A 115,343-nucleotide genomic window follows, 5' to 3' on the forward strand; every position below is an offset into this window, starting at 1 on the left:
ACCAGCATTTTGTAGGCACTTTCACTCAGTTAGCGCTTGAAGAAAATCTGAGCGCACTCAAACAAAGTTGGGACAATATTGTTCTGCCTTGGCTGAACGAGCGTCCGTATATTCTGCGCAATTACTTCCAGTATCGGCTTTACCATGACCGTTTTGCTATCGATAAATCGGTGCCCATTCTTAAGCAGTTCTACTTGCTGGTGGTGGACTATTTCTACGTAAAATCCTTGTTATCGGCCTATGCTCTTGAGAAGGGGCAAATCGATGAGAAGACGCTTGTCGAGGTCATGTATAGCTACCATTCTTATCGCCAGCATAGTGATACGACTAAAGCGGAATTCATGGCAGGCATCGACAGCGTCAAACGTAACGACGATCTTTCCGTCCTCCAGCTTCTGGTTTAACCCGCATTTGCGGGTTTTTTCGTTTTTCTTCATCACTTATTCACTTTTACTTACTTTTTTACTGTAATCTGCGCGGCGCATTCACTGATATAGTCACTGTGCGTTATTTGTACAGGCACGCTGACATAATCCAAATAGCCGCGCTTTTCAGTCCTTATTCTGGCGATTGGAAAAAGCGGGCATACGCATAATAGTACAGACCCTCAATTTGCCAGGTTACGACAGTGAGCGATCTGTATACCGCCAGCGGCGTGATAGACAAAAATTCTTTGTGGCAGCGCTATGTTCCTCTAGTGCGCCATGAAGCCCTGCGTTTGCAGGTTAGGCTTCCCGCCAGCGTAGAGCTGGACGACCTGCTGCAAGCGGGGGGCATTGGGTTATTGAATGCGGTTGAACGCTTTGATGCCATGCAGGGCACGGCCTTTACAACCTATGCAGTGCAGCGCATTCGCGGCGCGATGCTCGATGAGCTTCGCAGTCGTGACTGGGTTCCGCGCAGCGTGCGGCGTAATGCGCGTGAAGTGTCTCAGGCTATGCATCATGCCGAGCAACGGCTAGGACGCCCACCGAGCGAAGGCGAAGTGGCACAGGCGTTAGATATTCCCATTGAGGAATACCGCCAGATATTGATGGATACCAATAGCAGCCAGTTGTTCTCTTATGACGAATGGCGCGAAGAACACGGCGATACCGCCGAAGCGTTAATGGAAGGGCACGAAGAGGCCAACCCATTGCACCATTTGCTGGAGGGTAATTTACGCCAGCGGGTAATGGACGCCATTGACGCACTGCCAGAACGGGAAAAAATGGTTCTGACACTTTACTACCAGGAAGAGTTGAATTTAAAAGAGATCGGGGCAGTACTGGACGTCGGGGAATCCCGCGTTAGCCAGCTACATAGCCAGGCGATCAAGCGTTTACGCGCTCGCTTGGCAAATGACCATTGATCCGCTTTTTCCTGGCCGGTTTTACATTTGATCATCCTTCACCAGGAATAAGTTTATGCCAGCCGGACTCAAAACGCGGCCGTTAAGCCGTTACTTAAAAGACTTTAAACATAGCCAGACTCAATGTTCACAATGTGGCAAGGAGCTGGATCGCATGGCGTTGGTGTTTCGCGGCCAGATCATCAATAAAGAGGCCATCGCCAAGATGGACCAGCCTATTGATGACGAAGTCTGGAACAACCTGTCGCAAGAACTGACCGCACTTTGCCGCTTTTGCAGCGAAATTAGCTGTAACAGCCATTGGTCTTACTTCGACATCATGGCGTTCAAACAATATCTGTTCGAACAAACCGAGATGAACCACAGCACGGTGCGTGAATACGTTGTCCGATTGCGTCGTTTGGATGAGATTCTGGTTGCCCAGAACTATCCGCATGAGCGCACCAAGGGCGATAGCATTCACGAGCGTATTATCAATGACTTGCCGGTGGCAGCTCATGATAACTACCGTATCGCGCTGCGTAAGTATGACCAGTATTTGGCGTGGCAAAAATCAGCCTAATCGGCAGATTCGTTGCTTACATCATGCGAAATATAAGAAGCAGGCTCCCCCGGGAGCCTGTTTTTTTTGCCTGACATCTGTCATCGCTTGTATAAATTCGCTATATAATTTATTGATATCAACCTGAACATCTTATCTCGATCTGACTTTATACATCATAACGATAGCGGCTTTCGCAAGCGCTTCAGGGGAACACTGTGCCTGCTCAAATTTCATTGCTTAAAAATCGGCTGGAAGCCTTCTCGCGCGTGGACTTGTTGGGTAGCGTCACGCCGCTCGAAAGACTTAACCGTCTTTCCGACTATTTTGGTCGCCCGATCTACATTAAACGTGACGACGTCACGCCGTTGGCGCTCGGTGGTAACAAACTGAGAAAGCTCGAGTTTCTGGCCGCCGCCGCGTTGGAAGAGGGGGCCGATACCCTGATCACCGCCGGGGCCATTCAATCTAACCACGTGCGCCAAACCGCCGCCGTCGCCGCCAAGCTGGGCTTGAAATGCGTCGCGCTGCTGGAGAACCCGATTGGCACCACGCAGGCTAACTACCTGACTAACGGCAACCGTCTGTTGCTGGACTTGTTTAATGCTGAAGTAGTGATGTGCGACGCGCTGTATGACCCGATGAGCCAGTTAACCGAAGAAGCCGAAAAGCTCGAAGCACAGGGTTTCCGCCCCTATATCGTGCCGGTGGGCGGCTCTAACGCGTTGGGCGCTTTGGGCTACGTGCAGTGCGCGCTGGAGATTGCCGAGCAGAGCGCCTCCAGCTTTGTTGATTTCAGCGCCATCGTGGTGGCATCGGGCAGTGCGGGAACCCATGCCGGGCTTGCCGTTGCATTAAAGCATTTAATGCCGGAAACCCAGCTGATTGGCGTGACGGTGTCACGGACTGCCGAGGCTCAGCGCCCGAAGGTTGAAGCTATTGCTCGCGATGTCGCCAAAAGATTGCAGTTCGACGAGGCTTTGCCAGAGATCCACCTGTGGGATAGCTATTTCGGCCCGCGCTACGGTGAGCCGAGCGAAGAGGGGTTAGCCGCCATCAAACTCCTCGCTGAGAAGGAAGCCATGCTGCTGGATCCGGTTTATACCGGCAAGGCGATGGCAGGGCTGATTGACGGTCTGGAACGCGGGCTTTTCCCCGGATCCGACCCGATTCTGTTCATCCATACTGGCGGCGCACCGGCGCTGTTTGCCTATCATCCTCAGGTTTAAAACTGTCCTAACTGGCTGATATTTATTGCAACCGGGGGCGGCAATGGCATTGATAGGCCTAGCCTTTTGCCGCGCTTATGCTTGCTGGCTCCTACTTATGCATTTCTGCACTAAGATTAGAGGATTATATTCCTGATAATCTTTTCAACCGATGCTAACGTGCGCCACTAACAAAATAATTAATTCATGAGGTGAATATGGGTTTCTCAACACTGCGTCGTCGTTTACTTCTGGGTGCGGTCGCTGTCACGTTGACCAGCGGCATGGTTACAAGCAGCTTCGCGGCTGACGAAGGCCTGCTGGCTAAAGTCAAAGAGCGCGGCTCGCTGATTGTCGGCCTTGAGGGAACTTACCCGCCATTTAGTTTTCAGGGTGAAGACGGCAAACTAACCGGCTTCGAAGTCGAATTCGCACAGTCTCTGGCCCAGCACATGGGGGTTAAAGCCAGGCTGCAACCGACCAAATGGGACGGCATGCTGGCCTCGCTGGAATCTAAGCGTATTGACGTCGTTATCAATCAGGTGACTATCTCTCCCGAGCGCCAGAAAAAATATGACTTCTCCACCCCGTATACCGTTTCGGGTATTCAGGTGCTGACTAAGAAGGGCAACGAAGACAACTTCGCCACGCCTGACACGCTGAAAGGCAAAAAAGTTGGCGTTGGTTTGGGCAGTAACTACGAGCAGTGGCTGCGCGCTAACGAGCCGGGCGTGGACATCCGTACCTATGATGATGACCCGACTAAATACCAAGACCTGCGCGTAGGCCGTATCGACGCGATTCTGGTTGACCGTCTGGCAGCATTGGATCTGGTGAAGAAAACCGGCGACACCTTAGCGGTTGCGGGTAAACCTTTTGCTCGTCAGGAATCTGGCGTGGCGCTGCGTAAGAACAACCCAGAGCTGCTGGCTGCGATTGATAAAGCCATTGCTGATATGCAGAAAGATGGTTCACTGGCCAAAATCTCCGATAAGTGGTTTGGTGCTGACGTAACTAAGTAATGTCGGCCAACGGTGGGGCTGTCTCTGCGCGACTAAGCGTGATTCAGCCCCAACGCTTTTGAGCTTAGAACTACGCTGAAGATGTAAAAAGACCTAAGGGTTATAGATGCAAGAAAGTATTCAACTGGTGCTGGATTCAGCACCATTTTTATTGAAAGGTACGCTGTTCACGCTGCAACTCAGTTTGGGCGGGATGGTGTTCGGTCTGCTGTTGGGCTTTATCCTCGCGCTGATGCGCCTGTCCAAGTTCTGGCCGCTGTCATGGCTGTCGCGATTCTACGTGTCTATTTTCCGTGGAACGCCGCTGATTGCCCAACTGTTTATGATCTACTACGGCCTGCCGCAGTTCGGCATTGAGCTGGATCCTATTCCTTCCGCGATGATTGGTTTGTCGCTCAATACCGCTGCCTACACCTCCGAAACCCTGCGCGCCGCGATTTCGTCGATTGAAAAGGGCCAGTGGGAAGCCGCCGCGAGCATCGGCATGAGCTCATGGCAGACCATGCGCCGCGTGATCTTGCCGCAGGCCGCCCGCACCGCGTTGCCGCCGCTGGGTAACAGCTTTATCGGACTGGTGAAAGATACCTCCCTTGCCGCGACCATTCAGGTGCCAGAGCTGTTCCGCCAGGCGCAGTTGGTAACATCGCGCACGCTGGAAGTGTTCACCATGTATCTGGCCGCCTCGTTGATTTACTGGGTGTTGGCCACCGTATTGTCCTTCCTGCAAAATCGTCTGGAAGACCGCGTTAACCGTCAAGACAGGGAGCAGCCATGAGCACTATTGACGTTAAACAGCTGACCAAAAAATTCAACGGTCAGACGGTACTGCACGGTATCGATTTACAGGTAAATTCTGGTGAAGTGGTCGCCATTATCGGCCCAAGCGGATCGGGTAAAACCACCTTGCTGCGCAGCATTAATCTGTTGGAAGAGCCAAATTCCGGCACCATTAAGGTCGGTAATATTGAGATCGACGGCAGCCGTTCTATCAGTAAGCAGAAAGAGAATGTGCGTAAACTGCGCCAACAGGTGGGTTTTGTATTTCAGAACTTCAACCTGTTCCCGCACCGTTCGGTTCTCGACAATATTATTGAAGGTCCGGTCATCGTGAAGGGCGAGTCGCGCGAGAAAGCCGTCGCCTATGCCCGCCAGTTGCTGGAGAAAGTAGGGCTAAGCGGCAAAGAGGACGCCTATCCGCGCCGTCTCTCCGGCGGCCAGCAGCAGCGCGTAGCCATCGCTCGCGCACTGGCCATGAACCCGGAAGTGATTCTGTTCGATGAACCGACATCCGCGCTCGACCCCGAGCTGGTGGGTGAAGTGCTCAACACCATCCGCGCCTTGGCGCAGGAGCACCGCACCATGGTGATCGTCACCCACGAGATGAGCTTCGCCCGCGACGTCGCCGACCGCGCGATTTTCATGGATCAAGGGAAGATCGTCGAGCAAGGCCCCGCCAAAGAGCTGTTCTCGAACCCTCAGCATGCGCGTACAAAACAGTTTCTTGAGAAGTTTTTAACTCGCTAGTTAAAAAGGTTTGGGCGGCTGCCCAAACCTGCAACTTCAACGTCAACTTCAACTTCAACTTCAACTTCAACTTCAACTTCAACTTCAACTTCAAAACCGTGGGCCACGGCCCACGACCTTGATCTTAAAGATTTAAAGCGGGTTTTGGGCAGCCAGCCCTGCGCTGCCCCTGACTATCAGCCAATAGTCATCAAACTCGCATTACCCCCGGCCGCTGCGGTATTCACACTCAGTGAACGCTCGATCAACAGGCGTTCCAGCAGGATGTTGTCCTCACCGCGTGCAAAACCTTGAACCGACACAATAGCACCCGCGCGCTTAGCGATGGTCTGGCAAAGCTCGCGCAGCTGATCGGCGTCGCCGTGGTAGATAACCGCGTCGAATTCCGGCGCTTCGGTCTGCCACTCTTTAGCGAAATCAACGCGTTCTTGAACCGCTTTTGGCAGCTGTTTGAACAGGTCGCGCTGTAAAGGGGCATCAGGCCACAGGATGCGACAGCCGGTGGCGGTGACGGCAGAGAGCTGGATCAGCGCGTCTTGCTGATTATCCGCCAGCGCCAGTACGCGCTCACGCGGTAGCAGGGCGTAGGTGTTGCGTTCACCCGTTGGGCCCGGCAGAGTGCGGACGGTGCCGCCCTGAGCCGACAGAGCGAAGCGTTCAGCCAGCGCGGCCAGTGAGTCATCCTTCTGCTCAACGGCCCACTGTTGCAGCGCACGGTGCGGCGCTAGCAGGGCTTCGCGCAGGGAGACATCCAATGGCAGCGACTTATCCTGTACGCTCAGGGTTTGCGCCACGGCTTCTTGTGGACGGCTGCACAGCAGGCGATACAAGTACATCGGGCCACCGGCTTTCGGGCCAGTGCCGGACAGACCTTCACCGCCGAATGGCTGCACGCCAACCACGGCGCCAACCATATTGCGGTTCACATACAGGTTGCCGACGTTGGCTTTCGACGTCACGCGGTTAATGGTTTCATCGATACGGGTGTGGATCCCGAGCGTCAGGCCATAACCCGCGGCGTTGATTTGGTCGACCAACTTATCCAAGTCTTGACGGGCATAGCGCACCACGTGCAGCACTGGCCCAAAGATCTCTTTCTTCAGTTCGCCAAAGCTCTCCAGCTCAATCAGAGTTGGCTGGATAAAGGTGCCGCGTGACCACTCTTGCTGATCTTCACCTTGCTGCTGGGCGGCTTGATACACGGCGCGGCCCTTAGCGCGCATGGCGTCAATGTGCTTCTCAATGCCCGCTTTGGCTTGCTGATCAATCACCGGACCGATGTCGGTGGATAGGCGCTCAGGGTTGCCCATGCGGCACTCGGCCATCGCGCCGCGCAGCATTTGCAGGGTGTGCTCTGCCACGTCGTCCTGAATACAGAGCACGCGTAGCGCAGAGCAGCGCTGTCCCGCGCTGTCGAAGGCGGAAGCAACCACGTCGGTGACTACCTGCTCAGTTAAGGCAGAGGAGTCAACAATCATCGCGTTCAGGCCGCCGGTTTCAGCAATCAGCGGAACAGGGCGGCCCTGCGGATCCAGACGCCCGGCGATGCTGCGCTGGAGGATGCCAGCCACGTCGGTGGAGCCGGTAAACAGCACGCCGCGCACGCGTTCGTCATTCACCAGTTGAGCGCCGACGGTTTCGCCTTTACCCGGTAACAGTTGCAGCACCCCTGCCGGAACCCCGGCTTCGTGCAGAATGCGCACGGCCTGAGCGGCAATCAGCGGCGTCTGCTCGGCAGGTTTAGCCAGCACGCTGTTACCCGCGGCGAGGGCGGCGGCAATCTGGCCGCTGAAAATCGCCAGCGGGAAGTTCCACGGGCTGATACACACCACGGTGCCCAGCGGGCGGTGGGTATTGTTATCAAACTGCTCGCGAATTTGACCCGCATAGTAGTGCAGGAAGTCGACCGCCTCGCGCACTTCGGCAATGGCGTTATTAAAGGTCTTTCCGGCTTCGCGTACCAGCACGCCAAGCAGGCTTTGCAGCTCGCCTTCCATCAATTCTGCGGCACGTTGCAAGATTGCAGCGCGCTCTTCGGGAGGTGTCGCAAACCAGATAGGGCCAGCGGCGGCAGCGGCGTCCAGTGCGCGGCTGACTTCACCCTCGGTGGCTTCGCGAACTTGGCCCACGACATCAGTCGGTTCAGCTGGGTTAATCACATCCATAAATTGGCCTTCATCTAACTCGGCATCAATCATTGGCTGCGCGGTGATTGGCTGGGCCGCGCCGCTGAGCAGGGCGCTGGACAGGGAGGCCAGACGATGCTCGTTGGACATATCCAAACCGGAAGAGTTGACGCGTTTTTCACCATATAAGTGACGCGGTAACGCAATGCGCGGATGCGGCAGGCCGACCTGACCTTCGCTGGCAGCCAGCGTTTCTACGGCTTTCACCGGATCTGCGACCAGCTCGTCTAACGGCAAGGTGGCGTCGGCAATGCGGTTAACGAAGGAGGTGTTAGCCCCGTTTTCCAGCAGGCGACGCACCAGATAGGCCAACAGGGTTTCGTGAGTACCGACCGGGGCATAAATGCGGCACGGGCGGTTCAACTTGCCATCGGCAATTTTGCCCACCACTTGCTCGTACAGCGGCTCACCCATGCCGTGCAGACACTGGAATTCATACTGGCCGGGATAGTAGTTGTTGCCCGCCAGTTGGTAAATCGCCGCCAGCGTATGGGCGTTATGGGTAGCGAACTGCGGGTAAATCAGGTTTGGCACCGCCAGCAGTTTGCGGGCGCAGGCCAGATATGAGACGTCGGTATAGACTTTGCGGGTATAAACCGGATACCCCTCAAGGCCGTCAACCTGCGCGCGTTTGATTTCGCTGTCCCAATAGGCACCTTTAACCAGACGGATCATCAGGCGACGGCGGCTGCGCTGGGCCAGATTGGTCAGGTAATCAATCACCATCGGGCAGCGTTTTTGGTAAGCCTGAATAACGAAGCCGATACCGTTCCAACCTGCCAGCTCTGGCTCGAAGCAGAGTTTTTCCAGCAGGTCGAGGGAGATTTCCAGACGGTCAGCCTCTTCGGCGTCGATATTAATGCCGACATCGTACTGGCGGGCCAACAGAGTCAGTGACAGCAGGCGCGGGTAGAGTTCGTCCATCACGCGCTCATACTGGGCGCGGCTGTAGCGCGGGTGCAGGGCCGAGAGCTTGATGGAAATGCCCGGGCCTTCATAAATACCGCGACCGTTGGAGGCTTTGCCTATGGCGTGAATCGCCTGCTGGTAAGAGAGCAGGTAAGCCTGCGCGTCTTTTTCGGTCAGGGCCGCTTCGCCCAGCATGTCGTAAGAGTAACGGAAGCCTTTCTCTTCGTGCTTGCGCGCGTTGGCGAGGGCTTCGGCGATGGTTTCGCCGGTGACGAACTGCTCGCCCATCAGGCGCATTGCCATATCCACGCCTTTGCGGATCAGCGGCTCGCCGCTTTTACCGATAATACGGTTCAGCGAGCGGGAGAGATTGGCTTCATTGTGGGTTGCCACCAGTTTACCGGTGAATAACAGACCCCAGGTCGCGGCGTTGACGAACAGCGACGGGCTGCGGCCAAGGTGCGAATGCCAGTTACCGGTGCTGATTTTGTCGCGGATCAGCGCGTCACGGGTCGGTTTATCAGGAATACGCAGCAAAGCTTCGGCCAGACACATCAGCGCCACGCCTTCCTGCGAGGAGAGCGAGAACTCCTGCAACAGGCTCTGTACCATACCGGCACGGCCATTGGCGCTTTTCTGGTTACGCAATTTGCTGGCGAGATCATAGGCCAGTTTGTGCGCGGCCAGGGCCATATCCGCTGGCAGGCGAGCCTGCTCGAGCAGCATAGAGACGGCTTCTGGCTCTGGGCGGCGGTAGGCAGCGGTGATAGCCGAACGGCTAACCGACTGCGGCAAAATCTGCTCTGCAAAATCGAGGAATGGCTGATGGGTTTCCAACAGGCTCAGGGCCGGTTGTTCTTCATGATCGCTCATGCCCGCCGCATTTAAGGCAGGGATTTCCGGCAGAGTATCACCATTTTCCAGGCGTTCCAGATAGGAATAAATAGCCTGCTTAATCAACCAGTGCGGCGTGCGATCGATACCCTGCGCGGCCACTTTCAAACGGTCACGCGTCGCTTCGTCCAGCTTCACGCCCATTGTCGTCATTCCCATCTTTCACTCCATAAGTCAGCCTGATAGGGCAATCGTTGATGTTTTCTGAGCAGCAATATCTTCTATGTTGCAACTTTGTGCAACCCTGTTAATTGCATGATGTGCAGCAATGCTAAATCTGGCTCAATTTTTAACATTTTTAGCTGTGACGGGGATCGCTAAAGGCTTTGGTTAATGGGAGTTGTGGGCGGTACAACTGCGCGCGATGTAAGGTGCAACCCGCAATCATAATTAATGTGATAGGGGATCTGTTTCATGTGACTGGCATGTTAAAAATCTTGTAATTGCGGTTTATGTCGATAACTATCCTGGCGGATTGGATTTATACGCTGATATTTTTCACTAATAAAACGGCCCACAGAGGCATATCAGCAGACAGGGGTTTTTACAGATTGAAAATTACAAGTGGAGAACTTGCATGACAATGAATACACCTATGGCGGTGACGTTTTGCGTTTATATCTTCGGAATGATTCTGATTGGGCTGATCGCCTATCTGCGCACTAAGAATTTCGATGACTATATTCTCGGCGGCCGCAGTCTGGGCAGCGTGGTGACAGCGTTATCAGCCGGGGCCTCGGACATGAGTGGCTGGCTGCTGATGGGCCTGCCGGGCGCGATTTTTATCTCTGGAATTTCAGAAAGTTGGATTGCCATCGGCCTGACGATCGGCGCTTATCTCAACTGGAAGCTGGTGGCGGGGCGCCTGCGGGTGCACACCGAAGCCAACAACAACGCGCTTACCTTGCCGGACTACTTCACCCACCGTTTTGAAGATTCCAGCAAGTTACTGCGCATCATCTCAGCCATCGTAATTTTGGTATTTTTCACTATTTATTGCGCTTCTGGCATCGTGGCCGGTGCGCGCCTGTTTGAAAGCACCTTCGGCATGACTTACGCCAACGCGCTGTGGGCTGGGGCGGCGGCTACCATCATTTACACCTTTATTGGCGGGTTCCTGGCGGTTAGCTGGACCGACACCGTACAGGCCAGCCTGATGATATTCGCGCTGATCCTCACGCCGATTATCGTCATTCTGGCGGTTGGCGGGATTGATACTTCGATGATGGTGATCAACGCCAAAAACCCAGAATACACGGATATGTTCAAAGGCATGAATCTGGTGGCGATCCTGTCGCTGCTGGGCTGGGGGCTGGGCTACTTTGGGCAGCCGCACATTCTGGCGCGCTTCATGGCCGCTGACTCGCATCGCACCATTCGCAGCGCCCGCCGCATCAGCATGACGTGGATGATCCTATGCCTCGCGGGTACTATCGCGGTGGGTTTCTTCGGCATTGCTTACTTCCACAACAATCCGTCGCAGGCTGGAAACGTAACCGAAAACGGCGAGCGAGTGTTTATCGAGCTGGCAAAAATCCTCTTCAACCCTTGGGTGGCGGGCGTGCTGCTGTCGGCAATTCTGGCGGCGGTGATGAGTACCCTGAGCTGCCAGCTGCTGGTGTGCTCCAGCGCGATCACAGAGGATTTGTACAAAGCCTTCCTGCGTAAAAATGCCAGCCAGTTTGAGTTGGTGTGGATTGGCCGCGTGATGGTGCTAGTAGTGGCGCTGGTGGCGATTGCGCTGGCGGCGAACCCGGATAACCGCGTGCTAGGGCTGGTAAGCTATGCGTGGGCAGGCTTCGGCGCGGCATTTGGCCCGGTTATTTTGATCTCAGTGATGTGGCGTCGCATGACCCGTAACGGCGCTCTGGCCGGTATGGTGGTAGGCGCGGGCACCGTGCTTATCTGGAAACAGTACGCCTGGCTGGACCTGTACGAAATCATTCCGGGCTTTATCTTTGCCTCACTGGCTATCTGGATTGTGAGCCTGATGGGCCGCAAACCTTCAATTGCGGTGGAAAACCGTTTCAACGCCGCAGAGGCAGAGTACAAAACCGTCTGATCACTGCCGTTTTGTATTGAACATGGGTCCTAAGTAATAGGGCGGAGCGGGGAAACCGGCTCCGCTCTTTTTTATCTCAGCCATTTTCTGGCGTTTTCTCTGAAATAATCAGCAATAAAATTTCCTGCTAAAAGCCGACAGTTGGCGCAAAAAAGCGCGGGTAGCCACTTGTTTTTATTTTTGCAGGAATGATAATCACTATCGTTTTCATTTTTACTTATCTTTACATGCTTTGCCTTGAACCTCGGCTGTTCGCCGGTGACAGGAAAGTGGGTAATCTTAGTTCTTCAGCACCGCGGTGCCGGGAGTTTTAGCTATGTTCGTTCCCTTTCTCATCATGTTTCGCGAAGGGCTTGAAGCCGCGCTAATCGTCAGTCTGATTGCCAGTTACCTCAAGCGCACCCAGCGCGGGCAGTGGCTGGGCGTCGTATGGATTGGCGTTTTCATCGCCGCCGCGCTCTGTCTGGCATTGGGCATTTTCATCAACGAAACCACCGGCGAATTCCCGCAGAAGCAGCAAGAGCTGTTTGAAGGCATCGTGGCGGTGATCGCGGTGTGCATTCTGACTTACATGGTGTTCTGGATGCGTAAAGTGTCGCGCTCAATCAAAGTGCATCTGGAAGGGGCTATCGATAACGCGCTGAACTCAGGCCGCGGGCAGGGCTGGGCGCTGGTGGCGATGGTGTTCTTCGCCGTGGCGCGTGAAGGGCTGGAGTCGGTCTTCTTCTTGCTGGCGGCGTTCCAGCAGGATGTCGGCATTGCCGCGCCAATCGGGGCGATTCTGGGTCTGGCCGCCGCCGTGGTGCTTGGCTTCCTGATTTACTACGGCGGCGTGAAGCTGCACCTCGCCAAGTTCTTCAAATGGACCAGCCTGTTCATTCTGTTTGTGGCTGCTGGGCTGGCCGCCGGAGCGATCCGCGCCTTCCACGAAGCCGGTCTGTGGAACAGCATGCAGGACATCGCCTTTGATTTGAGCAACGTGCTGTCGACACATTCGCTGTTCGGCACCTTATTGGAAGGCATGTTTGGTTATCAGGAAGCACCGACCGTCAGCGAAGTCTCGGTCTACTTCCTCTATCTGATCCCAGCACTGATTCTGTTCTTCTTGCCGCAAGGGAAACAACCTTTGGTAGCACCTGCCGCTGGCCAGAAGACCCCGCGCTAAGCATGACGATTTCTTTGATAACAGTGGTTTAATAATTTTAACAACCGCCTTTAACAGGGCGTCTTTAATAGGGGTGTTACCCGATGTCCAAGTCAAACACGCTGTTCCGCCGTACCGCTTTGCAGGTTGCTCTGCTCTCCTTGCCGCTTTTCGGCCTGAGCGCCAATGCGCTGGCGGCGGATATTCCACAAGTCAAAATCACGGTGAACGATAAACAGTGTGACCCAATGTCACTGACCGTGCCTGCCGGTAAAACGCAGTTTGTGGTACACAACGCCAGCCAGAAAGGGCTGGAGTGGGAGATCCTTAAAGGCGTGATGGTGGTGGAAGAGCGTGAGAACATCGCGCCGGGCTTCACCCAGAAGATGACGGCCAATCTGGAGCCAGGCGAATATGACATGACCTGCGGCCTGTTGAGCAACCCGAAAGGCAAGCTGACCGTGACCAGCGAAGGGGCTAGCACCGCCACCAAACCTGACGCCATGGCACTGGTTGGGCCAATCGCGGAATATAAAGTCTATGTGACTCAGCAGGTGGGCGAACTGGTTTCCCACACCAAAGCTTTCACTGACGCGATTAAGAAAGGAGACTTGAAAAAGGCGCAATCTCTCTATGCCTCAACCCGCGTTTATTACGAGCGCATCGAGCCAATCGCCGAACTGTTCTCTGACCTCGACGGCAGCATTGACGCCCGTGAAGATGACTTTGAGAAGAAAGCCGAAGACCCGAAATTCACTGGTTTCCACCGCCTGGAGAAAATCCTGTTTGCGGATAAAACCACCAAAGGTACCGAGCCTTACGCCGATAAGCTCTACACCGACGTACAGGATCTGCAAAAACGCATCACTGACCTGACCTTCCCACCGAACAAAGTGGTTGGCGGCGCGGCGGACCTGATCGAAGAAGTGGCCTCCAGCAAAATCAGTGGTGAAGAAGACCGTTACAGCCGCAGCGACCTGTGGGACTTCCGCGCCAACCTTGATGGTTCGCAGAAAATCGTTAACCTGCTGCGCCCACTGTTGGAAAAAGCCGACAAGCCGCTGCTGGATAAGATTGACGCAAACTTCAAAACCGTCGATGCGCTGTTGGATAAATACAAAACCAAAGATGGCTACGAGAGCTATGAGAAGCTGACCGATGCCGACCGCATCGCGATGAAAGGGCCGATCACCACGCTGGCGGAAGATCTGGCTAAGCTGCGTGGCGTGTTGGGCTTAGATTGATTCCTCTTCATGCTTCGCGCAGCAGGTGCATTGGCTGCCCTTAGTTACTCGAATCACTGACTTGAGTCAGCTCATCGGGTTCCTTCGGTTGCCGCCTTCCTGCAACACGAATTATTTTGGGGAAAGGTAGGGCGTTTGAAATATCACAATAAAGGAGCGCCGCGGCGCTCCTTTCGCGTAGTGGCAAGCAGTAGAGTTTGTTGAGGCAAAGCAATGAGTGACAAAAACGATAAAGCCCCTGAATCTCAGGACGTCTCTTCCTCACGCCGCCGTTTGTTGAAGGGTGTGGGTTTGATGGGCGGCGTGTTGGCCCTTGGCGGCGCGGCGGCGGCCGGTGTTGATAACCAGCAGGCGTCGAAGACCACGGGTTCAAAGCCGGGCTATGCGCCGGGCACGGTTTCCCCCGATGAGCGCTGGAGTAAACAGCCTTTCCACGGCGTGCATCAGGCGGGTATTCTGACCCCGCAACAGGCGTCGATGATGCTGGTGTCCTTCGACGTGCTGGCAACCAGCAAGGCGGACCTTGAGCGCCTGTTCCGTTTACTGACCAGCCGTTTTGCCTTCCTCACCACGGGCGGCACCGCGCCGGAGGTTGACCCGAAATTCCCGCCGATGGATTCAGGCGTGATGGGGCCGGAGATTTACCCGGACAACCTGACCATGACGCTCTCCGTCGGCGACTCCCTGTTCGATCAGCGTTTTGGCCTCGCCGCGCACAAACCGCTGAAGCTGCAACGCATGGAGCGTTTCCCGAACGACTCGCTGGACGCCAAGCTGTGCCACGGCGACATGCTGCTACAGATTTGCGCCAACAACAGCGACACGGTGATCCACGCGCTGCGCGACATCATCAAGTACACGCCGGATTTGCTCAGCGTGCGCTGGCGTCGCGACGGCTTTATCTCTTCCCACGCCGCGCGCAGTCAGGGCAAAGAGACGCCAATCAACCTGCTGGGCTTTAAAGACGGGACCGCCAACCCGGACACCAAAGACACGCCGCTGATGGATAAAGCCATCTGGGTGACGCCAGAGCAGGGCGAACCGGCGTGGACCGTGGGCGGCAGCTATCAGGCAATGCGCATTATCCCGATGCACGTCGAGTTCTGGGATCGCACGCCGTTGCAGGAGCAGCAAACCATCTTTGGTCGCCACAAACACAGCGGTGCGCCTTTGGGAATGGCGAAAGAGCACGACGTGCCGGACTACAGCAAAGACCCAGAAGGCAAGGTGATTCCGCTTGATGCCCACATTCGCTTGGCCAACCCGCGCACCAAAGCCACCGATGACAGCCTGATGCTGCGTCGCGGCTATAGCTACTCGCTGGGGGTGACTAACTCCGGCCAGTTGGAGATGGGGCTGCTGTTTGTCTGCTTCCAGCACGACCTGGAGAAGGGCTTCCTCGCGGTGCAAAAACGCCTGAACGGCGAGCCGCTGGAAGAGTACATTCGCCCGGTGGGCGGCGGCTTCTTCTTCACGCTGCCCGGCGTACAGGATGAGAACCACTATTTGGGTCAGTCGCTGATCGAAGCATAATTCAGCAAACCGCAGAATATCCCCCTTAGCTCTGTCAGGATAAAGGGGGATAGATTTCATTTTCTTACGCCTCGTTACCGAATTCACCGCCTGTTAATACTCCCGCTAATTCATAAAAATCTGAGGAATGTCATGATGCTAAGTCGTCACGATGTCCGAGGAAACCCTGTTTATGACCATCAACCATCAGCGCCGAAAACTGCTTATTTTAGGTATGGGCATGGCCCTGACCGCGCCGCGCGTGTATGCCAAATCTGTTGCCGCGCCGGTCTCGCTGACCTCTGACGCCGCGCAAATTAACGTGACAATTCCGTCTGCTGATAAACGCAGCCGCGTGTTCACCCTCGATAACCCGCAGCGAGTAGTGATTGATGTGCCGATGGAGGCGTTTCCTCCCGCGCTAATCCACTCGCTGACCGTGTTGAAGCAAAAATTCCCGTGGCTGGTTCATACCCAGATTGCCCATTTCACGCCGCAAATCACCCGGATTGTGCTGCAACTGAGCGCCGCGCCGCGTTTGCAGCGCACCAAGACGGCGGGCCAGTTGCAGGTCGGCATTAGCCTGCCGGGAGGGGCCGTCAGTCAGGCTCTGCCAACCGCCGCTGCGCCCGCCGCCAAGAAGCCGTTGCTGGTGATGATTGATCCCGGCCACGGCGGTAAAGATCCGGGAGCAATTGGCAATGAAGGCACCTATGAAAAACACGTGGTACTGCATATTGCCAAACGGCTGCAAAGCCTGCTGGATCAGGAACATGGCATTCACGCCGTGCTGACGCGGCAAGATGATGTGTTTATCCCGCTATATCATAGGGTGAGTCTGGCGCATCAACATCAGGCCGACCTGTTTATCTCGATTCACGCCGACGGCTTTACCAATGATGATGTCTCGGGCGCGTCGGTGTTTGCGCTGTCGCCACACGGTGCGGGGAGTGCCATGGCTCGCTATTTGTCGCAGAGTGAGAACAGCGTCGACGTGCTGTATGACGATGATTTCAAGACTGACGATCCCTATCTCAAAGAGACGCTGTTTGACCTCGACCAACGCGAAACCATCAGCCGCAGTCTGGATTTCGGCCGCCATTTGGCGTCAAACATTATCAAAGTTCACCCTATGCACAGTCCGCACCCCGAGCAGGCGGGCTTTGCCGTGCTGAAGTCTCCGCGCATCCCGTCGGTGCTGGTAGAAACCTCCTTTATCACCAATAAGCATGAAGAAAAGTTGCTCGGCGAGCCGGTATTTCAGGAGAAGATGGCCCGCGCGCTAGCCGAGGGGATCAACAGTTATTTCCTCAATGAAAAGAAAAATAATCTGCTGAGCTGACCTGCCGTTTAACCGTTTTCTTGTAAATTGAATGAGTAAGCTAAAAAATTTACTCATTGGCGCAGGACCTTAGGCCAAATTACGGAGAGAACAGTTGAGTCAGACACCAATTTCCAGCCCGATTTGGCGCCTAACCCTCGCCACGGTCGCTACCGGCATTCTAGCCGGGCTAGGCGGCATGACCTTGGCGCTTATTCTTCACAGCATTCAGCACCTGGCGTTTGGCTACAGCCAGAACGCTATCATCAGCAATGAAAGCTTTTTGCAGGGGGTGGCTGCCGCGACGCATGGGCGGCGCTTTGCCGTGCTGGTGGTGTGTGGCTTGGTGGCAGGGATCGGCTGGTGGGCGCTCTATCGCTGGGGCAAGCCGCTGGTGAGCATCGCGGCGGCGGTGAAATCCGATAAGCCCGATATGCCGTTCTTCAGCACCACGATTCACGCCTTGCTGCAAATCATCACCGTGGCGCTGGGTTCACCTCTGGGCCGCGAAGTGGCACCGCGAGAAATTGGCGCTATCTCCGCTAACTGGCTCTCCCAACGTTTTGCTCTCACCGTGCGTGAAACCCAAATCATGATTGCCTGTGGCGCAGGCGCGGGGCTGGCGGCGGTGTATAACGTGCCGCTCGGCGGGGCGGTCTTCGTGCTGGAAGTGCTGCTGGGCGCTTTTAGCTGGCAGCTGCTGCTTCCGGCGATCTGTACTTCTTCTATTGCTGCCCTGGTGGCCTGGATTGGGCTGGGCAATGAGTCCCAGTACCACCTGATGCCGCTGGATATCACGCCGTCGCTGCTGGTCTGGTCGGTGGTGATGGGGCCGGTGTTCGGCTTCGCGGCCTACTGGTTTACGCGCCTGACCAACAAGGCCAAAGCGCAGGCCCCACGCGACGCCAGGCTGATCCCGCTCAATCTAATTAACTTTGCGATTATCGGCATTTTGGCCGGTTGGCTGCCGCAGTTATTGGGCAACGGCAAAGGCCCGGCGCAAATCAGCTTCGACAATCAGATCACCATCGCGCTGGCGGCGCTGCTGCTGGTGGCGAAAGTGGCTATCACCTGGAGCACGCTGCGGGCGGGTGCGCAGGGCGGGTTGCTGACGCCGGGGCTGTCTAACGGCGCGTTGCTGGCCTGCGTGCTGGGCGGGCTGTGGAATATTTATTGGCCGGGCACCTCTCTCGGCGCTTTTGCGATTATCGGTGCGGCGGCCTTTTTAGCTTCCTCAATGAAAATGCCACTGACGGCGGTGGTATTAATTATGGAATTTACCCGCGTTGGGCATGATTTTTTGATCCCGATTTTATTCGCGATAACGGGTTCAATCGCGGTGCAAAGCCTTTGCAGTAGGGCCTTCGAGGCTAAAAAGAGTTAATCACTGCGTGCGGCAGGATAATAGGATCTTTTTTAGATCGTGAAAGATCCTATTGACCAACTCAACAAACTTTCTTACATTTCAGTAACAGGTTAGTAATGAAAATTCTTAGCAAAGATGGCAGCTGTCACTATACTGTCATTATCAGGCGGTACTTTTTAGTTAACGCTCAGTAGGTTCAAATTAATAAATTGAATTGAGCAGGATTAAAAAGTTTACTCGGTGAGCGGCCAAGGTCGTAAATATCACAGCGGGGATCGCGAATGAGAAAGTCCTATTTTGGGCTGAGTAATAAAAAAACATATTTACACCTCTCCACTCGTTGTCACTGCTTAACCGCAAACGAGGGTCAAGACTTCGACTCTCTGATATTAACCGACCAAACCTTTTCCACGTCTTTATTATTTTGTCACTTTTCAACCACGCAACAGCGCCTCCGTTCTTTAACTGACCCCACACTTACACTGCAACCAACTGGCTATTTGTCTGGCCGTTTAACTGGCTCCAATGCTTTGAAGGTCAGCGGTTTGTCATTAATGGCAATGCCTCCTCGTGAACAGACAGTATGTCTAAAGAAAATAGCAGGGCGCTCATTTGTTAATCACCCGACGTTATTTTCCTCTTCACGTTATTCATTGGCTCAACTTGGTCTAAAAGGAGACCAAAACCTCATTTGTTAGTGAAACATAACCGTGCGGGCCTATGCCTTAGCGTTAAGTGAATCAAACTGTAAGGTGCCACTATGGGAAGACAGAAAGAAGTGATCAAAGCTCGTCGTGAAGCGAAACGTGTTATTCGTCGTGATTCACGCAGTCACCGCCAACGTGAGGAAGAATCTGTGACCTCTTTAATCCAAATGGGCGGTGTGGAATCGATTGGAATGGCTCGCGACTCTCGCGATACCTCTCCAATCCAGGCACGAACTGAAGCTCAAGGTCATTACTTATCAGCCATAGAGAATAAGCAGTTAATTTTTGCTACCGGCGAAGCAGGCTGTGGCAAAACATTTATTAGCGCGGCGAAAGCTGCAGAGGCATTAATACATAAAGAGATAGATAGGATTATTGTTACCCGCCCAGTATTGCAGGCCGACGAAGACCTCGGTTTCTTGCCCGGCGATATCTCTGAGAAGTTCGCACCTTATTTCCGTCCGGTATACGACATCTTATTACGTCGTCTGGGTTCATCATTTATGCAATATTGCCTGCGACCGGAAATAGGCAAGGTTGAAATTGCACCTTTTGCGTATATGCGCGGGCGCACTTTCGAAAACGCAGTGGTTATTCTGGACGAAGCCCAGAATGTCACGGCCAGCCAAATGAAAATGTTCCTGACCCGTCTCGGCGAAAATGTGACGGTAATAGTAAACGGGGATGTTACCCAATGCGATTTGCCGCGTGGGGTAGTATCAGGGCTTAGCGATGCAATGTCTCGCTTCGAAGAAGACGAGATGGTTGGCATCATTCAGTTTGGTAAAGAGGACTGCGTGCGTTCAGAGCTGTGTAAACGCACCCTGCACGCCTACTCTTAATTCTTCCCTCGCACCTGTCTCTAATAAAAAGGCCGCCCAATGTGAATTGAGGCGGCCTTAGTTTTACCTGTAAGCAGGCTTACAGCATGATGATCATCATGTACGCCACAAACAGCGCCAGATGAGCAGTACCGTTTAATACATTGGTACGGCCAGTGGAGAAGGATATCTGGCACAGAATCAGCACTGACAGCATCACTACGATGTTCGCCGGGGCCAGACCGAAGATCAGCTCCTGGCCGGTCAGGGTGGCAATCAGGGTGACGGCAGGTACGGTCAGGGAAATGGTCGCCAGAACCGAACCAAAGAACAGATTCATCGCGCGCTGCACCTGATTCTTCATCACGGCTTTCAACGCACCCAGACCTTCAGGGGAGAGGATCAGCAGCGCGACCAAGAAGCCTGTGAACTGCGCCGGGGCGTTCAGCTCGGTTAACAGCTCTTCCAGCGGGTCAGCGTTGAATTTAGTCACCGCGATAACCAGCGCCAGATGGACAATCAGCCACAGGGTGTGGGTCAGATTGCTCTTGGAAGAAGGCTTGCCGTGGCCGTCTTCTTCACCTTCATCTTCGTGCTCATAAATGAACAGGCTTTGGTGCGTTTTAGTTTGAATCAGCAAGAACACGCCGTACATCGCGGCAGAAATCACGGCGACGATCAGCGCCTGCACGGTAGTGAAGTTACCGTCGGGCAGGGCGGCAGGCAGAACCAGCACGATGATCGCCAGCGGGAAAATCGCCATCAGGTACTGCTTAATACCACCCAAATTCACATACTGAGTCGCGAACTTACGGCCACCCAGCAATAAAGAGAAACCAACCAGACCGGCGGTCACGATCATGATGATCGAGAACAGCGTGTCACGCATCAGCGCCGGGGCGGCGTCACCCGTTGCCATTAGCGCGGAAATCAGACTCACTTCGAGGATAACCACCGACAGGCTGAGGATGAGTGAACCATAAGGTTCGCCTAAGCGGTGGGCAAGAACGTCGGCGTGGCGCACAACGCTGAAGGCGCTGGCGAGAATACCCACCAGTGCGATTGCGTTGATGCCGATGACGGCGAGGAAATTGCTGCTATCACTCCAAAAGACCAAGACTAATAAGGCAGCAATAGGGAAAACGAGTGAATATTCTTGATGGCGGGATTTATGCTTCGGATGCTCCTGAGATGACACCATGATGATTATTCTCCTGTGCAAAACTTACGTGGCTCGGACGAACCGGCTTCACGAAACAGCAGTGTTTTCACTGCCAGCAAAGAACGCGTCATAGAGCACAACAAACTCGTTATGCCATGGCGCGTTAACTCGTTCACTATATAAGAAAAACGACTTAATTGATAGATATAAGCTTGCTTTGGTAATAAAAAATCATAAGACATCGATTTTAAGCGCTATAACTTAATATAAGACGCTAATTAAGTCTGGTAGATGTGTTTTTGAATACTTTAAAGAATATTAAAAACAAAGAGTTAATTTAATAAGTTAGAGTTATGACGATGATGAGAAGTTTTCAACTGAGTCATCGAATAACCCCATTTTTTAATGGATTTCCTGCCTGCACTTACGCTGCTTTACGTTTACTGAATTATCTTTATTATTTTCAGTCCTATTAGGCTTATCAGAACATTACCTATAACCCTATTTAGCGTAGCAGCTAGACTTCGTTATGTAGCAAAACGGGTGATGAAACACCGATCGAGGCAGCAAAAAGTGGGGTTTTTAGACTTTGTTGCTTTATCAAATAACCCAGACGACTAACGAGGAGACTGGAAATGCCTTATGACAACCGATCATCTTTACCGGATTCCGTGCGTAATGTGCTCCCGCCTCATGCTCAAGACATCTATAAAGAAGCCTTTAACAGCGCATGGGATGAATATGCGAAATCCAAAGACAGGCAGGGTGATGACAGCCGGGAAGAAACCGCGCACAAGGTAGCCTGGGCGGCGGTTAAGCACGGTTATCAGAAAGGGGATGACGATAAATGGCATCCCAAAAAGTAATGCATACCTTGGCTTTCTTACACTAAAAAGCTTTCCGCCCGGCCTTCGTGCCGGGCTTTATTTGTCTCTCATTGCCATTCCCGCCGCGCATTTATCAATGTTCACTAAATGTTCATCATATTTTCGTTTTGTGATCACCTTCAATCTTGATTGCTGACGCAGAAACGCATAAGGTTTGAACTATTAACGACATAAAGAAATTCTTATGTTTTTTTCCTTTTTTAGAGCGATAAAAAGGAATAAAGCGCAATAACGGAGAAAACAGCGTCAACAGTATGGCAAGTTCTATAAGCAGTGGTTTTGAAGGAGGCGATGAATGTTAACCCGAGATTTTCTGCGTAACGCAGATTGCAAAACAGCATTCGGCAGCATCGACGAGTCGATGTTATTGACCTCCGAACAACGTTCCGCCTCGCTCGACTGCACGCTGGCGCGACGCCCGGACAATAGCCCGGTATGGATATTCGGTTACGGCTCTCTGATGTGGAATCCGGTGTTTGACTCGGATGAGGCGCGACCGGCGACACTTAACGGCTATCACCGCGCTTTCTGTCTGCGCTTGACCTCGGGACGCGGGACGCACACCCAGCCGGGCCGCATGCTAGCGCTGAAAGAGGGCGGCCGCACCACGGGTCTGGCGTTCCGCCTGCCGGAAGATAAGCTGCGAGAAGAGCTGGAACTGCTGTGGAAACGTGAAATGGTCACCGGCTGTTACTGCCCGACGTGGTGCGAGCTGGATCTCGACGACGGCCGCAAAGTGACTGCGCTGGTGTTCATCATGGACCCGGCACACCCGCTGTTTGAAGCTGACACCTCATATCAGGTGATCGCGCCGCTGATTGCCAAAGCCAGCGGGCCGCTCGGCACCAACGCGCAATACCTGTTCGCGCTGGAGAAAGAACTGCAAACCTACGGTATGCGCGACGACTGCATGAGCGAACTGGTTAATCAGGTGCGTATGCTGCTGGCGGTATCTCCGGCAGAAGGGGTTCCCGGCCTCGGCTAAGACTTACTGCTGCAACTAACGCAACCCACTAAACCGCCATTTGATGCACTTCAAAAGGCGGTTTTTTTTATTACCAATTTTATTGCAATCGAGCAGTCAATGCGCATAATCCCAATCTTTATGAGAATCATTGGCATTCTCATTTTGTTCATTGGGGAACCTCTATGCAAACGTCACACCGCTCACCGTCGGCGGGTCGCCTGACCCGTAGCCTATTATCCGTGCTTATCTGTTCGGCTATCACTGCACCTCTTGCCCACGCCGCTGCGCCATCGCCAGCTGCGCCAGACAGCGCGAGCAGCCTAAAGGGAGAAGATACCCTGACCGTCACCGCCATGGCGGATGACTTCAAGGCTGGGGGCAACACCCCGGTGCCAGCCTATCTTGATGGCGGCGTGGCGAACGGCGGAAGATTGGGGATCTTGGGCGAGCAGGATGCTAAAAACGTGCCGTTCAACGTGATTAGCTTCACCGACAAACTGATTCAGGACCAGCAGGCGCGCTCGCTGGCCGACGTGCTGAGCAACGATGCCTCGGTGCAGAGCGGCTACGGCTACGGCAACTTCTCCGAAACCTTTATGGTGCGCGGCTTCTCGCTCAATGGCGATGATATCTCCTACGGCGGCATGTACGGCGTGCTGCCGCGTCAGGTGGTCGCCAGCAACTTCGCCGACCGCGTCGAGCTGTTTAAAGGCTCCAACGCCTTTATCAACGGCGTTACCCCAGGCGGCAGCGGGGTAGGCGGTGCGATTAACGTCGAACCCAAACGCGCCTCTTCCGCGCCACTCACTCGCGTCACGATGGATTACACCAGCTCCTCGCAGATTGGCACCGGGATTGACGTCGGCCGCCGCTTTGGCGACAACGACCAGTGGGGCGTGCGCGTCAACGCCCTGCACCGCGAAGGGGACGCGGCGGTGGACGATGAATATCGCCGTACGACCCTTGGCTCTATCGGCCTGGACTATCGCGGCGATCGTTTCCGCAGCTCACTCGACCTTGGCTATCAAAAGCAGGTCGTCGGCAATGGCCGCCCACCGGTGTATCTCAGCCCGACGCTGACCAAAGTTCCAGATGCGCCATCATCAACCCTTAACTACGCGCAGCCCTGGTCGAACACCCATACCGAGAACGAATTCGGCATGTTGAAAGGGGAGTATGACCTCACCGATCACTGGACGGCCTACGCCGGGCTGGGTGCCAGCCATGCTCATGAGACTGGCGATTACGCCTCGCCAACCGTGACCGATGTTAATGGAAACGGCACCATTGGACGCCTCAGCGTGCCTTACTTCGCCGATCGCATCTCCACCATGGCGGGGCTGCGCGGCGACTTCGACACCGGGTTTGTGTCGCAAAAGGTTAACGTCGGCTTCTCCAGCGTCTATGTGAAGACTCGCACCAGCTACACCATGCCGAAAACCGCCGATCGCGGACCGTTCAACCTCTATGATCCTGAGCCTATAAACTACCCGCCAACCAGTTTTACCGGCGGCCATATGGATGACCCGAAAGTGCGTAACCGCAGCCGCAGCAGTGGCATCGCGGTTTCTGACACCTTGGGCGTGTTGGATGATAAAGTGTTGTTGACGCTGGGGGCGCGCCGTCAGGAGGTTCTGACACGTGGCTACACCTATGACGGCGTGCAGAATGCGGCCTTCGACGACACCAAGGTCACTCCCGCTTACGGCCTATTGGTCAAGCCGTGGGAACATGTCTCGCTCTACGCCAACCACATAGAGGGCCTTCAGCCGAGCGATCCGGCGCCAAGCACGGCGTCCAACGCTGGCGCAGTATTCCCTGCCATTACCTCGAAGCAAAACGAAGTGGGTGCCAAGTTTGATTTCGGCACTCTCGGCGGCTCGCTGGCGCTGTTTGAAATCAAAAAACCGGCCTCTTACACCAATAGCGTGACGCGCGAATATGGCCTGTACGGCATGCAGCGCAACCGTGGCGTCGAGCTGAGCGTGTTTGGTGAGCCGATGTACGGCGTGCGCCTGCTGGGCAGCGCCATGTGGCTTAAGCCGGAGCTGACGGACACCAACGGTGGTCTGAATGATGGTAACGACGCCATCGGCGTGCCGAACTATCAGGTAGTGCTCGGCGGCGAGTGGGATGTCCCGCGCGTGCAGAACGTGACGCTGACCGGCAAGGTGATCCGCACCGGCTCGCAGTATCTCAATGAAGCCAACACGCAAAAAATTGATGCCTGGACTCGCCTCGACCTGGGCGTGCGTTACGCTATGCCGATGCAGGAACATACTCTGACATGGCGCGCCAATCTGGAAAACGTCACCAATGAGAACTACTGGGCTTCGGCCACCGGCGGCTATTTGACGCAGGGCACGCCGCGCCAGTTTAAACTCTCCGCCACCTACGATTTCTAATCACCAATGCCTCCCTTGGAAACAGGGGAGGCAAGGCTTTTTGGCACCTTTCCCTCCCCACTTTGATACTGAACATTTGGCTAAACGCCGCTTTAATAACCATACTCATAATCTTATGCGATAAAAGCATAAGGTTAGTCGTTAAACGACTTTCTTGTGAGTTAGCGACTCACATACACTCAGGAAATTATTAGCAATTTCGCTATGTTGGAGAGTCATCACCATGAAAGCCTTTATCCCTTCCGTTCTGTTCGCGGCTATCGCGGCCAGCTTTACCGTTCAGGCCGCAACGCCAGCGAATACCTTGGTTATTGCGCAATCTATCGATGACACGTCAAGCTTTGACCCGGCGCAGGGCTTTGAGCTGACCACCGTGCAGGCGTTCAACAATATTTATCAGCGTTTGGTGCAGTCAGACCCGAATAACCCAATCGATTTAAAACCGACGCTGGCGACCTCGTGGGAAGCAGGCAAAGACAACCGCAGCCTGACCTTTACCCTCGACCCTAAAGCCGTGTTCGCCAGCGGCAACCCCCTGACCGCCGACGACGTGATTTTCTCCCTGTCTCGCGTAGTGAAGCTCAACCTCGAGCCATCCTTCGTGCTGACCCAGCTGGGTTGGGATGCCAAAAACGTCGACAGCTTCCTGACCAAAGTTGACGATCACCACGTGAAGGTGAGCTGGACCGCCAACGTCAGCCCGAACTTCGTGCTGAGCCTGCTCTCTGCGCCAGTTTCTTCCATCGTCGACAGCAAACAGGTTAAAGAGAATGCCAAAGGCACCGACCTTGGCCATGAGTGGCTGGCCAGCCATTCCGCGGGCAGCGGCCCGTACAAAATCCGCACCTACGTGCCGCATGAAGTGGTGGTGCTCGACGCCAACCCAAGCTCGCCAGAGGGCGCGCCTAAGTTGAAAACCATCTTGATCAAAAACGTGCCGGATCCGGCTGCTCGCCGCCTGCTGATTGAGCAGGGCGATGCCGATATGGCGCGTAACCTCGGTGCTGACCAAATGGCCGCGCTGGAAGGCAAAAAGGGCGTGAAGCCGCTGGCGATCCCTTACGCGTCACTGTACTTCCTGCAATTTAACGCCAAAGCCTCTCCAGCCTTGGGCAACCCGGCATTTTGGGAAGCAGCACGCTACCTGTTTGACTACAAACACATCGCCCACGATCTGATGAAAGACACCTTCCAGGTGCATCAGGCGTTCCTGCCAGAGGGCTATCTTGGCGCGCTGAATGACAACCCTTACACCTACGATCCAGCCAAGGCTAAAGCCATTCTGGAAAAAGCCGGGCTGAAAAACGTCACCTTCACCATTTCAACCTCCAACCAACCGCCGTATTTGGACATCGCCCAAGCCTTGCAGGCGAGCTTCGCGCAGGGCGGGGTGACGGTGAAACTGGATCCGGGCCTGAGCCAGCAGATTTCTACCAAGGTTAAAGCCCACGAGTACGACGCGTACATGTCCTCATGGGGTCCGGATTACTTCGACCCGAACACCAACGCCTCGGCCTTTGCCTATAACGCAGAGAATGGCGGCCAGACGCTGGCATGGCGCGCTAACTGGTCAATTCCAGAGTTGAATAAACTGACGCTGGCGGCGACCGCCGAGCCTGATCAAGCTAAACGCGTGGCGGATTACCGTAAACTGCAATTAGAAGTGCAGAAAAGCTCGCCGTTCGTGATTGGTTTGCAGGCCAAGAGCCTGATTGCCGTGCGTGACAACATTCAGGGCTACGTGCAGGGTATCAACCCTGACATGGTCTTCTACAGCAAGGTCACTAAGTAATGACTGATAGTTCAACACCCGCCGGATTCGTCCGGCAGGGTTGGCGCTGGTCAGGCCGTCTGCTGACCGGCCTGATTTCACTGGCGCTGACGCTGCTCGGCCTGCTGGCGTTTACCTTTACGCTTTCCCACCTCGCGCCGATTGACCCTACGCTGCAAGTGGCTGGCGACCACGCCAGCGAATCGACTTACGCCCAGATCCGCAAAGATCTCGGGCTGGATCAGTCGGTGCCGGTGCAGTTTGGTCGCTATGTTGAGCATCTGGCTCACGGCGATATGGGTATGTCACGCATCACCGCGCAGCCGGTAGCGAGTGATTTGGCGCGCACCTTCCCGGCTACCGTCGAGTTAGCTACCTGCGCCATCATCTTCGGCGCTTTCTTTGGTATTTCGCTGGCGCTGCTGGCGGTATGGAAACCGGGAAGCTGGCTGGATAACGCCGCGCGGCTGATTTCGCTGCTCGGCTATTCGGTGCCGATTTTCTGGCTCAGCCTGCTGGGGCTGCTGCTGTTTTACGCCGTGCTGCACTGGGCCGGCGGGCCGGGGCGGCTGGACGATGTGTATCTCTATAGCATGGAGCCAAAAACCGGTTTTGTGCTGATTGACACCTGGCTGTCTGGCGATCGCGAGATGTTCTTCAACGCCATCAGCCACCTGTGGCTGCCGGTGACCGTGCTGGCGCTGCTTTCCATGGCGGGGATCACCCGCCTGCTGCGCGCCTCAATGCTGGGCGAAATGAACAAAGAGTATGTGATTCTGGCGCGCTCGAAGGGCGCTGGCCGGGGCCGCGTGCTGCTGCGTCACGTCTTCCCTAACGTTTTGGGTACGCTCATCACTGTGTTAACGCTCTCCTACGCCAGCCTGCTGGAAGGGGCGGTATTAACCGAAACGGTATTTGCCTGGCCGGGCGTGGGGCGCTACCTGACCACCGCGTTGTTTGCTGCCGACACGCCAGCGATTCTTGGCGCGACGCTGCTGATTGGCACCTGTTTCGTGCTGCTCAATGCGCTGGCTGATGCCCTGACTTACCTTCTTGACCCGCGAACCCGATAAGTGGCTGACTGATATGACTCAACTTATTCCTGACCAGCCAACGCAGGTCGATGCCTCGACCGAATGGCGTCCGGCAAGGCGTATCACCACCTTGTCGATTGGCACCGCGCTGGTCATCATCCTGATTGCCTGCGCGCTGCTCGCGCCGCTGCTGGCACCTTTCGACCCGAACATTCAGCATATTGAATTTCGCCTGCTGCCGCCGTCTGCCGAGCACTGGCTGGGCACTGACGGCTTTGGCCGTGATTTGCTCTCCCGCGTGATTTACGGCGCGCGGCCTACGCTGCTGCTGGTGTCGCTGATCCTGATCCTGACCATTCCGATTGGCCTGCTGGTGGGTATCAGCGCGGGTAACATCGGCGGCTGGTATGAGCGCATTGTTATGCGCCTGACCGACATCGTGCTGTCGCTGCCAAGCCTGGTTATCGCACTGGCGCTGGTGGCCATTCTTGGTCCGGGCTTGATGAATGGCGCGCTGGCACTGGCTTTCACCAGCTGGCCGCCGTTTGCCCGTCAGGCGAGGGCGGAGACGCTGGCGCTGCGCCGCAGTGACTATCTGGCGGCGGCGCGTATGCAGGGCATTGGCGGCTTACGCCTGATGTTCGGCCATATTCTGCCGCTGTGCCTGCCTAGCGCCGTGGTGCGCGCGGCGCTGAGCCTCGGCGGCATCATTCTGGCCTCTGCCGGTTTGGGCTTCCTCGGCATGGGCATCCAGCCACCGACCGCCGAATGGGGTTCGATGGTTGCCGAGGGCAGTAAAGTGATTTTCGACCAGTGGTGGGTCGCCGCCGCGCCTGGCGGTGCCATCCTGTTCGCCAGTCTGGCATTCAACCTGCTGGGCGATGGCCTACGTGACAAAATGGACCCGCGACATGGCAAATGATTTCGAGAAGAACCAACAAAAGACGCTGCACAATGACGTGCTTGTTGCCAAAGACCTGACGGTCTATCTGCCCGGCCCGCGCCCGGTGGAGCTGGTGAAGTCGCTCTCTTTCAGCGTCGGCAAAGAGCGCGTGGCGCTGGTGGGGGAGTCCGGCTCGGGCAAATCCTTAACCGCCCGCGCCCTGATGGGCCTGTTGCCGCACCCGTGCGAAGTGCGCGCCAGCCAGTTAACCTTGGGCGACCAAGACCTGCTAACCCTGCGCGAACGCCAGTGGAACCAGCTGCGCGGTAATCGCGTCTCCATGGTGATGCAGGATCCGAAACACGCTCTCAACCCGTCGCAGCCGATTGGCTGGCAGGTGGAGGAGCCGCTGCGCCTGCACACGCGCCTTGGTCGCAAAGAGCGGCAGGAGAAGGTGCTGGAGATGCTTAACGCAGTGGGCCTGCCAGACCCGAAACGCCTGTGCAAGCAGTATCCCCACCAGCTTTCCGGCGGCATGGGCCAGCGCGTGATGCTGGCGATTGCCTTGATTAACGACCCGCAGTGGCTGATTGCCGATGAACCGACCTCGGCGCTGGACTTCGACATGCGCGAGCAGGTGCTGGGCCTGATTGAACGTCTGGTTGAGCAGCGCAACATGGGGCTGATTTTGATTAGCCACGATTTGCAGCAGGTGTCGCAGTTCTGCGAACGCGTGCTGGTGATGTACAAAGGCGACCTGCTGGATGAGCTGCCAGCCGACCAGCTGGCGCACGCCACGCACCCGTACACTCACACTCTGTGGTCATGCCGCCCGAGCAAGTTCACCCACGGTGAACGCCTGCCGGTGCTGGACCGCGCGCTGCTTGAGTCTCTGAAATCCGCTTCATCGAAAGATGCTTCCTCACAGGAGCCACAGCCATGAGTCAGGTCGTTGCTGAATTAGACCACCTCAGCGTTTCACACCGTCACGGCTATGAGCTGCGCACCGTGGTGCATGACGTGCGTCTGAGCATTAAGCAGGGCGAGTGTTTTGGCCTAGTCGGTCCGTCAGGCTGTGGTAAGTCCTCTTTGCTTTGGGTGTTGGCTGGGTTAAATGGCCAGTGGGAAGGTGACTTAACCATGCTCGGCCAGAAGCTGGTGCCGGGTAAGCCGTTCACCGGCAGCCTGCGCCGCGACGTGCAGATGGTGTTTCAGGACCCCTATGCCTCGCTGCACCCGAAACATCGCCTCAGCCGCACCTTGGCTGAGCCGCTGAAAATCTTGAAAGAGCAGGATATCGAGCAAAAAATTGCCGAAGGTTTTCGTCAGGTAGGACTCGATCCCAGCCTGATGAGTCGCTATCCACATCAGCTTTCCGGCGGCCAGCGCCAGCGCGTGGCAATCGTTCGCGCTCTGCTGCTTAAGCCGAAATTGCTGCTGCTGGATGAGCCGACGTCGGCGCTGGATATGTCAGTGCAGGCCGAAATCCTCAATCTTCTCAATGACCTGAAAGCCTCAACCGATCTGACCATGCTGCTGGTAAGCCACGACGCCGATGTGATCGACCACATGTGTGACAGGGCGGTGCATATGGCGAAGGGCCATATTGTCGGGTGATGTAGTCTACCTGCCCTAGCGCGAGGTAAGCGAGCGTTAGGGCCGGTGACTCATTAGCGCGCTAGCCCAAAACCAATTTCATACAGCGGCGATTGGCTGTCGTGCGGCATATCGGACTGCTGCTTGAGCACGGCTTCCATGGAGGAAGGTAGCTCGAAAGGCAGCTTGCCGGTGAAGGCTTCGCTGCTGGTCAAGTGGCTAAACAGCACCGAATCACTGACCCCAAAATTGCCGATAACGGCTTTGGCTTTATCTTGTACATTGGTCAAAATCGCCGGGCGATCCAGATACAGGCTAACCACCGTCGGGACGTGCTTACTGGCATTAATGATTGCCCGATAATCGGCATTGTCCTCAGTAAAGGCCAGCGAACCTTCATGATGGCGTTTGCCAAAGAACCAGTTCTGATGCAGCTTTTCATATGGCGCCTGGGCGCGGATCAGCGCGACATCGGCCTTTTCCGGCGAGTCGACGACGGTAAATCCTGCGTCCTGTGCCGCTTTCGCCGCCACGCCGTACAGCCAGATTTTTTTGCCTTTTTTCAGAGGTAAAATGGCGTCTTTGTTCTGCAACAGCACCAGCGAGCGCCACTGTGCGGCATCGGCCTCTTTCTGCCAGTCAGCCCGACCCACGGTTTGCGCGGCTTTCTGCACATCAACGTACGGATTTTCAAACAGGCCGGTTTGGAATTTTTGCTGCAGAATGCGCACCACGGACTCGTCAAGCCGCTGTTCGGTCAGCTGTTTTTCATTGACTGCGTTGACCAAAAGCTGGGAGTCTGTTACGCCGCCAAACTGATCGATACCGGCTTTCACCGCCTTAACAAAACGCTGCTGGGGAGTGAGCTGCTCGACGCCCCACGACATTCCGCCAGGTACCGGTTCTTTGCCGTCCGGCTCGCCGTTGATACACACCTCATCGCAGTCATTGGTGATCAGCCAGTCGCTGAGGATCACGCCCTTAAAGCCATATTGCCCGCGTAAAATATCCGTCAGTAGCTGGTGGCTAAAGCCCGCGCCGACCTGCTCCAGCTGTTTGCCCTCAATCGATACATTTTTCAGGATGGAGTAGGTGGGCATGACGCCAGCAACTTGAGATTCAAACGCGCCGGTGAAGGGGTAAATATGCTCTTTAAGATTGTTGCCGGGGAAAACGGCGTTCTTACCATAAACGCTGTGGCTGTCGAAGCCGTTTTCCGCCGCGCCATAGCCTACCCAGTGTTTAACCACCGAGATAACGCTGCCCTGATTCAGCCCGCTGTTGCCGTTTTGCATGCCCGCAATGTAGCCACGCACCATGTTATGGACGCGAGTCGGATCTTCGCCAAAGGTGCCGCTGATGCGCGCCCAGCGGGGTTCGGTTGCCAGATCGGCCTGCGGAGACAAGGCTTCTCTAATTCCCACTGCCAGATATTCCTGACGGACAATATCGGCATAGCGGCGAGTGGTTTTTTCATCGCCGATGGCGGCCAGGCCCAGTGTTTCCGGCCATTTGGTGAATTTACCAGCTGATGAGCTGGCACCCACTAAATACTCAAACGCGTTGCGGGGATCACTGCTGATGGTGATGGGAATACCCAGCCGCGTTCCTTCGGCAATCTGTTGAAGTTTGTTATTTTCTTCGGCCATCGCCGCCGGATCCTCCCCGGTTAAACGGGTGATCAGGCTATTCACCTTGGCCCCGGCAATCATCTGTTTCGCAGCGTTAAGATCATAGTTGCTACCCGCGCCGATAGGGCTGTTAGCCGTGGGGGCAGAGCCGTGCATCATCACCCCGGCTTTTTCTTCCAGCGTCATGCGCTTTACCAGATCCGCTGCGCGCATCTCCGGCATCAGCCGCCAGTCTTCATAAGGTTCCAGTTTTCCCGAATGATTGAGGTCTTTGAACTTCAACCCATCGACGGTCAACAGGGTGACATCGCGCTGGCTGAGTTCGGGCTGATCATCATTGGCGAAAGTCGGAGGGGTGGAGAGCAGTAAGGCCGAAACGGCGAGGCTCAGCGGTGTGATTTTCATCATTATCATCCTTAATAGTTGATTTATATACCAACAAGCAGCTCAGTAATAACCTACTTAGGGGATTGATATTGCGATAGAAGTCGCATATCCGAGGTGGCCGAAAAATCAGCACCCGCCATTAACCGCGCTTTAAATTTGGCTTAACGCCGCCTTAGCTAATTTTCTGAATTATATTGCTTAATTTCATGGTTTTGCCTTGGAGTGAGTGTCCTTACACTCGAAAAACACTTAATTTTTCGGGAGTTTTGCCTTCATGAAAGTTCGTCTTCCTTCTTTGCTTTTCTTGGCCGTTGCGGCGGCGTTCAGTGCTCATGCGGCGACGCCGAAAGATACGCTGGTTATCGCCAGCACCCTTGAGGGCATTATCAGTCTCGACCCGGCTGAAAGCTTTGAAACCGTGAGTTCGGGAAATTTAATCAATATTTATCAGCAGATTGTCTCACCAGACCGCCAGCACCCTGACACGCTGGACCCGGACGTGGCCTCAAGCTGGACCAAAGGCGATAGCGAACACAGTTTGGTGTTTACCATCAAGCCGGGAGCGAAGTTCGCCAGCGGCAACCCGGTGACGGCGGATGACGTGATTTACTCTTACACCCGCGCGGTGAAACTCAACAAAAGCCCGTCGTTTATCCTCGGCGAGCTGGGCTGGACGCCGGACAACGTCGATGCCCAATTCAAAAAAGTGGGTGACGATAAGCTGCAAATCAGCTGGCCTGCGGATATCGGCAGCGAGCTGGTGCTGCGCGTGCTGACTGCGCCGGTGGCGGCGATTGTCGACAGCAAACTGGTGAAATCCCACGCGGAAAATAACGACTTCGGCAACAGCTGGTTGCGCTCTCGCTCGGCGGGCAGCGGTGCCTTTGAAGTGCGCAACTACGTGCCGCATGAGGCGCTGGTGCTGAAACGTAACCCGAATGCGCACCCTCTGGCGAAGCTAGAAAACGTGCTGTTTAAAAACGTCGCGGACCCGGCAACCCGCCGCCTGTTGGTGCTAAACGGCGATGCCGACATTGCCTATGACTTGGGTGCCGACCAGTTCGCCTCGCTGCAAAAAGAGAAGGGCGTGCGCGTCTCTGAATTCCCGGCGGCCAAGGTGTTCTATCTGGCCTTCAACACCGGCGACACCTCTCAGCCCGCGCTGAACAACCCGGCGCTGTGGCAAGCGGCTCGCTGGCTGGTGGACTACAAAGGCATCTCGCAGGACCTGCTGAAAGGCCAGTACGCCATCCACCAAACCTTCCTGCCTGATGGTCTGGCTGGCGCGATTGACGACCAGCCGTTCAAGCTGGATGTCGCCAAAGCGAAAGAGATCCTGAGCAAAGCGGGCATCGCCGAAGGCACCAAAATTGACCTGCTGGTGATCAACCAGCCGCCATATTCTGATATCGCCCAGTCGCTGCAAGCCAGCTTCGCCAAGGCAGGGATTAACTTAGTGGTGCATCCGCTGGTGGAAAGCGACGTGCTGACTCGCATGCGTGCGCACAAGTTCCAGTCCATCTTCACCTACTGGGGCGCGGATTACCTCGACCCAAATACCAACGCTAGCACCTTTGCCTATAACGTGCCGGACGGCCCGAAAACTCTGGCCCAGCGTATTCAATGGGTGATCCCGGAAATCAGTAAGCAGACCCGCGAAGCGGCGGCAGAGTCTGACCCAACCAAACGTCTGGCGCGCTACGCCGATCTGCAACGTGAAATACAGAACAACTCGCCATTCGTGGTGGCGCTGCAAAGTAAACTACTGGTGGCTTTACGTGACAACGTAACGGGCGCCAGTCAAAACGTCGCGGGTAGCCAGCTATATTTGGATACGGTGAATAAATAAGGCCAAAAGCGCGACCTAAATCGCGTATCAGGTCGCGCCAGCCTTGGCTTGAGCAGTAAATAGGGACCTTCTTTTCTTCATGGAGTGTCCCTATGTTTGGTCGTCTTAGTTCTTTCTTGCTGTTGTGGGTTTGTTTGACTCAGGTTGTCAGCGCCGCCTCTCAGGTGGGTTTTCGCGAAACAACGCTGGGTGAAACAAGCCCACGCCCTCTGCACATTGCCATGTGGTATCCCACTCAACAAACTCAACCTGTGACGCTAGTAGGCGATAACCCAGCCTTTGTCGGCCTTGCGGTTATCCGTGACGCCAGCCCGCAGGTGGGCAGCCATCCTCTGGTGGTGCTGTCTCACGGCTATCGCGGTAATTGGCGCAATCTCAACTGGCTGGCGGGCGATTTAGCGGCTCAAGGCTATATCGTGGCCGCGCCGGACCACCCCGGCACCACCACCATGGACCAAAGCCCGGAGAAAGCCGCGCAGATGTGGCTGCGCCCTCAGGACCTCAGTCGGACGATCGACGCGCTGCTGGCGTCTGCGGAATGGGTGGGAAAGGTGGATAGCCAGCGAATTGCCGCCGTGGGACACTCATTGGGAGGCTGGACGGTAGCCGAGTTGGCCGGAGCGCGATTCGACACCGCGCAGTTTGTCAAAGATTGCCAGCCTGCTCCGCAAACGCGCATTTGCAGTTTGATGGCTGAAATGGGCATTAACCGTTCGCCGCAGTTCACCCAACTGCTGGATGCTGATTGGCGAGATCCACGAGTGAAAGCGGTGGTTTCCCTCGATTTGGGCTTTGCCAGAGGCTTCTCCAAACCCAGTCTGGCGGCGATAAAAGTGCCTTTTTTAGTGTTAAGCGCGGGAACCAATATCGCCGAATTGCCCGCCGCACGGGAATCAGCTTATCTCGCCGCTGGGTTGCCCGCCTCCGGCTCGCGCTATATGAATTTGAACGACGCCTCGCACTTTAGCTTTATGCAGCAGTGCAAAGCGGGCGGAGAGGCGCTGATTGAAGAGGGGGCGCCCGGCGACGGTATTATCTGCCACGACGGCGCGGGACGTTCGCGGCAGGTCATTCACCAGCAGGTTGCACAGCTTATTGCTGAGTTTCTGGCTCAGGCCGTGCCAGTGCATTAGCGCGTCGATAGTCACCGGGGTTCATGCCTGTCTGTCGCAGAAATTCGCGGTTGAAGTTGGACTTGGTGCGGAAACCTGACTCAAAAATAATGCTGGTGACCGGCAGCTCGGTTTCTCTCAGCAGGCGACAGGCCTCCTCCACGCGGTAACTGTTGAGCAGTTGCGATACGCTGCATTGCAAAACGCGGTTTACCGCCTGTGAAATCTGTCGAGTGGGGATCAACGCTTTGCGCGACAGGCGATCGAGGGTGATGTCGGGGTCGAGAAACAGGGCTTTGTCGCGGATCAGCGCCCGGATTTGCTCGACAATAACCCGGTCATCATCCGAAGCCGCCACGGCTTTTTCAGCCATGGGCGCGGCATCGGTCGGTTCGACCTGTGGAGCAGGCACGCTCTGTTGGCCAAGCGCCGCGCTCAACACCAGTAACGGCAGGACCAGTAAGTTACATACCGCGACCAGCAGCGCGGCGTGCTGGCCGCTAAACAGGGTGAAATCAGCCGCGATCAGCGCATCTGAGAGGCCGGAGAGGCAGAGTAAAGCGCCCGTCAGTAATAGCGTTCTGCGGGCGAGACGGGCATCAGAGAGGCGAACCGCAGGCAGATTATCGCTGCTGCCCAGCCCTAATCGGCCAAAGGCCACGCCATAACCGAGATACAAGCCCGACAGGGCCGAGTCGAGAGGCGCGGGCCAGCCAAGGTGGGTTAAGGCGACCAGCAGGGCGAAAATCAGCGGAATGACGACGGGCGCGAGGCTCATCGAGCGACGCTGGGTGATATCGGCAAAGCAGGCCCAAGCCAGCGGCGGTAGTAGCGAGGCGACCACCGGCTGAATCAGGGTAACTAGCGGCCAATGAAAGCTCCAGCGCAGTCCAACCAGACTGGTCAATATTACGCAAAGTGCGATAAACAGCAGGCGGTGAAAACGGTGCGGCGCGCAGCGCGTAAACTCACGAACCCACAACACGACAAGCAGCAGAGAAATAACAAACGGCAAGGGGATGACAATCATGGGCTTACGCTGGCTGAGAATAAAGCGTGAAGTGTAGCTTTTGCCACTCCTCTCGCCAAGCTGCACGCGCTACTGGGCGGGAGGAGTGGTGAAACGCTGTTAATCCAGCTTATAAACCTGCGCAGAAATTGCGCCAGCGTGGATGGCATCGCTTTGCTCGCCCGGCTTATAGCTGCCTTGGGCATTATCTCCGGCCACCAGTTTGGCGGTTTTTACCTTCAACGCGGGGACGGAAACATCGCGCGGCTGCTCACTTGGGTTGAGCACCACCAGATAGCGGTCATCGCCCGAGGAGCGCAAATAGACCATCGGGTAGGGCTGATTGACGTCGCTCACCAGCTTCCACTCGCCATCTGCCGACAGTGCCGGAGAGTCTTTGCGCAGCGTCAGCAGTTGGCGGGTGTAGTTGAGCAGCGAGGCAGGGTCTTTGTCCTCCTTAGCTACTGTCGGGCGATTAGCGTCTTTATCCACCGGTAGGTAGAGATTCCAATAATCCGCCGTGGAGAATCCGGCGTTTTTCGAGTCATCCCATTGCATTGGCGTCCTTGAACCCGCGCGGTTCTTGGTGGCGCGCCCCTGACTGCCCTCTTTGTTCCACAGCCCGGTCTGGAATTTCATCCCAATCTCATCGCCATAGTAGATAAACGGCGTGCCGGGCATGGTGAGGAAGAAGGTCATGGTGACTTTCAGCTGGTCGAGGGTGTTACGGTCACCGGCGTTCAGGCGCTGAATATCATGGTTGCCGGTTGGCAGGGAGATATAGCTCTTACCCTTGGTAGCGTTGTATTGCTCGGTGTAAAGATCGTACCACTCCTTGATTTGGCCTTTGCCCTGCTTGGCGAAGTAGCTGACCTGCGGCTCGAACTCGCCGCCGACCTTGTTAAAGAACAGCGAGGAGAAGTTATATTTGCCGGTATGCATCATAAAATCGATGTTGAATCCGGCGGCGGAGGACTCTTTCGGGTTGCTCCATTCGGAGATAAGCACCCCCTCGGGATACTTGGCTTTGTACCATGAGGAGATGTCCTGCCAGACCTTGATTGAGGCCAGTTTGCCCGGATCATTTTTCACCACGCTTGAGGCCATATCCACGCGGAAACCGTCAGCGCCCTTGTCCATCCAGAACGCGATGATATTTTCAATTTCACGGCGGACCGCCATCGGGCCGGGGGCGTCAATCGGCTGTTCCCACGCGTGTTGCGGGTTCGGATTGGCGTAGCCGTAGTTCAGCGCTGGCTGGGAATCGTAGTAGTTTTTGATGTAAAACGGCGAGCGCCCTGAGTCGGTTTTTACAAAGCTATCTTCACCAATCACGCCGCTGATTTGGTCTTTCTGTTTTCCTTTTACGTCGTCAGGAATTCTGTCCGGCCAGATGTAGTAGTCGCTGTAGCGCTGGTCCGGGCCTTTTTTCGATTCTAAAAACCAAGCATTTTGGTCGGAAGTGTGTCCCGCCACCAAGTCCAAACAGACGCGCAGGCCGCGCTTGTGGGCCTCTTCCACCAGTCGTTTGAAGTCGGCGTTGGTGCCAAAGCGTTTGTCGATGGAGTAGAAGTCGGTGATGTCATAGCCGCCGTCTTTGAATTCAGAGGAGAACATCGGGTTGAACCACAAGGTGTTCACGCCGATGGATTTTATGTAATCCAGCTTGTCGATCACTCCCTGAATGTCGCCGACGCCGTCGCCGTTTGAATCTTTAAATGAGGAGGGGTAAATCTGGTAAAAAACCGCTTTGCTGACCCATTCTGGGGCGTCGTTTTGGGCCTGCGCTTGCCATGAAATTGTCGCGACGGCTAACGCGGTGAATATCGCAATGCTATGCTTCTTCATGTCACTTTCTCCTGAGTAAAAAAATAATAAAAAGTACCAATCGCGTTTCATTTTTAATACGAGGAGTTATGACAGTAGCAGCTATTTAGCCACGTCATTTCAATAGGCTAGGACAGAGCATAGCTTTGTGAGTAGGGTCACAATCAATGATCGCGCTAATGAAATGTTGCAAGTTGATAGAGGTTTTATCAGCTGAACTTTGAAGATTTAAGGGGCTTATGCAGCAGGTAAATAAGAGTCAAATTGGCGGCGCGCTGAGCTTTATGCTTGGCGGGCTGATCTACTTATTGGCAGAGAAAATCGCCGCGCTGGGCTGGAGCCAACCGGCCTACAGCTACGTTAATAATTACATTAGCGATCTGGGGGTTGCCGAGTGCGGCGTGATGCCGGACGGACGAGACATTTGCTCGCCGCTGTATGGGGTGATGAACGCCGGTTTTGCGATAGAAGGCGTGCTGTTTTTCATCGCCTGCTGGCTGTTACGGCCGTTGTTTAGCGGCCTATCGGCAAGGCTGATGCTGCTCTTCGGCCTGCTGCACGGCGCGGGCGGAATTCTCATTGCTCTGTTCCACAGTGAACCTTCAGACACTGTTTTTCATGGCGTGTCACTGCATCAGTTCGGCGCATTTCTGGCGATCGTCGGCGGGAATCTGACCTTGCTGTGCGCGGGCTGGAGCCAGTGGAATAAAGCCTCTTGGCTGACTTTCAGCAGGTTAAGCTGGCTGTTGGGCATTTTCGGTTTGCTCAGCCTGGTGGTGCTAACGCGGGGTATTTTACCCACCGGCATTGCTGAGCGAGGCTCGGTTTACAGCATCACGTTTTGGCAAATTTTTACCGGCATCTCTCTGCTGGTGGCGCGGGTAAATAAGCAGCAGGCGGCCTGAAACCGCCTGCCAGTCGGCTTATTTGTTACCGAAACGGCCAATAATCCCGGCGGCACCTTTGCTGTGTCCGTCGAGTTTTTCCAACAGCTGTTCGCGCGTCAGGCCCGCAGGCAGGGCGTCCGGCGTCAGGTCGGTGGCGATCAGCGTGAAGGTGTAGTGATGAACCCCGGCGCTGACCGGCGGGCAAGGTCCGTTGTAATGTCCGTTACCCTGGGTGCTTTTGCCGCCAACAAAGCCTTTGCCTTTCGCCAAATCGTTTTCGGCAAAGCCTTTGGCATCCGGCGCAATCCCGTAAGCCACCAGATGATTCACCCCCAGCCCGCCGCGCCCCTCTGGGTCAACCATCGTCAACGCCAGACTCTTGGTGCCTTCGGGCACATTTTCCCAACTTAGCGCCGGGGAAGCGTTTTCACCGGTACAGAACTGATTGCCTTTGATATTTCCTGCGAACTTCTGCGCCATCATCTCACCATCTTTGAAGTCGCCAGAGGTAAGGGTGAAGATACCCGCCGCATTGGCGAGCGGAAACCACGCAGCGAGCGTGACGGCGAGAGTCGTTTTTAACACTGTTTTACATGCGGGCATGGTGAATCCTTCGGATGGGAATGTGTTTGAAAGCATAGCAGGAGGGGGGAGTTATGCGCATAACAGGCGGGGAGAGGAAAAGTGATGAATTGTTATTGAGGGGGTTTTTAATTGCAAATCTTGGGGAATTCAAGGTCAAGACCGTGGGCTCGCCGCCCACACTGGCCCAAAGGGTTTTAAACGAAACCCTTTGGAATCCTGCGTTTTTTTGCTGCTGGAAGATCGAGGCTGCGCAGGGTCGGAATGGACGTGTTTCAGCAGCCTTGATGATCGCCGCGAAGTGCCGCCGCTTAGGCGGTTCCCTCGCTGCGGGATTACAACCCGCGAAAAAAGACTCGCGGTTTTCCACCTCTTGCTCGGCGTCACTTCTGAACGCGACCTACTGGCATTTACACCGTACCGTTTCAGTTACGCCCTCTCCTTTTCAAGGAGAGGGCTGGGGTGAGGTTTGCCAGATTGAGCGTGATTTTAAACCACTCCTCATCCCAGCCTTCTCCTCTGAGAGGAGAAGGAGAAAACCCACCAAGACTGAACTAACTCACTGAGTTTTCTGAAATACCCCACCCCTCCCCTAAATAGGGTAGGGAGCAAGACAAACCTCACTGAAACGGCACGGCCGAGATGCCTCAAAACCGCAGTCAAAAATGGCGCTGAGCGAGAGGTTCGAGACCTATGGCTCGAATCCCGTGGCGAAGGCACCGCCTAAGCGGCGACATTTTGCGGTGTATAACGGAAGCTCCTGAAACATGTCCGCCCAACGAGCGATAGCGCGCAGTAAAGAGCCGGGGAGTCTTGAGGGGCGCGGCGATAGGCGCCCCTCAAGGCCGGTGTGGCGGCAGCGCACGGTTTTGACCTTGACCTGAAGTTCCTTCGCTTACAAGCGAAAAAAAAAGGGCGCTTTTCAGCGCCCCCACTTGAGGATTATTAAGGTCAAACCTTAATAACTATTTCTTCAGTTCAGCTCTCAAGTCCTTAACATCCGAACTCGATACGGCTGATGCTGAATTACCCCAGCTGTTACGGATATAGGTCAGCACGTTGGCGACATCCTGATCGCTCATCACACCATCGAAGGATGGCATTGACGGGGCGGTCGGGGCGGCTTTGGTGGCGACCGGGCGGCTGCCGGCTAGCACGACGCGGATCAGCGACGTGGCGTGATCCTGATTGATCAACGCAGAGTCGGCCAGACGCGGGAACAGACCTTCCTGACCTTGGCCGTTTGGCGTATGGCAGGCTGAACAACGGTCGGCGTAAATCTGCTTCCCGGCGATCATCGCTTTATCATCGGCTTTGATTGGCTCTGGTGCTTTAGAACCGCTGTCGTGGCCGCTGTCTTTCAGGTAAACCGCGACCGCTTTCAGGTCGGCGTCGGTCCAGTGCTGGGACGAGTGATCCACTTCTTCAGCCATTGGGCCAGAGGCGATATCGAAACGATTTGCGCCGGTTTTCAGATATTGCATCAGGTCTTCTTCGGTCCACTTACCAATCCCGGTGTGCTGGTTCACGGTGATGTCTGGAGCAACCCAGTTTTCAATCACCGCGCCTTGCAGGAACTGGCTGTCTTTGTCGCCGCCAATCAGGTTCTTCGGCGTGTGACAGGTGCCGCAGTGGCCTAAACCTTCAACCAAATAAGCCCCACGATTCCATTCAGCAGACTTATCCATCTTCGGCTTGTATTCACCCTTGGTGAAGTTCAGCCAGTTCCAACCCATCAGGCTGGTACGGACGTTGAAGGGGAAGGGCAGCTGGTTGCTTTCGATTTCGTTATGCACCGGCTGAACCGTCTGCAAATAGGCCCAGATCGCGGCGTTGTCTTCGCGAGTAACCTTGGTGTAAGCCGTGAACGGCATGGCGCCGTACAGGCGTTTGCCGCCGTGGCCGATACCTTCGGACATCGCGCGCTGGAAGTCGTCGAAGCTCCATTTACCGATACCGGTTTCTGGATCAGGCGTGATGTTCGCGCCCACCAAGCGGCCGAAAGGCGTTTCGATTGGCACGCCGCCAGCAAAAGGCTTAGCGTTCGGAGTAGAAGCCGTGTGACACGCGGCGCAGTCGCCGACGGTCGCCAGATAGCGGCCGCGCTCAACCTGCTCGAAAGCGCCATCGCCCGCGGCGTGAGCCAGACCTGACAGGGTTAAGGCCACCAGTCCGAGTGAGAAGGAAGCTAAAGTTTTCATGCAATCATCTCTCCCGGTTTCTTCAGATAATACTTGCGAATGGCTTCTGCGGCCTTGAACGCCAGCGCGCCAACGGTGCCCGTTGGGTTATAGCCTGGGTTCTGCGGGAAGGCGGAAGCGCCGACCACGAACAGGTTCGGCACATCCCACACCTGCAGGTGTTTGTTCACCGAGCTGGTTGCCGGGTCTGCACCCATCACGAAACCGCCCACCACGTGAGAGGACTGATACGGCGCGCCGTTCCAGTGGCCTTTCATCGGGTTTTCAACATATTGGCGCGGGTTCATGGCTTTAGCGATTTCGCCGACTTTCCCAGTACAATACGCGGCCATTTTCAGGTCGTTTTCTGGGAAGTCGAAGGTGACGCGCAGCAGCGGACGGCCTAAACGATCTTCGTAGTTCGGGTCGAGAGACAGATAGTTGGTGCGGGTGGTGTAGCTACTGGCTTCACAACCAATCGACATGCTGCTCAGGTAGTTGTTTACCGTAGCTTTCTTCCACTCTTTACCCCATTTCGGCGTTCCCGGTGGGACAGGGCGATAGCCGATAGGTGCGCCACCGATTGGCGTGACGCGAATACTGCCACCGCCGAAGAAGCCTAAGCCGCTGTGGTCGAAGTTGTCATTGTTGAAGTCGTCGATGCCCATGCCCACGGCACCTGCGCCGATGAACGGGTTGAAGTTCTTGTCATCGAAGAACAGCTGCACGCCGTTGGCGGTTTGGTAGGCATAGTTACGCCCGGTGGTACCGGTCCCGCTGATCGGATCGTATGGTTTACCGATCCCCGATAGCAGCATCAGGCGCACGTTTTCAAAGGTAAACGCGGTGACGATCACTAAGTCAGCCGGTTGCTCCCACTCGTCGCCGGAGGAGTCGATATACACCACGCCGGTGACCTGTTTGCCGTCTGGAGATTTCACCACGCGCATCACTTCACAGCTGGTACGGGCTTCGAAATTCTCTTTGCGGATAAGCGCGGGCAGCACGGTGGTGATGGCGCTGGCTTTCGAATAGTTGGCACAGCCGTAGTTGGTACAGAAACCACAGTAGGTGCAAGGGCCCATCTTGACGCCCAGCGGGTTGGTGTAGGCTTCGGACACCAGTGAGGATGGCACCGGGAAGGCTTTGTAACCCATGTTGCGCGCGGCTTCGGCGAACAGGGTTGGGCCATACGGCATGTCCATTGGCTTGGTTGGATATTCGATGGAGCGCATACCCTCGTAAGGGTTGCCGCCTTCGTGGTGCTCGCCGTTCACATTGCTGGCTTTGCCGGAAACGCCCGCCAAACGCTCGAAAGAGGAGTAGTGCGGTTCCATCTCTTCCCAGTCGGTGCCCCAGTCTTGTAGCACTAACTCTTCTGGAATGGCCTTCGCGCCGTATTTCTCTGTCAGGTGGCTTTTCAGGCGGAACTCGTCAGGCTGGAAGCGGAAGGTGATGCCCGCCCAGTGGTTGCCCGCGCCGCCGGTGCCGTTACCCGGGTGGAACGAACCCCATTCGCGCATTGGCAGTGCGGTTTGCGACGGGTTGTTGCGGATGGTGATGGCGTTTTGCGCGGTCTGCACCATCAGCTCCTGGCGGCTGTTGTAGCGCAGTTCATCGGTGACGGTGGCGACGTTAAAATCACGCGCCGTATCACGCCACGGGCCGCGTTCAATAGCGACCACGTTCAGACCTTCGTCGGTCAATTCGCTGGCGATAATCGATCCGGCCCAGCCGAGACCAATCACCACCACGTCAGTTTTGGGTAGTTTCTTTGCCATAATCTGTTCTTTCGCCCCTAGCTTTTCATCTTCCATGCATCTCCACCGGAGATACTCAGCGGTTCCAGATCTAACTTCTGGTTATGTTTGCCGATGTATTCGCGATAGTCGTAACGCGCGCCCGGGAACCCGAGCATTTTCCATGACACCATGTTGCGGTTTCCGCCATAAATCGGGTCGGCAAAGAAACCTTCCATGGTGTTCTTCAGCGCGATATCGAAGAACAGTTTGGAATCGATGCCATTCAAAGCTATTTTTCCGGTTTGTAAGCCACCCAAGATTTCATCCTGTTGGTCGCCGGTCAGATCTTTGAAGGATTTTTTGTGTTCCGTCTGGGTGTATTGCTCTAAAGCGGCCAGACCCAAACGGTAGCGCTGCTGGGGAACCAGAGGTGACTGGTCGCCCTGTTCCGGCGTGCCTTGCTTGAACGGGCCTTGCATATACAGACGGGAGTAGGTGCCGTAGAAACCGGCTAGCTGGCGGTCAATAAACACGGCACAGCCGGCATCTTTGCCCCCTACGCTCAACTCATCAGCGGGGATCAGACGGTCAACAATGGCTTCCAGCGCGGCGGCTTCGGCGTCGGTAAAGAACACCCAACCTTCGGTTTCAATCTGCGGGGGAGGACTGGCGTCAAAGGGGCTCCACACGGGCGTTCCTTTGAGCGTAATGGCGTTTGCTGCCTTGGCGACGCCGAGAGCGGCGGACGCGGCGGAAAACGTCAGGATCTGCCGACGCGTAACGCCGGGCAAGGTTTTTTTGCTCATCTATGTTCCCTTGTTTTATAGAATGCGCACTTCTCATCAGACAATCTGTGCTGTCTAACGAGGGGATACGGCGTGCAAATTTGTCATTATGTGTAGATCGTTAATTGTGATCATAGTCACGCGATGCAAAGAAAAATCTGCATTCGGGTGGCGTAACTAAAATCAAATTTACCTAGACAGGATAGATGATTAATCCTTGTAACGAGAACGGTCTTAGATGTTAAAAATGTTATGAAATGTGTAAATTTGGGTAAAGCTGTTATAGGAACCGTGTTTAATTTACACAACTTAAGGGCTACAAAGTGCGGCGAAATTCCTCTGCAGCCCCTGTCATTACTGACGTTGTGGTTTTGCTGACGCAGGGAAGAGTCGTAGCAGAAAATTGCGCATCCGCACGACAAACCTTTCTTGGAAGATCACACAAATTGCCACAGTAAGTAGCAGATAAATCACATAACCGGGCACGCTGAGCTGCACTTTGCCCGCCGCATCAATACAACCTTGCCAATCATTAAAGCAACTCATCGGTGCGCCGCGCAGTAACTGTTCCACTGTGCGGAACAGGCTGAACAGCGGAACGTGCAGGGCGAAAATCGACAAAGAGGCTGCGCCGAGCCGTGGCGACCAGTGTCGCAGCCAGGCGCTTTTCGGATCGTGAGCCAAGGCACTCAGGTAGACCAAACAGACCTGCGAGAGAAGTAATAATCCATTGTGCAGCAGGAAGTACCAGTGCCGACCGTTGCCGTGAGTAAACAGCGCGGTGCCAATCAGGAAGCAGAGCAAAATCCCCAGCGCCAGCAGGGTGCGCGTCGAACGACCAATCACCAGATTGGCCCTCTGGTGCTGGCGGAAAATGCCATAACCGAGTATCCCCGCCAGAAACTCCGGCAGGCGGAACAGCGGCCCACGCTGCAACAGGCCGGTGAAAGGCATACCGTACTGCTGCTGCCAAATCACCCAAATGGGCGGCAGCAGGTAGAGGGCGCAGATGATCGCCATCCATAGCCTTTTATGGCGCAGTGCCAGCAGTTTCGGGCCGAGCCACGGGAAGAACAGGTAGAAGAAAAACAGGGTGGAGAGTGACCACAGCGGCGCATTGAAAGTCAGGAAATAGGGGTTCCAGGCTTGCAGCATCAGCAGCTGTAATACGCCGTTAAATGCCAACTGGGCGTTAGTCATATAGTGGCGGAAAAGTTCGGGATTAGTGCCGGCCAGCTCGGAGTTGGTGTCATACACCACAAAGCGCAGGCTGGAGCCGGGGCCTTCGGGCGGAATGGCGAGCCACTGCATCAGGCTGACCACCAAAATCGACGACGCCAGCGCCACAATATGGATTGGGTAGAGGTTGCAGAAGCGCTTTTTTAGAAAGCTTCTGCCCGACTCGCGCATCTGGTTGCCGTTGAAATAGACGTGAGTAAGCAGAAAGCCGGAAAGCACAAAGAAGGTGCTGGTGGCGAAGAACCCCATGCTGGTGAGTTCAGCCAAGAAGGGCACCGAACCGCGCTGCGGGTACTGATGAACCGTGTGGTAAATCATCACATAACAGCCGAGCAGGAAGCGCAGCCATTCCAAACCAATAAAACGTTGTTTTGATGCTTTCTGCATCCGTTGTCTCCGCAACAATAAAGCGACAATCCGTCGTTCCCAGACGTCATCAGGGAATGACAGCGTGCTCACGGATCAGGTCAACGAGGTATAACTGACGGGAGGTGAACGAAACTTAAACCAAATGTAAAAAATGTTTCAGAATTTACCTAAAGCGTTACCGAAAGTGGCCTAAAGTGCTCTTGTGCCTTGATAAATGTCCTCTGTGGGTTAAGATCGTTGTTCACTCTTTATTTGTGCAGGACATGACAGACGTCACAGAAGTTTTTCCCAATTTATTGAAGCGAATTGCGCCGCCACTGCGCGCCTCACTGCTTATTCTGTGGGGATCGGCTTTCTATACTGCAAGCGCCAATGCGCTGACGGTAGACGCTTACCAGCGATTTTCTCCCGATGCTGACCTCTCAGCTCCCGCTGGCGATGCCAATTCGATGTTCAATGCCGGTACTCCTGCCCAAGATCCCAACACCTTGCCCAGTCTGGGTAGCGCTTATTACAAGCCCGCCAGCGGCGCGACGGCGGCTGAAACCAAAATCGCCAATACGCTGAAACAGTTTGGCGAGCAGAGCACCTCCAGCGACAGTCAGGACCCATTGCGCGAGCAGGCGGAAAGTTTGGCGCTAACGCAGGCCGCCAAGCTGGTGCAGAAAGAGACCAGCAGCTTGCTCTCGCCGCTTGGCACCGCCAGCATGTCGCTCGACGTCAGCGGGCGAAATCTCGACGGCAGCCGGGGGCAGCTCTTCAGCCCGCTTTACCAAAACGACCATTTGTTGACTTACAGTCAGGTGGGGCTGGTCAGCTCCACGGACGCCACCGTGGGGAACTTCGGGCTGGGGCAGCGCTGGAATGAGGGCAGTTGGATGCTGGGCTATAACGCCTTTGTGGATAACGACTTCGACCATCAGCTAAGCCGTGGCAGCTTGGGCGCCGAGGCGTGGACCGATTACCTGCATTTCTCCACCAACTATTATCATCCGTTTTCCTCTTATAAGGCGGACAGCAGCAGTTCGCCGCAGCTTCGCCGTCAGGCACGCGGCTATGACATCACCACCAAAGGCTATCTGCCGTTTTATCGCCAGATTGGCGCCTCGCTGAGCTTCGAGCAGTATTATGGCAATCAGGTGGACCTGTTCGGCAACGGCACGCGGCAGACCAACCCGTCGGCCATGACGTTTGGCCTGAACTACACGCCGGTGCCGCTGGTGACGGTGAAAGCCGCCCACCAGGCCGGGCAGGATGGCGACAATCAGGACAGCGTCGAGTTGACGCTCAATTACCGTCTCGGCGTGCCGCTCTCCCAGCAGCTTTCTGCCAACAATGTGGCCGAGGCGCACTCGCTGCGCGGCAGCCGGATGGACGTGGTCGAGCGCAATAACATGCCAGTAATGGATTTCAAACAGCGCAAAACGCTGTCGGTTTATCTGGCGACGCCGCCGTGGAATTTACAGCCGGGTGAAACCGTCGAGCTGAAATTGCAGGTCAGGGCACTCAACAGTGTCAGCGCGCTGAGCTGGCAGGGCGACACTCAGGCGCTAAGCCTGACGCCGCCGCACAATAACCGCGACACCGATGGCTGGAGCCTGATTGTGCCGCCGTGGGATAGCTCGCCGGATGCCAGCAACAGCTACCGTCTGTCCGTCACCGTGGTGGACAGCAAAGACCAGCATGTCACATCTAACTGGATCACCCTTAACGTCACGCCGCCGCCGCTGAGTGAAGATATGCAGCAGCAGAAGTTTAATTTTTAATGGGTGATTCACCGGCGTTTAATTAAGCTATTTATAATGGCTTTTTAATCTTGAGAACTTACCCATGCTAAAGCGCGCAGCGATCGGCATCTGCCTACTCAGTTCCTGCTGGACACTGGCCGCATTGGCCAGTGATAGCTTCTATATTAATCCCAACTCTTCTGCCGCCCAGTGGGTGAAAGCTCACCCTGACGACCCTCGCGCCAAAACCATTAACACCGCCATTGCCCAAGTGCCTTCGGCGATGTGGTTTACCGGCACCAGCCAAAGCAACGACCAACTGGCGCAGGCGGTGAGCCGCTATGTGAATGCCGCCAGCCAGGCTCAGCGCATTCCGCTGTTGGTAGCCTATAACCTGCCGGGGCGGGATTGCAGCGGAGGAGCTTCTGCCGGAGGAGCGAGCGATGCTCAGAACTATCGCGGTTGGATCGATAATTTCATCAGCGGCGTCGGCAGCCAAACGGCGATGGTGGTGCTCGAACCCGATGCGCTGGCCGATAGCGACTGCCTGACCCCCGCCAAGCGCCAAGAGCGGCTGGGGCTAATTCACTATGCTTTGCAGCAGTTTCAGCAGCACGCGGTAAAGACCAAGGTGTATCTGGATGCGGGAAATGCAGGCTGGAAGCCCGCAGATGCCATGGCGGACCTGCTTAACGCGGCGGGCATTAATCTGGCGCAGGGCTTTGCGTTGAACGTGTCAAACTTCTATCGGCTTGAGCAATCGACGGCTTACGGTGAGGCGATTAACGCCCGTCTGGCGGCTAATTATGGCTACCGTAAATCGATGCTGATAGACACCGGACGCAGCGGCAACGGCTCTGAAAACGGCCAGTGGTGTAACCCGCTGGGGCGCAAAATTGGCAGCTTGCCGGGCAAGATTTCAGCTGACACGATGGCAGTTTGGGTCAAGCAGCCCGGCGATTCCGACGGCGCGTCTTCCCCCAGCGCCGACTGCCACAACGGCCCGGCGGCGGGCGTTTTTAGCCCGGAGCTGGCAGTGCGGCTAATTGAAGGGAAGTGATGGTCAGCAGCGATTTTGGGCGGATGCGGAAAGTCAAAAATAAGGCCATTCAGCTCCTCCCCTCCTGAAAGGGGAAGGAGTAAAAAACCAAAACCAAACAAAAAAAGTTACCGTTAAATCACATTACTTTGCAGCACCCAGACCGCCGCTTCGACGCGGGATTTGAGTTTCATCTTCTTCAATAGGTGCTTCACGTGAACTTTTACCGTGCTTTCGGTGATGTTCAGGCGGCGGGCGATCACCTTGTTGGGCAAGCCTTCGGCGATCAGTTTGATGATATCGCGCTCGCGCGGCGTCAAGGATTGAATGTCGCGATCGCCACTCGGGCGGCTCTCGCGCAGGCTGGCCGCCAGCACTGGCGTCAGGGCTTCGCTGAGCACCATCTTGCCGCCTGCCGCATTGTGTAGCGCGGCGAGCAGGTCTTCCGGCTCCATATCTTTAAGCAGATAACCGTCGGCGCCGCGTTTGAGGGCGGTCACCACGTCATCTTCATGATTCGACACGCTAAACACCACGATGCGCCCGGAGAGGTCGGTTTGGCGCATTTTATCCAGCGTATCGAGGCCGTTCATGCCGGGCATATTGAGATCTAACAGGATTAAATCCGGGTCGAGCTGTTTTGCCAGTTCAACGCCTTGCTCGCCGTTACTCGCTTCGCCAATCACCTGCAGGGTAGTGTCCAGCGCGATAAGTTGCTTAACGCCGTTGCGCAGCATCGGGTGGTCATCAATCAATAAAATAGTCGAAGGGGTCGCGTCGTTCATACTTGCTCCTGGGGATTAATCGGCAATGCGTCTGGACGGAAGCGGACGGTGACCTGTGTCCCGCCGCTTTCCCGGCGCGTAATTTGGCATTGGCCGTGCAAACTTTTGGCGCGATCTTGCATGATGATCAGGCCGTAATGGTGCTGTCTTTCGATATTTTCTGGGATGCCATGACCGTCGTCGGTCACTTGCATCATAATTTCGTCGTGCTCACAGCTGAGTCTTAGTGAAATTTGCGCAGCATTGGCGTGCTTAAAGGCGTTGTTCAGGGCTTCGCGGGCAATGTGCAGCAGGTGAATCGCCTGATTGGCCGGTACCGATCGCGGCGGTAACTGGTAGTCAAAAGCGATAGTGATCCCCATGCGGGCCGAGAACTCATCTACCGCGTGCTGCAAAGCGGCGCGCAGGCCGGGGGTGTTCATCTGTAGGCGGAAAGTGGTCAGCAGTTCGCGCAACTGGCGATAAGCCGTATTCAGTTCGTCGCGCATCTGCTGCACCAGCTGGCCGTTTTCTGCCGTCAACTCGCTCCCTTGCATTTGCAAACAGGCAATTTGGATTTTCAGGCAGGAGAGGGACTGCGCCAGCGAATCGTGCAGCTCACGGGCAATGGCGGAACGCTCTTCCATCAGCATCAATTGCTGCTGATGCTCAGCCTGTCTTGCCAGCATCAAGGTGCTGGTCAGTTGCTCCAGTAGGGTCGTCACCAGACGCTGCTGGTCGCGCGTTAGCGAGGTGCCCTGTGGAAGCTGCGCCAGCAGAACCCCGTAATTCTCGCGCTCGTCTTGCAAACTCCAGCTGAGGGGCTGCTGGTGGCTATTTTTAGCAGATGCGTTGTTGTCGCTATATAAATGGTGCTGGCTCGCAGCCGGACTGCCGATATCATTAAACAGCTCTGCGCTGTTGTTCTCATACAGCCGCAGCTGTACGGACTGTAGCGGCGTCAGCTTCTGTAACTCCTCCAGCACCGGCACTAAACGCTGCTCCAGCGGGGCGCTGGTATGCAGCTGGCGGCTGACGCGATAGAGGAAATCCAGCACCTGATTCTTCTGCTGTAAATCGGCAGTTTTGTTATCTACCAGCTGCGCCAGGCTGTCCACCGTGCGCTCCAGCGCCTGCGACATACTGTTTAGCGACTGGCCGAGAATATCCATTTCATTGTGCGGGCGGGCCGTCTGGCTTACCTGATAACGCTGGCTAAAATCGCTGGCGCTCACCGCGTTGGCCTGCGCCAGCAGCCGTTTCCACGGCTCCAGCAGCCGACGGCGTAGAAACCAAATCGTCAGCCCCAGCAGTAAGAGTGTGACCAGCAGCAGGCCGCGCTGGACCAGTGAAATCAGCGTCAGGTGGTATTCGGTCTTATGCTCCAGCGCGGCCACCAGTTTGTCTAACTGGCCGACATACACCGCCACGTTGGAGGCCACCTGCGCGGGAGTCTGTGCCTGGCGAATTTGGTCCTTCAGCGTGGTCATCCAGTAGCGGCGCAGGGCATCGAATTCTGGCTGGAGATCTTCACTTTGCACCGCGCGGCGCAGATCGAGATTGTCCTGATCTTGCTCCATCTGGCGCAAATAGGCGTTATTGGCCGGGGTCAGAGGCACCGAGGCCAGCAGGCGATAGCTCTGCATACGCAGCGAACCGGCCTTATTGATGGCATGGGCGTTACCCTGAATGCTCTGCGCCATCCACGCGGCGACGCTCATCCCGCCAATGCCCAACAGGCCGAGCAACAGCATCAGCAGGGCAATTTGGCTGACTAGCGACAGCGGCGTCACAGCGCGTCTAAGCATCTTGTCATTCCTGTCAGTAACGTTAAGGGATAAGGGCATTCGGTTAGTGTGGGCATATTTTTTATTATCCGGCGTGATATCCCTATACTCCTATAGGGGTACCTATTTATTTCCACCGGGATAACGCCTGCTATCAATAGATATGCATAATGACATCAACTCTATGAATTATAGTCAATTATCAATCATGGCGGGGATACCCACAAAGGACGCGTGGTGATTTTGAGGCCGAAACTTAACCACCATCTGCTTGATTTGCATCAACATCCCAAAGGGGAGCACTACCTAGTGTTGGCAGCATTAATAACAACAATGCTCTGCCAATTCGAGGTTTTCCATGCCCCATACTTCAGCAACACCCGCGTCTAAACCGTCGAGACTCCTTCAGGACTGGCGGCCGGAAGACTCCGCGTTCTGGGAGAAAACCGGCCATAAAGTGGCCAGCCGTAATCTGTGGATCTCTGTTCCTTCGCTCTTGTTAGGGTTCTGCGTCTGGATGTTGTTCAGCCTGGTCGCGGTCAATCTCAACAAGGTGGGTTTTAACTTCACCACCGACCAACTGTTTATGCTGACCGCCATTCCATCGGTGTCCGGTGCCATTCTGCGCGTGCCTTACTCCTTTATGATCCCGCTATTCGGCGGACGTCGCTGGACCGCCATCAGCACGGTATTTTTGATTATCCCATGCGCCTGGCTGGGTTTTGCGGTGCAAGACACCAGCACGTCTTACAATACTTTCCTGATTATCTCTTTGCTCTGTGGTTTCGGCGGCGCGAACTTCGCATCCAGCATGGCAAATATCAGCTTCTTCTACCCGAAAGCCAAGCAGGGCGGCGCGCTGGGGATTAATGGCGGTTTGGGGAACATGGGCGTCAGCGTGATGCAGTTGCTGGCTCCGTTAGCTATTTCACTGGGCATTTTTGGCGCTTTTAGCCAGCCACAGACCTTGGCCGATGGCAGCAGCATGTGGCTGCAAAACGCCGCGTGGATCTGGGTGCCTTTCCTGATTATCTGCACCGTCGCCGCGTGGTTCGGCATGAACGATTTGGCGTCGTCGAAAGCCTCGATTCGCCAGCAGTTGCCGGTGTTAAAGCGCGGCCACCTGTGGATCATGTGCGTGCTGTATCTGGCGGCGTTCGGCTCATTTATCGGCTTTTCCGCCGGTTTTGCCATGCTGACCAAAACCCAGTTTCCTGAAGTGAATATCATGCACTACGCCTTCTTCGGCCCGTTCTTCGGTGCACTGGCGCGTTCCGGCGGCGGCATGTTGTCTGACCGTTTAGGCGGCGTTCGCGTGACTTTTTGGAACTACGTGGTGATGGCGATTGCCGCCGGCTTGCTGTTCTTAACGCTGCCAAGCGGCGGCGCGGGTGGCAATTTCCCAGCCTTCTTCGGCGTGTTTATGGTGCTGTTCCTGACTGCCGGTCTGGGCAGTGGTTCGACTTATCAGATGATCGCAGTGATCTTCCGCAAACTGACCACCGACCAAGCACTGGCTCGCGGCGAAACGGCAGAATCCGCCCAGCGCGAAGCCATCACCGACACTGCCGCGGCATTAGGCTTTATCTCCTCCATTGGCGCAATTGGCGGCTTCTTCATCCCGAAAGCCTTCGGCACATCCCTCGCCATGACCGGCTCTCCGGCGGGCGCAATGAAAGTGTTCCTGGTGTTTTACGTGGTGTGCGCGGTGATCACATGGGTAGTTTACTGGCGGAATTTGGATAAGGGGTTTGCGACGAAGAAAGCTCGCTGATGGGAGCTTGCGTCGCCACGCAAACAGGCTTTTAAGGTCCAAACCGTGCGCTGCCGCCACACCGGCCTCAAGGGGCGCCTATCGCCGCGCCCCTTAAGAATCCCCGGCTCTTTACTGCGCGCTATCGCTGGTTGGCTGGACATGTTTCAGGAGCTTCCGTTATACACCGCAAAATGTCGCCGCTTAGGCGGTGCCTTCGCTTCAGGCTTCGAGCCTGAGGTCTCGAACCGTTCGCTCAGCGCCATTTTTGACTGCGGTTTTGAGGCATTTCAACCGTGCCGTTTCAGTGGTCTTGGTTTTGGGTTTGTTTTTTTTACGAATTGAATGGAAAGGTTCTGTGTAAATGCCAGTAAGTCGCGTTCAGAAGTGACGCCGAGCAAGAGGTGGAAAACCGCGAGTCTTTTTTCGCGGGTTGTAATCCCGCCGCAAGGGAACCGCCTAAGCGGCGGTACTTCGCGACGATCACTGTGGCTGCTGAAACATGTCCATTCCAACTCTGCGCAGCCTCGATCTTCCAGCAGCAAAAAAACGCAGGATTCCAAAGGGTTTCGTTTAAAACCCTTTGGGCCCGTGTGGGCGGCGAGCCCACGGTTTTGACCTCAAGGCCGGTGTGGCGGCAGCGCACGACCTTGACCTTAGACCGACGCCCACGATTTTGACTTTAAAAGCGGCCCAGGGACGCCCCCCGTCCCATCACCGACACCACTTCTCAATCGCTAAAGCAATCGCCTTCGTGCAATTCACCAGATCCTCGACCGATACGCGCTCATTGGGCTGGTGCGACTGCGCCGGGTCGCCGGGGCCGAAGTTGACGGTTGGCGTGTTGCCCATGCCGGTTGGCAGGCCGATGTCGCTGTGCGCGCCGAAGCCGGAGAGCACTGGCGACAGATTGGCTTCTACTACCGCCTCTTGGAAAGTCTGCACGAAAGGGTGATCCGACGGCACTTCGGCGCAGTCGGCGTCCAAAATCCATTCGATATATGCCGGATGGGCGCGCAGGTAAGGGTCGGCTTCGCACACGCGGGCGATGTGTTCTTCGACCTCGCGCTTCACGTGTCCGCCTAAGCCAAACTCATCTTTCTCGTGCGGCAGATACTGCACGTCAATGATGATTTCCCCGTGTCCGGCGGTGGAAGAAGGGTGCTCGCCCACTTTAAGCTGGGTGATCATCACCTTGTTCGGCATCTCCATCAGCGGGTGATTCTTCTTCGGATCGTACTGCCAGCGGCGGTTGAGAATGTCGATTCCGTCCATGATCTGGCGACACAGCTCGACGGCGTCCACCGGGCCGGTGCTGTCCCACGAATTTGGCGTCAGCTCAGCATGACCGCCAACGCCGTTGACGATGATTTTGCCCCACAGAATACCGTGGCAAATCGGTGCGATTTGATTGGCGCTTGGTTCGGTCATGATCCCCGCGTCGGCGCGGAAACCGCGATCGACCATGGCGAGCGAGCCCATGCCGCCAATCTCTTCATCGACCACCGTGGTGAAAACCACGTCGCCGGACAGCTCGACGCCCAGATCTTTCAAAAATTCTACCGCCATTAACATGCAGGCGACGCCGCCTTTCATGTCCACCGCGCCGCGCCCGTAGACGAAATCGTCAATCACTTCTGGCAAGAAGGGATCGGTGCGCCAGTGGGCGCGCGCGCCCGGTGGCACCACGTCGATATGCCCGGTGAGCATGATGGATTTGCCGCCGCCGGTGCCTTTTAAGGTGCCGCCAAGGTTGGGGCGACCTTCAAAAGTGCGGCCTTTATTAGCGCCGGGGCGGCCTTTGTATTTCTCATATAATGCCGGACCATCTGGGTCCCACAGGTCAGTCTCCATGCCCAACTGGTGCAGGCGCTGTTGCAGATAGAGCTGGCAATCGCGCTCGCCCGGCCCGGCCTGAGTAGGGTCTGCCATCACGATCGAAGGGAACGACAAAATATCGCACAGCGTCTGGACGATGCGCTGCTTATTGGCGTCGATATGGTCCGCCAGCGCCTGAGTAGAAAAGGTCATTGATTAGCTCCGGGTTTTTGAAAGACGATCGGCCAGCAGCACCGCGATCAGTAACAGACCGACCACGCCCACTTGCCAAACGGTGTTAATTCCAAACTGCAACATGCTGGTTTTAAGCGTGACCAGCAGCAGGACGGCGGCGAATACCCCCGCCACGCCCCCTTTGCCGCCAAATATCGCCACGCCACCCAGCAGGGCTGCGGTTAATGATTCCAGTTCAAGATTGACCCCCGCGTTCGGCCTGCCGCTGCCGAGCCACGAGAGGGAAACAAAGCCCGCGCCGCCTGCCAGCATGCCGCACAGGGAGTAGAGTAGAATGCGCGCACGATCGACCGGGATGCCCACCAGTCGCGCCGAATGCTCGTTAAAGCCCATGGCGTAAATCCAGCGCCCCCACGAGGTAAACGACAGCAGCAGGGCGGCAATCAGAAACGCGGGAATAACCAGCGTGAGGAATGGCAGAGGAATGTCGGCCAGCACGCCGCGCCCCCAAGGCAAGACCCATGCCGGAACCCCGGACTGCGCCGCGCCGCCGGTGAGTGACAGCGCCAGACCCGAGTAGGCGTAGAAGGTGCCGAGAGTGACAATCAGCGGGTAGATTTTCAGCTTGGCGATCAGCAGGCCGTTTACCGCGCCGAGCAGGAAGCCGCACAGCAGACACACCACCGGCAGCAGCACCGCCGGAACCCCGGCCTGTAGCGCCATCACGCCCGCAATGGCGGACAGCGACACATTGCCGCCGACCGACAGGTCAATCCCCGCGCCGCCCGCCAGCACCACCAAGGCTTGCCCCAGCGACACCAGCGCCAGCAGCGTGGCGAACTGCAAGATGCTGGTTAAGGTTGCGCCAGACAAAATCGACGGTTGCCCAATCAGCAGGGTTAACGCCAGCGCCACCCACAGCCCGCAGAGCAGAGTGAGCACCAGATTTTTACGATAAAGGCGGGAAGCTCCCGCGGTGAGAATCATGCGGTTCCTTCTCCTTTAAGACGGTTTTTACGCAGGTTCATGTTGTGAATGCGCAACCTGCCGCTGAGCACTTCGGCTGTGAGCACCAGCAACAGCAGGCCTCCGGTGACTACGGTTTGCCACAGAGACGGCACGCCAATCAGCAGCAGGCCGTTTTGTAAGATACGTAGCAGGAACACGCCCAGTACCGTGCCCAGCAGGCTACAGTGGCCGCCCATAATGCCGGTTCCGCCCAGCACCACGGCGGCAATGGCTTCCAGCGCCAGCTGGCTGCCGATAGTCATTTCGACGTTGCGATAGGTGCCAACATAGAAGGTAGCCGCCAGCCCGCACAGCAGGCCGCTGATGATGAACGTGGCGAAACGAACGCGGGTGACCGCAATGCCGGAAAGTCGTGCTTTATCTTCCGAATTGCCGATAGCCAGCAGGTGCAAGCCATGAGGCGTGCGGCGCAGCGCCAGCCAGACCAGTCCGTAAGCCAGAGCAATCACCCAGACAGTCACCGGCAGGCCGAGCAGCGGCGCGCTGACTAACTGGGTCAGCGAGTCCGGCAGCCCCGACAGCCACTGGCCGCCGAGCAGGGCAAACACCGCCGTGCGATAGACGCCATACAGCCCCAGCGTGCCGACGATGGCGGGAATGCGACCTGCCACCACCACCAGCGCGCTAATAACGCCAATCAATGCGCCCACCAGCGGGCCGGAAAGGGCGGTCAGGCCGGGAGAAACGCCCGCGTTAAGCAACTGACCAATAACAATTGCCGCCAGCCCCATCACCACGCCGACCGACACGTCCACGCCGCCCATTGCCAGCAGCAGGGTCATGCCCAGCCCAATCAAGAGTAATTCTGTGCTGTTGCGTAGCACGGTCGTCAGGTTATCCAGCGTGGCAAAATAGGGCGATGCCAGACTGAAAATAACGATGGCGACCAGACAAACGCAGGCCAGCGTCAGCTCCCGCCCCGAGAATTTCAGGGCGGGCGTGAAGGATGTTGCCACGGCAGTGTCCCCTCAGTGTTGCGATTCAGTTTTTGCGATAAAAATCAGAAGTGGAATTGGTCGACGTTTTGCTTGGTAAACACCGCCGGTGCGCCGAGCAGCAGCACGCCGGTTTTCGCGTCATAAGCCACTTTCTGATCCAGACCCGGCACGCTGTTTTCGGCACTAAAGGTTTTACCGTCGATCAGCTGTTTGCCCGCCCAGACGGTGAGGTAGCCGAGTTTTTCCGGGTCCCACAGTACGGAGAAGCCAAAGGAGCCGCTTTTCAGGTAGGCGCGCGCGGTGTCCGGGCTGCAATAGCCGGTACCCACCACTTTGCCGATTTTGCCAGCGGTTTCGATGGCCTGCGCCACGCCCGGACAGGTGGTAGAGGCAACGGCGATAATGCCTTTCAGGTCAGGGTTGGCGGCAATCATGTCGGCAGAAATTTGCGCCGCGCGGCTGGAGGTGCCGCCCGCAAACTGCGGTTTCAGCAGCGTGACATTCGGGTATTTGGCCTTGACGCGCTGCTGCATAAAGCCAATCCACGCGTTGAGGTTTGAGGCAGTGGCTTCGCCGGAAACTATGCCAATCTTGGCATGGTCGCCGACGCGTTTGACCATCTCGTCAATCACGGTATCGCCCAGCCCCTCGTCCGTGGCCTGCGCAACGTAGACCGCGCGGCCGCTGTCCGGTGCGTCGCTGTCACTGGTGAAAAGCTTGATATTTTTGGCTTTGGCCTGCTCGACCACCGGCGCGATGCTCGAGGCATCCAGCACGCTGACCGAAATAGCGTTAACGCCCTGAGCAATTAGGTTTTGCACGATTTGCAGCTGGTCCATCGGGTTGGTATCCACTGGCCCCGAATAGATGAAATCCACGCCAAACGCCTTAGCCGCGCGGTTGCCGCCGTCCTGCATCGCTTTGAAATAGGGAATACCGACGATTTGCGGCACAAAGGCCACTTTCGGTTTGTCTTGTGCGAAGGCGCTAAAAGCCGTCGCGCCGAGCAGAGCAGATGCCACCATGGTGCTGATCATTTTTTTCAACATAGAAAGCCCACCTGTCATGAATGTGAGAGATAACTGCTGTGTTTTTGGTTTTATAATGTGGAACTGGTGTTGTGTTGTTTGGTGATGCAACTTCGTGGATCTGACGTCAGGCCGTTGCGGCCTCAAACGCTCGTGCTTCGGGATGCGCGCCGGTGATCAGCGACACAATCTCTTCCGGCGTGGTGTCGGCGCGTCGGCGCTCGGCAATTTTTCTGCCGCGACGGAACACCACCATGCGATCGGCGACTTCAAACACGTCGGCGATGTTGTGGCTGATAAGCACCACCGCGCAGCCGCGCTCCGCCAGTTTGCGAGTCAGAGCCAGCACTTTGCGGGTTTCAGCGACGGCCAGCGCGGCGGTCGGTTCATCCATAATCACCAGCTTGGCGTTAAGGTTAAGCGCGCGGCAGATAGCCACCGCCTGCCGCTGGCCGCCGGAGAGGCTGCCAACCGGCGCTTCTGGGTCAGAAATATGGGCTTCCAGTTCGTGCAGTAGCTCGGCGACCTTTGAGCGCATCGCCTGCTGGCGTAGAAAAGGAATGCCTAAGAAGGAGTGTTTCAACTCGCGCCCGAGGAAGACGTTTTCCGCAATAGACAGATTTTCGGACAGCGCCAGCTCCTGAAAAATGGTAGCGATGCCGCAGTCCGAGGCGTCTTTCGGCGAGTGAAAACTCACTGCTTTGCCATCGACCACCAACTCGCCGCCGCTGGCCGGATGCGCGCCCGCCAGCACTTTGGTGAAGGTAGATTTACCGGCGCCGTTATCACCCAACAGGGCCAATACTTCGCCGGGATAAATCTCCAGATTGACGTCGCGCAGGGCGGTTAACGCCCCGAAACGCTTGGTAATGTTAACGGCCTGAACATAGGGCTGAGCCATGGCGAATCTCCTGTAGAGTCTTGGGCTATCAGGCGTTGTCGAGGTGGGTGAGCCAGCTCAGACAGTTCTTCCACAGCTGGTCATAGCCCGGCCATGCGATGAATTCGCCGGGTACCCAGTGCGGGCCGATGTCCGACGTCCAGGCGATGGAGCGCCCTTTGCCGTAGCTGCCGGTGACTAACAAAGGGTGGCCGCCTTCGTCGTCTGGCAGAGTGGCCAGCACTTGCGCGCCTTCTTTCAGCACCACTTCGTTAGCGCCGAGCAGCAGAGGCCATGGGCCTTCGATGCCGCGCAGGATGGCGTGGTTTTTGTCGCCGGTGATTTTAGCCGAGAAGCCTTCCGGCACTTCTAGACGGTCGTCATACGGCAGGCAGGTGACCGGCAACACGTCTTCCACCGGGGTGTTGCGCCAGCGCGCTTTGCCGTCAATGCCTTGGAAGGAGAAGTAGCCGCCAATCATCATCAAGCCGCCGCCTTCTTCGGTCCATTGACGCAACAATTTCAGACGGTTAGGCATAGGTTTGCTGTGCAGCCAGACCGCAGGCGGCAACAGCAGGGAGTTAGCGCCAATGTCCGACAAAATAATGGCGTCGTAGGCTTTCAGGCTTTCAAGATCGAAGGGCATTTTTTCCACCACTTCATGAGCCGGTAGATAGGTCAGCTCAAACTCGCTGCCCTTTAGCGCATTAACCAGCGGCTCAGCGCCTAAATGGAAAGTGACGCTACCGAACTGATCAAAACCTTTGTAGTGAGTCGCGGAACTGACCCAGCTTTCACCTAACAACAGCACGCGTTTAGTCATACCCATATTCTCCTGAATGAATTCCCCTGGTGAGGGCCACTTTAGAACATCTCCGTAGCAAGGTGATAACAAAGTAAACCGGTTTAGTAAAGCGGTTTAGTGGTCAATATGTGAGCTAGGTGGTCAAATATAAGACATTTATATGAATCTTTTGCGAAGCATCAAAGTGGGCGAAAAAGGCCGCGTGCCGTGCTGCCAGCAGGTGCGATGAGGGGGAGGAAAATGCTACTCTGCATCACCGGCCGCTATCCCCACCATACGGAAGAACTATGACGTTGAAAGTGCTTGATGCCTGGCAGAAGGGCGACTTGATTAATTTGCTGATTGCGATCCCGGCGGGGATCATCGCCGCCCTGGTGACTATTGCTTTTCGCAGCGCCATTTCCGGCATCAACGACCTGATGTTCACCGACGGCACGGATATCACCAAGGCCTTCCTTGAATACCCCAAACTGGTCTGGCCGATTATCACTACGGTGGGTGGGGTGATTGCCGGGTTTATCCTACTGTGGGCGCTGAATGTCGAACGCAAGCACGGCAAGATGCCGGATTATCTCGACGTGATTGACCAACGCCTGCCGGGCATTCCGCTGCGCAGCACCTTGCTGCGCGCGGCGTCTTCACTCGCCAGCATCGCCAGCGGCGGCTCTATCGGGCGCGAAGGGGCGATGGTGCAGCTTTCGGCCCTCAGCGGCAGCCTGCTCGGGCGTTTCTCGCGGTTACGCGCTTTACATCAATCCGACCTGATTGCCATGGCGGCGGCGGGCGGGCTGGCGGCGGTGTATCACGCTCCCTTGGCCGGGGCGCTGTTTGTGGCGGAAATCGCCTTCGGCGTAACGGCGGTGCAGCGGCTCATCCCGCTGTTTATCTCCGCCTCGGTGGCGGTGCTGACCGTGCGTTCAGTGACCGACTACGAGCCGCTGTATCTCTATTCGTCGGCCACCTTTAGCCCGTCTCCCGGCGCGCTGCTGACCGTGCTGGTGATTGGCGTGGCCACCGGCACCCTCGGGCCGCTGTTTATTGGCTCAATTGATAAAGTGCGCCAGTGGATGAAGCCGATTTCCCACCCGGCCCTGCGCCTCGGGCTAGGCGGGCTGGGCGTCGGGCTGGTGGCGATGGTGTCGCCGCTGGTGCTGGGTAACGGATTCGAAGTGATTGATTTGATTCTGAATGACGGCGATTTGCACACCGCGCTGTGGATGGTGCTGCTGCTCAAAATCGTCGCGACGGCGATCACCGTCGGCTCCGGCGCGGTGGGCGGGTTGTTCACGCCTTCATTACTCATTGGCGCAGCCAGCGGGGCGCTGGTCTGTACTTTTCTCCAGTGGCTGGGCTTCGATCCTGGCCCCATTGGGCTATACGCGGCGATTGGCATGAGCGCGCTGCTGGCGGCAACCAGCCATGCTCCGCTGATGTCGATCATGATGGCCTTTGAAATGACTCTCAACAGCTCGCTGCTGTTCCCATTGATGCTGGCGACGGCTATCTCCTACGTGGTGGCGTCGAGGCTCAAGGCGGCGGGAACCTATCCGGTGCTGGCTCGCCACAATGCACGCTTTATGGCGAAAAATGAGTTTGAAAACAGCTCGGTGGCGTCTCTTATCACCCCCTGTTCGCGAATGGTGGTGCACTCGACGCTTGCGGAAGTGGTGGGCGAAGGGCTAAAACAGCGCACGCGATATGTCTATATGGTGGACAGCCAAGAGCGTTTTCTCGGCGTGGTGCCGACCAACGTGCTGGCCAGCGGCATCATCGACGGCAGCCTAAAAGCCGACGAGCCGATTGACAGTTTTATCGAGCAGGAATTCACCACTCTGTACCAAAATGCCAGCTACGAGCTGGCTTGGGCGACCTTCAGCGATTCCCCCCTCGAGCGTCTGCCGGTATTAGAAAACCCCGAAACCCGCCGCCTCCTAGGCGTCATTACCAAAGCGGCGCTATTGAATAAGGCGAAGAATTTTCTTTAACTATCATCCCGCCGCCGCAGCGCCCACCAGCCTGCCAGCAGGGTAAATACGCCGACGATCACCACCAGCAGCAGGAAGCCGTGGTGGTTATTGGCGAGGGGGATGCCGCCGACGTTCATGCCGAAAAAGCCCGCCACGATGTTGATTGGCAGCGCCAGCACGGTGATCACCGTCAGCACATAGAGAGTGCGGTTGCTTTGCTCCATCTGCCTTGAGGTGATCTCTTCCTGTAGCAGCCGGATGCGCTCGGTGAGGGCGATCAGGTCATTGAGCACCACGGAAAACTCTTCGGTGAATTGGCGGAAGTTCTGCACCACCTCGGGGGCAATCCACGCGGGTGGGCGATTTAACAGGCGGAAAAGGGCGGTTGGCTCAGGTGCCAGCAGGCGCTGAAAGCGCAGCAGCATGCGGCGCAAACGGCCAAGGTTGGCGCGGTTTTTCTTCACATGGTGGGTCAGCAGGCACTCTTCGATGCGATCGACATACAGATTGGCGCGCCGCACGATGTTTTCCAGCAAATCTTCCTGCTCTTGCAGCAGATAGACCATCAGCTCGGTAGGCGAGCTAATGCTGATGTAGTCCAGCCGTTTATAGAGCAACTCAATCAGCCGCACCGGCTTGTGGCGCGCGGTGACCACCAGCTGCGGGTGGCAGCTAACCCACAGAGTAGAGGTTTCATCGACGCTATCTTCAGGGTTGAAAATCACGTCATTGAGCACCGCCAGCAGGCTGTTTTCCTGTCGCTCAATCCGCGTACTGCGCGAGCCTTCGCGGATCTCTTCAAAGAATAACTCATCAATGGTGAAATGCTTTTTCAGCCACTTTTCCGCCATCGCGTGGGTCAGGTTGACGTGCAGCCAGATAAAGCCTTCGCTGTGGCAAATTTGCTGATAAGCCTCTTGCACCTGTTGTGAAGAGACGCGCTCCGGCGGCCTGCCGGGGCGAAAAATAAAGCCATAAATCAGCCCGGTCACTTCATCATTAAAATTGAGTACGGCAGGTCTTTCGCTCGGCATGAAATAGGTTTTCTGCAGGTGGAAAACGGATTGGCCTATTACGCCAGTATTCGGCCTAAATACAATATGCAGACAGCGAGTTTCATATTTCTGTCACAATGCAAAACCGCCAATACCCCCAATTTTCCTGCGTCATGCCTGTGGCAATCAATAACAGTCCGTATTCGTATTAAGTAATTATTAATCAATAGGTTAAGTGATTTTCATGGCTTACCCCTTTGGGAGTATTCATCGCTATGTAAATAGTTGCTTAACGACGCGGGATTGATCGCAATCAAGTAGAGGCACTCTGGGGCTGTTTACCCTCCTGATATTAAAAGCAATGTCGACATTCATAACGACAGCCTGCTTCAGGCGGCTGCACAGGAGAGTCCCGGATGAGCAAATTCCTTGACCGGTTTCGCTATTTTAAAACCCTAGCTGAACCCTTCGCTGACGGCCACGGCCAGACGCTTAACACCAATCGTGATTGGGAAGACGGTTATCGCAGCCGTTGGCAGCATGACAAAGTGGTGCGTTCCACCCACGGCGTGAACTGCACCGGCTCCTGTAGCTGGAAAATTTACGTCAAGAACGGTCTGGTCACTTGGGAAACCCAGCAGACCGACTACCCGCGTACTCGCCCTGACTTGCCAAACCACGAACCGCGTGGCTGCCCGCGCGGCGCCAGCTACTCGTGGTATCTCTACAGCGCCAACCGACTGAAATACCCATTAATGCGCAAAAAGCTGATTCAGCTGTGGCGTGAAGCCAAGTTGCAGCACAGCGACCCGGTAGATGCCTGGGGCTCTATTGTCAATCAGCCGGAAAAAGCCAAACAGTATAAAGCGGCGCGCGGGCGCGGTGGTTTTGTGCGCTCCAGCTGGCAGGAAGTGAATGAACTGATTGCCGCGTCAAACGTCTACACCGCCAAAACCTTCGGCCCGGATCGCATTATCGGCTTCTCGCCAATTCCGGCGATGTCGATGGTGTCTTACGCCGCCGGGGCGCGCTATCTGTCGCTGATTGGCGGCGTGTGCCTGAGCTTCTACGACTGGTATTGCGACTTGCCACCGGCTTCGCCGATGACCTGGGGCGAGCAGACCGACGTGCCCGAATCCGCCGACTGGTACAACTCTTCTTATATTATCGCCTGGGGTTCTAACGTCCCGCAGACCCGTACTCCGGACGCCCACTTCTTCACCGAAGTGCGTTACAAAGGCACCAAAACCGTGGCCATTACCCCGGACTATGCTGAAGTCGCCAAGCTGTGCGACCACTGGCTGGCACCAAAACAGGGGACAGACAGCGCGCTGGCGCTAGCCATGGGCCACGTCATTCTTAAATCTTTCCACCTTGATAACCCAAGCCAATATTTCATCGACTACGTGCGCCGCTACACCGACATGCCAATGCTGGTGATGCTCGAGCAGCGTGAAGAGGGCTATTACGCGGCGGGCCGCATGCTGCGCGCTTCTGACTTGGTGGATAATCTGGGTCAAGAAAATAACCCGCAGTGGAAAACCATCGCCATTGATGAAACCAGCGGCGAGCTGGTGTCACCACTCGGCTCGATTGGTTATCGCTGGGGGCAGAAGGGCCAGTGGAATCTTGAAGCGCGCGAAGGCAAGGCGCAGCAGGACGTCAGCCTGACGCTGAGCCTGCTGGACAACCACGACGAAGTGGTCAGCGTCGGCTTCCCATACTTCGGCGGCGCGGTCAGCGAGCATTTCAACAGCGTGGCGCTGGAAGAAGTGTTGCAGCACAAACTGCCGGCTAAACGCCTGCAACTGGCCGACGGCAGCAGCGTGCTGGTGGCCAGCGTCTATGACCTGACTCTGGCAAACTACGGCGTCGAGCGCGGCTTGAACGATGAAAACTGCGCGCAAAGCTTTGACGAAATCAAAGCCTACAGCCCGGCGTGGGCGGAAAAAATTACCGGCGTTTCTCAGCAAAATATCGTGCGTATTGCCCACGAGTTTGCCGAAAATGCCCATAAGACCCATGGCCGTTCGATGATCATCGTCGGTGCCGGTATGAACCACTGGTACCACATGGACATGAACTACCGTGGCCTAATCAACATGCTGATCTTCTGCGGCTGCGTCGGTCAAAGCGGCGGCGGCTGGGCGCACTATGTCGGCCAAGAGAAGCTGCGCCCGCAAACCGGCTGGCAGCCGCTGGCCTTTGGTCTGGACTGGCAGCGCCCGCCGCGCCAAATGAACAGCACCTCCTTCTTCTATAACCACTCCAGCCAGTGGCGCTATGAAACCGTCGCGCCGCAAGAGCTGCTTTCGCCATTGGCGGACAAATCACAGTTCACCGGCAGCATGATTGATTTCAACGTGCGCGCCGAGCGGATGGGCTGGTTGCCTTCTGCGCCACAGCTGAGCGTCAACCCGCTGAATCTGGCGGCCATGGCTAAGCAGGCGGGCAAAACCACGCAGGAATTCGCGGTAGAAAGCCTGAAAGATGGCAGTCTGCGCTTTGCCGCAGAGCAGCCGGATAACCCGCAAAACTTCCCGCGTAACCTGTTTGTCTGGCGCTCGAACCTGCTGGGTTCTTCCGGCAAGGGCCACGAGTACATGCTGAAATACCTGCTGGGCACCGAACACGGTATTCAGGGGGAAGATCTGGGCGTGCAGGGCGGCATCATGCCGGAAGAGGTGGAGTGGCAGGCGCAGGGCGGCGAAGGCAAGCTGGACTTAGTGGTGACTCTCGATTTCCGCATGTCCAGCACCTGTCTCTATTCCGACATCGTGCTGCCGACCGCCACCTGGTACGAAAAAGACGACATGAATACCTCGGATATGCATCCGTTTATTCACCCGCTGTCGGCCGCCGTGGACCCCGCTTGGGATTCAAAAAGCGATTGGGAAATCTATAAAGGCATCGCCAAAGAATTCTCCCGGGTCTGCGTGGGGCATTTAGGCGTTGAAAGCGACTTGGTGACCTTGCCAATTCAACACGACTCGGCGGCGGAAATGGCGCAGCCGTTTGGCGTCGAAGATTGGAAAAAAGGCGACTGTGAGCTGATTCCGGGCGTCACCGCGCCGCACTTGATGGTGGTTGAGCGCGACTACCCGAACACTTACGAGCGTTATACCTCCCTCGGCCCGCTGCTCGACAAACTGGGCAACGGCGGCAAAGGCATTAACTGGAATACCGACAGTGAAGTCGAGCTGCTGAAAAAGCTTAACTACACCAAGGCAGATGGCGCAGCCAAAGGCCGTCCGAACATAGACACGGCAATTGACGCGGCGGAAGTGATCCTGACGCTGGCCCCTGAAACCAACGGGCAGGTGGCGGTAAAAGCCTGGGCGGCGCTGAGTGCCAATACCGGCATCGACCACACACACCTGGCGCTGAATAAAGAGGACGAAAAAATTCGTTTCCGCGATATTCAGGCCCAGCCGCGCAAGATCATTTCCAGCCCGACGTGGTCAGGTTTGGAAGATGAACATGTCTCCTATAACGCCTGTTACACCAACGTGCACGAGCTGATCCCGTGGCGCACGCTCTCCGGCCGCCAGCAGATTTATCAGGACCACGCGTGGATGCGCGCCTTCGGCGAAAGCATGCTGGTTTATCGCCCGCCGATTGATACCCGCGCGGCGCAGCCTTTGCTCAACGCCAAGCCAAACGGCAACCCGGAGATGGCACTGAACTTCCTGACGCCGCACCAGAAATGGGGCATTCACTCCACCTACAGCGACAACCTGCTGATGCTGACCTTAGGGCGCGGCGGACCCATTGTCTGGCTGAGTGAAGACGATGCCACCCAACTGGGCATTGAAGATAACGACTGGATTGAAGCTTTCAACGCCAATGGCTCGCTGAGCGCCCGCGCGGTGGTTAGCCAGCGCGTACCGGCGGGGATGACCATGATGTACCACGCGCAGGAGCGCATCGTGAACATTCCGGGTTCCGAAATCAGCCAGCAGCGCGGCGGTATTCACAACTCAGTGACCCGCGTCTGCCCGAAACCAACCCATATGATTGGCGGCTATGCGCAGCTCTCTTACGGCTTCAACTATTACGGCACCGTCGGCTCGAACCGCGATGAGTTCGTGATTGTGCGCAAAATGAACCGTATTGACTGGTTAGACGACGAAGGTAACGACTACGTGCAGGGCGCGGTTGCGCAGGAGAAAGCCAAATGAAAATTCGTTCACAAGTCGGCATGGTGCTGAATCTCGACAAATGCATTGGCTGCCACACCTGTTCCGTGACCTGTAAAAACGTCTGGACCAGCCGTGAAGGTATGGAGTACGCCTGGTTTAATAATGTGGAAACCAAGCCGGGGCTGGGTTATCCGCATGATTGGGAAAACCAGCAGAAATGGAAGGGCGGCTGGATCCGCAAAATTAACGGTAAATTGCAGCCGCGCATGGGGAACAAAGCCAATCTGCTGCACAAAATCTTTGCTAACCCGCACATGCCAGAAATCGATGATTATTACGAACCTTTCGACTTCGACTATCAGCATCTGCACACCGCCAAAGAGGGCAAACACCAGCCCGTGGCGCGCCCGCGCTCGCTACTGACTGGCAAACGCATGAACAAAATCGTCGGCGGCCCGAACTGGGAAGATGATTTAGGCACTGAGTTCAGCAAACGCTCTGCCGACCAAAACTTCCAAAACATGCAGAAAGAGATGTATGGCGAGTTCGAAAACACCTTTATGGCTTACCTGCCAAGATTGTGCGAACACTGCCTGAACCCTGCCTGCGTGGCGACCTGCCCGAGCGGCGCGATTTATAAACGCGGCGAAGACGGCATTGTGCTGATCGATCAGGATAAATGTCGCGGCTGGCGTATGTGCCTGACCGGCTGTCCGTACAAGAAAATCTACTTCAACTGGAAGAGCGGCAAGTCGGAAAAATGCATTTTCTGCTATCCGCGTATTGAAGCCGGCCAGCCGACCGTCTGCTCTGAAACCTGCGTTGGGCGTATTCGCTACCTCGGCGTGGTGCTGTATGACGCCGACCGTATCGAGCAAGCCGCCTCGGTGGAAAACGAGAAAGACTTGTACGAAAGCCAGATGAGTATCTTCCTCAATCCGAATGACCCTGAAGTGATCGCCCAGGCCGAAAAAGACGGCATTCCGATGTCGGTCATGGACGCGGCGCGTCAGTCCCCGGTGTACAAAATGGCGATGGAGTGGAAGCTGGCGCTGCCGCTGCATCCTGAATATCGAACCCTGCCAATGGTGTGGTACGTGCCGCCGCTGTCGCCAATTCAGTCCGCCGCCGACGCGGGCGCATTGCCGCACACCGGCGTGCTGCCGGATGTCGAAAGCCTGCGTATTCCGGTGCAATATCTGGCGAATTTGCTGACCGCCGGAGACACCGCGCCGGTGCTGCTGGCTTTAAAACGCATGCTGGCGATGCGCCACTTCAAACGCGCCGAATCCGTGGATGGCGTGGTGGATACCAGCGCGCTGGAGCAGGTGGGGTTGAGCCAAGCACAGGCGCAGGAGATGTACCGCTATCTGGCCATTGCCAACTACGAGGACCGTTTCGTGGTGCCTTCCAGCCATCGGGAGCAGGCGCGTGAAGCCTTCCCAGAGGCCAAAGGCTGCGGTTTCAGCTTCGGCGACGGCTGCCACGGCAGCGACACCAAATTCAATCTGTTCAACAGCAAACGTATTGACGCCATTGATGTGAGCGCCAAAACCTCGCGAGGTGATCAATGAACAGTCTACGCATTCTAGGTTTGTTGCTTGATTATCCCGACGATCTGCTGTGGGAGAGTCAGGGCGAGTTGCTGGAGATCATTGGCGAAGCGACTGAGCTAAATGGCGGGCAGCAAGCCGAGCTGGCGGGCTATATTCGCCAATTCTGCCAGCAGGATCTGCTCGACGCGCAGTCTTCCTACACGGGGCTGTTTGACCGTGGCCGCGCCACTTCGCTGCTGCTGTTCGAGCATGTTCACGGCGAGTCGCGTGATCGCGGGCAGGCGATGGTGGATTTGCTGGCGCAGTATCACGCCGCCGGGTTGGATATCGACAGCCGCGAGCTGCCGGACTATCTGCCGCTGTATCTGGAGTATTTATCCACGCTGACGGCGGATGAAGCGCGCTCAGGCTTAAACGATATTGCGCCGATTCTGGCCCTGCTGGGGGCGCGTTTGCAGGAGAGAAACAGCGCCTATTCCCAGCTGTTCGACCTGCTGCTGGCGCTGTCCGGCAGTGCATTGGCCAGCGAAGACGTGCGCCCAAGCTTGCAGCAAGAGGCGCGGGATGACACGCCCGCGGCGCTGGACGCCGTGTGGGAAGAGGAGCAGATCAAGTTCCTCGGCGAGCAGAGCTGCGCCAGCGGTGAAGAAGCCGCGCACCAGAAGCGTTTTGTCGGTGCGGTGCAACCACAATATCTTGACCTTGATTCCGCCAACGCTGGGGAGGCACGTCCATGAATTTTCTCAATATGTTCTTGTTTGATATCTATCCCTACATCTGCGGCACGGTATTTCTGGTGGGCAGTTGGATGCGTTATGACTACGGCCAATACAGCTGGCGTGCGGGCTCCAGCCAGATTCTGGAGAAGAAGCTGCTGCGCATTGCTTCGCCGCTGTTCCACGTGGGGATTCTCGGCATTATCGCCGGTCACGCCTTCGGGATGCTCACTCCGCACTGGATGTATGAGTCTTTCCTGCCAGTGCCGGTTAAACAGCAAATGGCCATGTGGGCGGGGGGCGCCTGTGGCGTGTTGACGCTGATTGGTGGGCTGATGCTGGTTTATCGTCGTCTAAGCAATGACCGTGTGCGCGCCACCTCGAGCTTTGGCGACATTATGATCATCATTCTGCTGGTGGTGCAGTGTGCGCTGGGCCTCGGGACCATCCCGTTCTCCGCGCAGCACATGGACGGCAGCGAGATGATGAAGCTGGTGGGCTGGGCGCAAGCCGTGGTTACTTTCCACGGTGGGGCATCTGCCCATCTTGACGGCGTGGCGCTGATTTTCCGCATCCACATCGTGATGGGTATGACGCTGTTCCTGCTGTTCCCATTCTGCCGACTGGTGCATATCTGGAGCGCGCCGGTGGAGTATCTGACTCGCCGCTACCAGCTGGTGCGTAACCGCCGCTGACCGTCAGGGTTGTGGCAATAAACAGAAGGGCGCTATGATGCGCCCTTATTTTTTAATTTGAATGCCACTTCATCAAGGATGCTCACCATGGCTATCGAAAGAAAACAATTCTCCCTACCGCGCCGCCTGCTGCGTAACAGCCTGATTCTGATCGTCATCGGGATAGTCGCCGTGGTGCACGGTTTAGTGGTCGGCAACCCCGACGCCACCAATGGCGAAATGCCCCCACAGTTCGCCTTAGGAATTTGGTTCATCATCTTTGGTGGCGTGCTGGGGCTTATCAGCTGGTTTGTATTGAAGAAGAAGGCTAAGACGGAAGGACCAAAAGAGTAATTTCGGGTCTTGTTTTAACTCCTTCTCCTCTCAGAGGAGAAGGTTGGGATGAGGAGTGGTTTAAAACCGTGCTCAACGCGGCAAACCTCACACCAGCCCTCTCCTTAAAAAGGAGAGGGAGCAAAGTAAAACCACTGAAATGGAAAGCATCAAAACCCCCTCCCGCTGATAACGATATTCATTTACACTGGCGCACTTGCCCGCGCACGGGCCATTCCAATGAGGATGCACGATGCTCCGCCGGTTCTTCTCTTATTACGCGCCTTATAAAAAACTGTTTTACCTCGACTTTGGCTGCGCGATCCTCGGTGGATTGCTGGAGCTGGGGTTTCCTATGGCAATCAAAACCTTTATCGACAAACTGCTGCCAGCTCATGACTTCGTGGTGATCCTGATAGCGACCGTCGGGCTGCTGTGTATTTATTTGATTAACACCGGGCTGATGGCGGTGGTCAACTATTGGGGACACGCGCTGGGCGTGGGGATTGAAACGGATATGCGCCGTCAGGCGTTTAGCCATTTGCAGAAACTCTCTTTCCGCTATTACGACAACACCAAAACCGGCCACATTATTACTCACGTCACCAAAGATTTGGAAGAAGTGGGGGAAGTGGCACACCACGGGCCGGAAGACCTGTTCATCGCGATCATGACCTTTATCGGCGCCTTTATTTTGATGGCAACGGTGCACTTGCCGCTGGCGCTGATGACCATCGTAATTGTGCCGTTTATGACCTATCTGGTCAGCCGCTACGGCGCGCAAATGACCGAAACCTGGCGTCGCCTGTTTGGTCAGGTGGGTAACTTTAATGCTCGGATTGAAGAGAGCATCGGCGGTATTCGCGTGGTGAAAGCCTTTGCCAACGAAGCCCATGAGAAAACCTTATTTGCCTCCGACAACGAAAACTATCGTGTTACCAAGCTGAAAGCCTATCGCATCATGACCGCCAGCCTGACGCTGAGCTACCTCAGCACGCGGCTTATTCAAATTGTGGTGATGATCGCCGGGACCTGGTACGTGGTTAACGGCCAACTGAGCTACGGCGGTTTTGTCGGCTTCTTATTATTGGTGGAAGTGTTCTTCCGCCCGGTGGCAAAAATCACTTCGGTATTGGAAAGCTACCCGAAAGGCATTGCCGGGTTTAAACGCTTTACCCAGCTGATTGACACCGCGCCGGATATCGTTGACCGCCCGAATGCGCGGGCCGTTGAGCATCTGCACGGCGACATCTGCTATCGCGACGTGGTGTTTGGCTATACGCCCGCCAGTAAGATCCTCAATGGCATCAATCTGCAGATTAAAGCCGGAGAAACGCTGGCCTTTGTCGGGCCATCGGGGGCGGGGAAAACCACGCTGTGCTCGCTGTTGCCGCGATTCTATGAGCTGGATAGCGGCTCAATTACCATTGATGGCATTGATATTCGCGATATGACGCAGGCGTCGCTACGCAACAATATCGGCATTGTGCAGCAGGATGTATTCCTGTTCGGCGGCAGCATTCGCGAGAACATCGCCTATGGCAAACTGAACGCCACTGAGGCAGAAATCCGCGAGGCGGCGCGTCAGGCAAGGCTTGATGAGGTGATTAATGCCTTGCCACTCGGCATGGACACGGTGATTGGCGAGCGGGGCGTTAAACTCTCCGGCGGGCAGAAGCAGCGTCTGTCGATAGCCCGTATCTTCCTGAAGAACCCGCCAATCTTGATTCTGGATGAAGCCACCTCTGCGCTGGACACCGCCACCGAGCAGGCGATTCAGCAATCACTGGCTGACCTGTCCCAAGGCCGTACCACGCTGGTTATCGCCCATCGTCTGGCCACCATTCAAAACGCCGATCGCATTGTGGTGGTAGATAAGGAAGGCATTGTCGAGCAGGGTACCCATGAACAGTTGCTCGCCCAGCAGGGCCGCTACGCTCAACTCCACGCCGCACAGTTTAGATAACCCGCTTGCCTTAACTCCGCAAAACGCCGTTTTTCTCTCAGCAGAGGGGAAAGCGGCAGCGCTTTTTATCCCTAGATTTATTACTTTCTTTTCTTACCTTTCGAACTAAGAATAAAAAAGCATCAAAACGGTCATGTGGCGAATAAATGGTTAACTGAAATTTGAATCAAGATCTCATTATTGCAATTTAGTGAAAGTTTTAAATTTGACTTATTAATTATCTAATCAAAAAAAATTAAACAAATGGAGTAGGTTCATAAAATTAGAATTACCTTTTCTATTTAATGGATATAAAAGAACACTAAAAAATAGTTACCCTGCTATGCACTATAAAAAGGCATTACTACTATTCCGAATGTGTTTTTATTAATGATTGTTAACATCCGGCAACCCCCGCAGAACAGTGATCCCAATAACAGAAAACATACATTCCTAAACACAAATTGCACCAAAACTATGCAATGCACTATTGTGGTGCAATTTTTTATGCAAAAAACGCATATAATCAGTGAGTTACAGACCTCGCATTGAAACATATTGTTACAACTCTTTGCGTTAAATTAACGTTATCGCCCGAACTTTTCCATTTTAACTTTTCGTGCTTAATGCTAAGGTTCGAATCGTTTTACAGACAGAAGCATTTATAAACATTTAAAAAACTCACAGCTCGATATTTAAAAGCGGGCATGAGAAATCCTTTATATAAAATCAAGGAATATAAAATAATGATGAAGCGCAGTGTGCTGGCCGTAGTGGTCTCTTTAATCGTTGCATCCTCAGCTGCTAATGCAGCAGAAGTTTATAATAAAGACGGCAATAAATTAGACCTGTACGGTCGCGTGAACGGCAAACATGCCTTCAGCGATGACAAAGGTTCTGACGGCGACAAAACTTATGTCCGTTTTGGTTTTAAAGGGGAAACTCAAATTAATGACCAACTGACCGGTTACGGCCAGTGGGAATACAACGTTCAGGCTAACCACGCTGAATCAGCAGGCACCGAGGGTACGAAAACTCGTCTGGGCTTCGCAGGTCTGAAAGTTAAAGATTTCGGTTCTTTCGACTACGGTCGTAACTACGGCGTTGTTTACGACGCAATCGCGTTTACCGATATGATGCCTGAGTACGGCGGCGACACCGGTTACACTGACAACTTCATGGTGGGTCGTGCTAACGGTCTGGCAACTTACCGTAACCAAGACTTCTTCGGTCTGGTTGAAGGTCTGAACTTTGCTCTGCAATATCAGGGTAAAAACGAAGGTGACGCTAACCGTCCAGACGGTAAAGCGAATGGCGACGGCTACGGCGCGTCATTGGATTATGAAAACATCGGCGGCACGGGTATCGGCGCAGCATTGGCAGGTTCTTCTTCTGACCGTACCAATGGCCAAGCTAACTCTACCTACGGCAAAGGCGACAAAGCTTCTGCATGGGCTACCGGTCTGAAATATGACGCTAACCAGGTTTACCTGGCAGCGATGTACAACGAAACTCGTAACCAGACTCCAATCAGCGTTCCAGCGACTAGCGCGGTTCCAGCTACTTCTGGTTTTGCTAACAAAACCAAAGGCATCGAGTTCGTTGCACAGTACCAATTCGAAAACGGCCTGCGTCCTTCTGTAGGTTACGTACAGTCTAAAGCTCACGATATCGAAAACGGTATCGGCGATGCAGACATCGTTAAATACTTCGAAGTGGGCGCAACTTACTACTTCAACAAAAACATGTACGTTTATGTTGACTACCTGATCAACCAACTTAACGACGACAACAAGCTGGGCCTGAACACCGACGATATCACTACCGTTGCCCTGACTTACCGTTTCTAAGTTGATTCAAAGCATTATTACCCGTTTCTGTGTCTGAAAATGGTAATGGTAAAAGGCAGAGTTTCATTGGCTCTGCCTTTTTTTCGTCTTGAATTTGCCTCGCTGGCCTTTCGTTCTCATACCTTACACTTCAATCGCTTAACCCATAGCCTGAAGGTATAGCGCTGCACTAAACAAGTATTCGTCACTTCGCAACTCGCATGGAATAGTCGTGTTTTCCTTTATTAGCTGCCCAAGTTAAGGAGCACCAAGTCTATGCAAACCATTCCCAAACCTTATTTACTGTTTTTAGGTGATGTGACCGATCCGCTGGCAGTCAAAACGGCGCGCGGCATCCACCATTGGCGCCCTGAGGTCTGTATCGGCCAACTACGTCTGGCGGAGGACTCCATTTCTCTCGGCTTGGAAGAAATGGATGTGGTTACAGCCAAGCAGCAGGGGGCGAAAACCATGGTGCTGGGCACCGCCAACTCTGGCGGCAAGCTTCCTGGGCATTGGTTAACATCCATTAAAGCGGCGATCCGCGCCGGTTTAAACGTGGCGAACGGCTTGCATCAAGGGTTGAATGATGTTCCTGAGCTGGTGGAGCTTGCCAAACAGTATCAGGTGGAACTGTTTGACGTGCGCCATATGCAACCCGCGTTGGACACCGGGACTGGCAAACGCCGTGGCGGAAAACGTATTTTGACCGTCGGCACCGACTGCTCTGTCGGCAAGATGTACAGCTCGCTGGCGCTGGAAGCGGCGCTGCGCCAGCTGGATATTCAGGCAGATTTTCGCGCCACCGGGCAGACCGGCATCTTAGTCGCCGGAGCCGGAATTGCCATTGATGCGGTGATTGCCGATTTTATCTCCGGCGCGGTAGAAACACTGGCTCCGGCCAATCAAGACAATCATTGGGACATTATCGAGGGGCAGGGATCGCTGTTCCACCCATCGTTTGCCGGGGTAAGCATGGGGCTGATCCACGGCGCACAGGCCGATTTGCTGGTCATGTGTCATGAGCTTGGCCGTCCGCATATGCGCCATTTACCTCATATGCCGCTGCCAAGTTTACGCCAGTGCGTAGAAACCAATCTCGCGGCGGCGCGGTTGACCAGCCCACATGTTCGACTGGCCGGTTTCTCACTCAACACTTCGGCGGTGGATGAGCAACAGGCCAAAGCCGCACTGGCGGAAATTAGCGCCGAGTTTGGCGTGCCGGCCACCGATCCCGTGCGCTTTGGTATGCAAGAGGTGGCGCAGTGGGTCAAAGAACAGGGCTGATTTACCGTATCTGAACACAGATGTTGCAGCCAAGTGACAGCCATTTTGCTACCTTCAGTTATCAGTTTTTTTGTGGAGCCACTGGCGCATGCGTCTTCGTCACATTGAAGTTTTTCAAGCCGTTTTACAGGCGGGTAGCGTCAGCGGCGCGGCGCGTTTGCTTAACGTGTCGCAGCCTAACGTTAGCCGCGTGCTCAACCACGCCGAGCAGCAACTGGGCTTTGCGCTGTTTGAACGCAGCCCGCAGGGGTTGATTGTGACCCCAGAAGGGCGGCGATTAATGCCGGAAATTGACGCCTTATTTAGCCATATCCAGACTATTTCTGCCTTGGCCGAGCAGCTGCGTCAGGGGGAAGGTCAGCACGTGCGCATGGGGTCGGCTCATACCCTCGGGCAGGTGATTATGGCTCCGGTGTTAGCCAATTTCCGCCGTCAGACGCCCGGCGGCAGCGTTGAATTGGTGACTACCCACTTCAACACGCTGAGTCAGGATCTACTGCAATACAAGATGGATTTTGCCCTGACTTTCGCCGAACAGGTGCCCGGCGAGCTGATTGCCGAATCTGTTTATCAGGCCAACATGGTGGCGCTGTTGCCACTCGATAGCCCGCAGGAAGGCCCGGTTTCGCTGAGCTGGCTGTGTGACAACGAGTTATTAATGTTGCAGCAGCAGGACCCTTTGGGGCAGGTGCTAAATCGCGTTCTGCACGAGCATGGCCTGTCGCCGCGTTCGCAGCTGTATATCAAAACCTATTCGGTGATTGCCGATGTGGTGCTGGCCGGAGGTGGCGTCGGCGTGGTGGATACCTTCACCGCCAGCCGCTATCGCGGGCAGCTGAAAATCCTGCCAGTGGTGGAGTATCTGCCTTTCGAGGTGATTTTGCTCAGCCGCAAAGATCAGCCGGCGTCACAGGCTGCGTTGAAACTTCAGCAGCTGATTCGCCACAAGCTGTGGGAGTTGGAAGGGCAACTGCTGAACCCTGCCTGAAACTCAATTTTCCCTCCTTTATAGGGCCCCTTTGTCGATCAACAGATAATAGTCTTCAATGATCTGCTGATATAACTCCACGCTCTCTTCCAGCCGTGAAACCCGACAATACTCGTCAGTCTGGTGAGCCATTGAAGGCTCGCCCGGCCCGAGGATCAGGCAGGGCGGATTGCCCAAGGCGTCAACCAACAGCGCGGCATCGGTAAAATAGGGCACAATTTTGGCATCGACCGGCGTGTCATGCAGCGGCTGGCAGTGCTCGAATACGCTCTGCACCCAAGGGTTTTGCCGCTCAGTCAGCACGGCGGGAAGGTCAACTAAGGTCTCTATAGTGACAACGTCACTTAAATGCTGTTGCAAGCGCGATTTCAATGTAGAGTGCACCAGCATTGGATCGGTACGCATATCCACATCAAAACTGGCCCTGTCCGGCACCGAATTAATGTTCAATCCGCCCTGAAAAGTGCCGACGTTGAGCGTCGGTTTCTTCATTAATGGGTGCGGCGGGCCGGGGTCGAAATGACGAATCTTGCCAATAGCGTCAGCCGCCAGATAGATGGCGTTAATCCCCAGCTCCGGCATCGCGCCGTGGGCGGTTTTGCCATGGGTAGCGCAACGCAGCCAGAGTGCGCCCTTGTGGCCGACCATCGGGTAATTGCCCGTGGGTTCGCCGACAATCAGCGCCCCCGGCTGGGCCAGTGTCAGGTTTGAATCATTAATCATGGCGCGCGCGCCGTCGCAGCCCGTCTCTTCGCCGCCGGTTAGGATCAGCATCACGCCGCTGTTCTGCGCAATGACCCCTTGGCGATGAATGCAGGCGACAATAAAGGCCGCGATGGCCGCCTTCATATCGCTGCTGCCACGGCCGTAAAGCTTACCGTCAGCGATCTCTCCGGCAAAAGGATCGAACTTCCACCGGGCGTTTCCCAGCGGAACCGTGTCGAGATGGCCGGTAAACGCCAGAGGTTTACCCGCCGCCGAGCCTGCTAAAGTGGCAATCAGGTTGCAGCGCCGTTCACCGAAAGGCTGTAGTTTGACCTCAAACCCGGTGTCACTCAGAAAATTCGCCAGCCAGCTTAGGCACTCCACTTCGTCACCCGGCGGGTTAATGGTGTTGAAGCCAAGCAGAGCGCGGGTTAGGGCGATAACGTCTTGATCCATTTGGCGCTCCTTAATGCAGATTTTTGCGATCGGTTTAGCGACTGAAAACGCGCTGCGGGTTGCCGATTAACAAGGTTTCCAGCTGTTCACCGGTGACACCGTGGCGACGCAAACGCGGCACGAAGTGTTTGAGAATGTAGCCATAGCCGTGGCCGCCAAACTTGGTCAGCATGGTCTTGAGGAAAACGTCCTGCGACAGCAACACTTGCTCGATAAACCCGTCATCAATCAGCTCACGAATCGCCCGCGCGTTGTCTTCGTCGGAGGGCGATTGCGCGCTTTCGTCAGCATAAAAATAGGGCATGCCAATCATGTCGTATTCGAGAAAAGCGCCGCGCTCGGCCAGAGTTCGCTGATAGTTCTTATCCGCAAAGCTCGGGTTCATGTGGCACAGCACCACGTGGCGCAGGTTGGCGCCTTCTTCCGCCAGAATATCCAACACTTTGTGGCCGTAACGCTCCCAGCCCGGCAAGTGGATTTGCATCGGCACGCCAGTTTTGGCGCTGGCGCGACCCGCCGCCCGCAAGGATTTCTCCTCATTCGCGGTGAAGGCTGCCGATACGCCAATTTCGCCAATCAGCCCGGCCACCACATCAGGTTTATCGCTGAAGCCGCCGACGTCATAAATAATCTGATCGGTCAGCGCTTCCAGCGAACGGCTTTTCACATAGTCGGGGTGAGACGGCTCAAGGTAGAAGCCGGTACCCATAATAATGTTTAAACCGGTCAGTCTTGAGATGCGTTGCAAGGCTTTCGGGTCGCGTCCTATGCCGATATTGGTCGGGTCGACCACGGTTTCGCCCCCCAGCGCGCGGAACTTCATCAACTCTTCAACGGCTAAGTCAGAATCAAACAGCTGGCAATTATCACGGCTCATCAAAGGGTTAAGCTGCAATTCGCCCAGATTCTCAATTTTCACCGGCATCTCGGCGATGTGCCGCTCGCTACAGCAGCAGGGCGGCACCCACTTGCCCGAGGCGTCGAGCAGGATGTGCTCGTGCATCAGGGTGACGCCCAGTTTCTCCACCGCCAACGGGCCGAGCACGGTCATGGCGAAACCACTCTCCGCGCCCAGCGGGAAAGGGTCGGCATGTCTAAATAAAGAACCTGCGAAACCGTCTTTAGAGGTCATGGCGCTATCCTTTACTACTTCGAACCGGGTTGAAAATGCGGGTGTTCAGCCAGATAGCCAGCAGAATGATTAAGCCAGTGGCGATTTGAGTATAGAACGGCGACATGTGCGACAGGATCAGACCATTTTGGATAACCGCGATGGACAGCGCGCCAAGCAGGGTGCCGATAATGGTGCCGAAGCCGCCAAACAGGCTGGTGCTGCCCAAAACAACGGCTGCGATCACTTGCAATTCAAAGCCTTCGCCCTGATTTGACGAACCACTGCCCAGACGCGCAGTAATGATCATTCCGGCTAAGGCCGCTGCCATCCCGCAAATCACGTAAACCCACATGGTGGTCGATTTGGTATTGACCCCGGCGCGACGCACCCCTTCGGCATTGGCACCAATGGCGGTGACATAGCGACCAAAGCGCATATGGTTGAGCAGCACGTGTCCAAAGACTAACGCCAGCACGCCGATAATGGCGGGCAGCGGCAGGCCAAGAACCCAGGCGCGGCCGAGCAGGGTGAACGGGCTGTCCGCCGGAATCGGGATGGAGTAGCCCTGAGTGATCAACAGCGCCACCCCGCGAATGACCGCCAAGGTTGCCAAGGTGACAATAAACGCTGGGATGCCCTCATAGGCAATGAAGTAGCCATTGATGGCGCCAATCAGGCCGCCAAGCGCCAGCCCGCCAATCAGCACCACGGGCCACGGAAGTCCCCAGTTATTTAAGGCGATTGCGGATAACGCGCCGACCAGCGCCAGCGTCGAACCGACCGACAAATCAATGCCGCCGGTGGTGATCACCAACGTCATAGCGGCCGCGACAATCAGCAGCGGCGCGCTTTGACGGAGGATGTTTAACCAGTTGTATCCACTGAGGAAATTGTCCGTTGCGAAAGAGAACACCACGCAACAGAAAATGAAAAATACCGCAATGCTCACCACGCCTGAATGGTTGTGCAGCATGCGCCGGGTAACCGATTGTTTAATAAGTCGGGGACTGGACATGTTTATGATACTCATGGGCTTACCCTTTTAATTCACCAGACGGCGCTTAGTGGTGCACAGCTTCGCGCGCAGAGTGGGCCTCGAACTTCTCGCCGACAATCAAATTCACAATGTCGGACAAGCTGGTTTCGGAGATTTGCCGATCGGCAACGTTGGTCCCTTCGTACATCACCATGATACGGTCGCAAACCAGGAACAGATCTTGCAGACGGTGTGTAATGAGGATCACGCTGACGCCGCGTGCGCTGACCCGGCGAATCAGTTCGAGCACGGCTTCCACCTCGGCAACCGCCAGCGCGGCCGTGGGTTCGTCCATGATCAACACTTTCGGGTTGAAGGCGGCGGCGCGGGCGATGGCAATGGCCTGACGCTGACCGCCGGACAAATTGCGCACCAGCAGGCGAGTGTCGGGGATGGAGATCCCCAAGCCTTGCAGCATTTCGTGGGCCTCTTCGTGCATCTTTTTCTCGTCGAGGAAGGGGATGCCCAACACGCGAGTTTGAGGTTCGCGGCCCATAAACAGATTGCCCGCCACGTTGACCGTGTCGCACAGCGAGAGATCCTGATAGACCATTTCGATATGGCAGCGGCGCGCGTCAGAAGGGTTAGCGAAATGGACATCCTGACCGTCAATGCGCAGGGTTCCACCGGTCGGCACCACGGCACCGGCCAAAATTTTAGTCAGCGTGGATTTACCCGCGCCGTTATCACCGACCAAACCCAGCACTTCGCCGGGTGCCAAACTCAGGTTTACGCCGCGCAAAGAGCGGATTGAACCATAGGTTTTGGTGATATTTACCATCTCGACCCGGGGTGAACCAGATAAGTTTCTGGACATCTCTTGAGACATAATTGCTCTCCAACTGGTGAGGGGCTTGCGGGTGCCGCGCCATAAACCTGCCGCTGCTGACAATGCCGTCTTCTTGCCTCTTCCGATTTCTCTATCCTTGTAAACCGGTTTACCCAAAAGGCAAAAATAACGGCGATGTCTTTTCCCGCACCCGTAATGGTCAAAAATATTCTGAGTGTGGAACTCTGTGTCGCCGGTTTGAATCTAGCAGAATGTATGCCAGTTAATTTCGCGGGGAAAAGTGATCGGGTTCAAAAAATAAACAGCAGATATGTTAAATTCATTAATAATCAATGTGATGATTAAGTGACAAAAAGGCTAAAATTTTATTATTTGAGAGCTAATTCACATCAGCTGAGCAGGTTTAAGCAAGGCGGGCAATAGGGGTGCAGGTTTTTTAGTTGCACAAAAAAGGCGCAAATGCGCCTGATTCGTGCACTAAAACTAATCAATCTACGATTTCGCTGGAGGGGCAACCGAGTCGCGTGAGATCCACTCTACGGGAATTCGCGACACCTGCGACACGTCGGGTTCATCGTTAAACAGCTTGATCAGCGTTTCAACCGCGACACGCCCCAACTCCCTTGCCGACTGGCGAATGGTGGAGAGGCGCGGGGTGATCAAATCTGAGTAGATGGCGTCATCGAAACCCACCAGAGAGAGTGAAGCCGGAACGGCCAGACCGCGCTGGCGCATGCCGTCGAGCAGGCCAAGGGCCAAATAGTCACTGGCGGCAAAAATGGCGGTCGGCGGCTGTGGCAAGGCCAGTAACTGGTCGAGCGCGGCGCGACCAAAGGTGCGGCTGTAATCGCCATAAAGCACCATGTCGGCGCTGTAGGGCAGGCCCGCGTTGAGTAAAGCTTGACGAAAACCCTGATGGCGCTCGCGCACGCTCATCAATTCATCCGGCCCGCCGACAAAGGCAATGTGCCGATGCCCGGCGGCAATCAGCTTGTTCGCCGCCAACTCGCCGCCGTGAACATTATCCGAAAATACTTTGGGTACCGTGCTGCCGGGCACATCTTCATCCAGCAAAACCACGTGGCGCTGGCCCTTCAACTGCTCGCGCAGCTGGCCGTTATCCGGGCGGTTAGTGGTGAAAAGCAGGCCGTCGACCTGGCGCGTATCCAGCCAGCGAATGAACTGACACTCTTTCTCCAGATTGTTGCGGGTGACGCACAACACCAGGCTGTATTTATGCTGGGAAGCGGCTTCCTCGGCGGCATCGGCCAGCTCGGCGAAGAAGGGGTTGGCGATGTCCGGCAGCACTAAACCTATGGTTTCACTGCCGCCCTTGCTCAGCCTGCGGGCCAGACTGTTGGCGCGGTAATCCAGCGCCTTAATGGCTTCTTCAATCCGCGCGACCGTGGGCTGGGGCAGAGAGATGCTTTTGTTGAGGTAACGCGAGACCGTCGCTTTCGACAAGCCGGCGTATTTCGCGACGTCGGACAACACTACCCGTTTTGTTCCCATTAACTTTTCATCCTTCACATAAGGGCTTCAGTTGACACGCTGCTCACAATGCCACGGATCAGATAAAATTTATACTTGACAATTTTTTGACGTCGTTTAATTGTAATTAACAGTTTACCCGCATTACCAGCTTCAGCGAATACTCTCCGTTTGGAACGGTCTGTTTCGTTAAATCGACATTCTGACGTGTGCCTCCCGCCAACATTCTCCTGAGTGTGCATAGTTATATGCTTTCGTTCAGGTTTCAGCTGCTCAACGACTTTCTAAAGTTGTTGCCGCCAGCTTATTGCATTGTCATCACCAAATCTTGAGGATGTCATTATGTTGAACAACACCGGAAAGAAAAAATCACTTTCTCCCTTTAACGCTTTGAAATTAAAAAAAGCGGCCTACACAGCTATCGCTACTCTGACTCTTTCAATGTTCAGTTATTCAGCTTTTGCAGCAGACGCGCCGACCTATGCTCTGGTGCAAATTAACCAACAGGCGCTGTTCTTCAACTTAATGAATAAAGGCGCACAAGAAGAAGCCACCAAGTCTGGGGCAAAATTAGTTATCTTCAATGCCAATGATAATCCGGTTTCACAAAACGATGCGATTGAAACCTATATTCAGCAAGGTGTTAAAGGGATCATGGTGGATGCTATTGATGTAAACGGCATTATGCCGGCCATTAAAGAAGCCGCCGCTAAAAATATTCCTGTTATTGCTATCGATGCCGTATTGCCAGAAGGCCCGCAAAAGGCGCAGGTTGGCGTAGATAATAATAAGGGCGGGGCGCTGATTGGTAATTACTTCACTAAATACGTCAAAGACAATATGGGCGGGAAAGCCAAGCTGGGCATCGTCGGCGCATTGAATTCCGCAATTCAAAACCAGCGCCAAAAAGGGTTTGAAGACACCCTGAAAGGCCACGATGGCATCAAAGTGGTGGGCGTGGTCGATGGCCGAAATATTCAGGATGACGCCCTGACGGCGGCAGAAAACCTGATCACCGGCAACCCGGATATGACCGCGATTTACGCCACCGGCGAGCCTGCGCTGCTGGGCGCGATTGCCGCAGTGGAAAACCAGGGCCGCCAGAAAGATATCAAAGTGTTTGGCTGGGATCTGACTGCGAAAGCCGTCAGCGGCATTGATCAGGGCTATGTGGCGGCGGTATTGCAACAAGACCCTGAGAACATGGGCGCGTCAGCCGTTAAGGCACTGAATACGCTGGTGGTAGATGGCAAAACGGTCGACAAGACTATTCAGGTTCCGGCCACTATCGTGACAAAAGCTAACGTGGATACATTCCGTCCATTATTTAAGCAATAAGCTTAATCAAGTATGAAAAGCAGTGGCAAAAAAAGTCGTTAAAAATAGAAAGAAAAGAGCGGGTTACGTGATTTCAGCGTAACCCGCTAGCCGCTAGGCCAGAGGCGAATTGAGTATTTCCACCAGTTCGGTTTGGCTTGGAAATGCGCTAAAGGTGCCGGTACGGCTGATGGTGATGGCCGCCGCCCGCGCGGCGCGTTGCAGGTCTAGCTGCTGGGGGAAAGGTGCTGAGCGGCGCAGCATTGAGGCCAGCATCACGGCTAAGAAGGTATCGCCAGCGCCGGTGGTATCCACCACTTTGCACGGCGGCGTGGCAACATGCAGCTGCTGGTCGGCAGTGGCGAAATAGACGCCGTCAGCTCCCAGCGTCACCACTACGGCAGAGGCTCCGGCACGCAGCAGTTCGCTGGCGGATTCCACCGGCGGCAGCTGAGGCGCGGTGAAATAGCTCGCTTCACCCCGGTTGACCACCAGTAAGTCGACCAGTGGCCATAGCTGGGAGAAGGCCGGTTTGACCGGCGAAGGATTGAAAACGGTCCGCAAGCTTAGGCGACGGGCCAACTGGAAAACGGCGGCGGTTTTCTCTAATGAGAAATTCCCCTGCTGTAATACAACATCACCAGGCTGTGCTTTATTTAATGCCTGTTCAATATCCGCTAATGATAATGCATCGGCGGCAGTAGTGGTGGTGATAATAGAATTATCGCCGTCAGCGGTATTTAATATAAGTGAGGTATCTGTGCGACAGTTTAATGATTCTTCCGGAAATAAAGTTAATAACTCTTGGGCTAATTGTTGGCGACACCATTGGCCCTGATTATCATTTCCGGTTGCGGCAATTAGCACAGTGCTCACCGCGCAACGTGAAAGAATAACCGCCTGATTAGCGCCTTTACCGCCCAGATCTTGATTTATTTTCTGGCCGTGAATTGATGCGCCTTTTTCAGGTATTTCATTTATTACATACGTTTCGTCAACGCCTGTATTACCTACGACGAATACACGCATAATTAATCCCCTAGAAGGTGAATGAAGATGGCATCTATATCAGCAGGAAAACCAAGCGCGATTCAAGAAATATTTTCTCGTTCTAAAGCAATAATGGGTGTAGTACATTGTGAAGCCTTTCCTGGTTCGCCAAATTATCAGGGTAAATCAATTAATAAAATAATTGATGTGGCGTTAAAAGATGCCGATGCTTATTTAAAGGGCGGCATTCACGGGCTGATTATTGAAAACCACGGTGACATTCCTTTTTCTAAACCAGAAAATATTGGTCATGAAACGGCGGCATTTATGTCGGTGATCACTGACCGAATTAAACAAGAGTTCGGCGTGCCGCTGGGTATTAACGTATTAGCCAACGCCGCCATCCCAGCATTAGCCACAGCGCTGGCCGGCGGCGCAGATTTTATCCGCGTCAACCAGTGGGCCAACGCCTACATTGCCAACGAAGGTTTTATTGAAGGCGCTGCCGCCATTGCGCTGCGCTATCGCTCCCAGCTGCGCGCCGAGCACATCAAAATCTTCGCCGACAGCCATGTTAAACACGGCAGTCACGCCATTGTGGCCGACCGTTCCATACCTGAATTAACCCGCGACGTAGATTTCTTCTTGGCAGACGGCGTAATTGCCACCGGCCAGCGCACTGGCGACAGCGCCACCATGGAGGAAATCGACGAAATCCGCTCCGCCACCGAGCTGCCGCTGCTGGTAGGTTCAGGCGTTACGCCGGACAATATTTGCGCTATTTTACAGCGTACGCAGGGAGTGATTGTGGCCAGTACGCTGAAGTTCGGCGGCGTGTGGTGGAATCAGGTTGAACTTGAGCGAGTCAAACACTTCATGTCTATCGCTCGCGCTGAACTGGAGGACTAATATGTCGACCGCAATGGGAAAAAGTCAGAATTCGTTTACCGATTGGCTGCTTGAGGAGCATCAGGAAGTCTGGCACGCCATGCAATACCATCCTTTTGTCACCGGCATTGAAGACGGCAGTCTGCCTGCCAAGGTATTTAATCAATATCTGGTGTATGAAGGGGATTTCGTGGCCACGGCCATTGGCATATTTTCCTATGCGGTAATTAAAGCGCCGGATATCCGCCATCAGCGCTGGCTGATTGGCGTGCTCGACGCGCTGGCAAATGAGCAAATTGCCTATTTCGAGCGAGTGATGGAAAAGCGCCAGGTGACGCCGTCGGACTATCAGCGTAGTGCGCCGGACGTCTCGCGCTTTAGTCAGGGGATGCTGCGCACCGCGCAAAACGGCAGTTATGCCGAGATCCTCACCCTGATGTTTGGTGCCGAGTGGATGTACTACCACTGGTGTACGCGCGTCAGCCAGTCCGCCATTGCTGACCCGGAAGTGAAAGATTGGGTGGTGATGCATGCCGAGAAAACCTTTATCGATCAGGCAAGTTGGCTGAAGGCAGAACTGGACAACTGCGCCGCGTCGCTGAGCGAGGAGCAGCGCCAGCATCTGTCAGCGCTGTATGGGCAGGTGTTGCAGTGGGAGATTGATTTCCACAGCGCCGCCTTTGATTAACTCTTTGCCCAGGAATAAAAAAGCCTTCCATTTGGAAGGCTTTTATCTTTGTGGCTCAGGCCAAATTACTCTGCCGGCTGCCAGCGCGCCCGACACTCATCGCGGCGGAAATTCAGCACCCGGCTGCGATTGGCAATCAGCTGCACATTGTAGCCTTGGAAATAGAGGCAGAAGGTTTTCTGCCACGGGCCGTCAGGCATTTCGACTAATAACCGACCCAGACCAATCGCCTTTAGCTTGCCTTTGGCGCGAAGTGGGCCGATGCCCATCAGCAGATAATCCTCTTCTATATCAAAGGCCGCCTGAGATTGCGGATGGAACCAGCGCCCCTGAACCAGTGATAAGCACTGGGTTGGCGTCGCGGGCACAAAGTAGCGCGTCGCGTGACCCATCTCGCCTTGCAGCGTTTTGCCGTCCCAGCGCAGGCGCATGGGCATATGGGCGGAAAGCGAAATCGCTTCGTTTTCATCCGCGCCCTGATAGAGCTTTTCGCTCGCGCCGAGATAATTCGCTACTCCTTGCTTAACCTCAAGCCAATAAGGCTCGGCGATGCTGGCATAAACACCGTCGGGAATGGCCTGACTGCGCGGCGGAAGAGGCGCGCCGAGCAGGGCAGACATCACCTCAAAGGCGGTATCGAAGGCCGGTGTGTCTTCGCGGTTCGACACCATCGCCACGCCGACATCCAGCTGCGGATGGAGTAAAAAGTAAGTTTTGTATCCGGCGTGCGAGCCACCGTGACCATAGACTTTATGCACGCCGACCTGCGTTGAGGAGATGCCCAAACCATAGGCGCTTGGCGTGCCGTCTTGCAAATAGCGCGGCTGGGTCAGCTTCTCCAGCACTTGCTCGCCCGGTCCCTGATTCGCCAGCAGGCTTTGCAGCCAAGTGGTCAGGGATCGCAGGCTGCCGGTGATGCTGCCGGAGGCCGAAAGATGCAGGCCCGCGCTGGCGGTTTTCCAGCTGTCGCCGTCGCGCCAATAGCCGGGCGCTAAATCGGCAACCACGTCAAACCAGGTTTCCGGAGCGTGCAGGGCGATATCCAGCGGCGCGGCGACGTGCTCGCGCAGCAGGTCATTAAATTGAATGCCTTTGGCGTTGAGAATGGCTTCCACCAGGCGATAGCCGGTATTGGAGTAGGAAATCTCAGAACCTGCGGGGAAATTCAGCGCGCCGTCTTGGGCAAGGAAATCCAAAATGGATTGAGGTTCAGTGGCACTATAAACAGAAATGCCCAGCAGCGAGAGGGTTTCGCGCACGTCGGGCAAACCGCCGGTCATATCCAGCGCCTGTCCAATAGTGACGTCAGCCATCGGGGTTTTTAATGCGGGCAGATGCTGCCCTAAACGGTCTTGCAGTGATAACCCAGCATGGCTACGAAACAGGGCCAGAGTAGCAAAAATATGCTTGGTTATTGAGGCATAGCGCACCACGTTGTCGAGGGTGAAAGGCTCGCCGCTGCCGAGGTTCGCCAGTCCGCCCGTGGCACTGCCTTTGATTTCATCACGCGTAAACAGGCTGATCGCGCCGCCGGGTTGGCCCGGGGTGTTCCACTGTCCGGTGATTCTTTTCGCCGTTGCCAGCGCCGCGTCCCACTGCAAAGGCGTCGGTGGTTCGCGTAGGGTGAATGTCATTGCTGTTCCCCTTTATCTAATAGTCATGTGTGATAGAGAGAGCGGCATGGCCACTCCGTCCTTGTTACTCACTTCTCCCAGAAGCCAGCCCATTTCAACACCATTTTGCGCCACAATTCTGGCTCAAAGGTGCGTAAAGCTGACCTTGACTTGTGAGCGAGCCGATGGTTTTAATGAGAGATGGGCTTTAGTCGCCATCTTTATGCATCTCATTGAAATCCTAAGATGAAAATGTGCTTAGCCGGTCGTTTTTAGCGCCGATAAATACCGTTATGCTTTTTTCATAATTAACCAGAGTAGACCCTTTTATGAATAACACCGAACGCGGAACGGAAACGCTTATCCCCATTTTTGACGGCCACAATGACGTTTTACTGCAATTGTGGGAGCAGCATCGTCAAAACCCCGAGCAGGCTTTCCTCCAAGGCCCGGCCAGCGGCCAGATGGATTTACCTCGCTGTCAGCAGGCCGGTTTTGCAGGTGGTCTGTTCGCCGCGTGGGTGCCATCCCCCCGTTTTGATTCAGCAAGTAGCGTGCCGGATCCGCAAATTGACGCGCGTTTTTTGCTGGAAGGGACTCAAAAACATCCTGATTTTTCCCCAACGCCATCGTTTGAATCGGCCCGCGACACCACCATCGCCATGATGGCTTTCCTGCTGCGCATAGAGCAGCAGTCGCAGGGCGCGGTGAAAATTTGCCGCAGCGCCGCCGATATTCGCGGCGCACTGTGCAGCAAGGCGCTGGCGGTGGTGATGCATATAGAAGGCGCAGAGGGCATCGATCCTGATCTCTACACCCTCGACGTCCTCTACGAAATGGGCCTGCGCACGCTCGGCCCGGTGTGGAGCCGTCCGAATATCTTCGGCCACGGCGTGCCGTTTAAATTCAATACTTCCCCAGATACCGGCCCCGGCCTGACTGACTTAGGCGTGAAACTGGTGCAAGCCTGTAACCGCAAACGTATTTTGATCGATCTGTCGCACCTTAATGAGCAGGGCTTCTGGGATGTGGCGAAACTGTCCGACGCGCCGCTGGTGGCCAGCCACTCTAACGCCTTTGCCCTGTGCGCCCAGTCGCGCAACCTGATGGACAAACAGCTCGCCGCCATTAAAGAAACACAAGGCTTTGTCGGCGTGAACTTCGCCACGCCGTTCCTGCGCGAAGACGGCAAAAACAGCCCCGACACGGGAACCGAGGACTATCTGCGCCATCTGGATTATCTGGTGGAAACGCTGGGTGAGGATCACGTGGGCTTTGGTTCAGACTTCGACGGCGCGCCGATGGCACCTTTCATGCGCGACGTCAGCGGGCTGCCGGTGTTAATTGAGGCGATGCGTAAAGCGGGATACGGCGAGCAGCTGATTGCCAAAATTGCGCATCAGAACTGGATTAACGTGCTGGAAAGAACCTGGGGCGAGTGATGCTCTAAACAGGTTGGAAGGAATGGCTCCTTGGGCAGTTCGCCTCGGGAGCCATTTTTTATGATTAATCTGCGAACAGCGTCTGTTTCAGCGCGCGCTCCACGCCGCGCAACTCGGCTAAACCGCGCAAACGGCCAATGGATGAATAACCCGGATTGGTCTTTTTGTGCAGGTCGTCGAGCATCTGGTGGCCGTGGTCCGGGCGCATCGGAATAGGGCGCAGATCTCCGGCGCGGCGGCGAGCCTGTTCCTCAGTCAAAATCGCTTTAATAATGGCGACCATATCGACATCACCGTCCAGATGATCCGCCTCGTGGAAGCTGCCCGGCGTGGCTTCGCGCCGCGTGGCGCGCAGATGCACGAAGTTCACGCGGTCGGCGTAAGTGGTCATCATCTTCACTAAATCATTGTCTTCGCGCACCCCGTAAGAGCCGGTACAGAAGCAGAAACCGTTGTGCAGGCTATCCACAGTCTCTTTCAGCCACTGCATATCTTCAATAGTAGAAATAATGCGCGGCAGGCCGAGGATTGGCCGCGGCGGATCATCAGGATGTACCGCCAATTTCAGGCCATGCTGCTCGGCCACCGGCACGATGCTGCGCAGGAAGTGCGCCATGTTTTCACGCAATTTTCCCTTATCAATACCGTCATAGGTGGCCAGCCGCGCGCGGAACTGGTCCAGCGTGTAACCCTCTTCGGCACCCGGCAAACCGGCGATAATATTGGCGGTGAGGGTGGCGATTTCGTCTTCGCTCATGGCGGCAAAATAGTCGCTGGCCTGCTGTTGCTCTTCAGCAGAGTAGTCCTGCTTGGCCCCGGCGCGTTGCAGGATATGCAGCTCGAAGGCAGCAAAGGCGATATGGTCGAAACGCAGCGCGCGCGAGCCGTCCGGCAGCAAATAGCCGAGGTCGGTACGGGTCCAGTCGAGGATCGGCATGAAGTTGTAGCAGACGGTGTCGATGCCGCAGGCCGCCAGATTGCGCAGCGACTGCTGATAGTTGGCAATATACTTTTCAACGTCTCCGCTGCGCGTTTTGATCTCTTCGTGAACCGGGATACTTTCCACCACCGACCACGTCAAGTTTTTCTCTGCCAGCTCTGCCTGACGCTTCTTAATCTCTTCGACGGTCCACACTTCGCCATTAGGGATGTGATGCAGGGCAGTAACCACCCCGGTTGCCCCAGCCTGTCTGACATCGTCCAGCGACACGGGATCTTTCGGGCCGTACCAGCGCCATGTTTGTTCCATGTGAAATTCCTTGTTTGCGACCTAAGTCAGCTTATGTGCGAGGAAGCGTGAAAATGGACAATCTGTGACGCGGGCTGTTTTAGTTTTCTTGACGTCAGGCAGCGTGCCAGTTCACTCTATTAACATTACAGGTCAGGTGGTAGGGTGGTCAGGCCACCTGACCGATATATCATTCAGGATGCTCAGGATCATTAATGTGATCCGGTCGACAGTTTTGCTAACGCCAGTGATTTTTGTCTCAGGCAAGCCAGACTTCGCCGCACCAGCCGGAGAGAACCATGGAATTACCTACGCTAAAAGTAGAAAGGCTGTACCGTCAGATTTCAAACGTGCTGATTGGCTGCATCAAAAATGGCCAGTTTGCGCCGGGTGAGATGATCCCGTCCGAGCGCGATCTGTCGAAGCAGTTTGGCGTGAGCCGCTCGTCGATTCGCGAGGCGTTAATCGCCTTGGAAATCACCGGCTGGATTGAAATTCGCACCGGCAACGGCGTCTACGTCAACAACCCCTTACCCGAGCAGCCTGCGACGCCGAGCGAAGAGGGATTCAGCCTCGAGTCACTACTCAAGGCGCGGCAGATTTTCGAATGCACCACCGCAGAGCTTGCCGCCCTTAATGGCACTGACGAGCAGCGTCGGAAACTCGCCGAGATTAATCAGTCGCTGGTGCAGTTGAACATTAATAACGACAGTTTTCTTGAGGAGGACCGCCGTTTTCATCTGATGATTAGTGAGATGACGGGCAACGAAGTGCTGCGCGATATGATGGAATACCTGTGGGATAAGCGTAGTTCGCGACGTTTCGTGCGTCTTGAGCGCCACTACAGCGAGAGTGATTTCGCCCGCGAGATGAACACCGACCATCAGGGGATCACTGACGCCATTCTGGCGGGGGACGCAATTAAGGCGAGGGCGGCGATGCAGGCGCACCTTCAGCATGTGTATGATCAATTATTGGAGGGGTGACGCTTTTTGGGAAAAAGCTGGCAAAAAGGGTTTTGGATTTAATTTCAAATTCAAATTCAACTTCAACTTCAAATTCAAGGTCGTGGGCGCCGGCCCACACCGGGCAAAGGGGGCGTAAACGCGCCCCCTTGTGCAATCCCGCGTTTTTCTGTGGTGAGATCGAGGCTGCGCAGGGTTGGGATGGACGTGTTTCAGCGGCCACAGTGTTCGTCGCGAAGTGCCGCCGCTTAGGCGGTTCCCTCGCGGCGGGATTCCAACCCGCGAATAAAGACTCGCGGTTTTCCACCTCTTGCTCGGCGTCACTCCTGAACGCGACCTACTGGCATTTACACCGTGCCGTTTCAGTGGGTTTTGCTCCTCCCCCTGAAAAGGGGAGGCTGGGAGGGGGTATTGCAGCAAACTCAGTGAGTTAGATTAGGCTGTGATCTGGTGTAATCATCGCCCATATACCTTCGATCCCCACGAAATCATCCCCTCCAACATTGGCTTCAGCACCCCCTGCAAAACAACCGCTTTATCCTCGAGGTACGGATAGGGCTCAAACTCATCCATGTAATTGCACTGCGCCAGTTCGAGCTGCACCGCGTGCTGGTTGGCCTGCGGTTGGCCGTAGGCGCGGGTGATGTAGCCGCCTTTAAAGCGACCATTTAACACGTGGCTGAAGGTGGATTGCTGCTTGCACAGGGCGTCGAGCATGTCGCTCAACTCTGGGGCACAGCTCGCGCCGCTGTTGGTGCCGATGTTCAAATCGGGCAGCTGGCCTTCGAACAGGCGTGGGATCACCGAGGCGATGGAGTGGGCATCAAACAGCAACGCGTAGCCGAACTCCTGCTTCATGCGGGCAAGCTCGGACTCAATCTTCTGATGATAAGGCTGCCAGATCTCATCCAGATAGCGCTGACGGGTTGCAGCGTCGGGCTGGCCGTCAGCTTTAAAGGTTGGGCGACCGTCGAACAGCGTATCGGGGAACAGGCCGGTGGTGGCGGTGGTGTACAGCGGCTGATCGTCTGCGGGGCGATTAAGGTCAATCACGAAACGCGAATACTGCCCGACCAAAATATTGGCGCCGAGAGATTGGGCGAAGGCGTAGAGCTGTGGAATATGCCAGTCGGTGTCTGACAGGGGCAGCGCGTCGTCGCTCAAGCCGCTGGCGACTTCAGGCGTGAGCCGGGTTCCGGCGTGGGGAATGCTGATCAGCAAAGGGCTGCGACCCGCGCTGAAGTGGTAAGGATCGGCAATGGTTGGCGCGCTATTCAGACTCATGAACGAACATCTCCTCGATAAACCACGGTACAGGGCAGTTGACCACCCAGCCAATAAACTAACTCTGCCGGACGCTCGACCGGCCAGTGCACAAAATCAGCCACTTTTCCCACTTCAAGCGAGCCGTGAGTCTGCTGCAAACCCAGCGCCCGCGCGCCGTGGCAGGTGACGCCGGCCAAAGCTTCTTCAGGCGTCGTGCGGAACAAAGTACAGGCCATATTGAGCATTAAACGCAGGGAAAGCGCGGGAGAGGTGCCGGGGTTGGCGTCGCTGGCAATCGCCATCGGCACGCCGTATTGGCGGAACAGCGCCACCGGCGGAGCTTGGGTTTCGCGCAGCATGTAATAAGCCCCGGGCAGCAGCACGGCGACCGTGCCGGACTCGGCCATGGCTTTGACATCCTGCTCGGTGGCGTATTCCAGATGGTCGGCAGAGAGTGCGTCGTATTGTGCTGCCAACTGGCTGCCGTGCAGGGAGGAGAGCTGCTCGGCGTGCAGCTTAACTGGCAGGCCAAGCTTTTGCGCCGCCTTGAAAACGCGCTCAATCTGCTCGGGGGAGAAGGCTAAGTGCTCGCAAAAACCGTCTACGGCGTCCGCCAAACGCTCAGCTGCCACCTGAGGCAGTAAGTTCTGGCAAATGTGGTCGATATACTCGTCGGCGCGACCCTGATACTCAGGCGGCAAAGCGTGGGCGGCAAGGCAGGTGGCTTTAACCTTCACGGGCTGGGTTTCGGCCAGCTCGCGGATCACCCGCAGCATTTTCAGCTCGCTCTCATCACTCAGCCCATAGCCGGATTTGATTTCGATGCAGGTCACCCCTTCGGCTAACAGCGGGGCGAGGCGAAAACGCGCCTGTTCAAACAGGGTTTTCTGGCTGGCGGTGCGGGTGGCATTCACCGTCGATAAAATCCCGCCGCCCTGAGCCGCTATCTCGGCATAGCTCACGCCGTTCAAACGCTGCTCAAACTCGGCGCTGCGATCGCCGCCAAAAACCAGATGTGTGTGGCAGTCCACCAGGCCGGGGGTGACGATGCCGCCCTCGAAGTGGTGGCGGGAAGTGGCGACAAATTTCGGGCTACTTTCCTCAGTGCCGATCCAGACTATTTTTCCATCTTTGACAGCTAACACCCCGTTTTCAATCAGGTTATAGCTTCCATCTCGCATGGTAACTAGCGTCGCGCCGGTCCATAGACTGTCGCAAATCAGCCTGTCTGAAGCAGTGTTCAAAGGAGAAATCGATGATGGCATGTAAGGCTCCTGACAGCGTTTATCTTGTATAGACAACTCTAGTCAACCTAACGTATTCATCGAAAAGCGGCAAGCCATCGCCGGAGGTTTTTAATTTTTTTCGAGGTGTATTCCAGAAACAGACACTGACATTAGACGAGGTGCCTGTTTATTTATACAGTGTCCCGCGAAAAGGGCATTTTATGGAGAGGGGAATGGCAACAGGGAGATTAGCCGTGGCTGGTAAAACGACCAAACAGTTGGTAGCGAGAGCCGGGATAAACCAGACGGGCCGAGGTAACGACGCGATTTCCGCTCCAGGTACGGCGGTGGATCAGCAAGCAAGGCTCATGCTCTTTCAGTTGCAGCAGCTGGCGCTGGGTGTCACTGGCGCTAATAGCTTCGACGCGGTGCTCGCCTGCGGTCAGCGGAGCGATTCGCATCAAATAGGTGTAAGGCGTGGCGTTGTTCATCACGTTTTGCAGGTAATCCGGCGCGGCCTGAGGGTTCACATAACGGTCTTCAATCTGTACCGGCACGTCGTTTTCAAAATGGACGATTTGCGAATAAAACAGCGACTCGCCGGGTTTAATCTCCAGCTGCAGCGCTTGTTCGGCATCGGCTTGACGGGTTTCACAGGCCATCACCACGCTGCTGTGGCGGTGGCCGCGCTGGGCGATTTCATCAGCAATATTATGCACTTCCAGCATCGGCGTGTAGGCCTTGGCTTCGGCCACGAAGGTGCCGACGCCCTGCATGCGCATCAAAAATCCTTCGTTGGTGAGTTCCCGTAAGGCGCGGTTAATGGTCATACGGCTGACGCCAAGCTCGTTTACCAGCTCGCTTTCTGAGGGAACGCGCTGATGGGGCTTCCACACGCCGTCGCGAATTTGCCCGACGATGGCCTGTTTCACGCGTTGATAAATCGGCGCTGGGGTGTCGCTAATGGCGGCGGCCAGCTCGGATAATCGTTGCTGTGAAACACCCTGTTGGGACAACGGTGTGGATTCGGACATATCACTACCTCATTAAGAAAAATCAGCCGGGTACGGGCAGAGCCGCTCACCCACGCCGACAGAGTAAACGAACGCCAAATGCGCGTCATCAATGCGTGATGAAAAACGAAAATATTAAAAAAAACGTTCGACGAAGTTTACAGCGCAATCGGGCATATGTATATGTATAGACAAGTAGCCGGAACGTTTCGCAATTGTTTCTTATAAATTGCATTTGTAGACCTTCAATCTCAAGATTTAGGACTGTCTCTATGCCTGCTTATTTCGCCACACGCGCACTGTTGCCACAGGGTTGGGCGAGTCACGTGCGACTTACCGTTGATGAACTGGGCGTGCTGACCTCGGTAGAGGCCAATGCCCAGCCGGAAGGAGCTTATCGGCTCAACGGGCCGATTGTGCCGGGGATGCCAAACCTGCACTCCCACGCTTTTCAACGGGTCATGGCCGGTCTGGCTGAAGTGGCGGGCAACCCGCAGGACAGTTTCTGGACCTGGCGAGATCTGATGTATCGGCTGGTTGGCCGTTTGACGCCTGAGCAGGTGGGCGTGATTGCCCGCCAGCTGTATATCGAAATGCTCAAAGGCGGTTATACCCAAGTCGCCGAATTCCACTATTTACACAATGATATCAACGGCCAGCCTTATAGCGACATGGGTGAAATGACTGCCCAGCTTAGCGATGCCGCCGAGCAGGCGGGCATTGGTATGACGCTGCTGCCGGTGCTCTACAGCTACTCGGGGTTTGGCGCGCAGCCTGCTCAGACTGGCCAAAGACGCTTTATTCAAGATGCAGAGAGTTACCTCAATCAACAGCAAGTGATTGCTTCGCAGCTGCAAGACAAACCACTGCAAAATCAGGGGCTGTGCTTCCATTCGCTGCGCGCGGTATCTCGTGAACAAATGCAGCAGGTGCTGGCTGCTAGTCCAGAGGATCTGCCGGTGCATATCCACATTGCCGAGCAGCAGAAAGAGGTGAATGACTGTCTGGCCTGGAGCGGGCAACGGCCTATTGCGTGGCTGTTCGACAACATCGACGTGGACCCGCGCTGGTGCCTGATCCACGCTACCCATCCCGACCGTTTCGAGCTGGCGAGCATTGCGGCCAGCGGCGCGGTGATCGGCCTGTGCCCAACCACCGAGGCGAATCTCGGCGACGGCATTTTCCCCGGCGTGGATTATCTGGCGCAAAAAGGGCGCTGGGGCATTGGCTCTGATAGCCATGTGTCTCTCAACCTGGTGGAAGAGCTGCGCTGGCTGGAGTACGGCCAGCGTCTGCGCGACCTGCGCCGCAATCGCCTGACTAGCGCTGAGCATACTTCAGTAGGGGATTTGCTCTACACCCAGGCGCTACGGGGCGGTGCTCAAGCCTGCGGCGCGGCTATCGGTCAGCTTGCCGTGGGTTATCGCGCCGACTGGCTGGTACTAGACGGTGAAGACCCGTACCTCGCGGCGGCGGCAGACAGCGAACTGCTCAATCGGTGGATTTTTGCCGGTAGCGCCGCGCAAATTCGTGACGTTTTTGTGGCGGGCAAAGCCAAAGTGGTCAATGGCCGCCATCCTCAACAGTCTCAGGCCAGCGCGGACTTCCTTGCATTGCTCCAGCAACTGGCAAGGGACGCGGCATGAGCGCATTAACCCGATTCTCCTACGCCAGTCTGCCTGTCAGCCCTTGGCGCAACGGCGGGGGAGAAACCCGTGAAATTATCAGCTGGCCTGCGGGTCAACGCAATTTTGAGTGGCGGGCCAGCATCGCCACCATTGCGGCTGATGGGCCTTTTTCTCTCTTTGCCGGTATTGACCGCTCGATCACCTTATTAAGTGGCGAGGGCGTGCATCTGCACGGTGAGCAGGGTGTCGACCACCCCTTAACTCAGATTGGCGCGCCTTACTCTTTCGCTGGAGAAGTGCCGATCGCCGCCACGCTATTGGGCGGCGTGACCACGGATTTCAACATTATGACCCGTCGCGGCAGCTGCGCGGCGCTGGTCAGGGCGCAAAGCCATGACTTTGAGGTCAACTGGCAAACCGCCGGGCTGCTGTACGTTCTGCGCGGAGAGTGGCAGGTGACGCCCTCCATCAAACTGGCCGCGGAAGATGGCTTGTACTGGGCTTTTGAGCCGAACCAAGAAAAACGCCAGCCAGTCCGGGCTTTGCAGCCAGATGCGCAACTGCTTTGGGTAGAAATCACCCGCTGATTTAGCGATTTCAATAAAGGGCCCGGCCATTTCATTGTGTCGGGCATTGTTTGCCCCTAACTTGTCTATACAGGATTAGATTATGTCATCTGCAACTCACGACATTCGCGTCTGCCATCTGCATCCCGGTCAGGTTGACCTTGCCACGCTGCGCGCCATTTACTCCGCCGAAAAACGAGAAAACTCGCAGCAACATTGGAGCGTTCGCGTTGAACTGGCCGAGGAAGCGCGCGCGGGCGTGCTGGCGTCACAGGAAACGGTGAACCGCATCGTCGAGTCCGGCAAGGTGGTTTATGGCATCAACACCGGGTTTGGCAAGCTGGCGCAAACTCGCATTCCGGCAGAGCGTCTGGCCGAGCTGCAGCGCAATCTGGTGCTGTCGCACAGCGTCGGGATTGGCAAAGAGCTGGCCGATAACGTGGTGCGTCTCGTGATGACCACTAAGATCCTCAGCCTGTCGCGCGGCCATTCTGGTATTCGCATGGAAGTGATTGATGCACTGATAAGCTTGCTCAATGCGGGCGTGCTGCCGTGTATTCCAGAGAAAGGCTCGGTGGGCGCGTCGGGAGATTTGGCTCCGCTGGCCCACCTGTCGCTGATGCTGATCGGCGAAGGGGAAGTCACCGCGCAGGGCGTTCGCATGTCGGCGGTAGAAGGGCTGGCAACCGTCGGTTTGAAACCTATTGAGTTGGGGCCAAAAGAGGGGCTGGCGCTGCTAAACGGCACGCAGGTATCGACCTCTCTGGCGCTGGCCGGGCTGTTTGAAGCTGAACGAGTCTTCTCCGCAGGCTTGGTGGCCGGAGCACTGTCGCTGGAAGCCATCAAAGGCTCGGTGAAACCTTATGATGCGCGCATTCACCAAGCGCGTGGCCAACTGGGGCAAATCTCCGTCGCCGCGGCGGTAACCGCATTACTCGAAGGGAGTGACGTTGTCACCTCTCACGCCGACTGTGGCCGAGTGCAAGACCCTTATTCCATCCGCTGCGTGCCTCAGGTTATGGGCGCATGCCTTGATAACCTGCAACACGCCGCCCGCGTTTTGCAAATCGAAGCTAACGCCGCTTCGGATAACCCGCTGGTGTTTGCCGAGAATGGTGATGTTATCTCTGGCGGTAACTTCCACGCCGAGCCGGTGGCCTTCGCCGCCGACATTATTGCGCTGGCGGTGGCAGAAATTGGTGCGATTTCCGAGCGCCGTCTAGCATTGCTGCTCGACACCGGACTGTCCGGCCTGCCGCCGTTCTTGGTTAATGACGGCGGGGTGAACTCCGGCTTTATGATTGCGCAGGTCACCGCCGCCGCATTGGCCTCTGAGAACAAATCGCTGGCGCATCCGGGCAGCGTGGACAGCCTGCCAACTTCCGCCAATCAGGAAGACCACGTCTCTATGGCGACCTACGCCGCCCGTCGCCTTGGCGACATGTGTTTCAACACTTCCGTGGTGGTGGGCATTGAGGCGATGGCTGCCGCGCAGGGCATCGACTTCATTCGCCCGCTGAAAAGCTCTCCGCTGCTAGAGAAAGAGTTACAGGCCATTCGCCAAGACGTGGCCTATTTGGAAAAAGATCGCCTGATGGCACCTGACGTAGAAGCCATGCGCCTGTGGGCCAGTCGCGGGCAGTGGCCATCGGTCATTGAAGCTTTGTTACCGAGTTTTAACTGATTAATAAGGAATTCAACATGAATGCACCTCAGAAAACGGCGGTTGCTCGCGCGGTTCGCGCCCCTCACGGCACGGAATTGAGCTGTGAAAACTGGCTGATTGAAGCGGCCTACCGGATGATCCAGAACAACCTCGATCCTGACGTGGCCGAGCGCCCGGAAGATCTGGTGGTTTATGGCGGTATCGGCAAAGCGGCGCGCAACTGGCCGGCCTTCGAAGCGATTTTAGACAGCCTGCGCAAGCTGCACGCTGATGAAACGCTGCTGGTGCAATCCGGCAAGCCAGTGGGGATTTTCCGCACCCACGCTGACGCGCCGCGCGTGCTGATTGCCAACTCTAACTTGGTGCCGCACTGGGCGAACTGGGACCATTTCCACGAGTTGGATAAAGCCGGGTTGATGATGTACGGCCAGATGACCGCCGGTTCGTGGATCTACATCGGCGCGCAGGGCATCGTGCAGGGAACCTATGAAACCTTCGCCGAGGCGGGCCGCCAGCACTACAACAGCAATCTGCGCGGTAAGTGGATCCTGACTGCCGGTCTTGGCGGCATGGGCGGTGCACAGCCTCTGGCTGGCGTACTGGCAGGAGCCTGCGTGCTGGCGATTGAGTGTCAGGAGTCGCGCATCGATTTCCGCATTCGCACCCGTTACTTGGATTACAAAGCGTACAGCATCGAAGAAGCCTTGGTGATGATTGAGAAAGCCTGCGCGGAAAAACAGGCGATTTCCGTTGGCCTGTTGGGTAACGCGGCGGAGCTGATGCCGCAGCTGGTGGCGCGCGCCAAGCAGGGCGGCCTGCGCCCGGATATCGTCACTGACCAGACTTCGGCCCATGACCCGCTCAATGGCTACCTGCCGGAAGGCTGGACGCTGGAGCAGTGGCAGGACAAACGCGTCTCTGACCCGCAGGCGGTGGTCAAAGCCTCTCGCGCCTCGATGGCTAAGCACGTGCAGGCGATGCTGGATTTCCACGCGATGGGCATTCCAACCGTGGATTACGGCAACAATATTCGTCAGGTGGCGAAAGAGGAAGGCGTGCTGAATGCTTTTGATTTCCCAGGGTTTGTTCCAGCTTATATCCGCCCGCTGTTCTGCGAAGGCAAAGGCCCATTCCGCTGGGTGGCGCTCTCCGGCGACCCAGAAGATATTTATAAAACTGACGCCAAACTGAAAGAGCTGTTCCCGGACAATGCCAATCTGATCAACTGGTTAGATATGGCTCGCGAGCGCATCGCGTTTCAGGGGCTGCCGGCGCGTATCTGCTGGCTGGGCCTGGGCGAGCGCCATATCGCCGGGCTAGCGTTTAACGAAATGGTGCGCAACGGTGAGTTAAAAGCGCCGGTGGTGATTGGCCGTGACCATCTGGATACCGGCTCGGTGGCCTCGCCAAACCGTGAAACCGAAGCGATGAAAGATGGTTCCGACGCCGTTTCCGACTGGCCGCTGCTCAACGCACTGCTTAACACGGCGGGTGGCGCGACGTGGGTCAGCCTGCACCACGGCGGCGGCGTCGGCATGGGCTTCTCACAACACGCGGGGATGGTAATTGTCTGCGACGGCACCAAAGAAGCCGACGCCCGCCTGTCACGCGTACTGTGGAATGACCCGGCCACCGGCGTTATGCGCCACGCCGACGCGGGCTATCAGCAAGCTATCGACTGCGCCAAACGCAATGACCTAAACCTGCCAATGGTGTGAGTAAGCTAAGTTAAAAAGACAAGGGCAGGCGCGAGCTTGCCCTTTTTTATGGCGAGGATTAAACCGGCACGTGAACATGCTTTTTGATGTTTTTCAGCCAGGTGATCATGGTGAAAGTCATGATAACCAGCAGCGCCCAGGAGCTCCATTTACCCAGATGCACGCCGGACCAGCTGCTGAGCTGATTAGGGTAGCGCCAGATAGTAAAGAAGGTGCTGATGTTCTCCGCCAGCCAGATGAAGAAGCCAATCAGAATAAATGCCAGAATCAGCGGCATGCGGCGTGGGGTATCGTAGGGAGTGAACACCACATAGCTGCGGGCGTAAAGCCCCAGTACCAGCGCGGTGATGTACCAGCGGAAATCGCCAATGTAGTGATGGGTGAAGAAGTTCACGTAAATCAGCAGCGAGCAGATGGCGGCCAGCGTATAGGGCGGGTAGTTGCGCACTTTAACGTCCAGTAGCCGCCAGCACTGAATCATATAGCTGCCCACCGCCGCGTACATGAAGCCGGAAAACAGCGGCACGCCGAACAGCTTGGTGTAGGCGAAATCTGGGTAGCTCCACGAGCGAATGCCCGACGAGGTTTTAAAAACTTCCAGCGCAAAACCGACCACGTGGAACAGCATGATGGCTTTAAACTCATCCAACGTTTCAAGCTTGCTGGTCAGCATCCACACCTGAATAAACAGCGCGACCAGCAGCAAAACGTCATAGCGCGGGACATGGAATATGCCGCCGCGCGGCACCAAAAAGACCGCCAAAAAGAACAGTCCGACGAAGATACAGGCGCGCGCCTCTTTCACCCCGAAGAAAAGAAATTCGGTTAAAAAGCGGCGAACTCCGCGGATTGGCTGTTTTTCGCGGGGTTGAGTCAGAAATAAATCCAGTCGTTGTAAAGGGCCCATGGTCGTCCTTGAATAAAATCCCCATTGCAGGAAAGCCGCTAAATTTACTTCATCACGCGCAGTTGCGCACGCTCATTATAGAAACGGCGGTAGGCGAGGTAACCCGCGATGATGGTGGAGACGCTGGCGGTGCCGAGCAGCATAAAGGTGACCATTATCTGGTACTTAATGGCTTTTACTGGGTCGATTCCGGCGAAAATCATCCCCGACATCATGCCCGGCAGGCTGACGATGCCGACGGTTTTGGCGGCATCGACGGTGGGGATCATCGCGGCGCGAATGCTGTCGCGGATGATTGAACCGGACGCCAGCTTGGTGGAAGCGCCGAGGCTGAGCATCTCGAGGATTTTTTGCTGGTTATCCATAAAGCGCTGGTTGAGGTTGCTGTAGCACAGGCCGACCGCCACCATGGCGTTGCCCGCAATCATGCCGGAGACGGGGATCACCTGCATCGGCAAGAACTCAATCGAGCGGCTGAGGATCAGGATCACCAGCGTCAGCGCGGTGCTGGCGGTTATCGCGATAAACGAAATCGCGAAGCCATTATCAATATTGCGGCTGCGCTTTTTGGCGTTAAAGGCGGCGTTGAAGCAGATAAACAGCACCATCAGCAGGGTGAGCCAGCCGTCATTGAGGTCGAAAATGTACTTGAGCACATAGCCGACCACCACCAGTTGCACGATAGCCCGCGCGACGCTCCAGATGATGTCCTTTTCTAGCCCGAGCTTCTCGCGTTTACTGACCAGCAGGGCGACGATGACCAGAATGAGGGCCAGCGCCAGTGATTCGTTAGTGATGTTATGCTGGCTCATGGTCGATGCTCTCGGCGGCGCGGTGGCTTAGGGTAATGACGTTTTTGGCGTGGCGGATCTCATTGCTGTCGTGGCTGACCCAGAGTACGGCGAGGTTCTCCTGCTCGACCAAATCGGCGATGATCTGATTGACGTTGTGCTTATTCTCTTCGTCGAGGGCGCTGGTAATTTCATCCAGCAGCAGGATATCGGGCATAAATTGTAGATTGCGCAGCAACGACACGCGCTGCTTCTCGCCGCCAGACAGCTCTTGGGCTTTCTTATCAAGCATATCCGTCGGCAAATTGACGCGCTCTAGCCACTGTTTCACTTTGGCTTCATCCATCTTCTGGCCGCGAATTTGATAAGGCAGCGCCAGATTGTCGCGCACGGTATCGCCAAACAGCGAAGGGGTCTGGAAGCAATAGGAGACCTGCTGGCGATATTTTTCCGTTTTTAAGCCGGTAATATCGTCGCCTTTGAACTTGATGGTACCGCCGGTCTGGGTTTGCAGCGCAGCAATGATCTTCAGCAGCGTGCTTTTGCCACTGCCCGAAGGCCCGGTCAGCAGCGTGAATTCACCCGGATTGAGGGTAAATGAAACGGGTTCCAGCAGGGGGCGTTGATTGAGGGTAAAGCTGACTTCCTGAAGGTCTAAAAGGGGCGCAGACTGCGGCATGGCGTCTTCCTTGGTGGTCCATTGAATGCGCGCATAATACCACTCAGTTTGTGTCAGGTAACAAACTGAGTTGCTTCAAATCGTTTACAAAAGCCTTGGCAGTCGATGGACGGGCTGCATCACAGCCCTTTGGGGATTTCCCGATAGAAACCTATACCAATCAGCCTGCCAAACAGGAAGGGCACAAACTTACGGCTGCGTAACCAAAGCTCCATACGGCCCGGTGGTTTGCTGCGTTTCTTCTGGCCCGCTTTGCTGATCATGATTTGCAAAGACTGGGTTGCCCAAGTAGGAAAGGCGCGACGGCGCTGGACGCGCTGTAAGTGCTTCAACTCCAGCCTGCCTTTGAGCAGCGGGGCGCTGATGATATTGGCGGTAGCCACGGCGTCCTGAATCGCCAAATTCACCCCGACGCCGCCAATCGGCGACATGGCGTGGGCGGCGTCGCCAATGCACAAGATGCCCGGCTTGGCCCACTCTTTCAGGCGGTCGATGCGGATTTTCAGTAGCTTGACCTGATCCCAGTCTGTGATGTCGTGTTGCAGGCGGCTCAGCTCGAAAGGCGACACCTCGGCGATAAGCTCGACAAAGGGCTGTAAACCCTTCTCGCGCAGCGCGTCGAGGCTGTCTTTGGCGATGGAGTAGCCGCATTGCCAGTAGTCGCCACGGTCAATCATGATGAAATTCTTTTTCGGCCCGCGATGGCCCATCGACCACTGCGGGTCATCCGCCAGTTTGTGGATTTTCAGCCACAACACATCACGAGGCGCGCCGAAACGGCGGATTTCCATCCCGGCCTGCTCGCGCACAATAGAGTTACGCCCGTCACAGCCAATCACCAGCGTAGAGTCAATCCGTCGCGACTCGCCGTTAACCACTGCGTTCACGCCTTTCACCACGCCATTCTCTTCAATCAGACCTTTCACCTCGGCGTTATGCAGCAGAGTGAAGTTAGGCAGCATTGCGGCCTTGCTGCTGATGAAGTTAAGGAAATCCCACTGCGGCATAAAGGCGATGAATTTGCACTGGGTCGGCAAGTGGCTGAAGTCCGCCAGCGTGGTCTCCTTGCCGTCGATTTCGCCATACAGCTTCTCAGCGCGTTGATGAGGCAATTGCAAGAATTCGTCGAGAAAGCCTAGTCGCCAGATAATTTCCAGCGTTGAGGGGTGAATAGTGTCACCACGGAAATCCCGCAGGAAATCGGCATGTTTCTCCAATACGGTAACGGTAATACCTTGGCGGGCAAGCAGATAACCCAGCATCAAACCCGCAGGGCCGCCGCCAACGATGCAACATGAAGCGGAAGAGTGTTCAGAATTAAAGCTCATGGAACCTGTCCGGCAGAAAATGATTTACATGATAATAATTATCATTTGAAGGGGTGGCGGTCAATCTTTTGACCGCTTTTAAATTCAACTTCAAGGTTGAAATCGTGGGCACCGGCCCACACCGGCAAGGGGGCGCCGCCTCCACACCGGCCCCAAGGTCAAAACCGTGGGCTCGCCGCCCACACGGGCCCAAAGGGTTTTAAACGAAACCCTTTGGAATCCTGCGTTTTTTGCTGCTGGTAGATCGAGGCTTCGCAGGGTTGGAATAGACATGTTTCAGCGGCCGCAGTGTTCGTCGCGAAGTGCCGCCGCTTAGGCGGTTCCCTCGCTGCGGGATTACAACCCGCGTAAAAAGACACGCGGTTTTCCACCTCTTGCTCGGCGTCACTTCTGAACGCGGCCTATGGGCATCTACACCGAACCGTTTCATTCCAATTCAAAAAACAATCCTGAAACTACTGAAACGGCACGGTTGAAATGCCTCAAAACCGCAGTCAGAAATGACGCCGAGGGAGTGGTTCGAGACCCAAGGCTCGAAGCCCGAACTGAGGGAACCGCCTAAGCGGCGGCATTTCGCGGTGTGAACGGAAGTGACTGAAACACGTCCATCCAACTAGCGGAGCGCGCAGTGAAAGAGCCTGGGGGTCCAGGGGGCGGTGGCGATATGCCGCCCCCTGGTCGGTGTGGGCCGACGCCCACGACCTTGACCTTACATTTGAAATAAAAAAAGGCCGGTCAGCTTTCCCTGACCAGCCCTTGTAACGTCGCGCCAGCGAAACCCTAAACTGCTGGTTTGGCGATCACGTTGCGGTTTTCCATGCGGACTTCGGCGATTTGCACGTCGATGATATCGCTCTGACGGTAGGCGACTTCGCCCTTGATCAGTACGGTGCCGGTGTCGGCGCTGCATACCAACTCGTCGCGCACGCTGTGCAGGAACGGAGCAGGGATGAAGGCGACGGCGCCGATGTCTTGCAGGCGAACGCGCAGGCCACCGCGGGTTACATCGATGATTTCGGCGCTAAACTTGGTGTCAGTGCCGACTTTATCTTCTAAGTAACGTGCGTACAGCCAGTCACCCACATCACGCTCGGCCATGCGGTTGGCGCGGCGGCGCTCTGCCAGTTGCACGGTCATCTCGTCTTGTGGCTTCTCAGCGGCCTGCTTGGTGATCATCGCCTTCAACAGGCGGTGGTTGACCATATCGCCGTATTTACGGATTGGCGAAGTCCAAGTGGCGTAGGCTTCGAGACCCAGACCAAAGTGCGGGCCAGGAACGGTGCTGATTTCGGCGAAAGTCTGGAAACGACGAATGCGGCTGTCGAGGAACTGCGTTGGCATCGCGTCAAGTTTACGACGCAGCGCGCAGAAACCCGGCAAGGTCAGCAGTTCTTCAGCATTAGCTTCAACATCATTGGCTTGCAACACGGTGATGGCGTTCTCAACCAGCAGCGGGTCAAAGCCGGTGTGCACGTTATAAACGCCGAAACCAAGGGTGTCGCGCAGGGCGATGGCGGCACAAACGTTCGCCGCGATCATCGATTCTTCTACGATGCGGTTCGCAATGCGGCGATGCTCGGCGACGATTTCCAGCACGTTGCCTTTCTCGCCCAGAATGAAGCGGAAGTCAGGGCGGTCTTTGAACACCAGCGCATTCGCGGTACGCCATGCGCTGCGCACGTCACAGACGCGTTTCAGCAGGCGAATTTGGTCAGCAATCACGTCGCTCTGTGGCTGCCATGCGCTTTTCTCTTCCTGCTCAATCCAGTCGGAGACATCGTCATAGGCCAGTTTTGCTTTTGACTCGATGGTTGCCGCGAAGAAGCGAATGTCGCTACCCAGCGCGCCATCGGCGGCGAGGGTGACGCTACATGCCAGCACCGGGCGCTGAACGTCCGGCCACAGCGAGCACAGGTCGTCAGACAGTTCGCGCGGCAGCATCGGGATGTTGAAGCCCGGCAGGTAGTTGGTGAATGCGCGTTTTTTGGCGATATTGTCCAGCTCGGTGCCTTCGGCCACATAAGCCGTGGGATCGGCAATCGCGATATTCAGTTGCAGGGTGCCGTCGCCGTTGTCTTTAACATAAAGCGCGTCATCCATGTCCTGCGTGCTGCTACTGTCGATAGTGACAAACGGCAGGGCGGTCAGGTCTTCGCGAGTCAGACCTTGATCGAGGATTTCTGCAATTTCAGATTTAGGGGCTTCGCGTTCCAGATTATGGCGCGCTAGCGTGACCCACCAAGGGGCCAGATCGTCATCACCGGTGGTGATCCACTCGGTTAATTCGGCCTGAAAACCACGATCGCCTTCTTTCAGCGGGTGGCGACGCATTTCTGCTACACACCAGTCGCCGTCATTGACTTCGTGATTGATGTTGCGCGCGGTGCGGCACTGGATGGCGTCACGCAGCAAAGGATGGTCCGGCACGATAGACAGACGGTCATCTTTCTTGGTTACGCGGCCAACAAAGCGCGTGAGGAAAGGTTCAACCAGCGTCTCAGGCTGAACCACTTCGCGGTCCTTCTCGGTCTGTAAAGAGGCAATCACGCGGTCGCCGTGCATGACTTTTTTCATGTACGGAGGCGGAATGAAGTAACTTTTTTGACCGTCTACTTCAAGAAAGCCAAAGCCTTTCTCAGTTCCTTTAACGATGCCTTCAAGGCGGGGAGTCTGAGAGTGAAGTTGCTGTTTTAGCTGCGCGAGCAGCGGGTTATCTTGAAACATATCGTCCAGAGAGTGGGGTTAAAGTGGCTCGATTAGCGGCAGACAGTTTTACGCGAAATGGCCGCGTGCGGCAAGCAATAACCCCCTCTTTCACGACATAACCTTGTCGCGAAAGAGGGAATGCAGACTTGAAGATTAGGCGATGCGTTGCAGATCGACTTTCTGCTCGTAGCGGCGGATAGCCACCGGGATCGCTTTAGAGGTAGGGGTGTGAGTTTGGTCACCGAAGCTGGACATTGGCACTAGCGGGTTGGTTTCCGGGTAGTAGGCCGCCAGATTGCCGCGCGGGATGTCGTAGCTCACCAGTTTGAAGCCGGTCACTTTGCGCTCGACGCCGTCGGTCCACAGGGTTTCGATTTCCACCAGTTCGCCATCCTTCATACCTAATGCCGCTAAGTCGTCAGGGTGGATGAACAGCACTTCGCGCTGGCCGTAAACGCCGCGGTAACGGTCATCAAGCCCGTAAATGGTGGTGTTGTACTGGTCGTGGGAGCGCAGGGTTTGCAGCGTAAACGGCGCATCCTGATTGCCCTGCGGGATCAGCTGTTCAGGTAGGCTTACCGCGCTGAAGTTGGCTTTACCGGTTGGCGTGTTGAATTTCAGCTCGGCCGCGGCGTTACCCAAATAGAAACCGCCTTTGATGTCGCAACGGGCGTTGAAATCGGTGAAGCTTGGGATGGTAGCTTCGATGTGGTCGCGGATCAGGTTGTAATCGTCCGCCAACGCCATCCAGTCGAGGTATTTGTCGCCCAGCACGGCGTTAGCAATGCCGCAGACAATCGCCGTCTCGGAACGCTGCTCTGGAGATAACGGGATACCGACACCTTCGGAGGCGTGAACCATGCTGAAGGAGTCTTCAACGGTAATAAACTGCGAACCCGTGGCCTGCATATCCAGCTCGGTACGGCCAAGGGTAGGCAGGATCAAGGCTTCGCGGCCCGGCGTTAAGTGGCTGCGGTTCAGCTTGGTGCTGATTTGCACTGACAGGTCGAGATTGCTCAGCGCCTTCTCGGTACGCAGGGTGTCCGGTGCCGCCGCCGCTAAGTTACCGCCGAGGCAGATAAGCACTTTGGCGTCACCCTTCAACATGGCTTCCAGCGCTTCAACCGTGTTGTGGCCCGGGTTGCGCGGTGGGGTGAATTTGAAGTGGGCTTCCATGGCGTCGAGCAGGGCTTTTGGCGCTTTTTCGTCGATGCCCATGGTGCGGTTGCCCTGCACGTTACTGTGACCGCGCACCGGACACAGGCCCGCGCCCGGCTTGCCGAGTTGGCCAAACAGCAGTTGCAGGTTGGTGATTTCACGCACGGTAGCCACGGAGTGTTTGTGCTGAGTGATACCCATCGCCCAGGTACAAATCACGCGCTCGGCCTGCACGTAGATAGACGCCGCTTCGCGAATTTCTTCTTCGGAAAGGCCAGACTGCTCGACGATTTTCTCCCAAGAGGTAGCATCCACCACCGCCAGATACTCATCCACGCCCGCGGTGTTCTGGGCGATAAAGTCTGCGTCGAAAATGGTGCTCAGGCCGTTGGACACGCGGTCGCGATCGGCTTCCAAGAGGGCTTTAACAATGCCGCGAACCGCCGCCATGTCGCCGCCAAGGTTTGGCTGATAGTAGGCGGAGCTGATGCGTCCAGACTTGGTGGTCACCACTTCCAGCGGTTTTTGCGGGTCAGCAAAACGCTCAAGACCGCGCTCGCGCAGGGTGTTGAAACTGACTACTTTCGCGCCGCGATCGGCGGCGTGGCGCAGGCTGTGCAGCATGCGCGGGTGGTTAGTGCCGGGGTTCTGACCGAAGACGAAAATGGCATCGGCCTTTTCGAAGTCGTCGAGACGAATGGTGCCTTTACCCACCCCGATACTCTGCTTCAGGCCGACGCCGCTGGCTTCGTGGCACATATTGGAGCAGTCAGGGAAGTTGTTGGTGCCGAACATGCGGCCAAACACTTGATACAGATAAGAAGCTTCGTTGCTGGCGCGGCCGGAGGTGTAGAAATCAGCCTGATCCGGGCTTTCCAGACCTTTTAAATGGCTGGCGATCAGCGAGAAGGCGTCGTCCCAGCTAATAGGCTCATAGTGGTCAGTGGTGCGGTTGTAGCGCAGCGGCTGAGTCAAACGGCCCTGGTACTCAAGGAAATAGTCGCTCTGTTCGCGCAGTTTGCTCACGCTGTGCTGAGCAAAGAACTCAGGCTCCAAGGCTTTACGTGTGGCTTCCCAGCTGACGGCTTTGGCGCCGTTTTCACAGAAGCTGAAGGTGCTGTGGTTGTCGTCGCCCCAGGCACACCCCGGGCAGTCGAAGCCGCGACCCTTGTTCACGCGCATCAGGTTGCGCAGGTTAGAAAGGACTTTTTTGCTGTCGAAGACGTAACGGGTGGTGGCTTCTAATGATCCCCAACCACCGGCAGCACCGGTATAAGGTTTGATCTCAGTTTTGAATTTCATATTTTCGCTTCGCAGGTGTCATTCGAAAAGCCGAATGTGATAAGTGACATGCAATCGGCGGCGCTGAATTGTTAAACCGATTGTTAATTTTATGTCACAAGTTTAGGACTGAAGAGGGGATTTCGTCTAATCGAATGGCGCAATCGTGAGATAGAGCGCGTTTATCGCGGGAAATATCAACAAATTGTAACTAAGCCGTTTCATTATGAAACGCTTAGAAAAATAAACAGGGTTTAGTCGTGCGTCTTTATAGTGCACCCTATGCGCCAATCCGTTTTCTCCTGCAAATTTCGCTGTTTTAGCCTTCATGGAACAAGGTTTGGGGAGTATTGAATCTATTTTAGCCACATGCCGAGCTAAATGCGGCCTGTGGCGTTTGGCGTTATAAAGGAACAAGCCGTGAAACGTAGCGTATTGAGTGTATTAACTGGCGTATTAATGTTATCAGCAGGCGCGGCGAAAGCCGTTGCGCCATTAGATTTCCCAGTGGCTCCGCCAAGTATTGACGCAGAATCCTTTGTATTGATGGATTACGGCAGTGGTGATGTGCTGGCGGCGGGCAACCCGGACGAGCGCCGTAACCCGGCCAGCCTGACCAAACTGATGACCGGTTATGTTATCGACCGCGCGCTGGATAAACACAAAATCACCATGGATGACGTGGTCACCGTGCCGCAAGAAGCCTGGGTGGCAGGTAACAAAAGTCTGGCCGGTTCTTCCCTGATGTTCCTCAAGCCGGGCGACCGCGTCACAGTGCGCGACCTGATCCGCGGCATTATCGTGACCTCCGGTAACGACGCCTGTGTGGCAATGGCCGACTACGTGGCCGGCAGCCAGGACGCGTTCGTAGGCATGATGAACCAGTACGTCACCTCTATGGGGCTGACCAACAGCCACTTTGAAACCGTTCACGGCCTTGACGCGCCGGGCCAGTACACCACCTCTTATGACTTAGCCAAGCTTTCTCGCGCCATTATTGGCGGCGAACCTGAGGAATATCATATGTATAGCGAAAAATCGCTGACCTATGACAACATCACTCAGCAGAACCGTAACGGCCTACTGTGGGACAAAAACCTGCAAGTTGATGGCCTGAAAACCGGCCACACCGAAAGCGCTGGCTTCAACATTATTGCTTCTGCGACCGAGGGCAACCGCCGCCTGATCGCCGTGGTGATGGGCGGTAAAAGCTCAAAAGGGCGCGAAGAGCAGGCGCGCAAGCTGCTGACCTGGGGCTTCCGCGAATACACCAGCAAGCAGATTTTCAAAGCGGGACAAACCGTTTCGACAGAGAAAGTTTGGTTCGGCGACCATCAGGACGTCAAGGTCGGCTCGCTGGATGACGTGTTCATCAGCGTGCCGCAGTCCGACGCCGACAAGCTGAAAGCCCAATACGTGCTGACCAATCCGCAGATCGACGCGCCGCTGAAGAAAGGCCAAGAGCTGGGCAGCATCAACATTGTTGATAACGGCAAAACCATTAAAACCATTCCGCTGGTGGCACTGGAAGATGTCGCTAAAGGCGGGATGTTTAGCCGTTTAGTGGATTATGTGAAGTTAAAGATCTAGTTCAGCGCTTGGGGCTGAATGACGTGGGGGAGGCGCGAAAACGCCTCCCTTTTTGTTTAAGTTCAGAGGGTAGCTGGGATATCTACTCTTTAACCAAACGACTTGAGACTTGTAACATGCCGCCGTGGCTGGCACTGCCGGTGAATTGCAACGCAGAGTGCCCGGCAAGATTATCGAAAAGTCTGACACCCTCTGCGAGCAGAACCGGGATGTAGGTCAGGGTCATTTCATCCACCAATGACGCCGTTAAAGCCTGCTGAATCATATTCCCGCCATCAATATAAACGTCTTTGCCATTCGCCAGAGTTTTAGCTTGACCAATCAACGCATGGATATCACCAGACACCGCCTTGATGGTCGGAGAAGCAGGGCGGGTAATAGCCCGCGAGGTGGCGACCAGTACCGGGACATCGCCGTAAACCCACTGGCCCATAGCCTCCAGAACATCATAAGTGTTGCGGCCCATCAGCATGCATCCCACTTGTTCCATAAATGGATCAAATTGCAGGAAGTTGGCGTCGTCCGCTAAATCCCCCGCGCGGGAGTGATCTTTGTTCAACCACGCTAAGTCGTGGTTTGGCCCTGCGATATAGCCGTCCAGCGAGCTGGCCATATACACTCTTACTTTGGTATGCCTCTGATTAGCCATATTTTCCTCCTTAAATGTTGCGGCTAAGAATAATCCGGTTTTACAAAATGTCACACTTTTTTGTGCAGCCACTATTCACCACCGTTATCTATAACAATGGTCCCTTCACGACTTTCATCCGCCGCGCCGTTATACTCTCTACCATTACTCCTATCTATCACGCGGCTTCTTTACGACCCTATGGACATCAAGCAACTCATTTACCTCTGCAATCTTGAACGCGAGCGGCACTTTGGCCGTGCGGCAGAGGCCAGTTTTGTCAGCCAGCCGACGCTTTCTATGCGATTGAAAAATCTTGAGAAAGAGCTAGATCTCAACTTGATCAATCGCGGTAATAATTTCGAAGGTTTTACGGCGGAAGGCCTGCGGGTACTGAGCTGGGCGCGTGAGATTGTTGCGGTCTATGAAGGGCTCAAGCTGGAAGTGGAGTCGCTAAAGCAGGGGCTGAGCGGTACCTTGCGCATTGGCGTGATGCCGCAGTGCAGCATCTCTCTAGCGCGATTGATAAAGGCGGTGAATGATACCCATCCGGGGCTGGATTATCGCGTGGCGGAAGTCAGCGCCGATCAGCTGATCGAAGCCCTGAGTAGTCACGCGGTGGACGTCGGTATCGGCTTCTTTGAGTTTTCCACCCTCAATGAGCTGCGTTTCCAAGTTGCGCCGATTGACGATGGCGGCGTTGACGTGGTGTATCACCCCGACCACTTCCCGCAGTTGCAAAACGCCACACTGCTTACCGCCGAGCAGGCCGTGGAGTTGCCTCTGTGCCTGTCTGAGCCGAGCCGCTATTTCCGCCGATATCTGGATAATCACTTCCGTCAGGCCGGTTTAGTGCTGCACCCGACCCTTGAAAGCACCTCGATTTTCCAACTGATGCAGGGCGTTTTTGTCGGGCTGGGCTGCGCGCTGGTTCCCCGTGGTCATTTGATTGATGAGATGCATCCGGCGCTGAAACGCTGCCCGTTGGATATTGCGCCAATGAGTCGCCACGCCGCGCTGGTGGTAGCTGAAGCAGGGCGCGCCACGCCGCTGGCCCAGCACTTTTTCAACGCCGCCGCGCTATGGATAGCACAACAGCCTAACCTTCAACCCTGAAGCTTTTCGTTCTGTAACATTACGAGACGTTTTCCTATTGATGAAATGAATGTTTAAGACCAAGCTTTACGGGCTTATTTTGCATAAAAGCGGCAATCAAAGCCCGTAAGAGAAATTAATGGAGTTACACATGAAAGCATTAAAAACAGTGTTGTTAGCCATCGCGGCAAGTGGTGTGTTAGTTGCCGGCGGTGCGCAGGCAAATAATCTGTTGAGTTCATTGCAGGACGCAGCCAATCAGCAATTAAACGGCAGTAACGGTGCCACGGCGGGCAACGGGGCCAATTCAGGGGCTTCTTTGATGTCGCTGCTCAACGGCGGTGATAGCGCGCTGACCTCGAAAAGCGCCACCAACGTTGCGGGCGTTTTGCAGTATTGCGTGAAGAATAACGTGTTGTCGCAAGCCAGCACCGAGAATGTGAAAGACAAGCTGTTAAGCAAGCTGGGCATTGAAAGTGCCGCAGGCGCGCAGAGCCAGGATTACCAAAACGGCCTCGGCGGCTTATTGCAAACCGGCAAAGGGCAGAACGTTGACCTCAACAATCTGGGGAACGGCCTGTCGCAGGTGAAAGAGAAAGTGAAACAAAAAGCCTGTGATGTGGTGTTGAAGCAGGCGAAATCCTTTATTTGATTTTTGGGTGTGCGGCCCAATTCCGCTAAGGTCTTGGGCGGCTGCCCAAACCCGCTTTTAAAATCTTTAAATTCAAATTCAAATTCAAATTCAAATTCAAATTCAAATTCAAGGTCGTGGGCGTCGGCCCACACCGACCAAGGGAGGCGTAAACGCGCCTCCCTTGGAACCCTGCGTTTTTTCTGCTGTGCGATCGAGGCTTCGCAGGGTTGGAACGGACGTGTTTCAGCGGCCTCAGTGCTCGTCGCGAAGTGCCGCCGCTTAGGCGGTTCCCTCGCTGCGGGATTCCAACCCGCGAAAAAAGACTCGCGGTTTTCCACCTCTTGCTCGGCGTCACTTCTGAACACGACCTACTGGCATTTACACCGAACCGTTTCATTCAATTCGTAAAAAAACTAAACCCAAAGCAAAGCCCACTGAAACGGCTCGGTTGAAATGCCTCAAAACCGCAGTCAAAAATGGCGCTGAGCGAATGGTTCGAGACCTTAGGCTCGAAGCCTGAAGCGAAGGCACCGCCTAAGCGGCGACATTTTGCGGTGAAGAACGGAAGCCGCTGCAACACGTCCATTCGGCCAGCGACAGCGCGCAGTAAAGAGCCGGAGATTCTTAAGAGGCGCGGCGATAGGCGCCTCTTAAGGCCAGTTTGCGTGGCAACGCAAGGTCTTGAACTTGACCTTAAAAGTTTCCTCAGCTTTCCCAAAGCCCCAAAAACTTATTCAACCTTTTCTTTAAACTCGCATAAGTCCTCAATCACACAGGACCCGCACCGTGGTTTACGTGCGATACAGGTATAGCGCCCGTGCAAGATAAACCAATGGTGGCAATCGAGTTTGAACTCGGCGGGGACCACTTTCAGCAGCTTATCTTCGACATTCTCGACGGTCTTGCCGGGGGCGAAATTGGTGCGATTACAGACGCGGTAAATATGGGTGTCGACGGCGATGGTCGGCCAGCCAAAGGCGGTGTTGAGCACCACGTTGGCGGTTTTACGGCCGACGCCGGGCAGGGCTTCTAAGGCTTCGCGGTTTTCGGGGACTTCGCCGCCGTGCTTTTCCAGCAACAGGCGGCAGGTCTTGATCACGTTCTCAGCCTTGGAATTAAACAGGCCGATGGTTTTGATGTACTCCTTCACGCCGTCCACGCCCAGCTCCAGAATTTCGGCAGGGGTGTTGGCAATCGGATACAGCTTGGCGGTGGCTTTATTGACGCTCACGTCAGTGGCCTGCGCCGAAAGCAGAACCGCAATCAGCAGCTCGAATGGCGTGGTGTACACCAGCTCGGTGGTCGGGTGCGGGTTATTCTCCCGCAGCCGGCTGAGAATACTGATGCGCTTCTCTTTATTCATGACGCGTTACCCGCGCTGCCTTTCGGCAAGGTTGACTGCTGGGATGCGTGTGCTTTGGCGGCCTGACGCGCTTTTTGGCGTTGGTCAATCAGGTACTTACCTGCTAACAGCAGGCCCAAACCAATAAACGCGCCCGGCGGAAGCATGGCGAGCAGGAATGGGTTATCGAGGTGGATCACTTCGACGCGCAGCACCTTGGCCCAGCTGCCGAGCAGCAAATCTGCGCCGTTAAACAGTACGCCGCTGCCGAGAATTTCACGGATCGAGCCTAATACGAACATCGCGGCGGTGGCACCCAGGCCGGTCATCATGCCGTCGAGGGCGGCCAGATGCACCGGGCTACTGGCGGCGCAGGCTTCGGCGCGGCCCACCACAATACAGTTGGTGACGATCAGCGGGATGAAGATCCCCAGCGCCATATACAGGCCGAAAGCGTAGGCGTTGATTAGCATCTGCACGGTACTGACCACTGAGGCGATGATCAGCACGTAAATCGGAATACGGATCTCATTCGGCACCCAGCGGCGGAAAGCCGAGATCATGGCGTTGGTGCAGGTCAGTACCAGCGTGGTTGCCAGACCCAACCCCAGCGCGTTAGTCGCCGTGGAGGTCACCGCCAGCAGCGGGCAGAGGCCCAGCAGCTGTACCAGCGAGGAGTTATTGGTCCACAGACCCTGAACAATTATCTTCTTGGCTTCACTCATCACGGGCTCCACAAGGGGTGAGGTTTGAAAGCTGAGACGGTACCGTCTCGATAAACAGTGCCGTGCGTTTTACTGAACGCACCACGGCGCGCGGGGTAATGGTCGCGCCAGTAAATTGGTCGTACATGCCGCCATCTTTCTTGACTGCCCAACGCGGGTCGTCAGGGCCATTAATCACCTGATTAGCAAAGCTTTTGATCCAGTCAGAGATGCGAACTTCGATTTTGTCGCCGAGACCGGGCGTTTCATGGTGTTCAAGAACCCTCGAGCCATAAACTTTGCCATGAAAATCAGCGGCAACCAACAGTTGGATCGCGCCGGAATAGCCATCAGGGGCGGTAGTTTCAATTGCAGCGGCCACC

90 protein-coding genes and 1 pseudogene (1 of these 91 running past the window's edge) are annotated in these 115,343 nt (G+C 55.6%); 51 read left to right on the forward strand and 40 right to left on the reverse strand.

The window, feature by feature from the left end; genetic code table 11:
* The 7 genes and pseudogenes from ACT3RT_RS12670 to tcyN form a co-directional block, all read left to right on the forward strand.
* A pseudogene (locus ACT3RT_RS12670) lies at positions 1 to 404 on the forward strand (flagellin lysine-N-methylase); the annotation flags it as partial.
* 224 nt (positions 405 to 628) lie between these two features.
* Positions 629 to 1,351 carry an RNA polymerase sigma factor FliA gene (locus ACT3RT_RS12675; RefSeq protein WP_034790139.1) on the forward strand — a complete coding sequence of 241 codons (723 nt, stop codon included), beginning with the start codon at positions 629 to 631 and terminating at the stop codon, positions 1,349 to 1,351.
* A 55-nt stretch (positions 1,352 to 1,406) separates the two neighbouring features.
* A complete protein-coding gene (gene fliZ / locus ACT3RT_RS12680) occupies positions 1,407 to 1,913 on the forward strand; it encodes a flagella biosynthesis regulatory protein FliZ (RefSeq protein ID WP_034790141.1) in 507 nt (168 codons plus the stop codon).
* A 197-nt stretch (positions 1,914 to 2,110) separates the two neighbouring features.
* On the forward strand, positions 2,111 to 3,121 hold the full coding sequence (locus ACT3RT_RS12685) for a D-cysteine desulfhydrase (RefSeq protein ID WP_353501928.1): 1,011 nt from the start codon (positions 2,111 to 2,113) through the stop codon (positions 3,119 to 3,121).
* Positions 3,122 to 3,318: 197 nt separating this feature from the next.
* Positions 3,319 to 4,122 carry a cystine ABC transporter substrate-binding protein gene (gene tcyJ / locus ACT3RT_RS12690; protein WP_496203054.1) on the forward strand — a complete coding sequence of 268 codons (804 nt, stop codon included), beginning with the start codon at positions 3,319 to 3,321 and terminating at the stop codon, positions 4,120 to 4,122.
* Positions 4,123 to 4,228: 106 nt separating this feature from the next.
* Complete coding sequence (gene tcyL, locus ACT3RT_RS12695; RefSeq protein WP_353501930.1) at positions 4,229 to 4,897, forward strand: cystine ABC transporter permease; 669 nt, start codon at positions 4,229 to 4,231, stop codon at positions 4,895 to 4,897.
* Positions 4,894 to 5,646, forward strand: a complete 753-nt coding sequence (gene tcyN / locus ACT3RT_RS12700; protein WP_100938354.1) for an L-cystine ABC transporter ATP-binding protein TcyN — start codon at positions 4,894 to 4,896, stop codon at positions 5,644 to 5,646. Before tcyL ends, tcyN begins: the two co-directional genes overlap by 4 nt.
* A gap of 176 nt (positions 5,647 to 5,822) precedes the next feature.
* Here tcyN and putA read toward each other — a convergent pair whose 3' ends face one another.
* Complete coding sequence (gene putA, locus ACT3RT_RS12705; RefSeq protein WP_496203055.1) at positions 5,823 to 9,794, reverse strand: trifunctional transcriptional regulator/proline dehydrogenase/L-glutamate gamma-semialdehyde dehydrogenase; 3,972 nt, start codon at positions 9,792 to 9,794, stop codon at positions 5,823 to 5,825.
* 418 nt (positions 9,795 to 10,212) lie between these two features.
* Here putA and putP point away from each other — a divergent pair, with 418 nt between their 5' ends.
* The 7 genes from putP (at position 10,213) to phoH (ending at position 19,833) form a co-directional block, all read left to right on the forward strand.
* Positions 10,213 to 11,697, forward strand: coding sequence for a sodium/proline symporter PutP (gene putP / locus ACT3RT_RS12710; protein ID WP_496203056.1), 1,485 nt, complete (start codon positions 10,213 to 10,215; stop codon positions 11,695 to 11,697).
* Positions 11,698 to 12,013: 316 nt separating this feature from the next.
* Positions 12,014 to 12,862, forward strand: coding sequence for an iron uptake transporter permease EfeU (efeU, locus tag ACT3RT_RS12715; RefSeq protein ID WP_353501933.1), 849 nt, complete (start codon positions 12,014 to 12,016; stop codon positions 12,860 to 12,862).
* A gap of 83 nt (positions 12,863 to 12,945) precedes the next feature.
* Positions 12,946 to 14,085: an iron uptake system protein EfeO gene (gene efeO, locus ACT3RT_RS12720; RefSeq protein WP_496203057.1), complete on the forward strand. Its 1,140-nt coding sequence runs from the start codon at positions 12,946 to 12,948 to the stop codon at positions 14,083 to 14,085.
* Positions 14,086 to 14,298: 213 nt separating this feature from the next.
* Positions 14,299 to 15,618, forward strand: a complete 1,320-nt coding sequence (gene efeB, locus ACT3RT_RS12725) for an iron uptake transporter deferrochelatase/peroxidase subunit (protein ID WP_441655996.1) — start codon at positions 14,299 to 14,301, stop codon at positions 15,616 to 15,618.
* Between the two features lie 220 nt (positions 15,619 to 15,838).
* Positions 15,839 to 16,939, forward strand: coding sequence for an N-acetylmuramoyl-L-alanine amidase (locus ACT3RT_RS12730; RefSeq protein WP_496203222.1), 1,101 nt, complete (start codon positions 15,839 to 15,841; stop codon positions 16,937 to 16,939).
* Positions 16,940 to 17,033: 94 nt separating this feature from the next.
* The gene (locus ACT3RT_RS12735; RefSeq protein ID WP_496203058.1) at positions 17,034 to 18,302 is read left to right on the forward strand and encodes a chloride channel protein; all 1,269 of its coding nucleotides are present in this window, start codon (positions 17,034 to 17,036) and stop codon (positions 18,300 to 18,302) included.
* Between the two features lie 742 nt (positions 18,303 to 19,044).
* Positions 19,045 to 19,833 (forward strand): phosphate starvation-inducible protein PhoH, encoded by a 789-nt coding sequence (gene phoH, locus ACT3RT_RS12740; protein WP_034790157.1) that lies wholly within the window; start codon positions 19,045 to 19,047, stop codon positions 19,831 to 19,833.
* Between the two features lie 79 nt (positions 19,834 to 19,912).
* On the opposite strand, the gene chaA is transcribed toward phoH, so the two are convergent.
* A complete protein-coding gene (gene chaA / locus ACT3RT_RS12745) occupies positions 19,913 to 21,013 on the reverse strand; it encodes a sodium-potassium/proton antiporter ChaA (protein ID WP_353501937.1) in 1,101 nt (366 codons plus the stop codon).
* A gap of 596 nt (positions 21,014 to 21,609) precedes the next feature.
* On the opposite strand from chaA, the gene chaB reads away from it, so the two are divergent.
* From chaB to ACT3RT_RS12785, 8 genes are all read left to right on the forward strand, one after another.
* Positions 21,610 to 21,840, forward strand: coding sequence for a putative cation transport regulator ChaB (gene chaB / locus ACT3RT_RS12750; RefSeq protein WP_396130792.1), 231 nt, complete (start codon positions 21,610 to 21,612; stop codon positions 21,838 to 21,840).
* Between the two features lie 316 nt (positions 21,841 to 22,156).
* Positions 22,157 to 22,846 (forward strand): gamma-glutamylcyclotransferase, encoded by a 690-nt coding sequence (locus tag ACT3RT_RS12755; RefSeq protein WP_353501938.1) that lies wholly within the window; start codon positions 22,157 to 22,159, stop codon positions 22,844 to 22,846.
* A gap of 164 nt (positions 22,847 to 23,010) precedes the next feature.
* On the forward strand, positions 23,011 to 25,233 hold the full coding sequence (locus tag ACT3RT_RS12760) for a TonB-dependent receptor (RefSeq protein WP_496203059.1): 2,223 nt from the start codon (positions 23,011 to 23,013) through the stop codon (positions 25,231 to 25,233).
* Positions 25,234 to 25,456: 223 nt separating this feature from the next.
* A complete protein-coding gene (locus tag ACT3RT_RS12765; RefSeq protein ID WP_396130790.1) occupies positions 25,457 to 27,025 on the forward strand; it encodes an ABC transporter substrate-binding protein in 1,569 nt (522 codons plus the stop codon).
* Positions 27,025 to 28,077 (forward strand): ABC transporter permease, encoded by a 1,053-nt coding sequence (locus ACT3RT_RS12770; RefSeq protein ID WP_353501941.1) that lies wholly within the window; start codon positions 27,025 to 27,027, stop codon positions 28,075 to 28,077. The genes ACT3RT_RS12765 and ACT3RT_RS12770 overlap by 1 nt, the downstream gene beginning before the upstream one ends.
* 13 nt (positions 28,078 to 28,090) lie before the next feature.
* Positions 28,091 to 28,960: an ABC transporter permease gene (locus tag ACT3RT_RS12775; protein WP_496203060.1), complete on the forward strand. Its 870-nt coding sequence runs from the start codon at positions 28,091 to 28,093 to the stop codon at positions 28,958 to 28,960.
* The gene (locus ACT3RT_RS12780) at positions 28,950 to 29,864 is read left to right on the forward strand and encodes an ABC transporter ATP-binding protein (protein WP_051899443.1); all 915 of its coding nucleotides are present in this window, start codon (positions 28,950 to 28,952) and stop codon (positions 29,862 to 29,864) included. Before ACT3RT_RS12775 ends, ACT3RT_RS12780 begins: the two co-directional genes overlap by 11 nt.
* Entirely contained in the window at positions 29,861 to 30,538 is a 678-nt protein-coding gene (locus ACT3RT_RS12785; protein ID WP_353501943.1) for an ABC transporter ATP-binding protein, read from the forward strand. Before ACT3RT_RS12780 ends, ACT3RT_RS12785 begins: the two co-directional genes overlap by 4 nt.
* A gap of 53 nt (positions 30,539 to 30,591) precedes the next feature.
* On the opposite strand, the gene ACT3RT_RS12790 is transcribed toward ACT3RT_RS12785, so the two are convergent.
* Positions 30,592 to 32,553 carry a glycoside hydrolase family 3 protein gene (locus ACT3RT_RS12790; RefSeq protein WP_496203223.1) on the reverse strand — a complete coding sequence of 654 codons (1,962 nt, stop codon included), beginning with the start codon at positions 32,551 to 32,553 and terminating at the stop codon, positions 30,592 to 30,594.
* A gap of 256 nt (positions 32,554 to 32,809) precedes the next feature.
* On the opposite strand from ACT3RT_RS12790, the gene ACT3RT_RS12795 reads away from it, so the two are divergent.
* Together ACT3RT_RS12795 and ACT3RT_RS12800 are read left to right on the forward strand one after the other, a co-directional pair.
* Entirely contained in the window at positions 32,810 to 34,384 is a 1,575-nt protein-coding gene (locus tag ACT3RT_RS12795) for an ABC transporter substrate-binding protein (protein ID WP_496203061.1), read from the forward strand.
* A gap of 92 nt (positions 34,385 to 34,476) precedes the next feature.
* Positions 34,477 to 35,517, forward strand: coding sequence for an alpha/beta hydrolase family protein (locus ACT3RT_RS12800; protein WP_496203062.1), 1,041 nt, complete (start codon positions 34,477 to 34,479; stop codon positions 35,515 to 35,517).
* Here ACT3RT_RS12800 and ACT3RT_RS12805 read toward each other — a convergent pair.
* Positions 35,477 to 36,526 (reverse strand): helix-turn-helix domain-containing protein, encoded by a 1,050-nt coding sequence (locus ACT3RT_RS12805; RefSeq protein ID WP_496203063.1) that lies wholly within the window; start codon positions 36,524 to 36,526, stop codon positions 35,477 to 35,479. The genes ACT3RT_RS12800 and ACT3RT_RS12805 overlap by 41 nt on opposite strands.
* Before the next feature lie 99 nt (positions 36,527 to 36,625).
* Positions 36,626 to 38,353: an alpha-amylase family glycosyl hydrolase gene (locus tag ACT3RT_RS12810; protein WP_496203064.1), complete on the reverse strand. Its 1,728-nt coding sequence runs from the start codon at positions 38,351 to 38,353 to the stop codon at positions 36,626 to 36,628.
* 218 nt (positions 38,354 to 38,571) lie between these two features.
* Between ACT3RT_RS12810 and ACT3RT_RS12815 the strand changes: the two genes are divergently transcribed.
* Complete coding sequence (locus ACT3RT_RS12815) at positions 38,572 to 39,237, forward strand: DUF998 domain-containing protein (RefSeq protein ID WP_496203065.1); 666 nt, start codon at positions 38,572 to 38,574, stop codon at positions 39,235 to 39,237.
* A gap of 18 nt (positions 39,238 to 39,255) precedes the next feature.
* On the opposite strand, the gene ACT3RT_RS12820 is transcribed toward ACT3RT_RS12815, so the two are convergent.
* Positions 39,256 to 39,822, reverse strand: a complete 567-nt coding sequence (locus ACT3RT_RS12820) for a YbhB/YbcL family Raf kinase inhibitor-like protein (RefSeq protein ID WP_485900361.1) — start codon at positions 39,820 to 39,822, stop codon at positions 39,256 to 39,258.
* Between the two features lie 53 nt (positions 39,823 to 39,875).
* Here ACT3RT_RS12820 and ACT3RT_RS12825 point away from each other — a divergent pair, with 53 nt between their 5' ends.
* Positions 39,876 to 40,367, forward strand: coding sequence for a hypothetical protein (locus tag ACT3RT_RS12825; RefSeq protein ID WP_496203066.1), 492 nt, complete (start codon positions 39,876 to 39,878; stop codon positions 40,365 to 40,367).
* Between the two features lie 399 nt (positions 40,368 to 40,766).
* Here ACT3RT_RS12825 and ACT3RT_RS12830 read toward each other — a convergent pair whose 3' ends face one another.
* From ACT3RT_RS12830 to ACT3RT_RS12845, 4 genes are all read right to left on the reverse strand, one after another.
* Entirely contained in the window at positions 40,767 to 42,002 is a 1,236-nt protein-coding gene (locus ACT3RT_RS12830; RefSeq protein WP_496203067.1) for a c-type cytochrome, read from the reverse strand.
* Complete coding sequence (locus ACT3RT_RS12835; RefSeq protein ID WP_396130779.1) at positions 41,999 to 43,762, reverse strand: GMC family oxidoreductase; 1,764 nt, start codon at positions 43,760 to 43,762, stop codon at positions 41,999 to 42,001. Before ACT3RT_RS12835 ends, ACT3RT_RS12830 begins: the two co-directional genes overlap by 4 nt.
* A gap of 17 nt (positions 43,763 to 43,779) precedes the next feature.
* The gene (locus ACT3RT_RS12840; RefSeq protein ID WP_353501948.1) at positions 43,780 to 44,529 is read right to left on the reverse strand and encodes a gluconate 2-dehydrogenase subunit 3 family protein; all 750 of its coding nucleotides are present in this window, start codon (positions 44,527 to 44,529) and stop codon (positions 43,780 to 43,782) included.
* A 333-nt stretch (positions 44,530 to 44,862) separates the two neighbouring features.
* Positions 44,863 to 46,134: an acyltransferase family protein gene (locus ACT3RT_RS12845; protein WP_496203068.1), complete on the reverse strand. Its 1,272-nt coding sequence runs from the start codon at positions 46,132 to 46,134 to the stop codon at positions 44,863 to 44,865.
* A gap of 245 nt (positions 46,135 to 46,379) precedes the next feature.
* Between ACT3RT_RS12845 and ACT3RT_RS12850 the strand changes: the two genes are divergently transcribed.
* Together ACT3RT_RS12850 and ACT3RT_RS12855 are read left to right on the forward strand one after the other, a co-directional pair.
* Entirely contained in the window at positions 46,380 to 47,882 is a 1,503-nt protein-coding gene (locus ACT3RT_RS12850) for a YchO/YchP family invasin (protein ID WP_496203069.1), read from the forward strand.
* A gap of 64 nt (positions 47,883 to 47,946) precedes the next feature.
* Complete coding sequence (locus ACT3RT_RS12855; RefSeq protein ID WP_496203070.1) at positions 47,947 to 48,903, forward strand: glycoside hydrolase family 6 protein; 957 nt, start codon at positions 47,947 to 47,949, stop codon at positions 48,901 to 48,903.
* Positions 48,904 to 49,016: 113 nt separating this feature from the next.
* On the opposite strand, the gene narL is transcribed toward ACT3RT_RS12855, so the two are convergent.
* Entirely contained in the window at positions 49,017 to 49,667 is a 651-nt protein-coding gene (gene narL / locus ACT3RT_RS12860; protein ID WP_185690010.1) for a two-component system response regulator NarL, read from the reverse strand.
* Positions 49,664 to 51,454: a nitrate/nitrite two-component system sensor histidine kinase NarX gene (gene narX / locus ACT3RT_RS12865; RefSeq protein ID WP_496203071.1), complete on the reverse strand. Its 1,791-nt coding sequence runs from the start codon at positions 51,452 to 51,454 to the stop codon at positions 49,664 to 49,666. The genes narL and narX overlap by 4 nt, the downstream gene beginning before the upstream one ends.
* Positions 51,455 to 51,791: 337 nt before the next feature.
* Between narX and ACT3RT_RS12870 the strand changes: the two genes are divergently transcribed.
* The gene (locus ACT3RT_RS12870; RefSeq protein WP_496203072.1) at positions 51,792 to 53,207 is read left to right on the forward strand and encodes a NarK family nitrate/nitrite MFS transporter; all 1,416 of its coding nucleotides are present in this window, start codon (positions 51,792 to 51,794) and stop codon (positions 53,205 to 53,207) included.
* 693 nt (positions 53,208 to 53,900) lie between these two features.
* On the opposite strand, the gene ACT3RT_RS12875 is transcribed toward ACT3RT_RS12870, so the two are convergent.
* The 6 genes from ACT3RT_RS12875 to ACT3RT_RS12900 form a co-directional block, all read right to left on the reverse strand.
* On the reverse strand, positions 53,901 to 55,217 hold the full coding sequence (locus ACT3RT_RS12875) for a M20 family metallopeptidase (RefSeq protein ID WP_496203073.1): 1,317 nt from the start codon (positions 55,215 to 55,217) through the stop codon (positions 53,901 to 53,903).
* A 3-nt stretch (positions 55,218 to 55,220) separates the two neighbouring features.
* On the reverse strand, positions 55,221 to 56,186 hold the full coding sequence (locus ACT3RT_RS12880; protein WP_485900374.1) for an ABC transporter permease: 966 nt from the start codon (positions 56,184 to 56,186) through the stop codon (positions 55,221 to 55,223).
* On the reverse strand, positions 56,183 to 57,184 hold the full coding sequence (locus ACT3RT_RS12885; RefSeq protein ID WP_496203074.1) for an ABC transporter permease: 1,002 nt from the start codon (positions 57,182 to 57,184) through the stop codon (positions 56,183 to 56,185). Before ACT3RT_RS12885 ends, ACT3RT_RS12880 begins: the two co-directional genes overlap by 4 nt.
* Positions 57,185 to 57,228: 44 nt before the next feature.
* The gene (locus tag ACT3RT_RS12890) at positions 57,229 to 58,215 is read right to left on the reverse strand and encodes an autoinducer 2 ABC transporter substrate-binding protein (RefSeq protein WP_051899444.1); all 987 of its coding nucleotides are present in this window, start codon (positions 58,213 to 58,215) and stop codon (positions 57,229 to 57,231) included.
* Between the two features lie 106 nt (positions 58,216 to 58,321).
* A complete protein-coding gene (locus ACT3RT_RS12895; protein WP_185690015.1) occupies positions 58,322 to 59,095 on the reverse strand; it encodes an ATP-binding cassette domain-containing protein in 774 nt (257 codons plus the stop codon).
* A gap of 28 nt (positions 59,096 to 59,123) precedes the next feature.
* Complete coding sequence (locus ACT3RT_RS12900) at positions 59,124 to 59,897, reverse strand: glutamine amidotransferase (RefSeq protein WP_100938378.1); 774 nt, start codon at positions 59,895 to 59,897, stop codon at positions 59,124 to 59,126.
* Positions 59,898 to 60,166: 269 nt separating this feature from the next.
* Here ACT3RT_RS12900 and ACT3RT_RS12905 point away from each other — a divergent pair, with 269 nt between their 5' ends.
* Positions 60,167 to 61,864: a chloride channel protein gene (locus ACT3RT_RS12905; protein WP_496203075.1), complete on the forward strand. Its 1,698-nt coding sequence runs from the start codon at positions 60,167 to 60,169 to the stop codon at positions 61,862 to 61,864.
* Here ACT3RT_RS12905 and ACT3RT_RS12910 read toward each other — a convergent pair.
* On the reverse strand, positions 61,861 to 62,880 hold the full coding sequence (locus tag ACT3RT_RS12910; protein WP_496203076.1) for a transporter: 1,020 nt from the start codon (positions 62,878 to 62,880) through the stop codon (positions 61,861 to 61,863). The genes ACT3RT_RS12905 and ACT3RT_RS12910 overlap by 4 nt on opposite strands.
* A 377-nt stretch (positions 62,881 to 63,257) precedes the next feature.
* Here ACT3RT_RS12910 and ACT3RT_RS12915 point away from each other — a divergent pair, with 377 nt between their 5' ends.
* From ACT3RT_RS12915 to ACT3RT_RS12955, 9 genes are all read left to right on the forward strand, one after another.
* The gene (locus tag ACT3RT_RS12915) at positions 63,258 to 67,022 is read left to right on the forward strand and encodes a nitrate reductase subunit alpha (protein WP_496203077.1); all 3,765 of its coding nucleotides are present in this window, start codon (positions 63,258 to 63,260) and stop codon (positions 67,020 to 67,022) included.
* A complete protein-coding gene (narH, locus tag ACT3RT_RS12920; protein ID WP_353501962.1) occupies positions 67,019 to 68,557 on the forward strand; it encodes a nitrate reductase subunit beta in 1,539 nt (512 codons plus the stop codon). The genes ACT3RT_RS12915 and narH overlap by 4 nt, the downstream gene beginning before the upstream one ends.
* The gene (gene narJ, locus ACT3RT_RS12925) at positions 68,554 to 69,276 is read left to right on the forward strand and encodes a nitrate reductase molybdenum cofactor assembly chaperone (protein WP_496203078.1); all 723 of its coding nucleotides are present in this window, start codon (positions 68,554 to 68,556) and stop codon (positions 69,274 to 69,276) included. Before narH ends, narJ begins: the two co-directional genes overlap by 4 nt.
* Positions 69,273 to 69,950, forward strand: a complete 678-nt coding sequence (gene narI, locus ACT3RT_RS12930; protein WP_496203079.1) for a respiratory nitrate reductase subunit gamma — start codon at positions 69,273 to 69,275, stop codon at positions 69,948 to 69,950. Before narJ ends, narI begins: the two co-directional genes overlap by 4 nt.
* Before the next feature lie 87 nt (positions 69,951 to 70,037).
* Complete coding sequence (locus ACT3RT_RS12935; protein WP_496203080.1) at positions 70,038 to 70,283, forward strand: LPXTG cell wall anchor domain-containing protein; 246 nt, start codon at positions 70,038 to 70,040, stop codon at positions 70,281 to 70,283.
* Positions 70,284 to 70,515: 232 nt separating this feature from the next.
* Complete coding sequence (locus ACT3RT_RS12940) at positions 70,516 to 72,228, forward strand: ABC transporter ATP-binding protein (protein ID WP_353501965.1); 1,713 nt, start codon at positions 70,516 to 70,518, stop codon at positions 72,226 to 72,228.
* 725 nt (positions 72,229 to 72,953) lie between these two features.
* Positions 72,954 to 74,057, forward strand: a complete 1,104-nt coding sequence (locus ACT3RT_RS12945) for a porin (protein WP_496203081.1) — start codon at positions 72,954 to 72,956, stop codon at positions 74,055 to 74,057.
* Between the two features lie 255 nt (positions 74,058 to 74,312).
* Positions 74,313 to 75,323 carry an N-acetyltransferase DgcN gene (gene dgcN / locus ACT3RT_RS12950; RefSeq protein WP_496203082.1) on the forward strand — a complete coding sequence of 337 codons (1,011 nt, stop codon included), beginning with the start codon at positions 74,313 to 74,315 and terminating at the stop codon, positions 75,321 to 75,323.
* Between the two features lie 88 nt (positions 75,324 to 75,411).
* On the forward strand, positions 75,412 to 76,311 hold the full coding sequence (locus ACT3RT_RS12955; protein ID WP_185690022.1) for a LysR family transcriptional regulator: 900 nt from the start codon (positions 75,412 to 75,414) through the stop codon (positions 76,309 to 76,311).
* A gap of 18 nt (positions 76,312 to 76,329) precedes the next feature.
* Here the strand turns inward: ACT3RT_RS12955 and ACT3RT_RS12960 are convergent, their stop codons facing one another.
* The 5 genes from ACT3RT_RS12960 to ACT3RT_RS12980 form a co-directional block, all read right to left on the reverse strand.
* Positions 76,330 to 77,472: a M20 family metallopeptidase gene (locus ACT3RT_RS12960; protein WP_496203083.1), complete on the reverse strand. Its 1,143-nt coding sequence runs from the start codon at positions 77,470 to 77,472 to the stop codon at positions 76,330 to 76,332.
* A gap of 34 nt (positions 77,473 to 77,506) precedes the next feature.
* Positions 77,507 to 78,604 carry a phosphotriesterase family protein gene (locus tag ACT3RT_RS12965; protein WP_496200302.1) on the reverse strand — a complete coding sequence of 366 codons (1,098 nt, stop codon included), beginning with the start codon at positions 78,602 to 78,604 and terminating at the stop codon, positions 77,507 to 77,509.
* Between the two features lie 4 nt (positions 78,605 to 78,608).
* Positions 78,609 to 79,607 (reverse strand): ABC transporter permease, encoded by a 999-nt coding sequence (locus ACT3RT_RS12970; protein ID WP_353503961.1) that lies wholly within the window; start codon positions 79,605 to 79,607, stop codon positions 78,609 to 78,611.
* 40 nt (positions 79,608 to 79,647) lie between these two features.
* The gene (locus ACT3RT_RS12975) at positions 79,648 to 80,403 is read right to left on the reverse strand and encodes an ATP-binding cassette domain-containing protein (protein ID WP_353501969.1); all 756 of its coding nucleotides are present in this window, start codon (positions 80,401 to 80,403) and stop codon (positions 79,648 to 79,650) included.
* 501 nt (positions 80,404 to 80,904) lie between these two features.
* On the reverse strand, positions 80,905 to 81,924 hold the full coding sequence (locus ACT3RT_RS12980; protein ID WP_353501970.1) for a LacI family DNA-binding transcriptional regulator: 1,020 nt from the start codon (positions 81,922 to 81,924) through the stop codon (positions 80,905 to 80,907).
* 420 nt (positions 81,925 to 82,344) lie between these two features.
* Between ACT3RT_RS12980 and ACT3RT_RS12985 the strand changes: the two genes are divergently transcribed.
* On the forward strand, positions 82,345 to 83,241 hold the full coding sequence (locus tag ACT3RT_RS12985) for an ABC transporter substrate-binding protein (RefSeq protein WP_353503962.1): 897 nt from the start codon (positions 82,345 to 82,347) through the stop codon (positions 83,239 to 83,241).
* Positions 83,242 to 83,334: 93 nt separating this feature from the next.
* Here ACT3RT_RS12985 and ACT3RT_RS12990 read toward each other — a convergent pair whose 3' ends face one another.
* Complete coding sequence (locus ACT3RT_RS12990) at positions 83,335 to 84,249, reverse strand: ribokinase (RefSeq protein WP_496203084.1); 915 nt, start codon at positions 84,247 to 84,249, stop codon at positions 83,335 to 83,337.
* 27 nt (positions 84,250 to 84,276) lie between these two features.
* Here ACT3RT_RS12990 and ACT3RT_RS12995 point away from each other — a divergent pair, with 27 nt between their 5' ends.
* Together ACT3RT_RS12995 and ACT3RT_RS13000 are read left to right on the forward strand one after the other, a co-directional pair.
* Complete coding sequence (locus ACT3RT_RS12995; RefSeq protein WP_353501972.1) at positions 84,277 to 85,119, forward strand: BtpA/SgcQ family protein; 843 nt, start codon at positions 84,277 to 84,279, stop codon at positions 85,117 to 85,119.
* Between the two features lies 1 nt (position 85,120).
* Positions 85,121 to 85,786, forward strand: coding sequence for a TenA family protein (locus ACT3RT_RS13000; RefSeq protein ID WP_353501973.1), 666 nt, complete (start codon positions 85,121 to 85,123; stop codon positions 85,784 to 85,786).
* 65 nt (positions 85,787 to 85,851) lie between these two features.
* On the opposite strand, the gene ACT3RT_RS13005 is transcribed toward ACT3RT_RS13000, so the two are convergent.
* Positions 85,852 to 87,420: a serine hydrolase domain-containing protein gene (locus ACT3RT_RS13005; RefSeq protein ID WP_496203085.1), complete on the reverse strand. Its 1,569-nt coding sequence runs from the start codon at positions 87,418 to 87,420 to the stop codon at positions 85,852 to 85,854.
* 308 nt (positions 87,421 to 87,728) lie between these two features.
* Between ACT3RT_RS13005 and ACT3RT_RS13010 the strand changes: the two genes are divergently transcribed.
* Entirely contained in the window at positions 87,729 to 88,841 is a 1,113-nt protein-coding gene (locus tag ACT3RT_RS13010; protein ID WP_496203086.1) for a dipeptidase, read from the forward strand.
* Between the two features lie 64 nt (positions 88,842 to 88,905).
* Here the strand turns inward: ACT3RT_RS13010 and uxuA are convergent, their stop codons facing one another.
* On the reverse strand, positions 88,906 to 90,090 hold the full coding sequence (gene uxuA / locus ACT3RT_RS13015; protein ID WP_496203087.1) for a mannonate dehydratase: 1,185 nt from the start codon (positions 90,088 to 90,090) through the stop codon (positions 88,906 to 88,908).
* Positions 90,091 to 90,368: 278 nt separating this feature from the next.
* Between uxuA and ACT3RT_RS13020 the strand changes: the two genes are divergently transcribed.
* Positions 90,369 to 91,055 carry a FadR/GntR family transcriptional regulator gene (locus ACT3RT_RS13020; protein ID WP_353501977.1) on the forward strand — a complete coding sequence of 229 codons (687 nt, stop codon included), beginning with the start codon at positions 90,369 to 90,371 and terminating at the stop codon, positions 91,053 to 91,055.
* 435 nt (positions 91,056 to 91,490) lie between these two features.
* On the opposite strand, the gene hutG is transcribed toward ACT3RT_RS13020, so the two are convergent.
* The 3 genes from hutG to hutC form a co-directional block, all read right to left on the reverse strand.
* Positions 91,491 to 92,318: an N-formylglutamate deformylase gene (gene hutG / locus ACT3RT_RS13025; RefSeq protein WP_496203088.1), complete on the reverse strand. Its 828-nt coding sequence runs from the start codon at positions 92,316 to 92,318 to the stop codon at positions 91,491 to 91,493.
* On the reverse strand, positions 92,315 to 93,565 hold the full coding sequence (gene hutI, locus ACT3RT_RS13030; RefSeq protein WP_496203089.1) for an imidazolonepropionase: 1,251 nt from the start codon (positions 93,563 to 93,565) through the stop codon (positions 92,315 to 92,317). The genes hutG and hutI overlap by 4 nt, the downstream gene beginning before the upstream one ends.
* A gap of 209 nt (positions 93,566 to 93,774) precedes the next feature.
* The gene (gene hutC / locus ACT3RT_RS13035; RefSeq protein ID WP_034790273.1) at positions 93,775 to 94,560 is read right to left on the reverse strand and encodes a histidine utilization transcriptional repressor HutC; all 786 of its coding nucleotides are present in this window, start codon (positions 94,558 to 94,560) and stop codon (positions 93,775 to 93,777) included.
* A 251-nt stretch (positions 94,561 to 94,811) separates the two neighbouring features.
* Between hutC and ACT3RT_RS13040 the strand changes: the two genes are divergently transcribed.
* The 4 genes from ACT3RT_RS13040 (at position 94,812) to hutU (ending at position 100,117) form a co-directional block, all read left to right on the forward strand.
* Positions 94,812 to 96,185: a formimidoylglutamate deiminase gene (locus tag ACT3RT_RS13040; protein WP_353501980.1), complete on the forward strand. Its 1,374-nt coding sequence runs from the start codon at positions 94,812 to 94,814 to the stop codon at positions 96,183 to 96,185.
* Complete coding sequence (locus ACT3RT_RS13045) at positions 96,182 to 96,754, forward strand: HutD/Ves family protein (RefSeq protein ID WP_496203090.1); 573 nt, start codon at positions 96,182 to 96,184, stop codon at positions 96,752 to 96,754. The genes ACT3RT_RS13040 and ACT3RT_RS13045 overlap by 4 nt, the downstream gene beginning before the upstream one ends.
* An 82-nt stretch (positions 96,755 to 96,836) precedes the next feature.
* Positions 96,837 to 98,417 carry a histidine ammonia-lyase gene (gene hutH, locus ACT3RT_RS13050; protein ID WP_496203091.1) on the forward strand — a complete coding sequence of 527 codons (1,581 nt, stop codon included), beginning with the start codon at positions 96,837 to 96,839 and terminating at the stop codon, positions 98,415 to 98,417.
* Between the two features lie 17 nt (positions 98,418 to 98,434).
* The gene (hutU, locus tag ACT3RT_RS13055) at positions 98,435 to 100,117 is read left to right on the forward strand and encodes a urocanate hydratase (RefSeq protein WP_353501983.1); all 1,683 of its coding nucleotides are present in this window, start codon (positions 98,435 to 98,437) and stop codon (positions 100,115 to 100,117) included.
* Positions 100,118 to 100,175: 58 nt separating this feature from the next.
* On the opposite strand, the gene ACT3RT_RS13060 is transcribed toward hutU, so the two are convergent.
* From ACT3RT_RS13060 to ACT3RT_RS13085, 6 genes are all read right to left on the reverse strand, one after another.
* Positions 100,176 to 101,024, reverse strand: coding sequence for a DUF817 domain-containing protein (locus ACT3RT_RS13060; RefSeq protein WP_496203092.1), 849 nt, complete (start codon positions 101,022 to 101,024; stop codon positions 100,176 to 100,178).
* A gap of 44 nt (positions 101,025 to 101,068) precedes the next feature.
* Positions 101,069 to 101,836: an iron efflux ABC transporter permease subunit FetB gene (gene fetB / locus ACT3RT_RS13065; RefSeq protein WP_496203093.1), complete on the reverse strand. Its 768-nt coding sequence runs from the start codon at positions 101,834 to 101,836 to the stop codon at positions 101,069 to 101,071.
* On the reverse strand, positions 101,823 to 102,494 hold the full coding sequence (fetA, locus tag ACT3RT_RS13070; protein WP_353501986.1) for an iron efflux ABC transporter ATP-binding subunit FetA: 672 nt from the start codon (positions 102,492 to 102,494) through the stop codon (positions 101,823 to 101,825). Before fetA ends, fetB begins: the two co-directional genes overlap by 14 nt.
* Positions 102,495 to 102,613: 119 nt before the next feature.
* On the reverse strand, positions 102,614 to 103,822 hold the full coding sequence (locus ACT3RT_RS13075; RefSeq protein ID WP_496203094.1) for an FAD-dependent oxidoreductase: 1,209 nt from the start codon (positions 103,820 to 103,822) through the stop codon (positions 102,614 to 102,616).
* A gap of 780 nt (positions 103,823 to 104,602) precedes the next feature.
* Positions 104,603 to 106,546: an exoribonuclease II gene (locus ACT3RT_RS13080; RefSeq protein WP_353501989.1), complete on the reverse strand. Its 1,944-nt coding sequence runs from the start codon at positions 106,544 to 106,546 to the stop codon at positions 104,603 to 104,605.
* Between the two features lie 135 nt (positions 106,547 to 106,681).
* On the reverse strand, positions 106,682 to 108,988 hold the full coding sequence (locus tag ACT3RT_RS13085) for an FdhF/YdeP family oxidoreductase (protein ID WP_496203095.1): 2,307 nt from the start codon (positions 108,986 to 108,988) through the stop codon (positions 106,682 to 106,684).
* 399 nt (positions 108,989 to 109,387) lie between these two features.
* Here ACT3RT_RS13085 and dacD point away from each other — a divergent pair, with 399 nt between their 5' ends.
* The gene (dacD, locus tag ACT3RT_RS13090) at positions 109,388 to 110,557 is read left to right on the forward strand and encodes a serine-type D-Ala-D-Ala carboxypeptidase DacD (RefSeq protein WP_353501991.1); all 1,170 of its coding nucleotides are present in this window, start codon (positions 109,388 to 109,390) and stop codon (positions 110,555 to 110,557) included.
* A gap of 82 nt (positions 110,558 to 110,639) precedes the next feature.
* On the opposite strand, the gene ACT3RT_RS13095 is transcribed toward dacD, so the two are convergent.
* The gene (locus tag ACT3RT_RS13095; protein ID WP_496203096.1) at positions 110,640 to 111,206 is read right to left on the reverse strand and encodes a dihydrofolate reductase family protein; all 567 of its coding nucleotides are present in this window, start codon (positions 111,204 to 111,206) and stop codon (positions 110,640 to 110,642) included.
* A 180-nt stretch (positions 111,207 to 111,386) separates the two neighbouring features.
* Here ACT3RT_RS13095 and ACT3RT_RS13100 point away from each other — a divergent pair, with 180 nt between their 5' ends.
* Both ACT3RT_RS13100 and ACT3RT_RS13105 read left to right on the forward strand, forming a co-directional pair.
* Complete coding sequence (locus tag ACT3RT_RS13100; RefSeq protein WP_496200284.1) at positions 111,387 to 112,301, forward strand: LysR family transcriptional regulator; 915 nt, start codon at positions 111,387 to 111,389, stop codon at positions 112,299 to 112,301.
* A 130-nt stretch (positions 112,302 to 112,431) separates the two neighbouring features.
* Positions 112,432 to 112,932 carry a YjjA family protein gene (locus ACT3RT_RS13105; protein ID WP_353501994.1) on the forward strand — a complete coding sequence of 167 codons (501 nt, stop codon included), beginning with the start codon at positions 112,432 to 112,434 and terminating at the stop codon, positions 112,930 to 112,932.
* 712 nt (positions 112,933 to 113,644) lie between these two features.
* Here ACT3RT_RS13105 and nth read toward each other — a convergent pair.
* The 3 genes in view from nth to rsxG are tightly spaced (each overlapping or abutting the next) and all read right to left on the reverse strand, a layout consistent with a single transcriptional unit that may run on beyond the window.
* Positions 113,645 to 114,277 (reverse strand): endonuclease III, encoded by a 633-nt coding sequence (nth, locus tag ACT3RT_RS13110; RefSeq protein WP_485900433.1) that lies wholly within the window; start codon positions 114,275 to 114,277, stop codon positions 113,645 to 113,647.
* Positions 114,274 to 114,981, reverse strand: a complete 708-nt coding sequence (locus tag ACT3RT_RS13115) for an electron transport complex subunit E (RefSeq protein WP_353501996.1) — start codon at positions 114,979 to 114,981, stop codon at positions 114,274 to 114,276. Before ACT3RT_RS13115 ends, nth begins: the two co-directional genes overlap by 4 nt.
* Positions 114,974 to 115,343: the 3' portion of an electron transport complex subunit RsxG gene (gene rsxG / locus ACT3RT_RS13120; protein WP_353503963.1), read on the reverse strand. It continues 263 nt past the right edge of the window; the window shows 370 of its 633 coding nt (coding positions 264-633); its start codon lies off the right edge, out of view; the stop codon is at positions 114,974 to 114,976. The genes ACT3RT_RS13115 and rsxG overlap by 8 nt, the downstream gene beginning before the upstream one ends.

The sequence above is a fragment of the Ewingella sp. AOP9-I1-14 genome (assembly GCF_052375995.1).
GTDB lineage: Bacteria > Pseudomonadota > Gammaproteobacteria > Enterobacterales > Enterobacteriaceae > Ewingella > Ewingella allii.

What these genes read in the sequence shown, in the direction of transcription:
- ACT3RT_RS12775 (WP_496203060.1), top strand. Translation starts at nt 28,091, where the DNA reads ATGACTCAACTTATTCCTGACCAGCCAACGCAGGTCGATGCCTCGACC.
- ACT3RT_RS12825 (WP_496203066.1), top strand. Translation starts at nt 39,876, where the DNA reads ATGCGCATAACAGGCGGGGAGAGGAAAAGTGATGAATTGTTATTGAGG.
- ACT3RT_RS13010 (WP_496203086.1), top strand. Translation starts at nt 87,729, where the DNA reads ATGAATAACACCGAACGCGGAACGGAAACGCTTATCCCCATTTTTGAC.
- ACT3RT_RS12845 (WP_496203068.1), bottom strand. Translation starts at nt 46,134, where the DNA reads ATGCAGAAAGCATCAAAACAACGTTTTATTGGTTTGGAATGGCTGCGC.
- fetA (WP_353501986.1), bottom strand. Translation starts at nt 102,494, where the DNA reads ATGCCGCAGTCTGCGCCCCTTTTAGACCTTCAGGAAGTCAGCTTTACC.
- chaA (WP_353501937.1), bottom strand. Translation starts at nt 21,013, where the DNA reads ATGGTGTCATCTCAGGAGCATCCGAAGCATAAATCCCGCCATCAAGAA.
- hutC (WP_034790273.1), bottom strand. Translation starts at nt 94,560, where the DNA reads ATGTCCGAATCCACACCGTTGTCCCAACAGGGTGTTTCACAGCAACGA.
- ACT3RT_RS12780 (WP_051899443.1), top strand. Translation starts at nt 28,950, where the DNA reads ATGGCAAATGATTTCGAGAAGAACCAACAAAAGACGCTGCACAATGAC.
- ACT3RT_RS12830 (WP_496203067.1), bottom strand. Translation starts at nt 42,002, where the DNA reads ATGAAAACTTTAGCTTCCTTCTCACTCGGACTGGTGGCCTTAACCCTG.
- ACT3RT_RS13020 (WP_353501977.1), top strand. Translation starts at nt 90,369, where the DNA reads ATGGAATTACCTACGCTAAAAGTAGAAAGGCTGTACCGTCAGATTTCA.
- dgcN (WP_496203082.1), top strand. Translation starts at nt 74,313, where the DNA reads ATGCAAACCATTCCCAAACCTTATTTACTGTTTTTAGGTGATGTGACC.
- narJ (WP_496203078.1), top strand. Translation starts at nt 68,554, where the DNA reads ATGAACAGTCTACGCATTCTAGGTTTGTTGCTTGATTATCCCGACGAT.
- ACT3RT_RS12910 (WP_496203076.1), bottom strand. Translation starts at nt 62,880, where the DNA reads ATGCCGAGCGAAAGACCTGCCGTACTCAATTTTAATGATGAAGTGACC.
- ACT3RT_RS13060 (WP_496203092.1), bottom strand. Translation starts at nt 101,024, where the DNA reads ATGGGCCCTTTACAACGACTGGATTTATTTCTGACTCAACCCCGCGAA.
- ACT3RT_RS13000 (WP_353501973.1), top strand. Translation starts at nt 85,121, where the DNA reads ATGTCGACCGCAATGGGAAAAAGTCAGAATTCGTTTACCGATTGGCTG.
- ACT3RT_RS12835 (WP_396130779.1), bottom strand. Translation starts at nt 43,762, where the DNA reads ATGGCAAAGAAACTACCCAAAACTGACGTGGTGGTGATTGGTCTCGGC.
- ACT3RT_RS12770 (WP_353501941.1), top strand. Translation starts at nt 27,025, where the DNA reads ATGACTGATAGTTCAACACCCGCCGGATTCGTCCGGCAGGGTTGGCGC.
- putA (WP_496203055.1), bottom strand. Translation starts at nt 9,794, where the DNA reads ATGGGAATGACGACAATGGGCGTGAAGCTGGACGAAGCGACGCGTGAC.
- ACT3RT_RS12730 (WP_496203222.1), top strand. Translation starts at nt 15,839, where the DNA reads ATGGCCCTGACCGCGCCGCGCGTGTATGCCAAATCTGTTGCCGCGCCG.
- ACT3RT_RS13040 (WP_353501980.1), top strand. Translation starts at nt 94,812, where the DNA reads ATGCCTGCTTATTTCGCCACACGCGCACTGTTGCCACAGGGTTGGGCG.
- ACT3RT_RS13005 (WP_496203085.1), bottom strand. Translation starts at nt 87,420, where the DNA reads ATGACATTCACCCTACGCGAACCACCGACGCCTTTGCAGTGGGACGCG.
- ACT3RT_RS13080 (WP_353501989.1), bottom strand. Translation starts at nt 106,546, where the DNA reads ATGTTTCAAGATAACCCGCTGCTCGCGCAGCTAAAACAGCAACTTCAC.
- ACT3RT_RS12855 (WP_496203070.1), top strand. Translation starts at nt 47,947, where the DNA reads ATGCTAAAGCGCGCAGCGATCGGCATCTGCCTACTCAGTTCCTGCTGG.
- ACT3RT_RS12760 (WP_496203059.1), top strand. Translation starts at nt 23,011, where the DNA reads ATGCAAACGTCACACCGCTCACCGTCGGCGGGTCGCCTGACCCGTAGC.
- hutH (WP_496203091.1), top strand. Translation starts at nt 96,837, where the DNA reads ATGTCATCTGCAACTCACGACATTCGCGTCTGCCATCTGCATCCCGGT.
- ACT3RT_RS12900 (WP_100938378.1), bottom strand. Translation starts at nt 59,897, where the DNA reads ATGACTAAACGCGTGCTGTTGTTAGGTGAAAGCTGGGTCAGTTCCGCG.
- narX (WP_496203071.1), bottom strand. Translation starts at nt 51,454, where the DNA reads ATGCTTAGACGCGCTGTGACGCCGCTGTCGCTAGTCAGCCAAATTGCC.
- chaB (WP_396130792.1), top strand. Translation starts at nt 21,610, where the DNA reads ATGCCTTATGACAACCGATCATCTTTACCGGATTCCGTGCGTAATGTG.
- ACT3RT_RS13100 (WP_496200284.1), top strand. Translation starts at nt 111,387, where the DNA reads ATGGACATCAAGCAACTCATTTACCTCTGCAATCTTGAACGCGAGCGG.
- ACT3RT_RS12965 (WP_496200302.1), bottom strand. Translation starts at nt 78,604, where the DNA reads ATGACCTCTAAAGACGGTTTCGCAGGTTCTTTATTTAGACATGCCGAC.
- ACT3RT_RS12785 (WP_353501943.1), top strand. Translation starts at nt 29,861, where the DNA reads ATGAGTCAGGTCGTTGCTGAATTAGACCACCTCAGCGTTTCACACCGT.
- hutI (WP_496203089.1), bottom strand. Translation starts at nt 93,565, where the DNA reads ATGCCATCATCGATTTCTCCTTTGAACACTGCTTCAGACAGGCTGATT.
- ACT3RT_RS12815 (WP_496203065.1), top strand. Translation starts at nt 38,572, where the DNA reads ATGCAGCAGGTAAATAAGAGTCAAATTGGCGGCGCGCTGAGCTTTATG.
- tcyL (WP_353501930.1), top strand. Translation starts at nt 4,229, where the DNA reads ATGCAAGAAAGTATTCAACTGGTGCTGGATTCAGCACCATTTTTATTG.
- nth (WP_485900433.1), bottom strand. Translation starts at nt 114,277, where the DNA reads ATGAATAAAGAGAAGCGCATCAGTATTCTCAGCCGGCTGCGGGAGAAT.
- ACT3RT_RS12850 (WP_496203069.1), top strand. Translation starts at nt 46,380, where the DNA reads ATGACAGACGTCACAGAAGTTTTTCCCAATTTATTGAAGCGAATTGCG.
- ACT3RT_RS12975 (WP_353501969.1), bottom strand. Translation starts at nt 80,403, where the DNA reads ATGGTAAATATCACCAAAACCTATGGTTCAATCCGCTCTTTGCGCGGC.
- ACT3RT_RS13115 (WP_353501996.1), bottom strand. Translation starts at nt 114,981, where the DNA reads ATGAGTGAAGCCAAGAAGATAATTGTTCAGGGTCTGTGGACCAATAAC.
- ACT3RT_RS13075 (WP_496203094.1), bottom strand. Translation starts at nt 103,822, where the DNA reads ATGAGCTTTAATTCTGAACACTCTTCCGCTTCATGTTGCATCGTTGGC.
- efeB (WP_441655996.1), top strand. Translation starts at nt 14,299, where the DNA reads ATGAGTGACAAAAACGATAAAGCCCCTGAATCTCAGGACGTCTCTTCC.
- narH (WP_353501962.1), top strand. Translation starts at nt 67,019, where the DNA reads ATGAAAATTCGTTCACAAGTCGGCATGGTGCTGAATCTCGACAAATGC.
- ACT3RT_RS12755 (WP_353501938.1), top strand. Translation starts at nt 22,157, where the DNA reads ATGTTAACCCGAGATTTTCTGCGTAACGCAGATTGCAAAACAGCATTC.
- ACT3RT_RS12960 (WP_496203083.1), bottom strand. Translation starts at nt 77,472, where the DNA reads ATGGATCAAGACGTTATCGCCCTAACCCGCGCTCTGCTTGGCTTCAAC.
- ACT3RT_RS12945 (WP_496203081.1), top strand. Translation starts at nt 72,954, where the DNA reads ATGATGAAGCGCAGTGTGCTGGCCGTAGTGGTCTCTTTAATCGTTGCA.
- tcyJ (WP_496203054.1), top strand. Translation starts at nt 3,319, where the DNA reads ATGGGTTTCTCAACACTGCGTCGTCGTTTACTTCTGGGTGCGGTCGCT.
- ACT3RT_RS12795 (WP_496203061.1), top strand. Translation starts at nt 32,810, where the DNA reads ATGAAAGTTCGTCTTCCTTCTTTGCTTTTCTTGGCCGTTGCGGCGGCG.
- fetB (WP_496203093.1), bottom strand. Translation starts at nt 101,836, where the DNA reads ATGAGCCAGCATAACATCACTAACGAATCACTGGCGCTGGCCCTCATT.
- fliZ (WP_034790141.1), top strand. Translation starts at nt 1,407, where the DNA reads ATGCCAGCCGGACTCAAAACGCGGCCGTTAAGCCGTTACTTAAAAGAC.
- phoH (WP_034790157.1), top strand. Translation starts at nt 19,045, where the DNA reads ATGGGAAGACAGAAAGAAGTGATCAAAGCTCGTCGTGAAGCGAAACGT.
- ACT3RT_RS12940 (WP_353501965.1), top strand. Translation starts at nt 70,516, where the DNA reads ATGCTCCGCCGGTTCTTCTCTTATTACGCGCCTTATAAAAAACTGTTT.
- ACT3RT_RS12980 (WP_353501970.1), bottom strand. Translation starts at nt 81,924, where the DNA reads ATGGGAACAAAACGGGTAGTGTTGTCCGACGTCGCGAAATACGCCGGC.
- ACT3RT_RS12800 (WP_496203062.1), top strand. Translation starts at nt 34,477, where the DNA reads ATGTTTGGTCGTCTTAGTTCTTTCTTGCTGTTGTGGGTTTGTTTGACT.
- ACT3RT_RS12955 (WP_185690022.1), top strand. Translation starts at nt 75,412, where the DNA reads ATGCGTCTTCGTCACATTGAAGTTTTTCAAGCCGTTTTACAGGCGGGT.
- efeO (WP_496203057.1), top strand. Translation starts at nt 12,946, where the DNA reads ATGTCCAAGTCAAACACGCTGTTCCGCCGTACCGCTTTGCAGGTTGCT.
- narI (WP_496203079.1), top strand. Translation starts at nt 69,273, where the DNA reads ATGAATTTTCTCAATATGTTCTTGTTTGATATCTATCCCTACATCTGC.
- ACT3RT_RS12875 (WP_496203073.1), bottom strand. Translation starts at nt 55,217, where the DNA reads ATGACCTTTTCTACTCAGGCGCTGGCGGACCATATCGACGCCAATAAG.
- ACT3RT_RS12765 (WP_396130790.1), top strand. Translation starts at nt 25,457, where the DNA reads ATGAAAGCCTTTATCCCTTCCGTTCTGTTCGCGGCTATCGCGGCCAGC.
- uxuA (WP_496203087.1), bottom strand. Translation starts at nt 90,090, where the DNA reads ATGGAACAAACATGGCGCTGGTACGGCCCGAAAGATCCCGTGTCGCTG.
- ACT3RT_RS12990 (WP_496203084.1), bottom strand. Translation starts at nt 84,249, where the DNA reads ATGCGTGTATTCGTCGTAGGTAATACAGGCGTTGACGAAACGTATGTA.
- ACT3RT_RS12985 (WP_353503962.1), top strand. Translation starts at nt 82,345, where the DNA reads ATGTTCAGTTATTCAGCTTTTGCAGCAGACGCGCCGACCTATGCTCTG.
- ACT3RT_RS12915 (WP_496203077.1), top strand. Translation starts at nt 63,258, where the DNA reads ATGAGCAAATTCCTTGACCGGTTTCGCTATTTTAAAACCCTAGCTGAA.
- ACT3RT_RS12805 (WP_496203063.1), bottom strand. Translation starts at nt 36,526, where the DNA reads ATGATTGTCATCCCCTTGCCGTTTGTTATTTCTCTGCTGCTTGTCGTG.
- efeU (WP_353501933.1), top strand. Translation starts at nt 12,014, where the DNA reads ATGTTCGTTCCCTTTCTCATCATGTTTCGCGAAGGGCTTGAAGCCGCG.
- putP (WP_496203056.1), top strand. Translation starts at nt 10,213, where the DNA reads ATGACAATGAATACACCTATGGCGGTGACGTTTTGCGTTTATATCTTC.
- ACT3RT_RS12890 (WP_051899444.1), bottom strand. Translation starts at nt 58,215, where the DNA reads ATGTTGAAAAAAATGATCAGCACCATGGTGGCATCTGCTCTGCTCGGC.
- ACT3RT_RS13095 (WP_496203096.1), bottom strand. Translation starts at nt 111,206, where the DNA reads ATGGCTAATCAGAGGCATACCAAAGTAAGAGTGTATATGGCCAGCTCG.
- hutU (WP_353501983.1), top strand. Translation starts at nt 98,435, where the DNA reads ATGAATGCACCTCAGAAAACGGCGGTTGCTCGCGCGGTTCGCGCCCCT.
- ACT3RT_RS12995 (WP_353501972.1), top strand. Translation starts at nt 84,277, where the DNA reads ATGGCATCTATATCAGCAGGAAAACCAAGCGCGATTCAAGAAATATTT.
- ACT3RT_RS12935 (WP_496203080.1), top strand. Translation starts at nt 70,038, where the DNA reads ATGGCTATCGAAAGAAAACAATTCTCCCTACCGCGCCGCCTGCTGCGT.
- ACT3RT_RS12905 (WP_496203075.1), top strand. Translation starts at nt 60,167, where the DNA reads ATGACGTTGAAAGTGCTTGATGCCTGGCAGAAGGGCGACTTGATTAAT.
- ACT3RT_RS12895 (WP_185690015.1), bottom strand. Translation starts at nt 59,095, where the DNA reads ATGGCTCAGCCCTATGTTCAGGCCGTTAACATTACCAAGCGTTTCGGG.
- ACT3RT_RS13105 (WP_353501994.1), top strand. Translation starts at nt 112,432, where the DNA reads ATGAAAGCATTAAAAACAGTGTTGTTAGCCATCGCGGCAAGTGGTGTG.
- ACT3RT_RS12880 (WP_485900374.1), bottom strand. Translation starts at nt 56,186, where the DNA reads ATGATTCTCACCGCGGGAGCTTCCCGCCTTTATCGTAAAAATCTGGTG.
- ACT3RT_RS13045 (WP_496203090.1), top strand. Translation starts at nt 96,182, where the DNA reads ATGAGCGCATTAACCCGATTCTCCTACGCCAGTCTGCCTGTCAGCCCT.
- tcyN (WP_100938354.1), top strand. Translation starts at nt 4,894, where the DNA reads ATGAGCACTATTGACGTTAAACAGCTGACCAAAAAATTCAACGGTCAG.
- ACT3RT_RS12790 (WP_496203223.1), bottom strand. Translation starts at nt 32,553, where the DNA reads ATGAAAATCACACCGCTGAGCCTCGCCGTTTCGGCCTTACTGCTCTCC.
- ACT3RT_RS12840 (WP_353501948.1), bottom strand. Translation starts at nt 44,529, where the DNA reads ATGAGCAAAAAAACCTTGCCCGGCGTTACGCGTCGGCAGATCCTGACG.
- ACT3RT_RS12820 (WP_485900361.1), bottom strand. Translation starts at nt 39,822, where the DNA reads ATGCCCGCATGTAAAACAGTGTTAAAAACGACTCTCGCCGTCACGCTC.
- ACT3RT_RS12870 (WP_496203072.1), top strand. Translation starts at nt 51,792, where the DNA reads ATGCCCCATACTTCAGCAACACCCGCGTCTAAACCGTCGAGACTCCTT.
- narL (WP_185690010.1), bottom strand. Translation starts at nt 49,667, where the DNA reads ATGAACGACGCGACCCCTTCGACTATTTTATTGATTGATGACCACCCG.
- ACT3RT_RS12810 (WP_496203064.1), bottom strand. Translation starts at nt 38,353, where the DNA reads ATGAAGAAGCATAGCATTGCGATATTCACCGCGTTAGCCGTCGCGACA.
- ACT3RT_RS13085 (WP_496203095.1), bottom strand. Translation starts at nt 108,988, where the DNA reads ATGAAATTCAAAACTGAGATCAAACCTTATACCGGTGCTGCCGGTGGT.
- hutG (WP_496203088.1), bottom strand. Translation starts at nt 92,318, where the DNA reads ATGAGTCTGAATAGCGCGCCAACCATTGCCGATCCTTACCACTTCAGC.